The organism is Parasphingorhabdus sp. SCSIO 66989, assembly GCF_032852305.1.
Taxonomy (GTDB): Bacteria; Pseudomonadota; Alphaproteobacteria; order Sphingomonadales; family Sphingomonadaceae; genus Alterisphingorhabdus; species Alterisphingorhabdus coralli.
Genome location: NZ_CP136594.1, coordinates 2,554,037 through 2,668,344 on the forward strand (window position 1 = coordinate 2,554,037; position 114,308 = coordinate 2,668,344).

Here is a 114,308-nt window from a genome sequence, read left to right on the forward strand (position 1 = left end):
CCTCGATGATCAGCAGATTATCGCCTTCCTTCACCGTGTCGCCGACCTGCACAAATGGGTCAGCCTCGGGCGATGGCGCGAGGTAAGCGGTGCCGACCATCGGCGCCTTGACCGCATTGGCGGTGTCAGCAGCGGGCGCGGCAGCCTCAGCTGCAGCCGCCGGAGCCGCTGCCGGTGCAGGCGCAGCCATCGGTGCTGGAGCGGCAGCAACCGCTGCAACCGGGGCTGCGGTCAGATTGCGGGCAACACGGATTTTGCGATCGCCATCCTCGACCTCAATCTCGCTGAGATCGGTCTCCCCCAACAGCTCGGCCAGCTCACGCACCAGGGCGGAATCGATGCGAATGCCGTCATTTTCCCGCGTCTTGCTATTGTCGCCCATACCTGTCCCTTCAACTGCTTGCGCCCGTCCGTTGCCGTGCGTCTGTTATGTTTCAATCGCCTATGCCCGCTTTGGAGCCGTTATGACAAGTCCTAAGCGGTATTCGCCTGCCAAACATTCTCACGCGGAGGCGCGGAGACACGGAGAAGTTTTCTTTTGACTGTCCGGGCTGAGCTTGTCGAAGCCCTGTATTGTCTTGTCCAAAAGTTAAGGACGGCCGTGGAGCTCCGCACCGTCTTCGACTCCGACAAGCTCAGGGCGAAGGGAGTTTGTACATTCTCCGCGCCCCCGCGTCTCCGCGTGAACCCATCCTACAGCTTCGCCGCCGCTTCCAGCGCTGCCATATAAGACCCTGCCCCCAGCCCGGAGACCGAAGCCTGTGCCGCGCGGCCTACCCAGCTCACATGGCGAAAATCCTCGCGCGTCGCTGGGTTGGAGAGATGCACCTCAATCACCGGTACATTAATCGCGCGGATCGCGTCATAAAGCGCGATTGATGTATGGGTATAGGCCCCGGCATTGAGCAACACCGCCTTCGCCCCCGCCCCCTGCGCCTCATGCAGCCAGTCGATCAAATGCCCCTCATGGTTGGATTGGCGCAAGTCAATCTCCAGCCCCAGTTCGCCCGCCCTGTCCTCCAGCATCGCGGCAATATCGTCGAGCGTTTCCGAGCCATAAACCTCCGGCTCGCGCAGGCCGAGCAGATTGAGATTGGGCCCGTTCAGGACATAGATCATCTTGGCATCGCTCATACTCGGACAGTCTCCCCAAGGGTGCAGCAACGCCCAGCGCCGCCTTCACCAAAAGCTGTTATCGCGCCGCACCCTGTGCGTCAAACACCGCGCCTTGGCGTCGCCGCAAGAAATCGCCCCGCCTTTACCGCCTGTTAACACCGCGCTGCTATAGCGTGACGCAAGACATGTGGGGACATTGTCGCAAGACACTTGCTTGAGGACCCCCATGTCGCGCGTTTTCGCCCGATCTGCATCACCGCATCAGCCGCCCCATGGCCGGGCTCTGGGCTTTGGCGCGTCCACACCACCCGCCGCCCCTTCGCCACCCGGTCCGGACGATCGCCAGACAGAGGATAGCGCGCAGCAACAGGCGCGCAATCAGGCCGAACCGCGCAGCTCTCGACTGATGCGGCTACGGCTCGATCATCCGCGCTTTGGTCTGATCGACGCCAATATCCGCAATGTTTCAACCCATGGCATGGGCGGCATCACCGATGCCAAGCTGAGCGCCGGGGACACGGTGCAGCTATGCCTGCACGACCGGGCGAGCGTCAGCGCCGAGGTCCGCTGGACCCGGCAAGAGCGCAACCGCACCGCCTTTGGCCTGCGCAGCGAAGAACCGCTCGACCCGGCCAGCTTCGCCGCCAAAAACGACAGCGCCACCAATGCCCGCAACTGGGACGACACCGTGCTCAAACCGCTGGACGAACACCATGTCTATACCCGCTTCCGCCCGGTAATCGCCGCCAAACGCCCGGGATTTCGGCGGGTTTAGGGGGTCGGCCGAGGGGAGCGCCCGCTCCGCTTAACAATGCAACCATCTCCCCTCCCCTTGAGGGAGGGGCAGTGAGACTTAGCGGCAAAGCATCAGCGAAGGCGGTTAGTCGCAGCGGGGTGGGGTTCGCCACTTGCGCCGTGCCCGTGGAAAGCGCCGTCTCCGATCTCGGTTTCTCGCGAAGGACGCGAAGATTTTTAAGCGCACGAAGGACACCCCACCCCTCCGCTCGCCTCGAGCGAAGTCGAGAGGCCTACCCAACTGTCAAGCGCCGCAGGCGTTTAGGATCACGACTTATGCTATCTCGTCGGCCCCGCGCAGGCGGGGCCAGGGCTATGGTTTCACGCAAAGACGCAAAGACACAAAGAGGTCGTGCAAATAGTAACCTTCTTTGCGCCTTCGCGTCTTTGCGTAAGTCAAAAAAGCCTAGGCTCCGCCTGCCCGGGGCCGACGATAATAGGTATAACGCCCCAATAGCGCCTGCCCTTAAGTTCACAAAGTTCACACCTATGAGACAGGTCGTTCGCCGCCCGGCCTTCCCCTCCGCGCCGCCGCGCCGCCGCGCGAAAACCCTACACAGAGCGTGTCCTGAAGGGCGGGATGCGTTGGCACGGAGCCGATTTTGGCCCAGAGCGAGGCGCGAGGAAGGAGCCGTGCCCGAGGGTCAGGACTCATTAAGCGCATGGTCGAGACTTGGTCAGAAAAGGCCAGATATAGGAGCGAATGAGGAGCATAGTGGTTCTATGGGACGATTGAGCGACGACGAGTTGGCCTTTTCTGGCCAAGCCGCTGCGCGGTGGCGTGCTGCGGGCGATCTGCTGCGTCGATGCGATTGCAGGCAGGATAACTGCCTGGCTGCACGCCTCTCCTTGCAGCTCATCCCGCAGCACGCCATCTCGATCCATGCGATTAATGGGTCCTGACCCTAGCATAGTGACTGACGAGCAACGAAGCACTGGGCCAAAAGCGGCCCGCCCCGCAGGGGTCGTGCCAGGAGGCGCGCTGGCGTCGTCACGTCGCTTGCATGGGCAACCAGCCCATCCTGCACGCCGCTCCTATCCAGCACACCTCCTGACACGATGACAATGTATCCCGCCCTTCAGGACACGCTCCTAAGTGACACAAGTGACAGTCTGTCACCCATGGTTTTTGGCCGGATCAGGCCTGTCCAACATCGCTACCCCACTGGAAAACAATGGATAAACACAAAGCCGCGCGGTGAGAGCGCAGGGTGACAGTTTTGCCCCCAAAGGCGGAAAAATCGCAGCACCGGATCAACAGTATGAAAGAGCTTGGGCGAGGATATCAGGGATTGGAGGTGTAGGACATGCTGCTGAGCCTCGGAAGATAGCAAGCTGTTGCTACAACAACTATAAGATAGACTGAGCTAAGGCATTTCCCATCTCATAAGCAAGTTTAGGAGGCACTGCGTTTCCAACTTGGGAATACCTGGAACTCTGTCGACCCACAAATTCAAAGTTATCTGGAAAAGATTGTATCCGGGCTGACTCTCTCACCGTTATCCTACGGACTTCTTGCAACTCACCTGTCCTTGGTTTCTCTCCCTTCATAAGACAAGCATGATATGCTGGAATCAGGTTTAGTGGGTCGAGAATATGAGTTCTATTTCCTCCTGCACTAGCAGGAATCGTATGCGCTAGACCATCCGATTCTAGTGGGCGTCCCTTGCCGTTAAAAAGCATCCCAGCATAAGGAGATTTACGAAGTACTGGGTTTTTGCAGAAAACCACCTTCGCTTTATTTGGTACATCATCGGGAACATCTTTAAGGCACTGACTTGTGGTATAAAAAGGAAAGTCAGCATCATCGCCATGAGTTTCTTGAGGAAAATGGAATATTCCATCTTGATCGCTTCTTATGCCAACAAGCATCAATCGTTTTCTCTTCTGCGCAACACCATAGTCGGCAGCATTCAGAACCTTTGAAAAAACAGTGTAGCCGAGGGAGTGTAAATCATTTATTTTTTCATCGAGATAGGATCTGAAACGCCTGTTAGTTAAGCCAGCGACATTTTCCATCAAGAAGGCCTTTGGCTTAGCTTCGGCGACTGCACGAACAAACTGTGGAACCATATCTCGTAAATCGAATTGCCCAAGCCTTTTCCCACTTACTGAAAATGGCTGGCATGGTGGGCCTCCGGCAATCAAATCGATGTTAAAATATTTTCGAAATGCGACATCTCTGACATCAGCACAAATGTGTTCAGATTCAGGTATATTCTTCCTGTGAGTTTCAGAGGCTGTTTGATCAAACTCTATAGCCGCCTGAACGTCCCAACCTGCTTTTTGCAGTCCGAGTGAAAGTCCGCCCGCACCGGAAAAGATATCTATTGCAGAACCCATATTCCTACCACCTGTAGAACAGAAAGTGAATCTATAGCAACTTTACGATCTTTGCCCAAGCCCATTTGTGGCTTATGTCAGCAGATTGTAGTTCAAGTGCTTCTCCTACTTTCTGTAGGAAAGTTCTCCTGCCGCTCTCGCCTATGAGCGAAAGTGCAATACGAGCAAAGTTGTCAAAAGATTCAATATAAAGATTGAGGCCCGAAGAGAACTGACGGCTTGTTTCAGACGTCAAAAAACTTTCGTCTAACCCTTTGCCTAAAATATGCCCGCTTCGAACAACAAACATGAGGTCCGAAATTTCTGCAATTCTAGCTTTTTCGATGGATGCAAGAAAATCATCTCTTGATAGTGGCCGATCCTTAACCTCGATGGTAAAGCCTCCATCGAATCCACGAAATTCGACATCTCCGCCTCGCGAAGCACCCGCGTCAGGGGAATTGATGTGCGCGGTAGTTACATCACTAATCTTCAACCCAGCTTCACTTAAACAACTAAATAAGGCCGCAACGATTGCTTGTAAGCGGGCACCGCCTGATCTCTCAGCTAAGTATCCATCAGTTGCTTCAAGTACGTTCTTGAGACTTGCTCGTTTTGGGAGAGGATACTCAACTGATTTATCAGCTAAATATCGTCTCAGTCCAAGCAGCACCTCAAACACATAATCATAGGCCCCTTCGCTAGTTTCGGCCTGATTTACTTCCTCCAGTATGTTTACTAGAGCATCAAAGCCCGCCTTGTCTCGAGCCTTTGACCTAGCGTTGCTATCAAACCTGCGGATACGCAATGGGTTACTGACATATGGATCGGATGAGTGCGCAAATGGTCGGTTTGCCTCTTCATTCCACTCAACGAAAGTACCTCTAGCAAAGGTCCGCGCATCCCAAGCTGTTTCATCTTCACCGCCTTTCTGCACTGCCAGAGCATCCAGACTAAGATCAGAAGCCTTGCCCAAAGTCTGCACAATGGCGGCTTTCCCGTAACTGCCCGTATTGGCATTAAACACGGTATCAATATCGTTGGCGATTTTAGAGGTAGAATCCAATTTTTCACTGGCTAGAGCATCGGACCAAGCTCTGCGTAATATCGCGATACCGATTTCTGCGAGTGTGTCATCTCTGATCATAAAGAATGTCTCAAGGCATCTTCGAAGATACGCAACACCGTTCGAATAACTTTCAACAGCAAAACGCTTCTTTGCAAATCTACTATCGCCTTGGGCTTGACCTTTGGTTCACTTCGCCAACATCCCCTTCAAATACTCCCCGGTAAAGCTCCCCTTCACCTCAGCCACATCCTCCGGCGTCCCCTCGGCAACCACCTGCCCGCCTTTCACGCCGCCTTCCGGCCCGAGATCAATCACCCAGTCCGCCGTCTTGATCACGTCGAGATTATGCTCGATGACCACCACGCTGTTGCCCTGTTCCACCAGCCGGTGCAGCACTTCCAGCAGCTTGCGCACATCCTCGAAATGCAGGCCGGTGGTCGGTTCATCAAGGATATAGAGCGTCTTGCCGGTCGAGCGTTTGGAGAGTTCCTTGGCGAGTTTCACCCGCTGCGCCTCGCCGCCCGAGAGCGTTGTCGCCTGCTGGCCGACCTTGACATAGCCCAGCCCCACCTCGTTCAGCATCGCCATCTTGTCGCGGATCGGCGGCACCGCCTTGAAGAAGCTGACTGCGTCCTCGACCGTCATGTCGAGCACATCGGCGATGCTCTTGCCCTTGAATTTCACCTCCAGCGTCTCGCGATTATAGCGTTTGCCGCCGCATTCCTCACAGGTGACATAGACATCGGGCAGGAAGTGCATCTCGATCTTGATGACGCCATCGCCCTGACACGCCTCGCAGCGGCCGCCCTTGACGTTGAAGCTGAACCGCCCCGGCTTGTAGCCGCGCGCCTGCGCCTCGGGCAGGCCGGCAAACCAGTCGCGGATATTGGTGAAGGCGCCGGTATAGGTGGCGGGGTTGGAGCGCGGGGTGCGGCCAATCGGCGACTGGTCGATATCGATCACCTTGTCGCAATGCTCCAGCCCGGTGATCCTGTCATGCTTGCCCGCGATAATCCGCGCGCCATTGAGCACGCGCGCCGCGCCGGCATAAAGCGTGTCGATGGTGAAGCTGGACTTGCCGCTGCCCGACACGCCGGTGACGCAGGTAAAGGTGCCGAGCGGCACCGAGGCGGTGACATTCTGCAGATTGTTGGCGCGCGCGCCATGCACTGTCAGCTTTTTGCCATTGCCCTTGCGCCGCTGTTTCGGGACGGCGATTTCCTTGCGGCCCGTCAGATAATCGGCGGTGAGCGATTTTTTCGATTTGAGGATCTGTTTCAGCGTGCCTTCCGCCACCACCGCGCCGCCGCGCACACCCGCGCCGGGGCCGAGATCGACGATATAATCGGCCTGGCGAATGGCGTCTTCATCATGCTCGACGACGATGACAGTGTTGCCGAGATCGCGCAGGCGTTTGAGTGTCACCAGCAGCCGGTCATTGTCACGCTGGTGCAGGCCGATGCTGGGTTCATCCAACACATAGAGCACGCCCGACAGGCCGCTGCCGATCTGGCTGGCGAGACGGATGCGCTGGCTCTCGCCGCCGGAAAGCGTACCCGATTTGCGGTCGAGATTGAGATAGTCAAGGCCGACATTATTGAGGAAGCCGAGCCGCTCGATAATCTCCTTGAGGATCGGCTTGGCGATCTGTTTCTGCTGGTCGGTAAGCTTGTCCTCCAGCACCTCAAACCAGGCGAGCGCATCGCCGACGCTGCGCCGGGTGGAGATGGAGATATCCTCGCCGGCAATCTTGACCGCCAGCGCCTCGGGCTTGAGCCGCGCGCCATGGCACACTTCGCAGGGCTGCGCCGTCTGGAATTTCGCCAGCTCCTCGCGCATCCAGGCGCTGTCGGTCTGCAGCAGGCGGCGGTTGAGATTGCCGATCACGCCCTCAAACGGCTTTTTCACCTGATAGCTCTTTTTGCCATCCTTGAAGGTCAGCGTCACCGGCAGGCCGCCGGTGCCGGTGAGGATCACGTCCTTGTCCTGCGCCTCCATATCCTTCCACGGCGTGGTGAGATCAAAGCCGAAATGGTCGGCGAGGCTGGTCAGCACCTGCATATAATAGGGCGATGGCGGGTTGGACTTGGCCCAGGGCGCGATGGCGCCTTGTTTGAGGGTAAGCTCCGGATTCGGAACGACAAGATCGGGATCAAAATATTGCTTCTCGCCAATGCCATCGCAGGCCGGGCACGCGCCCTGCGGGGCGTTGAACGAGAATAGCCGCGGTTCGATTTCCTCAATGGTGAAGCCGGAGACGGGGCAAGCAAAGCGTTCGGAGAAAATGATGCGGTTGTCCGGGACGCCGGTGCCTTTCATCTTCTGTCCCTGGGCGCTGACTTTCCCTTCCCCGTTCGCATCGAGCGAAGTCGAGATGCCGCTCTCCGGTGTCTCGACTTCGCTCGACACGAACGGCTTTTGGGCCATAGCCTCTGCAACCGTCCCCTCGGCCAGATCAACATAAGCCAGCCCATTCGCCAGCTTCAGCGCGGTCTCAAAGCTGTCCGCCAGCCGCGTGTCCATACTGTCATCATCGCGCACCACCAGCCGGTCGACCACCACCTCAATGTCATGCTTGTATTTCTTGTCGAGCGCAGGCGCTTCCTCGATATCATAAAACTCGCCATCGACGCGGACGCGGGCAAAGCCCGCTTTCTGCCACTCTTTCAGCTCCTTGCGATATTCACCCTTGCGGCCGCGCACCACCGGGGCGAGCAGATAGAGCCGCGTCTTTTCCGGCAGCTGCTTGACCCGGTCGACCATCTGGCTGACCGTCTGCGCGGTTATCGGCTCGCCGGTCGCGGGCGAATAGGGCACACCGACGCGCGCCCATAACAGCCGCATATAGTCATAAATCTCGGTGACGGTGGCAACAGTGGAACGCGGATTGCGGCTGGTGGTCTTCTGCTCGATCGAGATCGCCGGCGAGAGGCCTTCGATATGCTCGACATCGGGCTTCTGCATCATCTCGAGAAACTGCCGCGCATAGGCGGATAAGCTCTCGACATAACGCCGCTGCCCCTCGGCATAGATGGTATCGAACGCCAGCGACGATTTACCGCTGCCCGACAGGCCGGTAATGACGATCAGCTTGTCGCGCGGCAGATCAATATCCACGCCCTGAAGGTTATGCTCACGCGCCCCGCGCACGCTGATCTTTGTGAGAGACATGGCAGCTCTTTCCGACAGTCCAACATTCGGCCCGAACGACCTTATGTTCCATAAATGTTCTGATGGCAAGCGCGGCTATGCGCCTATCCCCTGATAGGCAAAGAAATGGCGATTGGCGTGCGAAAATGCAATGCCCGATGCTGCTTATATCCGTCCATATAGGGCTGGTCGAAATCCGGTTGCAGATCGGCAGGAATGCGCGATGCTCCTCTGAAAAAGGGGAGGAACCATGGACAAATCACATCTATACTTTCGCAAAGCGCTGGCCGGTTCGGCTTTCACAGGCGCACTTCTGCTCTCATTCGGCAGCACTGCACTGGCGCAGCAAAACAGCACAGCAGCCACACCAAAGCCGCCCCCACCCTGCTCCACCGAAGCACATCGCGCCTTTGATTTCTGGCTTGGCGAATGGGACGTCACTCCGGCGGGCCGGGAAGCCCCTACGGCCATCAACACAATCGAAAATATGCATGGCGGCTGTGTCATCCGCGAGAGTTATAGCACCAAGGGCGGTTATAGCGGGATGAGCATGAGCTTTTACGACGCCGCCCGCGACATCTGGCATCAGACATGGATGGGTCTGGACGGCAATGCGCTCTATATTGAAGGCGGCGTCAATGATGCCGGCGCGATGGTGCTGAGCAACAAAAACTGGCCCGGCTATGTTGAGGGATCACCCGTCAATCGCGTTACCTGGACGCCCGATGACGATGGCTCGGTGCGACAGCATTGGGAGCAATCAACCGATGGCGAAAAGACATGGACGACTGTTTTTGACGGGCAATATGTGAAGCGAAAATAGGCGGTTTTCACCTGTGACAGAAACGTAGGTATTATGGTGACACTTGCAACAACCCCTTATTTCGCCTAGCCCCTGCCCATGGCTCGTCTCCCCCGTATTGTTATTCCCGGCATACCGCATCATGTCACCCAGCGCGGCAATCGGCGTGAGCAGGTGTTTTTCGAGGATGATGACTATGCGCTTTATCTCGATCTGCTCGCCGATGCCGCCGCAGAGGCGCGGGCAGAAATCTGGTCTTACTGCCTGATGCCCAATCATGTGCATATCATCATCACGCCATCGGATGAGGATGGGCTGTGGCGTACCTTTCGCAAGGCGCACCGCCATTACACCGGCTATATCAATGCGCGCATGCGGGTGACCGGGCATTTATGGCAGGGGCGCTATGGATCGGTGGCGATGGATGAGACGCATTTTGTCGCAGCATTGCGCTATGTCGCGCTCAATCCGGTGCGTGCAAAGCTGGTCAGCCGCGCCGAGGACTGGCCATGGTCGAGCACCCGGGCATTGATTGCGGGCAAGGATGATCGCTTTGTCAAAACCGCCCCGGCGCTGGAGCGGGTGGGCGATTTCAAGGCGTTTCTCGGCGAGGATTTTGACGAGGAGATGACCTATGCCGCGCTCCGCAAAGCTGAAACGCTGGGCCGCCCTATCGGCTCGGAGCAATGGCTCGACGATATGGAGGCCAAGCTGGACTGCAAGCTCCGGCCCGGCAAAAGGGGGCCAAAGCCGAAAGACGCGAAGTTGTAATCAGGGGTTATTGCGACTGCCACAAGAATAGAAGTTACGAAAGGGACACTCTCAAGCGGCAGAAATATGGGAACATCCTCACGCGGAGGCGCAGTTTAGAGAATGTATTTCGGGGTTATTGCAAGTGTCACCGTAATTACAATTTGCTCCTGAAGAGAATCAGCCCTCTACTCAAGAGCAAATCGATGCAACAAAAACGGCGATAGAAGGAATTCTCGCTGTCATTCAAGATATAGCAGATAAGCATGGCGGTGATCAGCGTATAGAATTGCCAGATGGAAGCATTACTACTGCATCTGATCTTATAAAGGGGTTAGGTGATCTTTATGCAGGTATAGATTTAGGCATTACCCTAGGTGAAGTAGCTACTGGTGATAAAAACATTAGAGAAGCTTACCACGTAGTATTTGGTATAACGGTTGGTGCGGCTGTGGCTTCGGCAGGTGCCTCGGCTACAGTGGCATTAGCTGCAGGCTTCACTGCAGAATACGCAGCTAACCATGTTGTACAATGGATAGGTGCTCTCGGTGATCTAAACAGAGATTTTCAATCATATGCTGATGAGCAGATTGAACAATTTATAAAAGAAAATTCTAATATCAAACCCGGCACCTATAACAATCCCATAGAATTATATAGAGGAATGTTAGGGCTTCCTGAAAACCCTTATAATAGAGAAGTTGGCGGACCACACCTTAACCATATTCCGATACCCTAAATAAAGAATGTGCAACAATGAATAGTGATAATAGTAGGCATCTTATATATAGAATCATTTTATCTATATTGTCCTGCCTACTATTATCTTTTGATTGCCAATCTCCGAACTCATCAAAATACGATCTGTCTGAAATCATTGATGAATCAAATAATGGTATAAGCACAATTATAGTTGATCTCCGTGGCGGTAATTGGTCAGATAGAGATTCAGTATGTGGGAATTCTCATTTATTTGAACATATTCTAGGGAGAAAAATCTTTGAAGAATTGCTTTTATCTCAATTGGACTTTGGGTTCTCAGTAAATGGCTTTACCTCTCCCGATTCGATTATAATCATTGTAAAGGTTGGCGGTGCAAGAGCTGGAGTAATTAGTGCTCTCGAAAGCATTCAAAAAGCTCTAGGCACAACGCCGGCTAGAGAAATCGTTAGCCAAGAGATTCGTGTTGTTAACGCTGAGATTAAACGCCTGTCCAAACCATCTCATGATCTTGGTCAGTTAACTGCGTCATTGAAGGGTGATAATGGCAACTATCTTATCGGAAATTGCCTTCGGCTTCCAGATCAATTGGATGTCAACGCTGAAGACCTGATCATTGACTCAATAAGTGTCATATATGAGAGTGGAGACTCTATATTATATGACAGATTAAATATATCGAACAATCGTGAATCCTCGAACCTTGCAATTAAGGGTACAGATTTTATTGAAGGTCGTAATCAACCAAGCGCAGTATATTTTAATGCGGCCCCGCAAGACGACCTTGATGGGACAAAGACTATTAAAAATTTAGCACTATGGCACTATATTTCAGGTAAAATTGATGGTAAATCGCAAATACACTTCACTCCAATAAGTAAGCTTGGATTTATTGCTAGAATAAATGAGGAAATTGATAATAATATACTGCAATCATACAAAGAATCATTCTTAAAATTAAATGATGAAGAATTTACGGAGCACATTAAGTTTGCGCAAAACCTATTCTGTGCTAATATGGGGAGAAAAAACGAGGATATAAGCTTAGTAAGTCACAGAGTCTCTATTGATTACTGGGCAAGCATGTCAACTTTCACTAGAGTGTGTAAAAATAACCACTATGCAGAATTTATGCCGGGTAGTTATGAAGATATTTATTTGTCTTATCCAATGCATGGAGAAGATTCTAATTTTAGCAGTAATACACGACATAGCGAGCTTGATAGAAATGACAATATATTAAATATATGCAATCATACGATGTATGATGATGGTATTTACTATGATTATTATCATTCACTGATGACGGTGATGATATTGCAGGAATTACGTTTTCAAAAAGGTGTCGTTCTATCCGTCAAGAAATCCTATAAATCAGACGGTTGCTTCGCATTTATGATTAGCGAGATGACTACTTCGCGCACAGTTATAAAGGATACGGTACGACAGCTCTTTATCTTCGAAGATAATGTATTGAATAGCATGAAGATCAACAGGGCGCACAAGGCATTATGTCTAGAATTTTCTTTATTAGCCAGAGATCAGATTAATGATAGAGAATGTAGCTTGGAAGCAAAAGCTGGAACAGTGAAATTCATTAAAGAGTTCACGAATAACGCTAGTTATACATGGAATGTTGGTTCAGATATATGAAACCCTGCTGTCCTAAGTGCAAATCACCTGTGGAATTCAAGAGGTCTTTATTCAACCGTGGCAAAGCATTCCAATGCTACAGATGTGGCACTTTGTTGATTATAAAAAAAGCAAGCACGTTGCATGTGATTCTTTTAATTTTAATTATAGGTGCTCCATTAAAATATATAATTAATATGGAATATGGATTTATTTATATGTTAATAATATTTTTTATTTTGCTTATATTGGAGTATTTAATACTAAAGGTAGATATATTTGAACATGAAGATTGACATAGAGCTGTTGTATATTATTAATAAGTATCAATGCCCTCTCTTTCAATACAATGATTGAAAGCAAAATCCTGCCAACAGTGTCGCACCAGCTAGTGCTTCGCAAGGGGTAAGGCGTTGGTTCTAAGAGCCTGATCCGAAAGTTATTGAACAATACCAGCCATTTGTGATTCACACCTGCTTTGCGAAGAGTAGGAGTGAAGCATGGCATGGACTGGTATTGCCCGGGCTGAGCATAGCCGGGAAGGTTTGCGATATCCATCGGATATGACGGATAGGGAGTGGATGTTGCTGGAGCCGTTCATTCCCCCGGCGAGGCGTGGTGGTCGGCCGCGGACGGCGGATATGCGCGAGGTGGTCAATGCGCTGCTCTATATTGCCTCTGCCGGATGTGCATGGAGGTTGCTGCCCAAGTGTTTTCCGCCAGTGTCGACGGTACGGCGCTATTTCTACGCATGGCGGGACACTGGCCTGTTCGATACGCTCAACATGGTGCTGGTGATGAACCTGCGCGAGATCGAGGGGCGCGAAGCCTCGCCCAGTGCTGGCGTGATCGACAGCCAGAGCGTGAAAACCACCGAGAGCGGTGGAATATCGGGTTATGACGCGGGCAAGAAGGTGAAAGGCAGGAAGCGGCACATCATAACCGACACATGCGGGTTCCTGATCTTCGTCCTCGTCCACAGTGCCGATATTCAAGACCGTGACGGGGCTGTCGATGTGCTGGCGGCAACTCGCCACCGCTTCCCCTGGTTGCGACACGTCTTTGCTGACGGAGGATATGCAGGGCAAAAACTGGGGGTTACGTTGGCTGGCATGGGGGCGTGGACCATGGAAATCATCAAGCGCTCCGATCACACCAAGGGCTTTCAAGCCCTGCCACGCCGATGGGTCGTCGAACGCACCTTCGCATGGCTAGGGCGATGCCGACGCCTCGCCAAAGACTGGGAAACATCCATCGAAAGCTCAACCGCATGGGCGCTCATCGCTTCCATCCGTATGATTATACGAAGAACCGCAAAATACTGTTATGCTTGAGATACTTTCGAATCAGGCTCTTAGCTTCAGCCAGCCCCACTTGCTTCACACCGGTATTTAGCGGAACAACCCGACCGCTAGAGCCATTGCCAACGGGTGGAGAATAGACCCACATCAACCCACCACTGTCCTTTGCAGCTCTTTCATAAAGCTTACGCGCAGTCTTAAGGTCACGCGCCACCCCGCGCCCCTCTTCAAACCGGATGCCCAGATCAAGCTGCGCCTGTTTGTCGCCCGCTTGTGCGCGACTGGCGAGGGACTGTATGGCCCTCTCGTCATCGGTGAGCGTCGGTGCGGTGAGATCAATGCCGTAATAGCTGGAAGGCGCGGCGCAGCCCGTGGCGAGCGTCAGCAGCATGGCCATCGCGGCCATGGGAAAAGCGCGCAGGTGCGCTGCCTTCGCCCTCCAATCTGTCATTCCTATTCGGTACACACGCATCTCCTCTCTGCTACGCCAAGGCAGCAGAGCATAAACTCATAACGCGGACCCAGTCATTCTTATTATCGCTACGCCAGTCACAGCGCAGGGGATTCTTTATTTGGCAAGACTATCGCAAAAGGGCTTAATCGCAAGGCGATTTCACGATGTATTTAGACCATAACTTCGCTATTGCCTCATGAAACAAGACAACCGTATCTCCTTCGCCACCTTATCATAAGTCACCGATGAACAATGCTGCAGATCGTCCTGGCCGATGGTCAGGAAATAGCGGTTCTTATCCTTCTTGCCGTTGGCCGCCATAACGACAATCTCGCTGCTGTCCGCATTGGCGCGGGCGAGATCGCCGTCGATTATGCCTGATGAATCACCGAAATCGGATTTGCGGACATAGAAGCTATCGAGCGAGACCCCGCACAGGTCCAGCGGTTCGGCCAGCGCCAGCTTGCGGATCGGGCGTTCTATGCCATAGGCGATTTCGGTGCTGTCACTCTCGCCGACAAACTCGCCATCATGGAAATCGGCAATCACCGCCCCTGCTGCTGCTGTTGATAACGACTTACCCCTCTTTTGGGTGAAGCCGATATCGATGATCTTTTCGCCCATGGCGATCCGGGTCACCGCGCTCCCCCGGTTATCAAGCGGGAAAGTGCACAATTTCTCCCCCGCCTGCTCGCGCCGCCATTGGATGCGGACGACATCATGCGGCAGGCCCAGTGGCCCGACCCCGCCATCATGGTTGGGCGCATAGCTGAGATCCGTCCACAGCGAACGGCTTTTCCAGTCGAGATCGCCAAACCGGTACTTCACCACCTTGGTATCGGCATCCAGCTCAATCGGCCCGATCAGAAAACCGCCGCCAATCATGCTTTTGCCGATATCTGCGCGGTCCACCAGTTCGGGATTGAGAATAGGTCGGCTGGGGCTGGCGCCATCGACCACCAGCGTTATCGGCTCCTCTTCGTCATCATCAATCAAGACGACGCCGGACACCGCAAAGTCACCACGCAGCACCAACTCGCTGGCGGTTCCTTCCCCGGCCTCGGCCATGGTCGCACTGAGCAAAAGGGGCAGCAACAGCCCCATAAAGCTTTTCATATACTTACCCTTTTGCCCACGTCTAGCGCAGCGCCCCTTACCGCAACCTTTACAGCAAGGTGTCGCTTTTATGGCAGATTTCGGAAAGATGTGCAGCCATGTTGGATTCAGGCGCAAGGCCGGATAGCATCGCCCCATCATCAGGGAGGACAGGACAATGATGATTCAACAGATTTTCACTATCGCCGCATTGTCTGTAGCGGTGGCAACACCCCCATTGGCCGCACAGGATAAGACGAATAGCGGCGATGACACCGGCGCAGAAACCCCGCTGACCCCCGAACAGGAAGCCCGTCGTCAGGCCAATGAGCAACAGGCCCAGATGGCGCGCGAGCAGGTGCGGCGCAATGTTGAAGGGGAAGCGCAATATAATGCCGAGCTCGCCGAACAGAGCGACGAGCTGATTGATCGGGCAGGCTCGCTGGCGGAATATGATGCCGCGGTCAAAGCCTATGAGAAGGCGCGCGCTGACTATGAAGCCGCGGTGAAGCAATGGCAGGCAGATGTTGCCGCCTGTGAAGCGGGCGACCGCAGCCGTTGTGCCCAGCCTGAGGCCGAATAGCCCCAAGCCCGGGCCCTATTGCGCGGGGGCGATCTGGCTGATTGCCTTTTCCCCGGTCATATAGGCGATAATATAGCGCAGGCTGATCAGGCCGGTGAACCATAGCAGGTCATTGATACCGACCGCTGTAATAATCTCTGCGGAGAAATTCTCCGCGCCGCCGCCATATCCGGCATAGGCGCGCAGCGCGACCTGATGCACCGCAAAGGCCGCGGCCAGTGCGGCCCCTGCCCGCAGCGTGAGCGAGGCAAAATTCTGCCGCAGTACCAGATGCGCCGCGCCAAAGGCCAGCAGGGTCGCGCCGAAAATGGCAATACCATGGCCAACCGCCTGCGCGTCCCATGGGAAGGACAGCAGCAAAAAGCCGACAGCCTGATTCACCGCCCAGACCGATGTCACCAGAGCAAGCCCGTTACGCGGCTTCATCGTCAGCGCCGCAAGCGTCGCGAAAGCGGCAAAGGGGAAGATACAGGCCAGCATCAGACAGCCCATGATGGTGGTTGCACCCAAAGATGCGGGCCAGATCGTCGTTTTACCCAGTGTTTCGGTGTTCATGCGGTTTCCCTTCTGATTTGGCGTTCTCTAACAATTCCTTGGGCGCAACTCAATCGCCTATAGCCTTAACCGTATTCCGCCAAAGGCTGACTGGCCCGGCGTCGCAAATCCGGCTGCGGTCTGATAATCGACATCAAAGGCATTCTCCAGGCGACCGAAAACCTCGATATTTTCGGTCACATTCAATGCCGCGCGGAAGCGCACGGTGGAGAAGCCGTCAAGCGGTCGTGTGTTTCCGGCATTGTCAAAGCTGTCCGACACCAGCCGCAAATCCGCGCCCAGTCGTAAGCCATTGGCAATCTCTTCGGCAAACCAGTCCGCCGCCAGAGTCAGCGCATGGTCAGGCTGGCGCGCCAGTTGATTGCCGAAGTTAAAGCTGCCCTCGCTGCGGTTCTCGGTATCGACATAGGTATAGACAGCGCGCGCGGTGACGCGACGTGATGGCCGCACCACCAGCTCCGCCTCTACCCCACGAGCGCGTGTTTCGAGGATATTGTCGAAAATGCCGCTGCGCCCGTCGCATAACGGGTTGTCTGCCGGATCGATGCCAAAGCAAGAGAAGAAGTCGATCTGGTTATCGGTATCGCGCTGGAACAGCGTTACCGAACCCGCGACAGGCCCGGAGCCATTGCGGTCCTGATACTCAATGCCAACCTCATAGCCCTGGCTGGTTTCCGGGTTGAGATTGGGATTGCCAAAGAAGGACAAGAGCTGGAACAGGCTGGGTGCGCGGAAACCTTCCTGATATGCGGCGCGAACCCGCCAGCCATCATCGCCTATGGCCAAGCTGCCATCGGCGCCAAAGGTGACTTCGGTGCCATATTGCTCATGGTCATCAACGCGGACACCTGCGGAAACATTCACCCGGTCATTGTTGAAGCGTACCAGGCCGTAAACACTGTCCAGACCGCTATCGCCGACTGTTCCGGTGTCGAAGCTGGTTTCCTCATTTTCCAGGCCGAAATAGACATCCACCGTATCAGTAACCGCATATTCGCCACGCAGCTCCAGCCGCTCATTGCGGCCTTCGCCGAAGAACACCCGATCGGTGCCAAAGGCCGGGTTGAAATTGTCGCGGTTGATATCAGCGATGGAATAGAGCGCGCGGAGGTTTAGGCGGTCACCGCTATATTCAATGCCAGCAGAACCCGAGACCTGCGAGGTTTCCTGAAATTCTGCGGTATCGATCTGGGCAAAAGGCGGGACAAACTGGAAGCCGTCAATATCCAGTTCGCTATCCGCATAACGCGCTTGGGCAAAGAATGAAAGCTCGCTGGTAAGTGCATAAGCGACGCGGCCATTAACGAAGAGCTGGTTATAGCCATCATCTTCTGTTCCACCATCAAAGCTGGAGAAGCCATCACTCTCCAGATAGCCGCCCGAAACACTGACATTCAGGCCATCTGCAAGATCGGGGTTGAGACTGCCGGTCAGCGAATAGGTGCCGAACGAGCCGCCTTCTGCTGTGAAAGAGCCGATATCGCCGTCACCGCCGGTTTCCACCGCGATAATACCGCCAATGGCGTTGCTGCCCCAGATGATGGAATTGGCACCGCGCAGTACCTCAACCTTGTTGATGTTTTGCGGCAGGATATTGCCGAAATCAAAACCCGTTCCGGGCGCAGAGGGATCGTTGAGACGCACCCCATCAACCAGCATAAGCACCTGATCCGAGGTACTGCCGCGCAGGCGAATGCCGGTGAAGCTGCCTAAGCTGCCATTGCGGGTGGTGGTGATGCCGGGTGCCCGCTCCAATATCTGGGTAATGTCGAGGGTCTGGATGCTGTCAATCTCGTCTGTGCCGATAATGGTGATGCCGCGATTGAGTTCATCTGTGAGACCTTCCAGGGCACTGCCCAATACGGTGACAAAATCGTCGCGCAGGAAGTCGGCTATATATATCTTGTCGCTTGCATCGACTTGTGCGTCAGCATCGCCATCCTGCGCCAATGCCGGTGTTACCAAAGTGCATAGTGCCCCTGCACCGCAGAGCAGTGTTGCCTTAACTGTTTCTATTCGCATGGTTTCACTCCTTTCCCATGACGGTCACACAAAGTGTCGTCACGCGGAAAGCAGCCTTTCCTCGTTCCCCCGGCACACCCCGTCCGATGGATACGACGACCGGTGGCAGGCTGGTCTCCTGGCTCCCGGGTCATCGTCTTGGGCGCCGCCTTCCCGAATTGCTTCAGTGGCATATGGCACACAGACTCGCCGGTCACAGTTGCGGGGGCAGCTTCGGCTTACCGGGCGTTATTCGACCCGGCTTCCAAATTCCCAATTCACGCCCGTCTCCGGGCGACCTGTACCGTGGGAAAGCGGTTATCGTTTCGATAAGCGGTTGGCAAGATGGTTTGATGACCAAGGCAGGAGCGGAATATGCCCTTTTAAAAGAAATGCTTCTTTGCCTTTGGTCACCTCAACCCTATATCCTGCAAAGCTATTCCGCCCCAGAGTTGCGAGAACCCCGATTTTCAAACGCGCTACCCAGAACGGCCAGACCATCGCCGGCGACAGCGCCCCGCCGACACGTGCTGGGGAGAGCGCGCCGCGCGGATCGCTGAGCGCGCAACCGGGAAAATTCCTTACCGGCGGCCTCATGAACCATGTCGCGGTGATGACGCTGACCTCGTCCTTTGGGCTGCTCGCGATGTTCTTGGTCGATTTTCTTGACCTGTTTTTTATCGCGCAGCTTGGTGATCCAGCGCTGACCGCAGCGATGGGTTTCGCCGCAACATTGTTGTTCTTCAACTCGGCACTGAATATCGGCCTGATGATCACCATCAGCGCGCTCGCGGCCAAGAGCATCGGCATGGGGCGCGGGGAAAAGGCCAATGTGCTGTTCACCCATGTGATGATTATCGGCATGGCGCTGGCTATCCCGATGGCCATCTTGTTCTGGCTATTTGCCCCCGGCTGTATGGACGCCATTGGTGCGACCGGGCATGCAAAAGACGCCGCAATCCAATATATCCGCATCGTCGCGCCATTTAGCCCTGTCACTGTCATGGGCATGATTTGCTCAGGCTTTTTGCGCGCCCATGGTGATGCGCGACGGGCGATGAACACCACCTTGGCCATGGCCGCAACCAATGCAATTTTCGATCCCCTATTGATGTTCGGGCTGGACTTGGGTTTCACCGGCGCGGCTTACGCGACGGTGCTTTCCATTTTCGCGATGGCGATAGCTGGTTTTTGGCCCGTATTGCGGCTTTATGGGGGTTTTGCGCCGTTCAACAAAGAGCATTTCATGGCCGATCTGGCGCCGATCCGCGCTATCATGGGCCCTGCCGTCCTCACCAATTTGGCGACCCCTGTAGGCGGATTTATCACGTTTCGCTTTCTCGCTGAATATAATGAAACGGTAATCGCCAGCTATGCCGTGATCGGACGGATTATCCCGGTGGCCTTTTGTCTGTTGTTCTCGCTCTCAGGCTCGATTGGCCCGATCGTTGGCCAGAACTTCGGCGCGCAAAACTACGACCGGGTGCGCGAAGCTATTCGCAGCGCGGTTATCTTCGCCACCGGCTATACCCTGCTGATCTGGCCTGTGCTCTATTTCGCCGCGCCAGTGATCGCAAAGCTGTTTGACCTCAATGCAGAAGGCCTAGTGCTGCTCCAGGTCTTTGGCGGCATTGTCGCGCCATTGTTCCTGTTCAATGGCGTGCTCTATATCGCCAATGCAACCTTCAACAATCTTGAGCGCCCGCGCTGGTCAACATGGCTTAACTGGGGCCGCAATACGCTGGGCATATTGCCGTTTCTTGTCATCGGTGACTGGATGGCGGGAGCCGCAGGCGTGATCGCCGCACCTGCCATTGGCGGCGTGATCTTTGGCATGATGGGCTATGTACTGGCAATTCGACTGGTCAATAGCCACGAACAGAGCGCGCATAGCCCCCGCAGCTAAGCTCTGCCGAACCCCATCCGTTAACCCCCATAGGCCGTGCTGTCCCGCATAGGGACGCAAACGTAAAATGTGGCCTGGGGCATATCTCCATAATGGATGAATGTGCTACATATATGGAGGAAATATGCCGGGTCGCGGCATGAGAAGGGATAAAGCCAAGGATAATGGGGCATCACAGCGCTCACCAGCCGAAAAGGCGGGCAGCGAGTCGCAAGCGATTGCGGCGACGCACGCCGCTGCGTGAAGCTTTAAGGCGCAAATTCAGCCTGCGCGAAAAGCTGCTTTCTGGCGCTCTCTTTGTCCTTTCTGCTCTTTCGATCACCCAGATCGGCACCGCGCAGAGTGAGAATTTCAGCAACGATATCCCGACCTATGATGATGCCCGCAATCTCTGGTCAGAAAGGTCCGCCGACAATTTCCCCGGTTCGGCCTTTTATTATCTCGCCGAGGATGATGCCTGGAACGCTGCGGGTGGTGCATCGCTTGCCGGTAGTGCCTTTCCGCCGGGTGCAGTGTCAACCGCTGGCAGCTTGGGCATCACGACGCCAGCCAAGGCCTTTGCGCTGACCGGCACTTCGCGTGATCGTTATCGCGCGCTGCAATGCCTGACCACGGCGATCTATTATGAAGCAGCGCTAGAGCCCGATGCCGGGCAGCGCGCTGTTGCACAGGTCATTCTCAACCGTGTGCGCCATCCCAGCTATCCCAGGAGCGTTTGCGGCGTTGTCTATCAGGGGTCAGAACGCAACACCGGCTGCCAGTTCACCTTTAGCTGTGATGGCTCCATGGCCAGACGCCCGGACCGCTATCACTGGACCCGCGCGCGCCGCGTTGCCAGCGATATGCTGGGTGGGGCTGTCTTTGTTCCAGCGGGGCTTGCCACCCATTATCACACCACTGAGGTCAGCCCCTATTGGGCTCCCAGCCTCAATTTCCTCGGCACCATCGGCGCGCATCGTTTCTATAGCTGGAAAGGCAGTGCCGGTCGTGCCGATGCATTCTCTGGCCTGTATAGCGGGCATGAGCCAACACCCGGTCCAAAACCAAAACGCGCTATAGCCACCAAGATGGACGTGACCGACCCCATCGCACTGGCGCGCGCCTATGAGGCGGCGATTGCGCAAAGCAACCAGGCGGCAGAAGACATTGCGGCGAAAAACGCGGCAGTCGGTACATCTACGGCGCGCGCCAAAGCGATTGTGCCAGCGATACAAAGCCCGGACTATTCAGCCCAAGCTATCGCCAAGGGTGGCGATGCCAATTACCGCGCGCAAAATCTGCCCGGTGCAAGCAATGTCCGCCCCGAATATCAAGACAGCGGCAAATGGATCGCGCAGCCGGGGAAAAAGCACCGCGAATAAGTGCGCTTACCGCCCGGTAAAACGCGGCGCGCGTTTCTCCAATATGGCGTCAATCGCCTCGCGATGATCGTCCATCTGCTGCAGCACGCCCTGCCAGATCGCAGCCTCATCCAGATGCTCGCCCAGCGACATATCGCGGGCATCCTTGAGCAAACGCTTCGACTTGCGGATGGCTGCTGGCGGATATTGCACCACCATCTCGGCCAGCGCCTGCGCGCGATCAAGCAGTGCATCAGGCGCCAGAACTTCGGTCACCAGACCATAATCCAGCGCCTTGGCCGCATTGATAAATTCACCGGTAAGCAGCATCTGGCTCGCCCGCGCCATGCCAATGGTGCGCGGCAGCAACCATGCACCGCCATCGCCGGGGATGATACCGACACGCAGAAAGCTCTCGGCAAAAACTGCATTATCCGCAGCGATACGGATATCGCACATACAGGCCAGATCGCATCCAGCGCCAATGGCATGGCCATTAATCGCGGCAATGACCGGCACCGACATCGCGTCCATTGCCCGAGGAATACGCTGGATATGATCGCGATACCATTGTTCCAGTTCAAGCGGGCTCATCCGCTTCTCGGCAGTCAGCGCCTTGATCTGTTTGATATTGCCGCCCGAGCAGAAGCTGTCCCCTGCCCCGGTCAGCACCACGCAGCTAACCTTGCTGTCTGCCTCGGCCTCGTCCAGCGCATCGACCAATGCGGCGATCACTTCTTCGGACAGCGCGTTGCGCGCACCCGGACGGTTCAACATGATCGTCGCAATACTACCATCGACGCCGTACAGCACCGGTGGGCCCGCAATCTCGCTATCAGCAATGTCGCTGCCCATTTCCGTGCCATGGTTCTCGGCACTGATCGGTACCCGCTTCTTCTTGTCGGCATAGTCACCGCCATGAAAAAGCAGCGGCGGCTTGTCGTCATGTTCAAAGCCGACCACCTCACCGACAAAGATAATATGGTCACCGCCCTCATAGGCATGGCGGGTCTTGCAGCGGAAACGCGCGGTGCAGCCTTCGAGCAAAGGCAGCCCCGTCTCGCCGACATTCAGACCGGCAAATTTATCCTCAGTGCGCGAGGCAAAACGGTTGGAGAGATCATCCTGATCGCTGGCAAGGATATGCACCGCAAATTCCTCGGCTGTCTCAAACACCGGCATGCAGCGAGAGGTTTTCGCCAGCGACCACAGCACCAGGGGCGGATCAAGCGACACCGAGTTAAAGCTGTTGGCGGTAACGCCCACCGGCGTGCCGTCCTCGGAGCGCGCGGTGACAATGGTGACCCCCGTGGCAAACTGACCAAGAGCATCACGAAATGTGCGGGGATCAAAACTGTCCATAGGGCGTTTATGGGGCTGTAGGACAGGCATTGCAATTGACGCTTTGCCAGATCGGTCACTTTTGGCTAGATTGTCAAATGCGCAAGGGGATAAGCGCAACCATCCTTCAGGAACAGATATGTCCAGTGAATTTGAAGCAATTGGCACCATGGCCGAAGGTTCCATGGCCGGACGCGTATTTGAAAAGCGCGATGGCGAAACCGCTGCGGATGCCGATCATCCGACGAAATGCCTGAATTGCGGTACCGTATTGGTCGGCTCACACTGCCATGCCTGCGGCCAGCCGGGCCATGTTCACCGTTCGATCAGCGCCTTTTGGCACGATATTCTGCACGGGGTTTTGCATTTTGACGGTAAGTTCTGGAACACACTGCCGCTATTGGCCTGGAAGCCGGGTGAACTGACGCGACGCTATGTGCATGGCGAACGGGCAAAGTTTATCTCGCCCATGGCGCTGTTCTTGTTCACCATCTTCATGATGTTTGCGATCTTCTCCTTTGTCGGCTCGCCCGGCATGGCTGATAGCAGCACTGAAAGCACAGATAGCGAGACGGTACCCGTTGATTGGAGCTGGCAAACCGATGAGCAAAGCCTGGCCGATTTAGAGGCTCAAATTACTGAACAGGAAACACAGCTGGAGCAGAAAACCCTCTCCGAAAGCGAACGCAGTAAAATACTGGAAGAAATCAACGCTGCAAAGGGCAAGGCCAATGCGATCAGCTTTACCACTACAGGCTCCGTCCGATATCCTGAGCTGATAAAAGAAGATGGCGAAATTGCCGGACTGGATGCTGAAGGCAATGTCGATACCGGTGTGCCATGGCTCAATAAATGGGTCACCAATGCCGCCAAGAAGGCGAACAGCAACCCCGAACTGCTGCTCTATAAACTCAAATCCAACGGCTATAAATTTGCCTGGTTGCTGATCCCGCTATCCATTCCTTTTGTCTGGTTGGTGACAATCGGCAAGCGCGGCCATCGCTTTTATGACCATGCGGTCTTCACCACCTATTCGCTATCTTTCATGTCGCTGCTTTTTATTGCCTGTGCGCTATCGGTGAAATTCAACATCCTGCCCGCTTTGGTGATTACAGCGTCTGTCCTTTACGCGCCATTCCACCTCTATCGCCAATTGCGCCATGCCTATGGATTTTCGCGGATCGGAACGGTGCTGCGCTTCTTCGTGCTGTTCGCCTGCATCAATCTGGTGGCGATGCTGTTCTTTGCGATATTGCTGGCGCTGGGATTACTGGGTTAGGTCGCGGCTGCGAGATATATCTGGAAGGATGATCGACCCGGCGCTCAGTCGTCACCGGACGGGAGAAACTGCGCCACCACATCCTTGGTGAGCCGCGCAGGCTTGAGCGTTTCGGCATCGATGCAGCACCAGCTCGATTTCACCTCGGCCAGCACTTCCTCGCCGCGCCGAATCACCGTGTCGTAAAAGGCGCGCGCGCCATGCACCTTTTCAAGGATGACCGTGGCCACCACATCATCGTCGAGAAAGGCCGGTTTGCGATAGGTAATCTCATGCTTCAGCGCGACCCAGAGATGCTCCGCAACCGCCGCTGGCGGCGCGATTTTCTCCCAATGGGCAATCACCGCATCCTGCACCCAATTGAGATAATTGGCGTTGTTGACATGGCCCATAAAGTCAATGTCAGAGGCGGAAACGCTGATGGGATGATCATGCTGCTGCGTCATGGTGCTGACACTACTGTCAATAAAGCCTTAAGGAAAGCTGAAATTATCGCTCTCCCCTAATAATCCCGCGATATCCGTGCGCTGACGCCCTGTCGGCCGATGGTAGAGATGCTGGACAAGATCGACAGCCAGCGGGTAATCTGGAATTCTGCCTGGGTCGCGGAATAGCCTGCGCCGTCGGTGATAACCTCGACATAGACGCGGCGGGTGAGATATTTGCCTGCGGCGATGCTGGTGCCCGCGCCAATGGCCGGGTCGGCGGCGATGATGCGCAGCCTATCGAGGCCCACCGCTCCGCGCAGCGCATTGATCGGGTCAAGCCCGCCGCCGCCGCGAAGCGATGCCAGCGCGGCCGCCAATTGCACCGCCTCGGCTGCGGAAATGTCGGTCACAGATGAGCCGAATATCAGCCGCGCCAACAGCTCATCCTCCGGCAGAGCGGGCACGCTGTTAAAAGTAATCTCCGGGCGCTGGCCGGTGCCGCGCACATTGATGGTCGCGCTTAAGCCCTGCAAATTGGCATTGGCCTCAATATCGAGCGCCGGATCGGGCGGGTAGTTCTCCTGGAAGCGGATGATACCGCGTTCCAGATCAAAATCGCGTCCGGCAAACTCATATTCCCCCCTCACCAGCTCGGCGACACCGGTAATCTGGGGCTGATTGACCGGTCCGGCGAGCGCAATATCGGCGCGCCATTCACTGTTCAGCCCCAGGCCACGCACATCAATGCGGTTGCGTGCTTTCGCCTTGATCGCATAACGCCATGGCGTGGCGGTCGCACGCGGCGGCGCTTCATCGGCGCGGCGGTTAATCTCGCGATAGGTGATGTTAGGGAGTTGATAGAGCACATCAGTCTGGCCCAGCACGAAGCGGCCCTTGTTGATCACCAGATCGCCGCCCAGCGTGCCGCCAACGCCATCAGAACGGATGGATATCGGGCCGGTAACGGTGGCACCGAAATCCTCGCGGTCGAGCAGCTCGGCATTTTCGGCACGCCCTTTCAGGTCCAGCATCACCCCGCGCCGTCCGCCGAGATCAATGACGCCCGATCCGGTCACTGTGCCGCCGTTGGGGGCGGTGCCGCTGAAACGGTTGATGTTCAGCCGCGCACCAGAGAAGCGGCCATCGGCAGAAATATCAGTGATGACGGTGCCGGACAGACCACTCTCCAGCCGCGCATCGCGGGTTGCTACTCGACCGCGCACACGCGGATTAACAAGTGTGCCTGTGGCATCGGCGCTGACTGCAACCGATCCGGTAATGTCGAACAAGTCTATACCGACCAGCCGCCACAAGGCATCTGCCGGGCCATCAAAGCGGATCTGGCCTAGCATATTCGCTTGAGTATAACGGCGGATGGGATCATCACTTTGCGAGATATTGGTAAGCCGCAATTGCGCCCGGCCCAATTCACGATCGGCATCACGGATGATGCTGCGCAGCGCCAGCTTGTCCTCGCTCAACCTGGCATTGACCGCCAGATCAACAGGACGCGAGGTCAGCGCCAGGCTGGAACGGGTCAGCCGGTTAAGCTGAAGCTTGGCCGTGCCAAAGGGCAGACCGCGGCGATTGAATTTGAGGTTCATCTCGCCCGAAGCGGTGCCGCCAAGACCGAGATTCTCAAAAGCGATATCGAGAATGCTGAGCGGCAGGCGATCAAGCGCGAAATCAATCTGGGTGGTCCGCCCTACCCGGCCCGATGCCTCTACCGAACCATTGGCAATGTTGAGCCGTGTCTCGGCCAATCGCCACCCTGCATCGGTGCGGATCAGGGTGCCTGCTTTGGGCATATCAATCTTCTTGCCGGCATAGGCTCCGGTAAGATCAAAAGAAATGCGATTGGGCCGCACCAGTGCTTCTCCGGCCATGGCGAAACGACTGCCGCGCCGTCCGGCGATGGAGCCGGTGATCGTTCCCGTGCGACCGCTCAGCTTGGCCTTGCCCGCCAGCCGACCGATAAACAGATTGCCGCGCGAAATGCCCTGTGCGCTGGCGACAGCATCCACCTCAATCGGCCCATCGCCAAGCAAGATCGTCGCATCAATGCTGCCCTGGCGTATCCGGATCGGGGTTGCGCCGACAAAGGCAGCGTTACGCAGTTCCAGATCAGCGATCAGGCTGTTGCGGCCGGACACCGGTCGTACCTTGATCGTGCCATCAACCCCGCCACCGCTGGCATCCAGATCACCGCGCAACCCGGCGTCCCCGGCGGTCACGATGCCACTTATCACGGTGTCGGAGAGCCGCAGCTGATCGAGATTGATCCGGGTCAGGCCATTATCCAAAGCGGTGATACCGGCATTGCCACCGAAGCCGCCCAGCACCGACTGGCCTTTAGCATTGACGGTAAAACCATCAGCGGACGGCGCAACGGCGATAGTCACATCGCGAATGTCGAGCGCCGGATAGGGGCTAGCGAGGAAGATATTGGCGCTGGCACTTTGGGTGTTGCCGTCAATATCCACATCAAAGCCGCCATAGCGCACATGGTTGCCCGCAGCAGTGAGCACGACATGGCCATCAGATTCCAGCCTTCCACCTCCCAGAAAAGCCAATTGCGTGGCGGCAAAATCTACATCGCGGAAAATGACAGGCTGGCCCTCAGCCGCCAGCACATTGGCGCTGAAACGCCCGGTCTCGCCAACATAGACGGCAAAGCTCTGATTGGTGACCGACTGTATCTGGCCATCAATATCCGCCGCGACCGTCCAGCCCTGGTTGAAGCGCGCATCAATATCGGCCTGAATGTCCAGCGCTGCGAGATTCTGTACCGGAAAGCCGGGGGCGCGGACATCGCCGGTAAGGCGATAATCATTGGCGTCCATTTTGCCATTTAACGCCAAGTCGGCACTAAGATTCTTGCCGCGCAGTTCCAGATTGTCCGAGATTAGGGTGCCATCAGCGAGGCGGACCAGGCCTGAAAGCGCGGTGCCGGTCAAAAGGTTGTCGAGCAGCGCGTTGTTGGTCGCGATACCGGCATTTTGCAAATCAAAGCGGGTCGCCCATGCGCCGTCCTGTCGCAGCAATTGGCCCTTCAGCAGCGGCTGCGCCATGGCATAATCGGCAAAGGCAAGATTGGCCGCGCGCACCGTATAGGGTGCGTTCAGTTCTGAAAATGCGCCATCAAGCGTGCCCTCCAACTGCAAGGCGCTGGCCGTAACACCTGCGACAGTCAGGTCACGCGCCAGGCTGCGCGCCTGTATCTGCATGGTGTCGAAACGGTTTTCTCCCAGATCGACCTTGCCATTGGCCTCAGCGGAAAAGGCCTCAGCCCGCAGCGACAAGGCATTGTTCAATACCCGATCATCGAGCCGCCCGACCCAATCAACCGCTACCTCTGACCCGATCAGCTCGGCCAGTGTGCCGCTGACAAAATCACCGGGGAACAGCGTGCCGACCACGCTATAGTCACCGCTGCTGGCACCGAGATCGAAATCCATCAGCGGCTGCTTATTACCCTCGGCGACCAGCTTTCCGGACCATTGGCGGTAGCTCCCGGCCCCATCCAACGCGATGGTAAGGTTGCGGTCGAGCCCGGCCAGCGCGGCAATCACACCATCAGCAGGCGCGCCAATGTCCAGCTTGGCATCAAAGCGGTCCTCATCAGGCGCGATGTCGATATCGGCGAGAATACGGTCATCGCCATTGCGCAGCGTCGCATCGATTTTCAGCTTGGCCAGCCCATCACGAATATCGGCATTGCCGGTGATATCGCCAATGCGCTCATCCCCGGCAATGCCTTTGGCGATGGTCAGCGCATTGGCCTCAAAACGATCAATGCGGATGTCAAAGCCGGGCAATATCGGCGCGTCACTGTCGGTTTCGCGCAAGGCGGGCACTTTCTCCAGCCGCGCGTCCTTCAGCAGCAAGGCGCGGATATCGAGGACATTGCCCAGCCAGGCCATAGGCCGCCAGTTTAGCGTCGTCTGATCTACGCTGAAAAAACGGCCTTCCGGGTCGAGCAGTTCGAGATCGTGGATGATGGCTTCATCATAGATCGAGCCGTCAATCCGCTCCATGCGGATGCGCAGACCGTTTTCCAGTTCCAGTGTTTCGATGCGGTTGACCAAAAAGCGATGGCCAGGCTGGGTGTCCAGAGCAAGCGCCAGCATGATCAGCGTCGCCACCACCAGCAGCAGGGCGATGGCTATACGTCGCGGCCAGCGCCATGGCGACTTGCGGATGGCCTCATCCTCACCCAGCACGGCGCTGGCAAAGTCCTCTTCGTCAGGCGCGCCGTCTTCTGACGCAATAGGTGTATCCTCGGCCATCAGAACGCCTGACCCAGCGAGACATAGACACCGATATTGGCATCACCCGGGCGCGGATTGATCGGGGTGCCGACATCCAGCCGCAACGGTCCAAAGCTGCTATAATAACGCAGGCCCAAACCCGCACCATAGCGCAGCCCGCCAAAGGTCGGCAGTGCGTCACTATAGACATTGCCGGCATCAACAAACGGCACCACGCCGAAATTGCCAAAGCGGATGCGGGCCTCAAGAGAAAACTCTGCAAGGCTGCGCCCGCCTATGGGATCGCCATTGACATCGCGTGGCCCGACATCCTGAAAGCCATAACCACGAATGGAGCCACCACCACCGGCATAGAAACGCCGCGACGGCGCGATATCGAGCGCATTGGCACCGGCGATAGAAGCAAGGCGGATGCGCCCGGCAATGGTGATATTGTCGCTCGCTGGTTGATAGAAGCTGCCATCAATCTGGGTACGCTCGTAGCCAAAGACCCCAGACTGCCAGGAGATTTCCGGCGATAGAAAACCGCTGAGTCTGAAGCCTGTGGTCGGGTCGAGCAGATCATTGCTGTCGTCATAAGCAAGCGTCAGCGGCAGCGCCGCAATGCCAAAGGTCCGCCGCCCGGTCGGATCAATCGCGCCGACAATATCGCTCTCATCGGTGAGGATCAGTTCCAGTCCGACCGACCATGCCCATTTCTTCTGAAATATCAAATTGGTCTGACGCTGGAGAAAAGCCGAAACCAACAAGGTGCGCGCATCAAAAGCATCACGCTGCACATTGGCCGCTAGAGCATTGAAGGTGAGTATCTGGTCGCGCCTGCGAAAATTGTTGCGGCGGAAGGTCGCGCCCAAAAGCTGTTCCTGCGTACCGATAATGGTGCGTGCCTGCAGCATTCCCTCTGGCGGGAAGAGATTGCGATGCTCCCAACTGGCGGCGACACGAAAGCCCTCACCTGTACCGAAGCCAATCTCACCGGCGACCGTGCGCAGCGGCGCTGGGACAATATCCACCGCCAGATCAACCTGCGCGTCAGGCGCCTGTGGTGCAGCCTCATTGGCGCGGGTGGCGGGCTTGTCCGGCGGGCTATCGGTGCGCACCGGGGCGATATCAACCGATGACACCAGACCAGTGGCCAATATGGCCCGGCGCAAATCCTGAATGCGCGAACGGCGATAGACATCGCCGCTGTCAAATCGCGCAATGAGCGCCAGATGCTCGGCATCCAGCAGCGGATCATCGCCGACCCGGATATCGCCAAAGACATATTTGCGCCCCGGCTCGACCAACAGCGACAGAGCGCCGGTCTCCGCCGCGTGGTCGATCAGCAAATTGGGCGGATCGAGCGTCGCAAAAGCATAGCCATTTTCAGCCAGCGCCTCGGCCAAATTGTCGCGCGCGCCGACAATATCATAGGAATTGAGCAGATTGCCGCTTTTGAGGCCAAAGCGGTCGAGCAGAAACGGATAATCTGCGCCGACACTATCCAGATTGCCGAGATCAACAGCTTTCAGGCTGTAATGCGGTCCGGCCTCAATCGTGAAGGTCACCGCCAGATCAGCCTCGCCGCTGCTATCGGTCTCGATCACCTGCTGCACATAGCCATCATAATGGCCGTATATTCTCAGCAACTGAGTCAGCAGATCGCGATCCCGATCGGCGCGGCGGCGCAGCTGGGCCAGATCATTGTCGTCATCATCGGCCTGCTCCAGCGCCGAGAGCATATCAAAGCGCTGCGCCAGCGCACGGCGGTCTTTATCCAGCATCAGGTCATCGGCATAGTCGATGACGAGGCGGAAATTGTTGAATTTGCGGTCTAGGCTGGTGACATCAGAATAGGTCCCGGCGGTATTGCGAATATCCTCGGCGATGCTCTGCGCAACTTCTCCCGTTGCGTCATCTTCATTGTCGCTGATATCGGCGGCGACTTCCTCCATCTCCGGCGCAAGATCGGTGTCGACCTCGTCAGTGTCCTGAACGGTGCCGTCAGCAACGGCCTCGGGCAAATCCTGCACCAGTTCAGGGGTTTCCGGAGCGACCAACTCCTGCTGCGCCTCATCTTGCTGCACAGGCGCATCAAATTCCGGCCATTCGATGCCGAAATCATCATCCATCATCATCGGCTGCAAGTCATCGCTATCATCCGCAGCGGGAGCATCCGGTTCAGTGCTGGCCGGTTCAGATTGCTCAGCCTCGGGCGCGCGCGTTTCCTGTGCCAGCGCGGGCCCAAGACCGGTTACACTCACCAGCGCCAATGCCGCCAGCGCCCTGCCCGGCTGTTTCACCAGATAGGACGAAAGCCACGCCTGAGCAGTTGCGCAAAATGCCATGATCTTCCAGCGAACGGCGCAGCGCATGGGTGTAAGCCCCCGACATGCGTTGCTGCCTTAAAAAAACGTAACGGCGCCTATCATGCGCCGCGTCCTGCGGGCAATGACGATATGCACAACGCAGCAGATTTTACGCACTTTTGGGCAAAGATGGGGCCGCTGGCATGGGCGCGCTATTCGATGCGGGGATTTTGGCGCGGCTCCAGCCGTCGGGGCCCAGCCGTTCAAGCGGCTTATAGCGCGTCTTATAGGCCATGCGTGGCGAACCGTTCACCCAATAGCCGAGATAGACATAGGGCAGATGCTCACGCCGGGCGCGTTCGATATGCTCAAGGATGATATAATTGCCCAAGCCCTGCCGTGTCGGATGATTGGGGTCAAAAAAGCTGTAGACCATGGAAAGCCCGTCGCCCTGCACATCGGTCAGACAGGCACCAACCAGCCGTCCCTCCTGGCCATTTGCATCGGCAGGCTCGCGATATTCGATGATATGGCTGCGCACCGGCGATTGCTCGACCATATCGGCATAATCGGACTCATCCATATCGACCATGCCACCATCAGGGTGGCGCGCGGCGAGATAGGATTTCAGCAGGCTATATTGCTCTTCGGTGGCCCAGGGGCGGCACACCCGCGCCACCAGATCGCCATTGGCCCGCGCGATGCGGCGCTGGGTCCGGCTCGGCGCGAATTCTTCAGCCACCACCCGCACAGAAACGCACGCCTTGCAGTCAACACAGCTCGGTCGATAGGCAACATTCTGGCTGCGCCGAAAGCCGATCCGCGACAGCGCATCATTCATCTCGCTGGCATGCTCGCCCGACAACTCGGTAAACACCTTGCGCTCGGTCCGCCCCGGCAAATAGGGGCAAGGCGACGGATGCGTCACAAAGAAACGTGGGAAACGGGTTGGCGCACTCACGGTTTGTGATGATCCTTCCTGATAGCGGGTTTTGGCCGCGGGCATTGCGACCGGATAAACGGACTATGGCGTAACTCGGGCCTCTCCTCAAACCCCTTAACCAACAATCCCCGATTTTTTACGGTTAAACCTCAAGAAACCTAAGTCATATACCCGAACAGAGATACCAAGCGTTTGCCGTACAGGAGCCGGACCATGTTTGAAAAACTGAACGAAATCAACGCCAAGCCGCGGCCGTTTTCTGTCTACACCGCCGAATCGCTATGGGCCGATCCCTATCGCGCACAACAGATGTTGGCGCTCCATCTTAATGAAAAAGTGGATATGTCCTCGCGCAATCCGAGGTTTATTGATGCCTCCACGGCCTGGATGATGGACCATTTCGATCTGAAGCCCGGCAAATCTGTCTGCGATTTCGGCTGTGGACCCGGCCTGTACACCTCCCGCCTTGCGCAATCAGGGGCGGCGGCCACTGGCATCGACTTCTCCAAAAACTCGATCCGCTATGCCCGCGAGCAAGCGGAAAAGGCGCAGCAGCAGATCAATTATGTTCACGCAAATTATCTGGAATATCAGCACCGGGAACAATTTGACCTGATCACCATGATCATGTGCGACTATTGCGCCCTCGGCCCGGAGCAGAGGCGCAAGCTGCTTGGTATTTTTCGCGAATGCCTCAAGGACGATGGCGCCTTACTGCTCGACGTCTATTCCATGGCGGCTTTTGCCGAGCGTGAAGACGCATGTCTTTATGAGAAGAACCAGCTCAACCACTTCTGGTGTGCGGAAGACTATTACTGCTTCGTCAATACGCACACCTATGAGGACCAAGCAGTGGTACTGGATAAGTACAGCATCTTCCCGGAGAGCGGTGGCGAGGAAACGGTTTATAACTGGCTGCAATATTTTAGCCCGGAGGGGCTAACGGAAGAGTTGCGCGCTGGTGGGTTTGCTGTGGAGCGGGTCTATGGGGACGTTTCTGGTGCGGCCTATGCGGAGGAACATCCCGAATTTGCAGTTGTCGCGCGCAAGGCCTAGGCATCTGCACGCCTAATGACAGATAGCTAAAGGCTAATTACCGGGATCGAACGACAGATCATCCACATTGAGAAGCGATTTGAGCGCCGCTCCGTTTTTCGCGCGCAGTTCCTCGGCCTTGGGCCACCATTCCTCATTGGGCAAACGCTCATAGACAAAATCAGCTGGGGGTTGCACCGTAAAGGTCCGCCCGATCTGTCCCTCCGGGGTCTCAACCTCGCGCGGTTCGCTGTTGGTGAGGCCCGCAGACATAGCCGCCATACCGTTCATACACAGGAATGATGCGTCGTTGATCTGCTTGCGAACATCCCATGTGCGTTGTTCCATGTTGAACGCAATAAAGCCTGCCATCTTGCGAACCTCTTCATTCTGCTCAAGCAAGCCCATGGTATTGAGCATTTGCATAAAGCGCATGGGGCGGTCTGCACGCGCGGTGCGGTCTGCGCATTGCTGTGCTTCGGCCTGTGAGGCGATGATGGCATGGAGCATCGCGGCAAGCGCCGTGCCGCGAAGCTGGTCACCCTGATTGCCGGGGATAGCGTCGGCATATGCGCTGAGAAGGCGCGAATATTGAAAACTGAAATAGCTCGAAGCGCCGGTTTTGAACTGGATGCCAAGCCAATCAAGATTGGCGTTGGCCTCGTCTTGACTGCTCGGCTTATCGATGATCTCGCCAATCTTGAGATATTCGGCTTTGTCTTTGAGCTGGTTGAGCAAAGCGTAATGGGTGGCCCGGTCAAACGCCCGGGGGGCCGATGCTGCACTATTTGATGAGGGACCGGCTACCGCGCCCTGCGCGGCAACGGGAATAACAGGAGCAACCGCAGCAGACAGCGCCATTAAAGAAAGGAAGAGATTTCTCATACCGGCGATCCCAACTAACTCCCATGCTTTACCTGATAGTTGCACATTCGGTGACATTAAGCCAATTCACCAACTACACGAGTAAAATCTTGGATTGAGATAAGGGACTCTGACAGTTGGCTAAATGCCTGAACCGCCTTATTGCGCGAGCATCACAAGGGTGATGTAGTCACCGCATCGAATTCCGCCTGAACATATCACAATTATGAGAAGCGAGAGAAAATGAAAATGGTGCCTCCGTGGTGGAGCATGATGCTTTTGCTTTCCAGTCCTGCGGTTTCGTCAGGACCAGCGATATGCGAACAGAGCGACGGCCAAAAACTGACCGCTCTGCATCCAAAGGCCAATGATTTCTTCGGCTTCAGTCTCGCCTTGTCAGATAACAGACTGCTCGTGGGTGCGCAGGGGAGTGCCGATAAGGGCCTGTCGGAATATGCAACCGTCTTTGTCAGAAAAGGTGACAACTGGGTCAGCGAAGCCGTGCTCAGCGCGGCGGATGGGGGTGCTGGCGATAATTTTGGCGGCGCGGTTGCTATAGATGCCGACATAGCGGTTATCGGTGCCCGGCGGCACGATGCGGTGGCAGAGGATGCTGGTGCCGCCTATCTTTTTGCACGGCGCGGTTCGGATTGGCAGCAGCTAGCAAAGCTGACCGCCGAAAATGCTGCGGCGGGTGATGAGTTCGGATACAGCGTCGCAATTGATGGCGACACACTTGCGATCGGCGCCCCCAGAAATGATAGCGTCGCTGACGATGCCGGTGCGGTCGATATTTTTGAGAAAGCGAATGGGCAATGGCGTCAGACGGCAGTCCTTTCAGCCCCTGACGGCGCGGCGGGTGATGTCTTTGGTATCAGCCTCTCCCTCTCTGATAGCCGATTGCTTGTCGGCGCAGACTTAACGGACCAGGGCGGAGAAAATGCCGGCTCAGCCTATATCTTCCGCCGCGAAGCCGGCGATTGGCAGTTCGAAACCAAATTGACCGCGCGTGATGCAGACGCGGGCGATCTATTTGGCATTCGCGTGCACCTTGATGGCGATCTTGCGCTGATAGGAGCGGCCCGGGATGACGAACGCGCAGAGAATGCCGGTGCTGCCTATATATTCAGACGAACCGATAGGGAATGGCAGCAGGAAGCCAAACTGATCCCACCAGATGGCGCAGCCAATGACAGATTCGGAACGCGCGTTGCCGTTTCTGGCGACACACTGGCAGTGGGGTCGATTTTGCATGATGGCAGCGTTACCGATGCCGGTGCGGTCTATGTTTATCAGAAAAAGGGAGGGAACTGGCGGGTCACCCGTAAGCTGGTTGCGTCAGAGAGTGCGGGTGAGGACGTATTCGGATGGGGCCTTACGATGAACAAAAACCACATCGCCGTCGGCGCGCCCGGCTTTATCGTCACCAAGCCGGGTATTGCCGGTGCTGCATATGTTTTTGATTTGAAGGTGCTAGGCTGTTTGGAGGAATAGCGTTTGGGGATATGGTGAACTGTTACGGTATTCTTATATTCCTAACCGCAATTATCTCGAACGCCAAGAACTAGCTTTGAGACAATCTCGCTCACATTCCTTTGACGCAAAATGAGCTGGTTTCGCATCTCTTCGTCAAGATTTTCGCCAAGCTCGAACTTTGCCACCGCGACTGGTCCATCCTTCAGATAACCCTCAACCTCACCATCGCAAAAGCGTTTTTCCAGCATATCTAAAGCCTTGGCCAAGACATCTGCGTGCCTCGATTGCATAGCCTCAGCGAGCTGCTTAATCACCGCATCCGGCGCACCTTCCATGTGCTCGAAGCAATAAACGAGATCATGCGCATCTTTCCGCTCATTGCGCTGCTCAAAGGCAAAGGCCTTGAGGCAAGTAAATCCGACAATGTTTGCGAACTTGATCGTCTCGGCTGAAATGCCATCGCCTCCGAGCAATTCAGCCGTTATCTCCGTCTCTTCATAGAAGTCAGGTATGATCGAAGCATGCGGGATGTGGATGGCAGAAACATTGCCATCACTCGGTAGCGGTTCAGCCACCCCTGCCTTGCCTTCTGGCCCTTCCGTAAGGAATTCTAGTAGCACAATCAAACCTTCCTCAACCTCAATCTGCCATTGCCATGACCGTTTCACACCATTATCATTTTCGGCACGAGCGAAGCCAATGCTGTGAAGGTTTTCCTCCAGTGTCCTGTATGCATCGACGTTGGTCAGTAGGGCTAGGTCAATGACGATATCGACGTCCCCTGTTCCTGCATGTGCGGGCACTTTCGGAGGGCGTTCACGCACAATGTAGTGGGGCACTAAACCACCCACCAAATAGACTGATTCCTTGTAAGGTCCGAGACCGCGTAGGAGGGTCACAAGGACGCGTTCACAGGCTTCTGTAACGCGGTGGTCGTATCCCGAAAGTTGTTTGGGCTTTACCATTGTGGAAGCAGAACTTTCTCACGAAATTCAATTGCTAGTTCTTTCGCTCGACCTCGTGCGAGGAAGAGATCGAGATAGATTTGTAACGGACTTACCAATCGCATTCCCTGGGCAACAGTCGCTCCGATAAAATCATGGGATGAAGTGTCGATGAGAACCAGATTCCACCCCTCGGTCACTGGCCTAGCGTCAAGCGAAGCAAGAGCATCATGTTCCTCGTTATGGGATGATATGCGGCAGTGAACTGTCGATATGGAAGTGAGGTAGGGTGCGTATGTCTGCGCCGCGATTTCTCCGGTAAGTGCATACCGCAGGTCACGACACGCGCTGAACTCGGTTTCGATGGCAAATACGAGGCTATCCATGCTACTGATTGGAACATAGTAACGTCGCAAGGTCGTTGGTTTTTCATTCGCAAGAAAGCCTGTCCAAGCATCCAATATTTCCATGGGATACCTCAAGCGCCTGAGCTTGTTTGGACCGCTTCCTTCGGTTTCCACCCATTCGCGCCGCTCTAACTCTTGTAGAGTTTTCGACGCCGTTGCCGCTGATACCTTTGCTAGCGATCCTAGTTCCTTTACGTTGGTGGGCTCACGCCCCTTGTGAAAGAGCGCCTTGAGTACTCGTGAGCGGGCACCTTTGAAAACTGCCAAACTCTGCTTCTTCATCTGCTTTGGGGCTGGCTTGTCAATGTAGATATAGGCTCCGGTGATCGGGACATAGAGGCTACCGCCGCTGTCATAGTAGCCGATTTTCTCTTCCCTCAGGACCTCTCTAGCTCCTGGAGAAAGAGCTTCGGCCACGACGAACGGAATTGCCGTGGTGACTGTTGGATCGTCCACACCCCGAATGAACTTTTCTGTCCGCCAAACGATCTGACGGGCGTCGCGTGGAAATATCTGCTTCTTTGCCTCAATCAGGAGTAAGTGCGGCTCATTGTTGACATGCATCTCAACGAGTCCGTCTGCACGTGCTCCGTTATCTGCGGTGATTTCGCGGTCTATTAGCAACGCATGGACGTCGGGAATTGCGTCGATTGCCTCGATGAACTCCTCTATCAGTTCTCTATCATGTCTATCAAATTCGCTCATATTTCCTGCACAGTAAATATTCAATATATGTCACAAATAACAAAAATGCAGGGTTACGTTAACACTTCACATAAATTTCCCCAAACTAAGCCAACTCCACCCGCGCCACCTGATATTGCTGCCCGCGCAGATCGTTGATCAGGCGTGTCAGCTGCTCCGCGTCCCGCGCCTCGCATTCAATATCGGTGATCAGCCCCTTTGCCGGCAGGTTGGTGAAGACCCGCTGGTGGTAAATCTCGATGATGTTCACATTATGCTCGTGGAACATGCGCATCACTTTGAACAGCGCGCCGGGGCGGTCTTGCAGGTTGATGCGCAGCCGGGCCAGGCGGCCTGAACGGGCGAGATCGCGCAGCAGCACATTGGCGAGCAGGCGGGTATCGATATTGCCGCCGCACAGCACCACGCCGACATTATGTCCGGCGAACTTCTCCGGATGCGCCAGCATCGCGGCGAGTCCCGCCGCGCCTGCGCCCTCGACCACCGATTTCTCGATCTGCAGGAGCAGGCTGACCGCCTTTTCCAGCGAGCCCTCATTCACCAGCACCAGAGAATCGGCATATTTTTTGACGATATTGGCGGTGAATTTGCCCGGCTCCTTGACCGCAATACCTTCGGCCAGAGTGTCGCCTTCGCACGGCATCTCAAAGCCGTTCACCTTGGCATACATGGAGGGGTAGAGCTCTGCCTCCACCCCGGTAAGGCGGATCGTGTCCTTCACCGCCCGTGCCGCGGTTGCCATGCCGGAGAACAGGCCGCCACCGCCAATGGGGATCACCAGATGGTCGATCTCGGGGTGATCCTCTAGCATCTCCAGCGCCACCGTGCCCTGCCCCGCGGCGATCCATGGATGATCGAACGGGTGGACAAAGACCAGATCGCGCTCCTGCTCCAACTCGCGCGCATGGGCATAGGCGTCATCAAATTTCTCGCCATGCAGGATGACGGTGCCTCCATTGGCCTCGGTCTGCTGCACCTTCACCGTCGGTGTCGGCTGCGGCATGACGATGGTTACGGGGATACCCAGACGGGTGCCATGATAGGCCAGCGCCTGGGCATGGTTGCCTGCCGAGGCGGTAATAACGCCCTTGGCGCGCAGCTCTTCGGGCATTTGCAGCAGGAAGTTGAGCGCGCCGCGCTCTTTATAGGCGGCGGTGAACTGAAGATTCTCGAACTTCAGATAGACATTGGCGCCGGTAATCTCTGACAGGGTCTTGCTGCGCAAAGTCGGGGTGCGGACGACGGCCCCGGCAATACGCTGATGCGCGGCATGGACATCGGCGATAGTGAGGCCGGCGGTCTCCGGGTCGGGCATATATGTGGCTGTGCTGTTCATGGCACCACCGCCTAAACCCTTGCCGCTATGATGCAAAGGGGCAAATTGTCCAAAAATACGCAACGGGCTTGACCCATGGCAATGGTCAACTCCATGAGGACACCCGACAATCTGGTGGCTATGGAAACAAAACACGTCATTGCGAGCGAAGCGAAGCAATCCAGTGCGGCTCGAAACTGCTCTGGATTGCCGCGTCGCTATCGCTCCTCGCAATGACGGCAAGCATAGGCCACAAGAATGATAGGATGAGAGGCAACTGAATATGGCGATAATCGCATTTGCCGGAACCGGGATTATGGGCGGGCCAATGGTGCGCCATCTGGTGCAGGCCGGGCATGAGCTGCGCCTGTTCAACCGCACCCGGGCCAAGGCCGAGGCTGTGGTGGCGGCGCTGGTTGCTGATGCGCCCGATCTGGCAGCGCGGCTTTCAGTGCATGATAATCCGGCTGAGGCGGCTGAAGGGTGCGCTATCGCGATCAGCTGTGTCGGCAATGATGATGATCTGTCCGGCGTGACACTGGGCCGCAATGGTTTGTTCGAGACCATGCCCGCCGACAGCCTGTTTATCGACCATACCACGGTATCGGCGCGGCTGGCACGGCAGCTTTCGGTTGAGGGTAAATCGCGCGAAATCCATTGCGTTGATGCGCCGGTATCGGGGGGGCAGGCGGGCGCGGAAAATGGCGCGCTGGCGATTATGTGCGGCGGCAGCGACGATGCCATGGCGCGCGCGGAGCAGGTGATGCAGGCCTACGCCGCGCGTATCGTCCATGTCGGCGCAGCGGGTGCGGGGCAGACCACCAAGATGGTCAACCAGATCTGCATTGCCGGGATTCTGGGTGGACTGTCAGAAGGGCTGCGCTTTGCCCAGACCAGCGGGCTGGACACCGATCTGGTGTTTGAGGCGATTTCCGGCGGCGCGGCGCAAAGCTGGCAGATGGATAATCGCTGGAAGACGATGGATGACGACAGTTTCGACTTTGGCTTTGCGATTGACTGGATGCGCAAGGATCTGGGGCTGGCGCTGGAAGAGGCGCGCAGCAATGGCGCCACCCTGCCCGTCGCTGCGCTGGTCGATCAATTCTATGCCGAGCTGCAGAAAATGGGTGCTGGCCGACAGGACACCAGCGCCTTGGTACGGCGGATAGCGAAGCCATGAGGGACGGGAAGAAACATATGCGCGAGATATTGATCAAAGCTCCACTGGCGCTCGCGGCGTTGACCATGGCCGTGTCCGGCGCGCCCGCCCATGCCGATACGCTGATCGACAATGTCAATGGCATCACGCTTGATCGCGAGGGCGAGCTGATCCGCTTTACCGGGCTGGTGTTTGATGACGATGGCACGGTCACCCAGTTGCTTGAGCGGCGCGATGATCGGCCCAAAGATGTCGACTATAAGCTGGATGCCAAGGGCAAGACGATGATCCCCGGCATGATCGATGCGCATGGCCATATTATGGGCATCGGCTTTCAGGCGCTGACGCTGGACCTCAGCCAGACAACATCGCTGGAAGAGGCACAGGCGGCGATTGCCGATTATGCCGAGCGCTTTTCCAATCGGCCATGGATCATCGGCCGTGGCTGGAATCAGGAGAAATGGGGCCTCGGCCGCTTTCCGACAGCGGAGGAGATTGATGCGGTGGTGAGCGATCGCCCAGTGCTGCTTGGCCGGGTCGATGGCCATGCCGCCTGGGCCAATAGCAAGGCGATGGAGATTGCCAGTATCACCGGCAAGACGCCTGACCCCGAAGGTGGCCGGATTGAGCGCGCCAATGGCAAGCCGACGGGTATCTTCATTGATTCAGCCGAAGAACTGGTCGGGCGCTTTGTGCCGCCGCCGCGCCCGGTGGATCGCGATCTGGCGTTTGAGAAGGCGCAGGAGATTCTGCTCGCCCAGGGTGTCACCGCCATGGCCGATATGGGCACCACCATGGAGGACTGGCAAAGCTATCGCCGCGCTGGCGATCGTGGTGCCCTGAAGCTGCGCATCATGTCCTATGCCGCCGGGATTGACGCAATGATTGCCATTGGCGGCCCCGGTCCAACGCCCTGGCTTTATGATGATCGGCTGCGGCTTAATGGTGTGAAACTCTATCTTGACGGGGCGCTCGGCTCGCGCGGTGCATGGCTGAAACAGCCCTATGCCGATGCGCCGAATGAGAAGGGATTGCAGTTTCTCGAGGACACCCAGTTGCTCAATATGATGAGCCGCGCCAGCATGGACGATTTTCAGCTCGCTGTGCATGCCATTGGCGACCGGGCGAATCAGCAGGTGCTCGATGGGTTGGCCGAGATGATCGAAACCTTTGGCAAGGATCGTCGCTGGCGTATTGAACATGCGCAGATACTCGACACCACAGATCTGCCGCGTCTCGCTGAATATGGCGCTATTGCCTCGATGCAGCCAGTGCACCAGACCTCTGACCGGACAATGGCCGAACGCCGTCTCGGCCCGGACAGGCTAAAAGGTGCCTATGCCTGGCGCTCGGTTCTGGAAAGTGGCGCCAAGCTTGCCTTTGGTTCAGACGCACCAGTGGAATCGGCCAACCCCTTTATCGGTATCTCTGTCGCGATGACTCGTGAGGACGCAAATGGCGAACCCTTTGGCGGCTGGCAGCCCTCCGAACGCATTAGCCGCGAACAGGCGCTGGCGGCTTTTACTATCGATGCCGCATGGGCTGGCTATGCCGAGGGACGCTTCGGCTCACTCACGCCGGGCCACCGTGCCGACTTTCTTCTGATAGATGAAGACATCACCCTGGCGCCGCCATCATTGATTCGGTCAATTCAACCATCGGAAACATGGATTGGTGGCGAGCGTGTGTGGCAATCAGGTAACAGTTCAGAAGAATAATGCTGCGATGCAATATTCTCGATGGTCGGAGTTTGGACCAGCGGTGCGAGAAAAACGGGCGAATGATGTGACAGTTTTAAGACCCCCTCGTTCATATTCAGGGTGGTTTTCATTACGCACTCGAGGCAAATCGTGCCATTATGGCTGTAAATGCCCCAGAGCCACGAATTGTTTTACCAAAGTTTAACTTGTCACTGGCTTCTAACCATTGCGTTTCGACACCCTGTATTACTGACCGCAAATAGTTTTTCAGTCTTTTCAGGTTGCTTCCATCAGTAATCTATTTTATTTCCTAGATGAATCGAGTGATCGAAGGAGAAGAAAATGAAATTGCGTGCTTTGGCTGCTGCAACCGCAGCGCTTGCCCTGACCGCTACACCGGTACTGGCTCAGGCTACCCAGTCTGCTCCGGTTTCCCGTTCGGTCGAGGCGTCAGCTAATGAGAGCGACCTTGAAGGCGACACCGGTCTGATCGTTGGCATTTTGGCTGCTGCCGCTGTTGTCGGTGCTATCATCCTGATTGCAGATGATGATGATGATGATGAGCCTGCAAGCCCCTGATAAGTTCTAACTTATTTTAACCAGAAAAGCGGGGCTTGCCCCGCTTTTTTATTGCTTGACTGATAGGCGCTTCATCGCCGTTCGGCTTATACAAATCCAATTAAGGTCCATTTTGCGGATATACATCTTCAAAATGGATTAATATTGACGAATCTTTACATAATCACTCTTCTTTTCGATTTGTATTTTAGTCTCTTGCTGGCTATCTTCGCTAAGAGTTTAACAATTGTTGGGATTTTGACATGAAGATTCGTGCTTTTACCGCAGCTGCTGCTGCCTTGGCACTGACCGCTACTCCGGTCTTTGCACAAGCGAACCAATCATCAGCCGCTACCAATGTTTCGCGCTCCGTTGAGGCAACTGACGGGGAAAGCAATATGACAGATGATGGTACTGTCGCACTTATCGCGGCCGCCGTCATCGGTTTGGGTGTAGCGGTTGGTCTTTTGATTGCCGATGACGATGACGATCTTCCCGCGAGCCCCTAACAACAGCTGCAGCTAAATGATTTGAATCGAGCGGGGCATGTCCCCGCTCTTTTTTTGCCGACAAGCCAGGCTAACAAAGCGAAAATTCTGCAAACGGTGCCCTTTTTTCCAGCCTGTTAATGGCAGTCTTATGACAAGATCCGTAAACAACTTTTTATGATTTTATGCTTGTTTCACCTGAGCATATCGATTAATTGCAATTGGGAATGAGAGATTCAAGGAGATAACAAATGAAAATCCGTGCACTTGCTGCAACCGCTGCAGCGCTCGCTTTGACCAGCACGCCGGTATTGGCTCAGGCCACTCAGTCTGCTTCTGTAGCTCGTACGGCTGAAGCGTCTGACAGTGAGAGTGAGCTTGAAGGCAGCACTGGTATTATTGTTGGTATTCTCGCAGCTGCGGCTGTTATTGGCGGTATCATCATTGCTGCTGACAATGACGACGATGACGATCTGCCGACCAGCCCATAAGAATTTGGTTTGAAGATATGAAATTAGGCGGGGCTTCGGCCCCGCTTTTTTTATGTCTGATATATCGCCTTCAACAGGCGTTCTAGACAATATCCCAGCCGCTGCGCTTCGTCGTCTGTTGCAAGCGGTTGGTCGATATCGGTTCCATTTGCCGGGCTTTTTCTTTCCCCGATGTGGAACCAAATCTTTGACGTGCCGTTTGTGCATTGAGACAGCATCAAGCCCCCCTCTTCCTGTCTCAAGATATGCGTTCGGGCGTGTGATCCTCCCCCCTTCTCAAGCATGCCCGAACGCTATTATCTCCAATCACCTGAGGTAATTACTTCGTGGCTATGCTATGCGGTCTCAGCTAGTATACTCCCTTCGTCAATGGAGAGCCCCTTATGCGAAAACCTGCTCTGATTGTCATCGTCTCGTTGACCGCCATGCTGGTAACCGCCTGCAACACGATTTCAGGTATTGGCCGGGATATTGAATCAGCTGGCGATGCCGTGGCCGACACGGCCGAATCAGCCAAGTAACCCGGCAATCAGCAAAGCTGGTCAGACTGATCCCTGATTGCGCTTTTCGGTGAAGCGCATGATCAGCATTGAGCCTTCATACAGGGCGATCAATGGCAGTCCCAGAAACAGCATGGAAACCATGTCGGGCGGCGTTAAAATCGCCGCGACCGCAAACGATCCGACAACCATATAGCGCCGCAACTTCGCTAGTTGCTCGCGGCTGACAAGACCCGCGCGATTGAGCAGCAGCAACAGCACCGGCAGCAAAAAGGCGATGCCAAAGGCGAGGATGATCTGCATCACAAAGGCGAGATAGTCGCCAATCCCGGGTAACGCCTGCAGCTCTAGGCCGCCAACATCCCCTTCATATTCCAGCAAAAAGTTGAACATCAGCGGCATCACCACAAAATAGGCAAGCGATGCCCCGGCCGCGAACAATATCGGCGTTGCGAGCAGGAATGGCAAAAAGGCGCGTTTCTCATTGCTGTACAGCCCCGGCGCAACAAACTGCCACAGCTGATTGGCGATCACCGGAAAGGACAGGAAAAAGGCGGCAAACAGCGCGACCTTCAGTTCGACGAACAGGGCTTCATAGAGCTTGGTATAGATCAGCTTGCCTTCATCGCCGCCAAATGCGGTGAGTAGCGGCTGCGCCAATATGCCAAATATCTCCTCCGAAAAGGCAAAGCAGGCAGCAAATGCAATGGCAAAGGCCACCAGGCTCCACAGCAGTCGCTGGCGCAGCTCGATCAAATGGTCGAGCAATGGCATCTTGCTGGCATCAATCTCAGACGTTCCCACGTCGCCAGCAGGTTCAGTGGACAATGGCTCTATATCCACCGCTTCGTCTGCTGCGCTTACATTATCCGCAGGCGCATCACTCATGATGGCGCATCCTCGCCGCCACTTTTGACGGTCGCGGTTTTAGTTGGTGCCGTATCTGTCTTGGGTGTGGGTTGGGCTGATGCTTCAGAAGCACCCGCATCCGCCTCACCGCCATTGTCCGCATAGCCGGTCACACCGGGAAGCATTGGCGCTGCATCGCCATGTTCGCGCATGATCCGTTCATTCTGCTCGGCCCAACGCTTCTCCATCTCTTCCATCTCGGCTTCATGCGCCAACGAATCGATACTGGCACGAAATTGCCCCATCAGTCGCCGCCCACGCGCCATCCAACGCCCCGCGGTGCGGATCGCCAGGGGCAGGTCTTTCGGACCGATCACCACAATGGCAATGATGATGATGGTCAGAAACTCGGTCCAACCGATATCGAACATGGTTACTGCGCCCGTCTGGCGGCGATTATTCGCTCGCCTTGGTTTCGGTGGTCTTGGCTTCCGTGCTTACGCTTTCGGCGCTGTCGATACGGCGGGGTTCGGGTGCAGCCGCGGCCTTTTCCTCTTCAGAAATGCCTTTTTTGAAGCTGCTAATGCCTTTGCCAAACTCACCCATCACCTCGGAAATCTTGCCACGGCCAAATAGCAGCAGCACAAGGGCGGCGATGACCAAAAGTCCCGGCAAGCCAATATTACTCAACATATCTGTCTCCTAACCGGGTCAGCCATTAGCCGGGCAGCGCCCGAATTTCCAACCCGCATCTCTCTATATTAGGGATTATCGGGCATTTCCGCTACTGAATCTTGATAATCGACCGCAGCGGCTTCTTCCTGATCATCCCCATCATCATCGGACTGGCCTTCACCCATGGCCTGCTCCATCGCGACATCGACCGGGTCCAGCAGTCCCGCTGCGCGCAGATCAGCAATCCCTGGCAGATCACGGCGACTGCCCAGCCCAAAATGCACCAGAAACTCAGGCGTTGTCGCATAGATGAGTGGTCGGCCCGGTGTTTCACGACGTCCTGCGGGGCGAATCCATTCCAGTTCCATCAGCACATCAAGTGTGCCTTTGCTTGTCTGCACTCCGCGAATGGACTCAATCTCGGCGCGGCTAACCGGCTCATGATAGGCGATAATCGCCAATGTCTCGGTCGCCGCGCGTGAGAGTTTGCGCACCGATTCGCGCTCTTGCCGCAGCAAATGCGCCAGATCAGGCGCGGTCTGGAAATGCCATTGGCCGCCATTATTCACCAGCCTGATGCCCCGCTCGGCATAATGCGTGGCCAGTTCCTCCAGCAGCGCCTTGATATCGGCATGGTCGCCGACATAGCCGGTAATCTGCTTGACGGTTAGCGGCGCATCGGCAGCAAACAGCACGGCTTCGATCGCGCGCAAATCTTCATCCATGCTCATGATGTTGCCTCATGGCGCGCGCGCAATTGCAGTGGCCCGAATGTCTCGCCCTGCCGCAGCTCAATACGCCCGTTGCGCGCCAGCTCCAGCGCCGCGACAAAGCTGGATGCCATGGCTGAACGGCGCAATTGCCCCTGAAATTCCGGCGGCAGAAAGGTTGATAATTCGGTCCAGTCGAGCGCTGCGCCGACAAGATTGGACACCCTGTCCAGCGCCTCTTCCAGCGACATAACCGGACGGGTCTGGACGATGTGCACAGCCGGCGCGGTGCGTAGTTTCACATCGGCATAGCCTTGCATCAGGTCATAAAGCGAGGCGGTCCAGCGCACCTCGGTCAGTTGCTTGAGGCCTTCCGGTGCACCGCGGCCAAAGACATCGCGGCCCATACGGTCACGCGCCATCAATCGCGCCCCGGATTCGCGCATCGCCTGCAAGCGTTGCAGCCGCAATTGCAGTTGCAGCGCCAATTCTTCAGGTGATGGATCAACCTCGGGGTCTTTAGGCAGCAATAGCGCTGATTTGAGATAGGTCAGCCATGCCGCCATCACCAGATAATCGGCGGCAAGTTCCAGCTTCAAAGCCTCGGCATTATTGATAAAATCCAGATATTGCCGCACCAGCTCCAGAATCGAAATCTCCATGAGATCGACCTTCTGATTTCGCGCCAGGCTGAGCAGCACATCAAGCGGCCCTTCCCAGCCCTCAACATCTATCTGCAATTGTTCCGGCTCGCTATCGGCAACACGGCGCGGCGGTGCATCCGCCTCCCATGCCGAATCCTCGGGGTCGGGGGCTTCGGCTTCGTTCATCAGGCGAGCGCCATCAGTTCGTCGCGCTTGGCGATCAGGGCTTCGCGCTCATCGGCAACAGCGTTGAGCTGCGGCATGGCTTCCCAAACCCGGTCAAGCCGCGTCTGTGTCGCGTCACCGATATCGGGCAGGCGTTCGGTCATTTCGACCATATGCTCCATCACGCCCCAGCAATTGAGGGCGATATCACAGCCCGCTTCAACACAGGCAACCGCGCGATCGGGGACAGTGCCGGAAAGCGCCTTCATATCGAGGTCATCGCTAAACAACAGTCCCTCAAAGCCGATCTGGTCCCGGATAATCTGCTCGATGATAACAGGGGACAGCGTGGCAGGGCGTTCCTGATCCCAGGCGGGGAAGACAATATGCCCGGTCATGCCCATCAGCGCATCCTTCAGCGCAACAAAGGGCGCTAAATCCGTTTCGGCCAGCGTCTCCGCATCATCGGGCACGACCGGCAGATCATGATGGCTGTCCACCAGCGCCCGGCCATGGCCCGGCATATGCTTGATGATACCCAGAACCCCGCCCTGCTTAAGGCCATCCAGCGTCGCGCGGCCCATGGCGGCGACCATCATCGGGTCATTGCCAAAGGCCCGGTCGCCGATAACCGCATCATTGCTGCCCGGCTGGCGCACATCGATCATCGGCGCGCAATCGACGGTGATGCCGACTTCGGCGAGATCAAGCGCCAGCGCCATCGCGTTCACGCGCGCGGCTTCCAGCGCGCTGATTGGCGCGGTCTCATAGAGCGCGGCAAAGCTGCCATATGCCGGATAAGCTGGCCAGAGCGGCGGCTTCATCCGCTGCACCCGGCCACCTTCCTGATCAATCATGATCATCAGCCGGTCATCGCCTTGCAAAGCCCGCAGATCATCGGTCAGAGCGCGCAATTGCTCGCGGCTCTCTATATTGCGGCCAAAGATGATATAGCCTGCCGGGTTCGCCTCTTTGAAAAACGCCCGCTCATCGGCGGTCAATTCCAGCCCGGACATGCCGAAAACAACCGGCTTCACGTATCTGTCTCCATGATCATGGAGACCATCTATACACGCTTAGCGCACAACCAAACAGCTTTGCCCGGCATTTTTCAACTTGTTGCATACCTCTTGCGCCGCTGCTGCATCGGGCGCAACAACGCTCAGGCGATAGACGGTAGCTCCCTCTACCTGAGCCGATGCAACCCGGTTGGGCAGCGCTTTGATATAATCATAACGGCTCGACAGCGTGATCCAGCCAGTGTCGGCTTTGGAACGGCTGCTATAGGCGCCCAGTTGTACCAGCACCCCGTCAACGGTCTTTTTGTCATCGCCTGCCAGCGCGGCGACCTGCTCCTGCCCCTCGGCTGCCGCAGGGCTGGCATCGCCGGTGCCTTCAAAGGTCTTGCCGCCCGCATCTTCGGGCCGCACTTTATAGTCGCCCTTAGGTGCCTTGATCAGTTCGCCCTCGCCTGCACTGACAGTCTGTTGGTCGCGCTGTTGATAGAGATAGATGCCCGCAACAACCGCGCCAATCAGCACCAACCCCAGAAGCAGGAAGAACAGGATACGCAGCGGCGATACCGATTCGCCGTCATAATCCTCGGCCGATTCCAGCCAGGGCAGACGATCAGCGTCATCATCAAGGTCCAGCCGCCCATTTTGCGGGTCCATGGTGTTCGCCTCGTTCATGCTGACCTTTCCCCCGGATGAATGCACTCCATCCATCATGGGATCGGCAGCACAGTTACATCTTGTCTGCGGCCTCAACACCCATAAGTGACAAGCCGTTACGCAGTATTTGCCTGATATTGGCGCTCAAGAAAAGTCTTGCGGAGCTGATTTCGGGATCGTCCAATATCAGGACACGTTTGTCGGTCTGGTCATGGCCGAGGTTGAAAAAAGCGTGATAGGCGGCAGCCAGATCATGCAGATAAAAGGCGATGCGATGCGGCTCACGTGCCGATGCCGCAGATTCGATGATGCGCGGCCATTGCGCCAGCAATTTGATCAGCGCCAGATCCTCCTCGCCGAGCCGGTCGAGATAATCGGGAGATGGCATAATGCCCTCAGCTTCTGCCTTGCGCAGCGTCGAACAGATACGCGCATGGGCATATTGCACATAGAAAACCGGGTTATCCTTGGAGGCTTCCACCACTTTGGCAAAGTCGAAATCCATCTGCGCATCGGCCTTGCGGGTCAGCATGGTGAACCGCACCACATCCTTGCCAACCTCATTGACGACATCGGCGAGCGTCACAAATTTGCCCGAGCGCTTAGACATTTTCACCGGCTCGCCATCGCGCAGCAGCCGTACCATTTGTACCAGCTTGATATCAAACTGCGTCTTGCCCTCGGTCAGCGCTTCGACCGCCGCCTTGATCCGTTTGACCGTCCCGGCATGGTCTGCGCCCCAGATGTTGATCAGCGCGTCGGCCTTTTCCGCCTTTTGGAAATGATAGGCCATATCGGCACCGAAATAGGTCCATTTGCCATCCGATTTGCGGATCGGCCGGTCCTGATCATCGCCAAATTGCGTCGAGCGGAACAGCGGCAGCTCAACCGGCTCCCAATCGTCGGGCGTCTTGCCCTTGGGTGCTTCGAGCAGGCCATCAAACACGAGATTGCGCTCGCGTAAAAAGGCTTCAGCCGCCTCCGGTTTGCCCGCTGCCTGCAATTCGGCTTCGGACGCGAACACGTCATGATTGATACCCAGCAGCGCCAAATCGTTGCGGATCATCACCAGCATATCTGCTACCGCCTCGCGGCGGAACAGCCCGAGCCATTGTTCTTCAGGCGCATCGGCATAGGTCTCGCAATGCTCTTTAGCCAGACGGTCACCAACCGGTATGAGATAGTCACCGGGGTACAACCCCTCGGGTATCTCACCAATATCGCGGCCCAATGCTTCCAGATACCGCAAATGCGCCGAACGCGCGAGGACATCCACCTGCCCCCCGGCATCATTGACATAATATTCGCGGGTGACGTCATGCCCGGCATATTCCAGCAGGCTGGCCAGCGCATCGCCTACAACCGCGCCGCGGCAATGGCCCATATGCATCGGACCCGTTGGATTGGCGGAGACATATTCGACATTGACCATGCCCTTTGCAGGCACTTGCGGACGGCCATAATCGGCTCCGGCATTAGCAATATCGTGCAACTCACGATGCCAAACCACATCCGCCAGCCGCATATTGATAAAACCGGGGCCCGCAATCTCAACCGAAGCCACATCGTCGAGCTTGTCCAGCTCCGCCGCCAGCTTCTCAGCAAAATCGCGCGGCTTCATCTGCGCCTGTTTGGCCAGCACCATCGCCGCATTGGTCGACAGATCACCATGCGCCGCATCGCGCGGTGGCTCAACCGTCACCGGCGACCGGTTGGCGTCTTCAGGCAAAGCACCATCGGCAACCAGGGCATCCAGCGCGGCATTCAGATGGTCAGCAAATTGGGCATAGAGCGGCATTTCAAATTGGCTTTCAAGTGTATCGGAGACGCCCCCGCGCGATCAGCGCGTGGCGTTGTATTGCAATTGATCGGGCGTCAGCTGGAAGCCGATCAACACCTCAAAAGTGGCCCGCTGAATCGCGGCTTGCACTTCTGGTCGCGATAATGGATCAATCGCCGCAGAGGTATCGCCGTCCTGACGCCGTGCGGTGATCAGCTCCTGAATATCCTCGGGCAAAGTCGCGGTTGCGCGATCGACATAGGCACCCGCTTTGCCGGTTGCGCTTGCCCGGGTCTCACCCTCGGCAAATTGCAATGTCACCGCGCCGATACGTTTGGAAATCACGGCCGATCCGCCGCGCAAAACGGTCGAGAAATAGGGTAATCTCACGGTCCGCGCCGCGCCTGCGTCACGGCGTGTGGCGGTAATGTCAAATGTCGCCTCGGTATAAAGCTTTTCCGGCCCTTCAGTGCAGGTCGAACGCAGATTGCTGACATTGGCGACAATATCGATGGCACTTGCATCGCGGCTATCGCGCGGGTTAAACAGCGTCACATCGCCGGTATAGGCGGGAATCCCGACATCAGGACAGGTGGAAAGCGTGCGGGTGATACCAACGCCACGATCCACAACCAGCTGATCATCGCCCTTGCACCCTGCCAATAATGCTCCCAGCACAAGTGCTGAGCCGATTACCCGCTTTGTTATCGCCATTTTCGCTCTCATTTCTTCTCACTAATCCCCATGCAGCAGAGCCTTTATCCGCTCCGCGCCGACAATCAAACCCCTATCCACTCTTGTCCTGTGCAAACAGATGACGCAGATATTCTGCGTATCGCCCTTTGCACAGCGCTGCTTTATCTCTAAATACCATGATAGGAGATGAATAGCTCCGTATCAGGTTTTGGACAGCCTTGCTGTTCCGCCGATTTTGACCAGCCCCGGTTGGAGAGAGCCGGGGCGACAGGAAAGAGAACACTGGCATGACTGCGGCACCCCCCGTTTCCGACGTTTCCAATGCTTCTGTAATCAAGGATATGCCCCGTAGGGCAGAGACAGAAGAAAAACCTCCGCTGGAGATCGTTATCGCCGCACCGCGCGGATTTTGCGCGGGCGTTGACCGGGCGATTGATATTGTCGAACTGGCGATCACAAAATATGGTGCGCCGGTCTATGTGCGCCATGAAATTGTGCATAATCGCTATGTCGTTGACAGCCTGAAGGCAAAAGGCGCGGTGTTTGTCGAAGAACTGGACGAAGTGCCCGATGGCGTGCCGGTGGTTTTTTCCGCGCATGGCGTGCCCAAGGCGGTGCCGCACAAAGCCGCTGAGCGCGGTCTCAACTATCTTGATGCCACCTGCCCGCTGGTGTCCAAAGTGCACCGGCAGGCGGAGCGTCAGGTTGAGGCCGGTCGGCATATCCTGTTTGTTGGTCATGAGGGCCATCCCGAGGTTATCGGCACTTTCGGGCAAGTGCCTGAAGGCGAGATGACGCTGGTAGAGACAGTCGAGGATGTTGCTTCTCTGACGCCGCCGGATTCAGAGAATCTGGCCTATCTGACTCAGACGACACTCTCAGTCGATGACACCGCGGAGATCATTAGCGCGCTGAAAACCCGCTTTCCCAATATTGTCGGTCCCAAGGCAGAAGACATTTGCTATGCGACTTCCAACCGCCAAGCAGCGGTTAAGGCGATTGCGGCCTCTTGCGATGCGGTGTTCGTCATCGGGGCGCCGAACAGCTCAAATTCGCTTCGCCTCGTCGAAGTCTCCGAGCGAGAGGGCACACAGGCGATGCTGATCCAGCGGGCGCATGACATTGACCCGCGCTGGCTGGCCAATATCACCACATTGGGCCTCACCGCCGGCGCATCGGCACCCGAAGCACTGGTCCGCGAGGTGGTGGACGCGCTGCGTGAGCATTTCACCATCACCGAACGGATGGTCAAAACCGCGGATGAACGGATCGTGTTCAAGCTGCCTCGTGGTCTGGAAGACGAAGCCGCCTGACGGGCACTATTTCTTATGGCCGTTTATACCCGCGTCGCATCCGAGGATATAGCGACCTTTCTTGAGCGTTATGATGTCGGTACGCTTCGCTCTGCCAAAGGCATTGCCGAGGGCGTGGAGAACAGCAATTATCTGATCGAGACCAGCAAGGACCGCTATATCCTGACGCTGTATGAAAAGCGCGTTGATCCAGCAGACCTCCCGTTTTTTATCGCTTTGCTCGATCATTTGGCGGAGCGCGGCCTGGCGGTTCCGCCTATGATCGCGGACAAGAATGGCGAGAAAATCCAGACCCTTGCCGGGCGCACCGCCTGCCTGATCCGCTATCTGCCCGGTATATCCCTGACCCAGCCGACAGCAGAGCAAGCGCTGTCCGCTGGTCGGGCTTTGGGCGATATGCATCTGGCGGCGGAGGATTTTTCGATGCAGCGGGCCAATAGCATGGGACCGGAAAGCTGGCACGCATTGGCCGAAGATATTGGCGCGGATGCGTTGCAGGAGATCAGCCCGGGACTGGCAGACGTCATCGCCATAACGCTGGCCGATATTGACGCGCATTGGCCAGCAGATGCGCCCAAGTCACCTATCCATGCCGACTTGTTCCCCGACAATGTGCTGATGCTGGGCGATGATGTTACCGGCATCATCGACTTTTATTTCAGCTGCACCGATATCCGCGCCTATGATCTGGCGGTGACCCATAGCGCATGGTGCTTTTCCGAGGATGGAGCGCATTTTGACAAGGCCATCTCTGAAGCTCTGCTTGATGGATATTTCTCGGTAATTGCACGCGAGCCCCAAGAGTTTGCCGCCGATAGGCTCACCCTGTTGGCGCGTGGCGCAGCGCTGCGTTTTCTGCTGAGCCGCGCCTATGACTGGATCCACACCCCGCCCGATGCGCTGGTAACCCGCAAAGACCCGATGGCCTTTGCGCACCGCCTCGCCTTTTACAGCGATCCGGCACGTGCGAATATCTTTGCGGCATGAGTGATCAGGACACTATCGTGCGCATCGCCACTGATGGTGCATGCAAAGGCAATCCCGGCCCCGGCGGCTGGGGTGCGGTGATCCGTTTCAAGGACAAGGAGAAGGAAATCTCCGGAGGTGAAGCGGAAACAACCAATAACCGCATGGAATTGCTGGCGGCGATTGAGGCGCTCAATGCTCTAACCCGGCCCTGCACGGTCGAGCTCACCACCGACAGCGTCTATGTCCGCGACGGCATCACCAAATGGATTCACGGTTGGCAGAAAAATGGCTGGCGCACAGCGGCAAAAAAGCCGGTCAAAAATGCTGATCTATGGCAGCGACTGGTCGCAGCGTCAGAACGCCATCAGGTATCCTGGCATTGGGTAAAAGGCCATGCCGGTGACACGTACAATGAACGGGCTGATACTTTGGCGAGTGATGCGGCTGAGGCTGCTAGGGTTTAGTCTTCGGTGATACTCCCCTCCTCTTCAGAGGAGGGGCAGTGAGACTTAGGGCCTTGAGGCCCTTAGTCGCAGCGGGGTGGTGCTGCGGCACGTTTTGAATTCGCTAACGCGAGCTCGCCTTGCGGCTCACCACCACCCCAACCCCTCCTCTGAAGAGGAGGGGCTATATCAGCTATTGTCTTCAACCGGGGCGTCTGGCCCTTTTTCCTTGATCGAATCAATCGCGTTCTGGGCAGAAGCCTTCGAGCTATAGCCCTCGGTGGAGAACATGATTTCACTGTTATATTTGAAGCGCACGCGGAACTCGCCTGCTTTGTCCTTATAGATTTCAAAATGATGCGCCATGATCGTTCTCCTGCACTGTTTAGGAATAGGAATATTGTCGTCAAATCCAGCAGCAATATGTGGATTCGGCTATGACAATAGTCAGCCATTTTACACTTGGCCAGAAGCCATAAGGACGATGTTGCAAAGCGGTGTATTTAGAACCGAGATTTTACATCGACGCACTGCTTAGCGCCGCGCGATCAGCAAAGCGTGCAGCCTCATAGCGGCTGCTGTCAATCGCCATATCCACAGGGTCCAACGCATCGCCGGTAATCATAGACGCTGCCAGCCGCGCCGCCGCTGGCGCGGTCTGGATGCCATATCCGCCCTGCCCGGCAAACCAGAAGAAAGCCGGGCAATCCGGATCATGACCATAAACCGGCACCCTGTCCGGCGCGAAGCTGCGCAGCCCGGCCCAGCGATGTTCCACTGCTGCAATCTGCCAGTCGACAACCTCTCCCAGCCTTTCGATCGCCAGCGCTACGTCCCATTCTTCCGGTGCAGCGTCGCAAGGCTCGCTCGGCGTTTCATCATGCGGGCTGAGCCAGAGCGATCCATGTTCCGGCTTGAAATAGAATTGCCCGTGAAAATCGATCACCAGCGGCAATGCATCAGGCACAGGCTCGGCCATCCGCAATTGCACAATGGTACGCCGCAATGGCGCAATCCCAAGCGGCGCAATTCCCGCCAGAACCGCCAGTTGGTCGGCCCATGCCCCGGCAGCATTGACCAATAACGGGGCTTGTATCTCGCGGAGTGGAGTCGTTACCTGCCATCGGCCAGCACCAAAACTGGCGGTTTTAACTGGGCTGTTGAAAAACAGCATGGCACCGCGCCGCTTCGCCCCGGCAAGATAGGCCTGATGCAACGCCGCGACATCAATATCACGGCAATCGGGTTCAGATATGGCCTCGCACCAGTCCGGCTTCAGCCCCGGCACTCTGGCCGCAATCGCCTCACCTTTTAGCCGATCCATCACGACGCCGCGCCCGGCGAAAAGCGCGGCCTCTTTATCCAATGCTGCACCATCTGCCGCACGACCAATCGTCAACGCTCCACGCGGACGCAGAAAGCCTTGCTCGGCAAAATCCTTTGGCGGATTAGCGAGCCATGGCCCCGAGGCTGTGGTCAGTGGTTGAATATCCGGGCCGCCATAGCTTTCGGTCCAGAAGGCAGCGGAGCGCCCGGTGGCATGATAGCCCGCCACGCTTTCCGCCTCGACAATTGCTACCCGCATGGACTTGGACAGTTCATAGGCCAAGCTGGCCCCGGCCATGCCCGCGCCGACAATCACAGCATCATAGCTATGATCGTTGCTGCTCATTCTGCTGCTTCTGCCTGCACCGTGCCGAATTGCGCGCTCAAAAAAGCATCAATCTCGGCAATCGCCTTGTCGCGCACCGCGTCCACCTCGCGCAGCAATTCATGCGCACATTCCTTACCATAGGTCACCAGCCGTGCATTGGGCAAACGCTCTGCTGCTTTCTCAATCGCGGAATGGCTGACCAGTTGATCGGCAGAGGTGGAGAGAATCAGCATAGGCGTTTGCACCTTTTCCCATTGCCCCGGTGCATGGATATGCCGCACCGAAGCATAGGCACGCTCGACCCAGTGCCAACTCGCCGGGCCCATCACCAGTTCGGGCCGCTTTTTCCACCATGCAGCTTCATCGGCATAGCGCTCAGAATCATGGGTCAGCAGCAATTGACGCTTGGATAGCGGAGAGGCAGGCTTCTCACTCACCTTCCAAGCGGGGCGATGTGGCTTGCTGAAGGCACGCATCAGCTTGGCAAGATTATGCCCCCAGGAGACAGGTATTCCGCCCGGGCTGTCCATGCCCAGCATCGGCGCGCTCAATATGACGGCATCCGGGTCGACAACACCCTCGATCAGCGCGCGCGCTACCAAATGACCGCCCATGGAATGCGCCATCAGCACATGGGGGCCTTCGCGCTCTGCCTTCCAGCGCGGCCAGAACTCGGCGAGATCGGCAACCCAAGTGGCAAAATCATCGATATGACCGACATGCGGATTCTCGGTCATCCGCCCCGATGCCGCCTGGCCGCGCCAGTCAGATGCGCTGATATCCCAGCCTGCCCGATTATAGTGATTCAGCGTTTCGAGATATTTCTCGTAGATATCGCCGCGGCCAGCCATGAATAGCATTGCACCCTTGCGCGAGCTGGACTGCGTCGCCCAGTCCATATGGCGGATGTCCCAGCCATCGCGTGTAGTCCAGCGCCCCTCGACCAGACCTTCCGGCAGACTGCGTCGGTCAAATGTGGCACTCATGAGCCACTCCTTTGCAGTTTTGCGGCAGTTATTTGCCGTTGGGCGGCAATAAAATGCCGGATGGTTACTTTTTGGTAAGTCATGCGCCCTAAGAACACCTTTCATGACGGGGGTTCAGATCATCTACGGAATGCTGGGTGCGTTGGCAATCGCGCTTGCTCATGCCAGCTATACCGATATTCGCCGCCGCGAAATTGAGAACTGGCTCAATGCCGGTATCGCGCTGGCCGCACCGGTTTTCTGGTGGGCCACAGGCATGTCCCTCTGGCCCGATATTGCCATCCAGATCGCGCTGGCACTGGGTGTATTCACAATATTTACTGGCCTTTTTGCCTTGGGCGCCATGGGCGGCGGGGACGTCAAACTGCTGAGCGCACTGGCGCTGTGGTTTTCCTGGCAGGACATGCTGATGCTGGTTCTGGTGATGTCCATCGCTGGCGGCATCCTGACACTTTTCATGGCCATGGTGCACACCATTCGCCGTTCCAAAGGCAATCTGGAAATTCCCTATGGCGTCGCCATCGCCTTCGCCGGGCTTTGGGTGATTGCCGAACACTATTTTAACCATTCTGTGCAAATCTAAACGCAATATCGCACTCAATTCAGCTGCGTGGAGGCAGTGAGATCATGGACAAGAAGAAACTGGTTTTGCTGGTTGGAGCATTGGTTGTTGCGCTGGGCACCGCCTTTCTGGCGCGCAGCATGTTTGCAGGCGCGTCAGCACCGCAGACTGTCGCTGCAGAGGCTCCAGCTGTGACGGGACCAAAAGTTCTCGTCGCCAACCGCGCCCTGCCCGTCGGCACCATCATCACCCCAGATGCCTTCAGTTTTCAGCCCTGGCCGGAAGAACTGGTCGAGAAAGCCTATTTCCTGGAGGACAATACCGACGGCAATGCGTTGCTGGGCACGGTGGTGCGCAACGAGATCACCGCAGGTCAGCCAGTCACACAGGGCTCGCTGGTTAAGCCGGGCGATCGTGGTTTTCTTGCTGCGGCGCTTGGCCCCGGTATGCGCGCAGTTACCGTACCGGTTTCTGAACGCACCAGCGTTGGCGGATTTGTCTTCCCCGGTGACCGGATTGATCTGGTTCTGACTCAGGCGGTTAAGGGCAAAGACGGGCCCGATCTCAAAGCCTCTGAAACCATCATCCGCAACCTGCGGGTTCTGGCGACAGGCCAGCGCGTGTCCTCACAGGATGAAGAGGGAAATCAGGTTGTTATCAAATTCAACACCGTCACCGTAGAAGTAACGCCCAAGCTGGCCGAGAAGATCGCGGTGGCTCAGACCATTGGCGTCATCAGCCTGTCGCTGCGTTCTATCGCCGATAATGAGGCCGAGCTGGAACGTGCCATCGCGGCTGGCGAAATCAATGTCCCAGAAAGCGATGACCCTGAGGCTGAAGAGAAGTTTATTCAGTCTATCGTCAAGCGCCCGATGGATACGGACCCCACATTTGTTACCGGCGGCGATGTCTCGCGCTTTCAGCGCACTAGCGTTCCTTCTCAGAAATCTGCCGCACCGGCTCAGATTCCTGCGGTTCCGGCACCTAAGCCACAACCCAAGGTCCGCGTTGCCCGGGGCAAGAATGTCACAGCCGTTCCGGTTGGAGGTAAATAAGATGCAGTTCATCAAGTCTTTTCGCCGGGCGGCTCTCGGCTCCGCGCTTGCCAGCAGCATTGGCGCAACCGCGCTGATCGCTATGGGTGCAACCATGGGCACGGTGCCTGCCGCAGCGCAGGTTACGCCCAAACCGTCAAGCGAGATCGTCCTGTCAATTGGCCGCGGTCAACTGGTCACCCTTCCGGGCAATATAACCGATCTGTTTATTGCCGATGACAAGATTGCCGATGTACAGGTCAAAAGTGCGCGCCAACTCTATGTCTTTGGCAAGGCTGGCGGCGAAACCACTCTCTATGCCAGCAATGCCGCAGGCCAGGTGGTCTATTCAACCACGATCCGCGTCGGATCGAACATCGATTCGATTGACCAGATGCTGACCCTGGCCATGCCTGAGGCCGACATCAACGTATCGACCATGAATGGACTTGTGCTGCTCACCGGTACGATTGCCGCACCAGGCGATGCGGCTGAGGCAGAGCGACTGGTACAGGCCTTTGTCGGTGATGAAACAGAAGTGATCAGCCGCCTCAAGACCGCAACCCCGTTGCAGGTCAATTTGCAGGTCAAGATCGCTGAAGTCAGCCGGTCTTTGGTCAAGAATATCGGTGCCAATCTGTTGAGCGGTGACTCCACCAATGGTTTTCAGTTCGGCGTTACCAATGGCCGCACCTTTTCGCCGCAGTTTACCCCGGGTGGTCCCGTCGGCACCGGAGTAACAGCAGGCGGCGAAGGCACCACGGTCATCACCGGAATCGGAGATGGCGGTACAACGCTTGCCGGCCTCGGCAATCTTTTCGGTCTTGACCTTGCGGGTACTCTTGATCTGGCGGAAACCGTTGGTCTGGTGACCACATTGTCGCAGCCTAACCTGACCGCGCTTTCGGGCGAGACAGCAGAATTCCTGGCAGGCGGTGAATTCCCGATCCCGATCGCACAGGGCCTGGGCAATGTCGCGATCCAGTTCCGCAGTTTTGGCGTAAGCTTGGCCTATACGCCGACAGTGCTTGAAAATGGCCGTATCTCTTTGCGTGTTCGTCCGGAAGTCTCCGAGCTGTCCGCATCGGGTGCGGTGAATCTTCAGGGCTTTAGCGTGCCCGGTCTGACGATCCGCAGCGCCGAAACGACGGTGGAACTCGGCTCCGGCCAGAGCTTCATGATCGCTGGCCTGATGAGCAACAATATCCAGAACTCGGTCAACAAGGCTCCGGGCCTTGGTGATGTTCCGATCCTCGGCAATCTGTTCAAATCCAGCTCTTTCCAGAAGGGTGAAACTGAGCTGGTGATTGTTGTGACGCCATATCTGGTCAAGCCAGTGAACTCGAACGACATCAAGCTGCCAACCGATGCCTTCCGCACCGCCAATGATGTGCAGCGTCTGCTGATTAATCAGGAGACAGACGGCATCAGCGGGGGAGACCGGCCAAAGCCGAGCGTTGAGCAACCGACACGCGATGTAAGACGCGAGCAGATGATCGGCCAGCAATCGCAAGCGCCGCGCCCCAATGCAGCAGCACCGCAAACTACCAGCCGCGCATCGCGCGATGCCAACCCTGGCTTTACCTTTGAGTGAGAAGGACCGACGACATGTCTGATCTGAAAAGAACCGCCCTTTCCTCGGCCTTCATCATCGGCCTTTCGCTGGCCGCAACCGCTTGCACCAGCAACACGGCGAGCAACCGCTCGCTCAACAGTGTGCACCAACCGGTGGTCAGCCGCAGCAACTTCGCGCTGGACCTGAATGTACGCGGCGGTTCGCTACCTGTCTCTGAACAGGCCAAGCTGGCACAATGGTTCGAAGCCATGGGGCTGGGTTATGGTGATCGCGTGGCAATTGATGACCCCGCGAAAAACCGCTCCGTGCGATCATTGGTTGAAGCATCTGCTGCCAAATATGGCCTGTTGGTCGCTGACGCTGCACCTATTACCGGCGGAACAATCGCGCCGGGTGATGTGCGCGTGGTGATCAGTCGCTCTTCAGCGCGTGTGGATGGTTGTCCGGACTGGTCGTCTGTCAGTGAAACCAATTTCAACAACGCTACCAGCAGCAACTTTGGCTGTGCCGCAAACAGCAATCTGGCATCCATGGTCGCCGATCCTGAGGATCTGGTTCGCGGTCAGGGAGATGGCACATCTGACGCCGATACAGGCACCAAGGCCATTGACACACTGCGCCAGACACCGCCGACAGGTGCAGGTGGACTTCGCCGCAGTAATGGCTTTGGCGGCGGCGCTGGCGGAGGCCAAGGTGGCGGCGGTGGCGGCGGCGCCCAAGGTGGAGGAGGTCAGTAAGATGAATGCTCCCTTTAACCCCACAGGCACTGGCGCGCGTGATGCCTTCGCCGCCTATATCTGCGATGATGAAACGCTCGATCTGGTGCGCACTGTGTGTATCGAACTGGGTTGGCAGTCGGAGAAATGTAATCAGGGTGGCTTGCGCAATGCCATTCAGTCGCTCTCCATTGCGGCCAGCCCTAACATCCTTTTGGTCGACTTAGCCGAGTCTGGCGATCCGCTCAATGATATCAATGCTTTGGCGGAAGTCTGCGAACCAGGTACTGTGGTTGTCGCCATGGGCCAGGTGAATGATGTTCGCCTGTATCGCGACCTTATTGTCAGCGGTTTGCAAGATTATTTGCTCAAACCAGTTAGCCCGGACCAACTGCGCGACGCGCTGGTCCAGGCACAGGCGATATTCTCGGCTCCCAAGCAGCAAGACAATGGCACCGAGCGGCCGCATGTTACCACGGCCGTGATAGGCACCCGCGGCGGCGTCGGCGCGAGTACCATTGCCACCTCGCTTGCCTGGTATTTTAGCCAAGATGGCGACCGCCAGACCGCGTTGCTTGATCTTGATGTCCATTTCGGCACGGATGCGCTGATCATGGACCTTGAGCCGGGCCGTGGCCTGACCGATGCAATCGATAATCCAAGCCGCATTGATGGCCTGTTTATCGAGCGCGCGATGATCAAGGCGAATGAGAAACTGGCGATCTTGTCCGCAGAAGCCCCCATCAGTTCGCCGTTGATGACCGATGGCGCTGCTTTCTTTCAGCTTCAGGAAGAGTTCCGTGCCTCTTTTGAAGCCACGATGATTGATTTGCCGCGTAATATGCTGGTGAATTTCCCACATTTGATGAGCGATGTGAATGTCGCCGTTCTGGTGACAGAGCTTACGCTTGCCTCGGCGCGCGATGCCATTCGCATATTGTCCTGGTTCAAGAGCAACGCGCCCCAGGCGGAAGTCCTGTTGGTCGCCAATAAGGTGCAGCCGAACACACTGGAGATCAGCCGCTCGGATTTCGAGGCCTCAGTTGAGCGCAAGATTGACTATGTTTTGCCTGCAGACTTCAAAGGTGCGGCAGCAGCAGCGAAGCTGGGTCAGCCCTTTATCGCCGCCAACAAGAACAGCAAGACGAGCAACATGATCGCCGCACTGGGCGAGCGCGTGCTGGGTACTGTTGAAGAGGATGGCGAAGGCGAAGAGTCCAAAGGTGCAAGCAAGTCATTGCTGGGCAAATTTGGCGATTTCAAGTCGCTTTTGCCTTCCAAACCGAAAAAAGAGGGGTGATTGGCAACGGTTTTGGCCGCGCCGCCAATGCTCTGATGCCTGGGGATTGAGATGACGGATTGGATGCAGATAAGCCTGTTGGTTGTGGGCGTGCTGGCCATTCTGGTCATGCTGATCTTCGCCTTATCCGGCCCATCAGCGCAGAAGGAAGGCGCAAGGCGCCTGAACAGTGTGAAGCTGCGTTTTAGCGAAAGCGCGAATAGCCAGGTCGAAGCGCAGATGCGAAAGGCAATTGCTGCCAGAAAACCGCGCAGCAATCCGCAAGGCGATATGTCGCAGCTAGACATGATGGCCAACCGCCTGGCACAAACCGGGCGCGAATGGCCCCTGGCACAATATCTCTACACTTGTGCAGGCCTGGCCGTCATTATCGGCCTGCTGGTCTATTTCCGCAGCGACAATATGCTGCTCTCGCTGTTTGTCGGTGCGGCAGTGGGCATTGGCCTGCCGCATATGGTCATCGGATTTCTGATCAAGCGTCGCATCGGCAATTTCAATAAGAATTTCCCCGATGCCATCGAGCTTCTGGTTCGCGGCTTGCGCTCCGGCTTGCCGGTAACGGAAACGCTGAGCGTTGTCGCCGAGGAAATACCCGGACCTGTTGGCGTGGAGTTCAAGGAAGTGACCGAGCGGATCAAAATTGGCCGCACCATGGAGGATTCGCTTCAGGAAACCGCGAAGAAACTCAACACACCGGAGTTCAATTTCTTTTGCATCACTTTGGCGATCCAGCGCGAAACCGGCGGTAATCTGGCCGAAACACTGGCCAACCTGTCCGATGTTTTGCGCAAACGCTCGCAAATGAAGCTGAAGATCAAGGCAATGTCATCGGAGTCCAAAGCCTCGGCCTATATTGTCGGCTCGCTGCCATTCATCGTGTTTGGCCTGATCTGGTGGATCAACCCGGATTATATTGGCGGCTTCTTCATCGATGAACGCCTGATCATTGCCGGCATGGGCGGCATGGTATGGATGGGTATTGGCGTGTTTATCATGGCCAAGATGGTGAGCTTTGAAATCTGATGCAGCCAGAAACGATCATAAGCGCCGTCGAGATTGCGCAGCACCGGATAGGAGCAGCCCATGGCTGAGGCAGGCGGACCAACTTTATTGGGCGTTGATGTCCTGTGGGTGGCAACCATTTTGGCGGCTGTCGCAACATTGGCTGTGCTTGTCGCCATCTATGCGGCAACCACGGTCCGCGACCCGATGGCCAAGCGGGTTAAATCGCTTAATGAGCGGCGCGAACAGCTTAAGGCTGGCATTACCGCCTCAACCAAGAAACGCGCCAAGCTGGTCCAGCAAAATGAGACCACGGACCGGATGCGTAGCGTGCTGTCATCGCTCAGCGTGTTGCAGGACGAACAGCTCGAAGCTGCGCAGCAAAAACTGGCCCAGGCGGGTATCCGTTCAAAAGACGCCGCGATTGCAGTTATCTTTGGTCGCCTGATCCTGCCCATTATCATTGGCGGTGGCGCTGGCATCTACATCTACGTCCTTGATGGCATGGCTGACTGGTCTGGGATGATGAAATCGCTGGCCTTTGGCGGCGCTTTGATCCTTAGCTATAAAGGCCCCGACCTGTTTGTGCAGAACAAGGTGACAAAACGCACCGATGCCATTCGCAAAGGGTTGCCCGATGCGCTTGACCTTTTGGTGATTTGCGCTGAAGCGGGTTTGACCGTTGATGCCGCCTTTAACCGGGTCGCCAAGGAACTGGGCCGCGCCTATCCCGAATTGGGCGATGAATTTGCGCTAACCGCCATCGAGCTGAGCTTCCTTACCGAGCGGCGGCAAGCCTTTGAAAATCTTGCCTATCGGGTTGATCTGGACGCGGTAAAGGGCGTGGTCACCACCATGATCCAGACCGAGAAATATGGTACGCCGCTGGCCTCTGCTCTGCGCGTTCTGTCGGCAGAGTTTCGCAATGAGCGTATGATGCGTGCAGAGGAAAAAGCGGCTCGCCTACCAGCGATTATGACGGTGCCGCTGATCCTGTTCATTCTGCCGGTGCTGTTTATCGTGATCCTCGGACCCGCAGCCTGCTCGATCAGCGATGCGCTAATCAACAAGCAATAACTAACGAAACAGGGGCGGTAAGAGCCGCCCCTTTTCTTATCTTAGATAAGGGCAAGGTTATTGGGCTCAGCCCAGCTTCTCCACTGTTTGCTCAATCGCGCCAAAAATGGTGTGCTCATTGTCATCATGCACGTCGATGCGCACGGTGTCGCCATGTTTGAGGAAGCCGGTTTTAAACTCGCCGGTCAGAATTTTCTCGACCATCCGTACTTCAGCGATGCAGCTATAGCCGAGGCCACCCTCGCTAACCGGTTTGCCGGGGCCTCCATCGCTGTCGCGGTTGGAGACCGTGCCTGAACCGATGATCGAGCCTGCGCCGATATTACGGGTTTTGGCGAGATGGGCGATCAGGACGCCGAAATCAAAGGTGCAGTCATCCGAGGCTATCGCACGGCCAAAGGGTTCGCCGTTCAGGTCAACCAGGAGCGTGCGGTGCAACTTGCCGTCCTGCCAATAATCGCCCAGCGCATCGGGGGTGACAAACACCGGCGAGAAAGCGCTTGCCGGTTTCGACTGCACAAAGCCGAAACCCTTGGCGAGTTCACCGGGGATAAGGTTGCGCAGAGACACATCGTTCACCAGCCCGACAAGGCGGATATAACCGCGCGCTTCTTCGGGCGTGACGCCCTGCGGCACATCGCCGGTGACGACGACAATTTCCGCCTCAAGATCGCAGCCCCATGCCTCATCGGCGAGCTTGATCGGCGAGCGCGCGCCGCGCATATCGTCGGAGCCGCCCTGATACATTAGCGGGTCGGTCCAGAAGGTCTCCGGCATCTCGGCACCGCGCGCTTTGCGCACCAATTCGACATGGTTCACATAAGCGCTGCCATCGGCCCATTGATAGGCACGCGGCAGCGGCGCGGTGGCATCATGTTCGTGGAAACGCTCGCGCGGGATCGCCTCATGCTCGAGATCGCGGGCCAGCACTTCCAATTGCGGTGCGATCGTGTCCCAATCATCCAGCGCCGCCTGCAGGGTCGGGCAGATATGCGCCGCATCGGCATACCAGGCGAGATCATTCGAGACGACGACCAGACGGCCATCGCGGCCGGATTCTAGGGATGCCAGTTTCATTTATGCGTTTTCCTTATCTTCTTTTCTTATCACCGTTAGCCCTGAGCCTGTCGAAGGGCGTCTGTCCGTTACGAGAAACCGGCTTCGACAAGCTCAGCCCTTACGGTATTTATAGGCTATTTATTCCGCTTCCACGGCATCAGGGTCGACATGCAGCCATTGTGCATGTTGCGGCGCGGTTTTGGTTTTGCTCCACTCTTCCAGCATGTCCGGCGCGACGCGGCGCAGTTCGGCATATTGCTCCTCGCTGCCGATATTGCACGCCAGCTCCAGCCGATGGCCATTGGGATCGAAGAAATAGATCGAACGGAAAATGCCGTGATAGGTTGGACCCAGCACTTCAATGCCCTCAGCCTCGATATGGTCTTTTGCCGCGAGCAGCGCATCCATATCGGCAACCTCAAACGCTATATGCTGCACCCAGGCCGGGGTATTGGGGTCCTTGCCCATTTCCGGCTGATTGGGCAGTTCAAAAAACGCGATCACATTGCCGCCACCGCAATCGAGAAACACGTGCATATATGGGTCATAAGCCCCTGTAGATGGGACATAATCCTCGGCAAAGGCATTGGTATATTCCATGCCGAGGACTTTGCTGTACCATTGGACCGTCTCTTTCGCGTCCCTGCAGCGATAAGCGACATGGTGAATGCGCGAAATATTGGGGGCTGTGGTGGTCATATTTGGATACCTCCTAGCTGATAACGTCGCCCCCGCGAAGGCGGGGGCTGGGCTTATTCAAGCCACAAAGAAAGCCCTGGCCCCGCCTACGCGGGGCCGACGAAACGAGGCTTACTCCGCCGGTTCCTTATCCGCATCCAGTACGCCACGGGCAATCTGGTCGCGTTCTATGCTCTCGAACAGCGCCTTGAAATTGCCCTCGCCAAAGCCGTCATCGCCCTTGCGCTGGATAAATTCAAAGAACACCGGACCGATTTGCGGTTCGGCAAAAATCTGCAGCAGCAGGCGGGAATTGCCGTCTTCAGTGGTGCCGTCGAGCAAGATACCGCGCATCTTCAGCTCGTCCGGGTTTTCACCATGGCCGGGCAGACGCTCATCGAGCATCTCATAATAGGTCGCTGGCGGTGCGGTCATGAACGGTACGCCGAGCTTTTTCAGCCGGTCCCAACAGCCGAGCAGATCGTCACAGATCAGCGCGATATGCTGGATACCCTCGCCGTTAAATTCACGCAGGAATTCCTCGATCTGGCCCTTGCCGCCCTCGCCTTCTTCGTTGAGCGGGATTTTGATCTTGCCGTCAGGCGCGGTCAGCGCCTTGGAGGTCAAGCCGGTATATTCGCCCTTAATGTCGAAAAAGCGGATTTCACGGAAGTTGAACAGCTTCTCATAATAATCGGCCCAATAGGCCATGCGGCCGGTGTAAACATTATGGGTCAGGTGATCGATCAGCTGGAAACCGGCGCCTTCGGGGCGACGGTCAACCCCGGGCAGATATTCGAAATCGATGTCGTAAATGGTCAGATCATCCTGACCAGTTTTGCCCTCATAGCGGTCGACCAGATAGAGGATCGCGCCGCCAATGCCGCGAATGGCGGGCAGGCGCAGTTCCATCGGACCGGTTTCGACATGCACCGGCTCGGCCCCGGCGGCGATCAGATGGTCATAAGCTTTGGCCGCATCATCCACCCGGAACGCCATACCGCAGGCCGAAGGGCCATGTTCGCGGGCAAAATACCACGCAGCGCTGCGCGGCTCGTAATTGATGATCAGGTTAATGCCACCCTGACGCCACAGGTCCACTTGCTTGCTGCGGTGCGTTGCGACATGGGAAAAGCCCATGGCCTCAAACACCGGCTCGAGCTGGCCCTTTTCGGGGGCGCAGAATTCGATAAATTCAAAACCGTCCAGACCGGCGGGGTTGGCAACATCAGAGGCTTTTGCAGTCACAGGGGCGTTCATGAGCAGGGTCTCCACAGATTAGGGGTGATCTGAAAATAGTATCATCTGTAACTATATTCCTTTTACACCGATTCTGCAATGCGCTTTTGCATGTCTTTTCCAAATTGCGCGCAGCGGTTATAGCGATGCGATAAAGGTCGCATAATATCTCCATGGGCAGGGAGCATGATTATGGGCTGGTCCGACGGCACAATCCTGATCAATATCGGCGCGATCATCTATATCATCGCCTTTGCGGTGCGCGGCGAGTTGACGCTGCGCATTCTCACGCTGATCGGTAATGGCTTTTACATCGCCTATTATCTCTTCGTGCCCGAGGTGACCTTGTGGGTCGCGATTGCCTCAACCACGCTGATGACCATCGCCAATGTTGTGGTGATGAGCCGCATCGCGCTGGAGCGTACCACATGGGGCATGAGCGATGAGGACAAGGCGCTCTATAGCCGTTTCGACAATTTCAATCCTGGCCAGTTCCGCCGCCTGCTCAAAGCGGCAACCCGGCTCTCCGGCGAACAGGATTTGCGGCTAACGCTGGAAGGGCAAATCCCTGAACGGCTCTATTTTTTAACCGACGGCACCGTGCATGTAAGCAAAGGCCGCGACAGCTTCCCGTTACGAGAGAATAATTTTATCGGCGAGGTCGCCTGGCTACTCAACGGCCCGGCCAGCGCGACGGTGATCAGCAGCGACAATGCCGAGATACTTGCCTGGGACAGCACCGCCTTGCGCAAGCTCTGCGACAAATGGCCCGATATCGACAACGCCCTGCGCGCACGAATAAACCGCGATCTGGCGCAGAAATTGTCAGGCAGCGTGCAGCAGGTGGAGGCGGCGTAGAACGACCTATCCATCTCTCGTCGGCCCCGCGCAGGCGGGGCCTGGGCTTTTAAGCAGTCTCGCACAAAGCCACAAAGGCACTAAGATATCTGCATCAAAGGCACCGCGTCTTTGTGCCTTTGTGTCTTTGTGCGAAATAAAAATTAGCCCTGGCCCCGCCTGCGCGGGGCCGACGAAAGCATAGAACTAAGCGTTAGTATCTATTCCTCATCCCGCAACGCATCACTCGCCTCGCGCAAGCGGGTCAGCATGTCGCGCATCTGCGTCTCTTCCTCTGAGGACAAAACCGCAAAAATCCGCCGTTCCATATCCTCGGCCAAGGGCATGATCTCGCCATAAAGCTCCGCGCCCGTTGCCGTCAGCGCCAGTTGGTGCGAGCGGCCATCGCTGGCATGGGGCGCGCGGGCGATCAGCTTGCGCTCGACCAGCGCCTTGCAGGCGCGGTTGACCGCTACCTTGTCCATCCGGGTGACCGCCACCAGTTCACGCTGCGTCGCCTGTTCCAGATCGCCCAGCACCGCCATAATCCGCCATTCGGTGATCTTGAGGCCAAAGCGGCTGCGATACTCCTCGGCGATGAGATTACTCACCGCATTGGTAGTGATCGAGAGTTGATAGGGCAGAAAATCCGCCAGCCTTGTGCGGTCATTCTCAGCCATCACAACCGCACATTCAGGCCGAGCCAGAAGGTCTGCGGCCGGGCGCGCTCAACCACGCCAGCACCGCTGATCCCGGCCTGCACTTCGGCATCGAAAAGATTTTCCACCCAGCCCTCCAGCATCAGCTTCTCGCTCAGCCGATAATTGGCGCGCGCATCGAGCGTGAAGGCATCATCAAGCAGCCTGGTATTGCCGTCATCCTCAAACTGGCTACCAATATAGCGCAGCGTGACACCGGCACTGACATCGTTGCGGCGCGGCTGCCAGTCGAGCGAAGCATTGGCAAAATGCTGCGGCACCTGCGCTGGACGCAACCCGTCAATCGCCGTCTGCGCACCGGCATTACCTGCAACCTCGCTATCGACATAGGCATAACCCGCTGACAGGCTGAACGCGCCAATATCAATCGCGGCATCAATCTCGACACCCAGCGCATCGACAGCATCCAAATTCTGGCGCTGGCGAAATACCCCTGCCCCGGAGACAAAACCGACACCGGGGAAAAGGCCGGGACCACTATCGAGCGTCACGTTGGCAATGGCATTATCCAGCTGGTTGTAGAAGACCGTGCCGCTGAAGCGCAGCGTGTAGATTTCCCAATCCAGGCCCAGTTCAACCCCGCGCAGACGCTCGGGTTCGAGCAATTCATTGGCGGCGGTCGCATCGGCACCGACACGGAAAGGACGGTAAAGCTCATTCAATGTCGGCAAGCGCCAGCCAAGATAGGCCGCGCCGCGCAGCGTCAACAGGCTGGCGGCATCATAGGCGAAACCGATCCGCCCGGTGCCTTCAAACCCATCACGATCGGCGAAGCTGTCATCGCTGCGTATCTGTCCGGCAATATCAGGGGCCAGCTCAAATTCGCGGCGGAAGCCATTGGCAATCGACCAATAATCCAGTCGCCCACCGCCGGTGAGCAAAAAGGTCGGCGTGACCTGCCAGCTCGCCTCGACATAGCCGCCAAGCGTATCGGTACGACCTCCGGCATTGCGCCCGCGCAAAGGCGCTGCATTCTGGAAGAAGAAGCGTTCGTTCGTCTCGCCAATAGTGCGCCGCCAATCGCCCCCAATGCGCAGCTCGGCATTATCCCCGACGGGCGGGCGGATCTCGAACTTTGCGCCCAGCCCGGTGCTCGGCACATTAAACTGATCAAGCACCTGGCGCACCGAATTGCGGTCGGCGGTCACAGCGCCAAAGCTGGTTTGAAACTCGCGCAATTGCAGATAGGCCAGCGCCTCCCATTGCCAGCGCCCGCGCGACACCAGCCGTACCGAAGCATCGGCACCATCATTGCGGTTATCGCTGAATGCAAAGCCGCGCTCGCGCTCATCGCTATAGGCGCGGATATTGGCCTGTATCTCGGTATCGTCGCTGAGCGGCGCGACAAAACGCGCGCCAAAGCCATATTGCTGATATTCCGCCGGGCGATCAACGCTGCCGCGCTGTTCTTCAATCACCGGGATAAAGCCGTCGCCGCGCGCATATTGCGCCGAGAAGGTCAGCCCGCCACTGCCCAGCTTCTGCTCGGCGGCGATATTAGCTTCCAGGCTGTCGCGGCTGCCATAGCGGACATTGCCTGAATAACGGCTCTGCCCGGCGACGCCAAAGCTGGAAAGGTCAATCGTCCCGGCCAACGCCCCGGCACCATCGCTGCCCGTACCGCCGCCACGACGGACACGGACATTCTCGATGGCGAGAGCATCATAACCGGGAAAGCTGACCCAGCCGCCAAAGGGATCGGCCTGGGGCACACCATCCAGTGTCAGCAAGGCGCGGCTCGCGGCATTGCCCCCCAAACCGCGCAGGGTCACGCCCTGGCTGGTCGGGTTGGCCGAGCGCGAATCCGAACGGCGAAATTGCTGCAGCCCCGGCACATTGCGCAGCGCATTTTCGATGCGACCGCTGGCTTCATTGGCCAGTTCACGCGGCCCGATCTCGCTGACGGCATAGGCTTTATTGCCCAAAGGGTCGTCGAGCGGAGCGCCAAGCACGGTGATGTTTTCGCGCGTAGCGGCTGGATCGTCTATCTCCACCGATGGTTCGCTGCCATCATCAGGCGTGCAGTCGATCAACAGGCACGGGTCCGGCTGATCCTGCGCGATGGCGGCAGCGGGCATGCAAACCAACGCAAGCGCAGCTGTCGAAGCAGCAGGAAGCAAAAGATGCGAAGACATTATTCGGGGGCAATCCTGTCAGGGTGGGCAGCCTTGAAGGCTTCATGTTCGCCAAGTTCAGCATGGATGCGCGCCAGCTTCGGGAAACTTTCCATAGCAAGCTCAAAACGCTCGGCATTATACATTTGCGCGGTCAGGCAGATATCGGTGAGGTTCGGGGTCTCGCCACCAAAAACACCCAGCTCCGGCGCGGCCTGTTCCAGCGCGGTATAGCCCAAAGTCATCCAATGGTGCATCCATTGCACCACATCATCCTGTGAATGATAAAACGGGTCTTTCAAATATTGCCAGACGCGCAAATTGTTGATCGGGTGGATATCGGCGATAATCGCCATCGCATCGGCCAGCACCCTGGCGCGCGCTGCGGGGTCTTCGGGCAGCATACGCGGCTCGGGGAAACGCGCATCGAGATAATCGATAATCGCCAGCGACTGGCTGAGATCATGGCCGTCTATGTGCAGCATCGGCACCAGCCCTTGCGGATTGCGCGCTGTATAGGCGGCACTGCGCTGATCGCCATCGACCAGATTGACCCATTCGGTACGATACGCCACGCCCTTCAGATTGAGCGCCAGCCGCACCCGATAGGCTGCGGTCGAGCGGAAATAGTCATACAGGACAATCTCGGACATGATGCTATCCTTAAGCGGGAATGGCCGCGCACCATGATAAGCACCTGCGATGAATGCAACCTTTGTTTCGCGAATGTCGGCCAATAGTATCAATCGTCGTTCCGGACTTGGGTTCATGGCCATCGCAATAGATTTCGTCGGCCCCGCGCAGGCGGGGCCAAGGCTTTCTTTTTGACTCACGCAAAGACGCGAAGACGCAAAGAGTGTTCTTCTTTGTGAGGTCTCTTCGTGTCTTTGCGTCTTAGCGTGAAAGAAATAGCCCTGGCCCCGCCTGCGCGGGGCCGACGAAAGGCAAGACTGCAATTTGCCTAGGTTTCCCGAGCGAAGCCCCCTAAAGCTGTGCCATGTCTGAAGCTGCTTCCATCATCCTCCGTCTCTTCGCCAAATATCCGGTGCCCGGCTATGCCAAGACGCGGCTGATCCCGGCGCTGGGAGAGGCAGGCGCGGCGGCGCTGCACCGCACTCTGGCGCATCGGACCTGCCAGACTCTGATCGCCAGCGAGCAGCCGGTGGTGGTGCATTATGCAGGCGCAGAGGAAACAGCGTTTCGCGAATGGCTGGGCGATATGCCGGATTATGCCGAGCAACCTGAGGGTGATTTGACCGACCGTCTGCTCGCAGCGCTAGGTTCAGGACCGCAAATTTTTTTCGGTGCCGATACCCCCGATTTGACCGTCGCGATTGTCGAGCAAGCCGTTGCCGCGCTGGCGACACATGATGTGGTTATCGGCCCGGCAGAGGATGGCGGCTATTATCTTATCGGCATGGCGCGTCCGCTGCCTGAACTGTTCTGCGATATGCCATGGAGCACCGACAAGGTGCTGCCGACCACTTTGGTGCGGTTGAAGGCGATGGGTATTGTCCCGGCGGTGCTGGACACATTGGCCGATTGCGATCGCCCCGAAGACCTGACACGCTGGCCTGAACTTGTCAAAAGCCTTCAGCCATGACCGTAGAGCAGGTCACCATATTAATCCCGACATGGCAGGAGGAAGAGGCTCTGCCTGCTACCATCGCCAATATCGCCACCATGGACCCGCCGCCCGATGAGGTATTGCTGGTCGATGGCGGCAGCGATGATGCAACGGTGCAGCTGGCAAAGCAGGCCGGTTTCCGTGCCATTATCGCGCCCGAAAAAGGGCGTGGGCCGCAGATCAACCATGGTGTCGAACAGGCCAAGGGGCCGATCATCCTGATCCTGCATGCCGACAGCATATTGCCGCCCGATGCCATTGCCCACGTCCGCCAGACGCTGAGCAATCACAAGATATCGCTCGGCACCTTTCTGCCGATTATTCGCGGCAAAAAAACCCGATGGGGCACGACGCTGCATAACTGGATCAAGACCTGGTATCCGATTGTCACCCATCCGCATCTGTTCGTGCGCGGGGTGCGGCTGTTATTCGGCGACCATGCGATGTTCTTCCGCCGCGAGGATTTTCTGGCGATTGGCGGCATCCCGGATGATGCGACAATCATGGAAGAGGCCGACCTGTGCATTGGCATGGCGACGCGCGGTAAGCTTAATATGACGCGCAAGCCGGTGATCACATCAGACCGCCGCATCGCCCATTGGGGCCCGCTCAAGGCCAATTATCTCTATCTCAAAATCGGCATTATGTGGAGCTTTGGCGTGCGGAAGAAGCTGGAGGATATTTACCCGGATGTGCGGTGACTGATAGCGCGTCATTGCGAGGAGCGAAGCGACGAAGCAATCCAGAGCACCAAGCGCGAGTGGCTCTGGATTGCTTCGCTACGCTCGCAATGACGATCTGTTAGATTAAGGAATCACTTCCAGTCGAGAAAGCCAGTGCCGTGGCAATACTCTACCATTCGCCGCAGCGCCGCCTTGTCGATATGCGGCGCGGCAATCCCGGCTTTCTCGGCCAGAATACGGCTTTCAAACAGCGGTACCCGGGCGAAATAATCAAAAAACTGCGCCCCGACCTTGCGATGCACCATCAGGCTGCGACGGTCGAGCTGGTCAACATCATAGGCATCGGGATGAACGATCTCAGCCGGGTACGCGCGCGGATATTCGGCAACGATTTCGAGCATATCGGCGAGCGGAAAGGGTTTATCGGCAACCAGATGCACCGCATCGCCATCAAACTGCGCCATATTCTCAGCCATTGCCATCAGCCCGGAAACAACATGATCGAGCGGCACAATGGCGAAAGCCGCGCCATCAATCGCCGGCACCTGTTTCAGCAATGGCGAGCCGAAAAGGCGAAACAGATGATAGAAATCATCCTGACGCGGAATAGCGCCATCGGATAACCGACCGACAATGATGCTTGGCCGGGCGATGGCGGCGATCAGTTCCTCTTGCCTGGCCGCCATCACATGGCTTTCAGCGATAGCCTTGGAACGCTCATAACCATTGGTAAACTCGCGTTCTGGATCGGCTGGCGCTTCGGGCACCAAGCCATCAGCGCGACCACAACTATAGGCCGTGGAAACATGCAGCAACCTCGCCCCAAGCTGCTGCGCCAGCGCCACCGCATGGCGCGCACCGCCAATATTGACGGCTTCGTAAACCGCATCGCTGGCAGTAAAATCGGTGGTCGCGGCGCAATGGATGAGCAGATCGATTTCCCCCGGAATCTGCTCCATTGCAAAACCCGGTGCACTAACATCACCCTGCACCGTTATAATCTCATCAGCGCGATTTCGGCTCTCGATATCGAGCACCTGCCGACCCTCACCGCGCACCACCGCTATCACCTTATGCCCGGCGTCCAACAACGCTCCGGCCAAGGCACCGCCCACCAATCCGGTGGCTCCGGTCAACAGGACAGTAAGGGGATCAGACTGAGTCACAGATGCACTTTCAGGAGGATTCGCCTTGTCATCAAAGAGATGTTAGAGGCGCGCAAGACATGCTCTGGCAATGGCCAGTTTTTTCTTTCAAAATCAAGCCAGAACGTAACCATCCTCATTGTCGAAGCGAAACAACAGACATGACCTATACACATGACATTATCGTGCTGGGCGCAGGCTCAGCGGGGCTTACGGCAGCGGGTGGCTGCGCGATGCTGGGGCTGAATGCGGCACTGGTGGAGCGCGGTGAGATGGGCGGCGATTGCCTCAATACCGGCTGCGTTCCTTCCAAGGCGATCATCGCCGCAGCACATCGTGCACACGACATGCGAACTGCCGACAAATATGGCATCAAAGGGACGAAACCCACAGTCAATTTCCAGTCGGTGCATGATCATATTCATGCCGCTATTGCGACCATAGCGCCTGAAGACAGCCAGGAACGGTTTGAGGAAATGGGCGTCGATGTCATTCGCGGCAATGCCAGCTTTGCCGGGCCAAAATCGATCACCGTCGCGCTGAATGATGGCGGCACATGCGAGATCAGCGCGCCGCGTATCGTTATCGCTACCGGCAGCCGTCCCTTTGTGCCACCGATCCAGGGCATTGAGAATGTACCATTTATGACCAATGAGGACATCTGGAACCTAACCGAATTGCCGGAGCATCTGATCGTTCTCGGCGGTGGACCGATTGGTATGGAAATGGCGCAAAGCTTCAAGCGGCTGGGCAGCGATGTGACCGTCGCTACCGTTGGTAGACCTTTTCCCAAAGATGATGACGAAGCTGCTGAAATCGTTATCGAAAGACTGCGCAGCGAAGGCATTGTCATAAACAAAAATGCCCGTGCTCAATCGGTGCGAATGGAGGACAAGACCATAATCCTCACCACCGATAGCGGCGAGGAAATCACCGGTTCGCACCTGCTGATTGCTACCGGCCGCGAGGTCAATTTTGATGGCCTCAATCTGGAAAAAGCGGGCGTCAAATATGGCAAGGCCGGTATCGAGGTAGATGCCCGCCGCCGCACGAATCAGAAGCATATCTATGCCATTGGCGACTGCCGCCCGGGTCCGCATTTCACCCATGCCTCGGGCTATGAGGGCTCCAACATCGTCCTTGAAGTGGCTTTTGGACTGCCAACCAAGGTCAATTATAAAGCCCTACCCTGGGTCACCTATGTTGATCCAGAACTGGCGCAAGTTGGCCTCACCGAAAAAGCAGCACGCGAAAAATACGGTGACAAGATCACCGTCTGGCGCGAGGATTTCTCGCATAATGACCGCGCGATCACCGAGCTGGAAACCACGGGCTTTGTGAAGATCGTCAAGAAAGGCGGCAAGGTCATCGGTGCTACCATTGTCGGCGCACATGCCGGGGATATGTTGCTGCCCTGGTCCATGGCGATTGCGGGCAAGTCCAACACCTTTGGCATGGCCAGCCTGATCGTCCCCTACCCCAACCGCGCCGAGCACAGCAAAGCCGCCGCCTTCGCCTCGGATGAAGCCAAGGTGTTCAATAAATGGACCAAGGGTTGGGCGGCTTTTCTGGCGAAGCTGCGGCGGTAAAAAGTCAGGGTACTTAGCTCTCAGTCCATCTAACCCGCGCAAGCGGAAACCGCGATTGTTTTCACACAAAGCCACAAAGGCACCAAGGCATAATTCTAGATAACAACGCTTTGTGCCTTTGTGGCTTTGTGTGAGTCAAAAAGATAGCTTTGGTCCCGCTGTCGCTGCGCCGATAGTCTAGCGCAGCTAAACAGCAGCAAAGAGTGTAATAGTCTGTAAAGCTTCAACTCTATTCATTGCTCATTCAATGCCGGACAAGCAGTGTGAGCGAAGTATCCCGGGAGACCATCATGCGTGCCGCTATCGCTACTGCCATCCTTGCCCTGACTTTGCCGAGCGCGCTTGCCGCCCAAGATGACGCACCAATAATTAATCGTGAAGCACAGGTAGATTATCAGGGCTTTGCTGACCTTACCAAGGAAGTTCTCGACTATCGCATGCCGCGACTGGTGGATGCGGAGGAGTTCAATCAGCGCGCCGCCAAGGATAATGTGCTGATCCTCGACACCCGTTCCGCAGCGGCCTTTGCTGCGGGGCATGTTGAAGGCGCAGTCAACCTGCCTTTTTCCGAGTTTACCGACGATAAATTGCGCAAGGTGATTGGCGATGATCAGGACCGTGAAATCCTGATCTATTGCAACAATAACTTCGCCGAAAACGCGCCGCCCATCCCGTTGAAACGGGCACCGTTGGCGCTCAATATCCCGACATTTATCAACCTTTACGGCTATGGCTATCGCAATGTGTATGAGCTGGATGGCAGCTATTGGCTTGCTGACAAGCAAATAGCCTGGGCCGGAGAGATTCCGAATCCTGGTCGGCTTTCCGGCCCGGTTCAGCTCCAACTGCGGCAGCCCGAATAATAGAGTTGATGCCGCTGGTGACAGACATTTGACAAGCGGCTAATCTGCGGTTTTCCAGCAAAAGGAAACCGCATCATCGCCAGCCAGCCAGACCCTGCCGCCAGCCCTTTTGCACTGGCCGAAGCCAAGCCGCTCGATCCGGCAAAATTTCGCGATCCCGATATCACTGCCAAGGGCGAAAAACGCGCCTCGGTTGATATGCGCGGACTGGACACGCTGTGGATCAACACCGGCACCTTGTGCAATCTCGCTTGCGCCTCCTGCTATATTGAGAGCAGTCCGAAGAATGATGCGCTGGTCTATATCCGGCATGATGAGGTGCTCGCCTATCTCGACGAGATCCGCGACGAAGGCCTTCCAACGCGCGAGATCGCCTTTACCGGCGGTGAGCCGTTTATGAACCCGGATATTATGCCGATCCTGGAGAGTTGTCTGGAGCGCGGTTTCTCGGTGTTGGTGCTGACCAATGCGATGCGGCCGATGCGGCGGCATGAGGAGGCGCTGCTGGCGTTGCATAAAGACTATCGCGACCGGCTAACGCTAAGGGTCAGCCTCGACCATTATAGCAAGCCGGTGCATGAAGCAGAACGCGGCACGGATAGCTGGGACAAGGCGATGGCTGGACTGCGCTGGCTTTCGGATAACGGCTTCCGCATTGCCATTGCCGGGCGGCATCTGGCCAGTGAAACTGACGCGGAAGCACGTGCCGGATTTGCCGCTCTGTTCGACAATGAAGGGCTGCACATCAATCTCGATGATCCCAATGAGTTCGTGCAGTTCCCCGAAATGGACGCCAGTGCCGATATCGCCGAGATCACAACCGAATGCTGGGATATTCTCAGTGTCGATCCCGCCTCTATCATGTGCGCCACCAGCCGCATGGTGGTGAAGCATAAGGGCGCTGAAAAGCCCACGGTCGCTGCCTGCACCTTGCTGCCTTATGATCCGCAATTCGATATGGGCCAGACACTCAAAGAGGCGTCTCAGTCGGTGAAGCTCAACCACGCCCATTGCGCGCGTTTCTGCGTGTTAGGAGGCGCGAGTTGTTCAGGGTGAAGGATTATCCTCCCCAAGCTTGTCTTGGGGAGGAAATTCTCTTACCCCCGCATCGCAGCTTTGATCGGCTCCGATGTTACCGGATAGCCCAGACCATCAGGCACACAGAGATGCGGTTCGCCCCCGCGTTCCTCAACAAAGGGCGTAACCAGTTCGGGCGGATGTACCGCGACATGGGCAACCAGCGCGTCATAGCTCTCGCATTGCGCCAGTTTTTCCAGATTGCGTCGCGTCGGGAAGATAATCTTGATCTCCTCACGCTCGGCACGGTCCAGCACCTCTTGCGCTGTGGCCCAGAAAAGCGTGCGGTTTTCGGTATCATCCACCACCGCCTGCGCTTCGGGCATTGTCGCCCGCGCTATGTAGAAGCGGGTATCGAACACCCGTTTCTCGTTGAACGGCGGGCGCCAACGGGCAAAATAGGTCAGGCTTTGCGGCTCCAACTCCAGCCCATAGCCATCCACCACCGCATCAAAATGGCTGTCACCAGAAGCCTCGGCGCGAATGGCTTCAATCGCCTCATCGGCGGGCATGGTCTTCATCGCCACGGGATAGCGTGCCTCTTCAATCGTCTCGCGGATCGCGGCAATGCGCCCCGCCATATCGGCCAATGGCTCGTCAATATCGCTATCTGGGCCACGATCCAGAAAACGCCGCGCCAGCACATAATCCCCGCTATCGACACGTCCACCGGGAAACACCACCGCACCGGCGGCAAAAGCCATCTTGCCCGAGCGCTCCACCATAAGCAGGCGCGGAGGACCATCGGGCTGATCCGCCGCGACAATAATCGTCGCCGCAGGGGTGGCCTGGATAAGAGGTTTGCCGGTTAGCGGGTCTGTTTTCGGGAGATCATTCATAATAGCAGGAATGGCTGAGTGCAGATAGCGTTGCAAGGGAAACAGGGCATTTTATTGCCAGACTGCAAGAAATGTCGATATTTCTTACATTTTTCAATATGTTAAGGTTCTGCTAACCATCTAAGCTTCTGTTTTCCCAAGAATAGCCAAAACTGGCACAGGGCCTGCATATTTTACAGGGTCTCAAATGGTTCACTTGGAAGGCGGTCTGCTTTTCTGGTCTCTTGCAGACCGCCTCCCCGATTAGGGTCACACCCTGGTTCCCAAGGGATTAAGTCGATTACCCGTCAGGCTTTATTCCCACAAAAGAAAAGCCGCACGCTTCCCGACAGAAGGTGCGGCTTTTTTTGTTTCTGAAACTGTGGTTCGCGCGCTTACTCGGCCTCCGCCTTGGCAACCTGCTTTTCGTCCATCAGCGTTTCCAGTTCACCGGCCTCGAACATTTCCATCATAATGTCCGAACCGCCGATAAATTCGCCTTTGACATATAGTTGCGGGATGGTCGGCCAGTCGGAATAGGTCTTGATGCCCTGACGCACTTCCATGTCCTGCAGTACATCGACACTGTCATATGCGACGCCGAGACGATCAAGAATGGCGATGGCGCGGCTGGAAAAACCGCATTGCGGGAAAAGCGGCGTGCCCTTCATAAACAGCACAACGTCATTGTCTTTGACGGTCTTTTCTATTCTCTCATGGGTGGCATCGGTCATAGTTCTGTTCCTGCTAGTGGGGGGATATGGTCAAGAAGTGGGGACCGCGGTGGTCAGTTGCAAGGCGTGAAGCACACCGCCCATGCGTCCGCCGAGCGCAGCATAGACCGCCTTGTGCTGGTTGACTCGGCTTTGCCCACGAAAGCTTTCGGACACGACATGCGCCGCATAATGGTCGCCATCGCCCGCCAGATCGGTGATTGTCACCTCGGCATCGGGGATCGCTTCGCGGATCATCGTTTCAATATCTTCGGCCTGCATCGGCATGGTGCAACTGCCCTTTAGCTGTTTTCGGCTTCAAACTGACGACGCGCTTCGACCATCTGCTCGTCCATGGCGGCACGGATGGCGGCATCGTCAATGGCGACACCGGCATCGGTCAGATCACCGAGCAGCTTGCGCACTACATCTTCGTCACCGGCTTCTTCAAAATCGGCATGCACCACAGACTTGGCATAGGCTTCGCTTTCCTCTTGCGTCAGCGACATTTTCTCTGCTGCCCATTGGCCAAGCAGCTTATTGCGCCGCGCAGTGATGCGGAATTCCACTTCCTCGTCGCGCGCCATCTTGTTTTCAAACGCTTTTTCGCGATCGCTAAAACCGGTCATATAAGAGGTCTTTCCTGCTGAAATATTTTCTTAGCTGTAATCCGCCAAAGCGAGTCACGCAAGCAATCAGGCCCAATGCGCATAGCTTTCTACCATGTCTGCCCCGCGAAGGCGGGGCCAGGGCTTTTTTGATATTGAGTTAACTCGCGCGGAGACGCGGAGGCGCGGAGAAACCAACTCCGCGCCTCCGCGTCTCCGCGTGAATCATAAGAAGAAGCCTTGGCCCCGCCTGCGCGGAGCCGACGAAAAAAGTACTTGCCGAGATTACATCGTCACAACCAGCTTGCCGATAGCCTCACGATTAGCCAGCTTGGTGATCGCCTTTGGCGCATCGTCAAAGCTGAAGGTTTCGGAAATTTTCGGACTGATCTTGCCCGCTTCCCACAGTTCGAACAGCTCGGCGATATTGGCCTGATTACGCTGTGGCTCGCGCGCAGCAAAAGCGCCCCAGAAGACGCCACAGACATCACAACTTTTTAGCAGCGTCAGATTGAGTGGCAGTTTGGCGATACCTGCGGGGAAGCCGACGACAAGAAACCGCCCTTCCCAGGCGATTGAGCGCAATGCCGGCTCGCTATAATCGCCGCCGACCGCGTCATAGATAACATTGGCGCCATTCGGGCCAACCGCTTCCTTGAATTTCTGGCTGAGTTCTTTGGATTGTGCCTTATCGAATGGTTGACGGTCATAGATCACCGCTTCATCAGCACCGCTGGCCTTGGCGGCTTCAGCCTTGGCTTCGCTGGAGACGGCGGCAACAACGCGCGCGCCATAGGCTTTGCCCAGTTCCACTGCGGCCAGACCCACGCCACCAGCCGCGCCCAGCACCAGCAGCGTATCGCCTTCAGAGATATGGCCGCGATCCTTGAGCGCATGGATCGAGGTGCCATAGGTCATCAGCAGTGATGCGCCCTGCTCAAAAGAAAACGCATCGGGCAGGCGAAATACGCCGGCAGCAGCAACGGTGATCTTCTCGACCAGTCCGCCAAAGCCGGTCCCGGCAATGACGCGGTCGCCCACAGCATAATCGGTAACACCCTCGCCCACGGCTTCGACCACGCCGGCAATCTCACTGCCCGGAGCAAAAGGGCGTGGCGGACGGAGTTGATAGAGATCCTGAATTATCAGGGCATCAGGAAAGTTGATCGAACAGGCCTTGACCGCCACCAGCAACTCGCCTGCGCCGGGTGTCGGGTCGTCAATTTCGGTAATCTCCAGCGTATCGGGGCCACCAACTTCTTTCGACAAAAGCGCGCGCATCCTGTTCTCCTGATTATTATAGTTGGAAAGGGGAATTTTCGATTATTGAGGGACCAGCCAAGGCGTAACCTCAGCTTGATGCCGTTCATGGGCATCGATTGCATCTGCATTGGCCAAGGTCAATGCCACTTCATCGAGACCGTTCATAAGGCAGTGCTTGCGGAACGGGTCGAGCGTGAATTCAAAGCGATCCTGAAACGGTGTGGTGACCGTCTCGGTTTCCAGATCGATCATGATCTCATCACTCTTGGCAACTTCCAGCAACCGGTCAATCTGCTCCTGCGGCAGCTCCACCGTAACCAGGCCATTTTTGAATGCATTGCCGGCAAAAATATCGGAAAAACTCGGCGCGATTACCGCTGTGATGCCCATGTCGAGCATCGCCCAAACGGCATGTTCGCGGCTCGAACCACAGCCGAAATTATCGCCCGCAATCAATATCGGCGCGCCCTTATGATCGGGATCGTCAAACACATTGCCCGGCTCGGCCCGCACGGTCTCAAACGCGCCCTGCCCGAGCCCCTCGCGGGTGATGGTCTTGAGCCATTTGGACGGGATGATGATATCGGTATCGATATTCACCGCACCCCAAGGATAGGCGCGGCCTTCAACCTGTTTGACTGCCTTCATCGATCAGTCGCTTTCATATTGCTCACCCTCGGGCGGTGGCGGTGGAGGTGGTGCTTTGTCTCCGCCATTTTTGCGCTTGATGGCGCTGCGCCCGGCGTAAAGCAGTGCTGCCAATAAAGCCGCTGAGCCTACAGCGGCACCGACTTTCGCCCCGGTGGACCAGCCTTCGCCCGCACCTTCCTCTTTGTCATTGTCATTATCGCTCATGGGTAATCCTTTCAGAGCCCCCTTTTTTCTATGATGCGGTTATGCCAGCCGGTGCCTCAACCGGCAAGCTCCCGCACATCGGTCAACTTGCCGGTGATCGCCGCCGCCGCCGCCATGGCCGGTGAGAGAAGGTGCGTCCGCGCGCCTGGGCCTTGTCGGCCTTCAAAATTGCGGTTGCTGGTCGAGGCGCAGCGTTCGCCTGCGGGTACTTTATCTGGGTTCATTCCGAGACATGCCGAGCAGCCCGGCTCGCGCCATTCAAATCCGGCATTTTTGAACACAAGGTCGAGCCCCTCGGCCTCGGCCTGATGCTTGACCAGCCCCGACCCCGGCACGATCAGCGCGCTTTTGACATTATCGGCTTTCTTGCGCGCACCCACAACGGCCGCAGCGGCGCGCAGATCCTCAATCCGGCTATTGGTGCAGCTGCCGATAAACACATGGTCGATGGCGATATCAGTCATCGCCGTACCCGGCTCTAGCCCCATATAGGCCAGCGACTTCGCCGCCGCTGCCTGTTTGCCTGCATCACCAAAGCTCTCAGGCGTCGGTACATGGCCAGAAATGCCGACCACATCTTCTGGACTCGTGCCCCAGGTGACGCTGGGTTCGACATCGGCGGCATTGATGGTCACCGACTTGTCAAACACCGCCCCTTCATCGCTGCGCAGAGTCCGCCAATAATCACAAGCCGCATCCCATTGCTCACCCTTGGGTGCCATGGGTCGGCCGCGCAAATAGGTGAAAGTCGTGTCATCAGGCGCGATCAGGCCAGCGCGCGCACCTGCTTCAATCGACATATTGGCCATAGTCAGCCGCCCCTCAATCGACATGCGCTCAACAGCCCCGCCACGATATTCAATCACATGGCCTGTCGCGCCATTGGTACCAATGGTGCCGATGACATGCAGAATCAGGTCCTTAGGCGTAACGCCCAACGGCACGTCACCTTCGATCCGTACTTCCATGGTCGCCGATCTGCGCAGCAACAAGGTCTGCGTTGCCAGCACATGCTCCACCTCGCTGGTGCCGATACCAAAGGCCAGAGCACCCAGTGCGCCATGCGCCGAGGTATGGCTGTCGCCGCACACCAAAGTCGTGCCCGGCAGGGTAAAGCCCTGCTCCGGCCCGACAACATGGACAATCCCCTGATTGCGATGTGTCGCACCGAAATAGGGGATTTCGAAAGCCTCGACATTATTCTCTAACGCCGCCAGTTGCGCCGCGCTTTGCGGATCGGCAATCGGCAGACGCGAACCATCCGCCGCCAGTCTTGGCGTGGTCGGCAGATTGTGATCCGGCACCGCCAGTGTCAGGTCAGGGCGACGCACCTTGCGGCCCTGTTGCCGCAGCGACTCAAACGCCTGCGGACTGGTCACTTCATGCACCAGATGTCGGTCAATATAGATCAGCGCGGTGCCGTCATCGCGTTCGGAAACGACATGCGCGTCCCAGATTTTCTCATATAATGTCTTGGGGGGTGTATTCTCTGTCATAAACGTGGCTTTAGAGCGTTAAGCATCACAGCGAAAGTGTGATATGGATATTGCCATCAAAATCATTATGTAAAGGCTATATGACCGCTATTGTGCGGCTATCGAAATAAACGGGTCAGGCTATGAATATCTGGGTAATTCTGACGATCATCACCTTATCGGTGATCTTCATGGAATTTGTCGCCTGGTGGAGCCACAAATATATCATGCATGGCTGGGGCTGGGGCTGGCACCGAGACCATCATGAGCCGCATGATAATTTGCTGGAAAAGAACGACCTTTTCGCCGTGGTCGGATCGGTCACCGCGATGAGCCTGTTTGCCATGGGCGTCTTCGTCCATGAGGTGTTTTGGTGGATTGCAGTCGGCGTCACCATTTATGGCGGTATTTATACACTGATTCATGACGGGCTGGTGCACCAACGCTATTTCCGCTGGGTCCCCAAACGCGGCTATGCCAAGCGACTTGTACAAGCCCATAAGCTGCACCATGCCACCATCGGCAAGGAAGGCGGGGTCAGCTTCGGTTTTGTCTTCGCCGAAGACCCAGCCAAGCTGAAAAAAGAGCTGAAACGCCAGCGCCAAGAGGGTTTGGCCCAGGTGCGGCCTTCCGCGCAACTCGAGCCCGAGGTTGCGGCGGACTGAGGGCTTAGGCCCCCAATCATCTCACGCGGAGACGCGAAGACGCGGAGATTGTTGCACCTCCCTTTCGTTACAAAACTGCCTTTACATCGTCTGGACACCCTACTAGCAAAGGTAAAGCGTCTACGTATGTAGTCATTACTTCCGACGATCCCTTTGTTGGAAGCTTGAAAAGGAAATCTGCATGAAGTTTGCGTACTGGGTTGTTGCGCTCGCAACCTCTGTTCTGATGCTTATGTTCTCGCCAAATCTGTCGGCACAAGAACCGATTGTTTCTGTCAATGAGACTATAGTACGCTCCGATATCCTGGACGAAAACAGACCGATTATCGTCTCACTCCCCGATGGTTATGAGGATAGCGATGCCAATTATCCGGTGCTGTACATGCTGGATGGCCGGCAGAATATGCTGCACGCAATAGCAACGATGGACACATTGAGCTCGCTGGGCTTCGCGCCGAAAATGATCTTTGTCGGCATTGTCAGCACCAATCGTTCGCGCGATTACACGCCATCCGTTGTAGAGGGTGATGCCAATAGCGGCGGCGCTGCCAATTTCCTCGCCTTTCTTGAAACAGAGCTGATTCCGTCGATTGAACAAGAATACCGAACCAGCGACCACCGCATATTGGAAGGCCATTCCTTTGGTGGCCTGTTCGGTGCCTATGCCTTAATGGAACGCCCGGACCTGTTTGACGCCTATATCATTCTATCACCCGCCCTTTGGTGGGGTGGCGAAGAAATGAATGCCCGTGCCAAGACATATTTTGCCGACAACCCGCAACCGGCAACGCACATCTATTTCGGTATAGGACAGGAAGACGGCGATGGCATGCGTCAGGAATTGGGCCGTTTTGTCGAGACGCTGGAAACGGCAAAGCCAGAAGGCCTTATATGGCGGCATGACGAAATTGCAGGCGAGGATCATATGTCCGTCCGCCTGCCCGGCCATTATCAGGGACTGCGCTATGTGTTTGAAGATTTGCAGTTCACCATGGCGGATACCGGCTTCACCATAGACGACTTTATCGCGCATGAGGCCAATATCCGCGCGCGCTATGGCACGGCTGCCCGACAGCGCGAAGCTACCTATCACGATTATGGAATGGCACTGCTTCAGGCGGAACGTGCGGATGAGGCGGCGGCCATTTTTGAATATCTCGTCCAAGGCTATCCTGGCTATCACCCGAATTACAATTTTCTGGCAACAGCTTATGAGAAGCTGGGTCGGTGTGAATCTGCCATCGCCGCCTATGAAGACGCAGCCAAGGCTTCAACCACCCAAACCGGCACATTCACCCGCGCTGGCTATGAGGAGAAAGCCACCCGGCTGCGCGAGGCAATGGCGAATGGGGCTGAGATGTGTAAGGCTGAATAGGGCCAAACCATCGATAATCTCACGCAGAGACGGGAAGGCGCGGAGACCACATTAAAAAACCACCCAATTATATGATTATTCTGCGCGAGATATATTCACAGTATATGCTACTCTAGTAGAATTTCAGTAAGCTCTCAGGCCAATCTGCCCGATAATAACGAATCTTACTTTTTCAATATACTAGCTATACATAGAGCTAAAATAGCTATTGGTATAATTGAGAGATCATAAACTCCTAAAATTAACTCCCATGGCGATTGAACCAAACCTAGGCCACTTTGCATTGCTTCACATTGAATTAAATCTGAACGGGTAGGACCGCAATGTTTTGTCAAGAAAAAAGAGATAAATAGAAGCGTGTAAAGTGATGAAAAAAATGTTGCGATAGCACGTGTTTTATAGGACTTTGCCGAAAACTGACGTAGCGGTGATTCATCAAATCTCCTGCAAGCCAGTACAGTAGCAAAGCCTAGTGTGTATAAGGGCCTCGGGCTTTTGATCATGATCATTTTCCTTTCAAGGTTTATTATAACAGCATTTGCTAAAACCGGAAATGGTCAAGATTTTTTTGGGACGTTACTACGGTTGCTGTAAGCGATCATCCTCAGCATCCATATACAGCCCGCCTAAACTCTTCGGCATGCTGTCATCGGTGACCAAGACCGTTTTCCCGCCATCTGATGCCGCATCGCGCAGGGCTTCCATGGCGTTTGTCTGCGCGAAAAAGGCTATAGCGGTTTTGGCTGACAGGCCGGTTTCGCCGACAAATTTCTGCAGCGCTTGCGCATTGCCCTCGGCGACGATTTCGCGGAACTGGGCATAGCCTTCGGCCTTTTTGATCATCGCCTCTTTCTGCGCTTCGGCTTCCAGTACCGCCTTGATCTTGACCGCCTCACCTTCATTGGTCGCCGCTTCTTTGAGGCGTTTTGCCGCGATCACCCGGTCAAAGGCGGACTTCAGTTCTTCGGAAGGCTGCGGATCATCGACCAGCACATTGACAATGCGGAAGCCATAATTGCTGAGCTTATCGGTCAGCGTTTCTTCAACATCATCCTCAAACGCCGCCTTTGACTGGAACAGCTCATTAAAGTCCAAGCCGGCTGCAGTAGAGCGCACCTGGTTGATGACATAGGCGGCAACCTGCGTCTCGGCATCTTCCAGCAGATAAAAGGCCTTGTTCGCCGCCTGCTCTGCCACCTGATATTGCACCCGGATAGGCACCACGACAAAGGCGTTGTCCGAGGATTTAACCGAGACATCGCGCTCAATTTGCAGAATTTGCAGCGAATAATTGCCGCTCGCTATCTGTATCGGCCAGGGCAGTTTGAACGACAGCCCGGCAGTCGCGGTGCGGCTATATTTGCCGAAGGTCTCGATAAAGCGGACATGCTGTTGCTTGGTTATGAAAATACATGAACTACCGACGATGATCGTTAAAAAAATGCCCACCGGAAATATGGCGAAATCCAACATGTGTTTATCCTTCCCAACCCAGAAGCGGGTCAACCTGACTGCGCGTGTAAGAGTGATAGCCCGCGCGCGTTTTGGCGTATAGCGGTTTGGCGATTGCCATGCCCCATTCGCCCTGTTTGCTCATCGCCTTGTAAAGCGGCGCGACGAATTTATTACGGCCTATCCGACTGAGGAACGCTTCGGCCTGCGGCACGGCGGGTTGGTATCGGTTGCGCAGTGCTGCCTCAAGCCAGAGGAACAGCACTTCATTATTACCGGTTTTTGATACGCCCAAGGCGTCATCCAGCATGGCGAGTTCGTCATTATTCACCAATTCAGGCAGTTTGCGCATAAAGCGCATCTGTTCCGCGCCCGTCCAATCGCTCCATGCCTCGACAGGAAGTATGCGATTTTCGCCATAGCGTTTGGCGGCGGCATCCACTTCGGCAAAGGCCTGCGGATCGGGCTTGGCAGCATTGCTCGGAATGCCGGTGCCGTAAATCCATTCATCGAGCATCAGCTTCGCTTCCAGCTCGGCATCACCCTTGATCAGGCCTTCGCGGATTTCTGCCAGCCACATTTCTGATGTCGCTGGCTGAAACGCATGGCTATCAAACCAGCCGCGCATCCACTCATCGAATTTCTCTCGGCCGATAATCTGCTCCACGGTGCGCAGAAACACCGTGCCCTTGTCATAAATCGCCTCACCTGCGGTATCGAAGGGTGTGATGCTGTCGGGCGTGCGCATCGCGGTGACCGGGTTGTCTGCACCGCGCTCCTCCACCATTGCCACCAGCGAGCCATAGCTCAGCGCATATTCCTGTTCGGCGCGCTTTTTGCCGAATACGGACTCGCTGATGCGGCTTTCAAAATAGGAGGTTACGCCCTCATTCAGCCATCCATCACTCCAACTGGCATAGGTCACCAGATTGCCTGACCAGCTATGCGCCAGCTCGTGCGCGACCAGCCCGGTATTGCTGCGGTCCCCGGCGATAAAGGTCGGCGTCAGGAAGGTCATCACCGGGTTTTCCATGCCGCCATAGGGGAAGCTGGGCGGTAGCACGATCATGTCATAGCGGCCCCAGCGATAGGGGCCGTAAATCGCCTCTGCCGCATCGATCATCGCTTCGGTATCAACCAGCTCGGCCTTGGCAACCTCCAGCATGGACGGCTCGGCCCAGACGCCCGAGCGCGGGCCCAATTCGGCAAAGGCAATATCGCCCACCGCAATCGCGATCAGATAGGGGGGCACCGTCTTGTCCATGGTGAAGGAAAAGCGGTGCATCCCCTCACCAGCCGGTTCCGGCTCACCCTGCAATATGCCGCTCATCACGACTTTCAGGTCTTGCGGTGCGGTGATTTTCGCTTCCCAGCTTTGGCGGATGCCGGGGCTGTCCTGTGTCGGGATCCAGCTGCGATTGAGGATCGCTTGGCCCTGGCTGAACATGAACGGCTTTTCGCCGCCTGCAGTCTGTTCCGGCGACAGCCATTGCAACGCCTCGGCATCGGGGCCGCTGGCATAGCTGATGGCGATTTTCTCCGGCGCTGCGCCGCCATCGGCGCCAAAGCGAATGGTGAATGGCGCGCCTGCAAGCCCGGCATCCTCACCAATGGTGAAGCCAAGCGGTTGGCCATCCTGATCAGTCACGCTGGCAACTGAAAGGCCCTTGGAATCGAGAATGATCTCGCGCGCATCCGGCGCCGCATCGATATCCAGCGTCGCGCTGCCTGCCACACGCTTGGCAGCAAAATCCAGCGTCAGGTCGAGATCGACATGGGTGACGCGCGCTTCCAACGGCTTGGCATAGGTGAGCGCATCACGCGCCTCTTCGCTGGTCAATATCGGCGCTATAGTGCGTGTAGTCTCAGCAGAGGAAACACTGGCGCACCCTGCGGTCAAGGCCAGCAAAGGGGCGACGAGAGAGACGGACAAACGCATGCGAACTCCTGAAATCACATAAGAAAAAGCTCCGTACCCCAGCGAGGGATACGGAGCCAGAGCTTTTCCATAGGCGGCTTTTGCAGCAGCGCCGAGATATTCTGATCTATCAGAACAACAGTGTTTTAGGATCGGGCATTGGCTGCTGCTTCTGCGCCGCAAGAAGCGGTTTGACCGAACGCACGATGAACCAGACCAGGATCAGCGGGAACAGAAAGATGCCGATGATTACAAATGAGAGGATGAAAGCAACAATGCCAGCGATTGTGCCGATCACAAATGTATAGATATGATAGGTAAAATGGCTCTCTTCCCAACTTCCCGCAGCTTCACTTTTCCAGATAAAGGCGAGCACGACGCCGATTATGCTGGTTATGCCGGTAAGCAGTGATCCAAGATACAAAAGTGAAATGATGGTTGGCTGATTAAGATCAAAATCGCCGCCGCTCTTTGGTGTATTCTCTGACATATTTTTCCCCGTACTAGGCTGTTTCAGACCATGTTGTCAGCCGCTATCCCTCTCACTGGAAGCAGATGCCAAGGCCTTTGTGGTTAAAGTACAATGGGCCATTAGCAGGAGCGCAAAGTGTAAACCAGAGCAACGCTGTCCATTTTCCTTGCGAAAATGTAACTTTTTATCTGGCTGAGCGACCAGGGATGATGGTCAATGCGATTCCACCGATAATCGCAAGACTGCCCGCTATCAGTCGCAGATCCAGCCCTTCCCCCAACAGCAACACACCGCCCAACGCGGCAATGGCGGGGACAGAGAGCTGTGCCGTCGCAGCCAATGTCACGCTGATCCGGGGCAGAACAGCATACCAGAGGATATAGCCCAGAGCCGAGGTCACGGCCCCTGATGCTATGGCAAGCCAGAAACCATAGGGCTCTAATGTCCCGGCGTTCCCCACAAAGGGCAGCAACAGCAGCGCCAGCGGCACCGCGCCAAGAAAATTGCGCGCCGTTGCCAGTCGAGGATCATCAACAGAACGCCCGAGCCAGCTATAAGAACCCCAGGCCGCACCCGACAGCGCCATCATCAGCGTCGCACCCAATGGCGGCGCGGTCACGCCCGGGAGCAGTAAATAGAGAAGCCCGGCAAAAGCCAGCGCCAATCCGGCCCATTGCACCACGTTTGGCCGCACGCCTTTGACAATGCCAATACCCTGCATGGTGATCTGCACCAGTGCAAACAGGATCAGCGCGCCGGTACCAGCCGAAAGCTGAACATATGCCAGCGAAAACGCGGCGGCATAAACAGAAAGCGCCAGTGCCATTGGCCAGCTGTCGGCGCGTGGCCAGATATTGCGACCATGCCGAAAACCCAGCAACAGCGTAAGCATGAGTGCGCCTGACACCAGCCGAACGATAGTAAAGCTGGCCCAGTCAATCGCACCATCGGCCAGCGCCGCACGGTTCAACAACGAGTTACCGGCAAAAGCAAGCAGCGCAAGCAGCAGCAATGCAGTGATGCGCAGCATAGACTTGGCGCGGGTAGCAGGTCAGGCGGCAGGGCGGAAGATAATCGGCCCGCCAAGCTCCAGCGATTTCTCATAAGCCGGACGCGCCTGCATAGTCGCAAGGTAGCGCTGTAACTCGGGATAGGCAGACATGAGCTGGGCTGCGGTTGCCACCTCAAGCAGGTAACACAGATTGATATCGGCACCGGTGAGGCTGTCACCGACAAGAAATTCCCGCCCGGCCAACGCATCATTGGCAAAGCCCAGCAATTTGGTGACCTCGGCAGTGATAAACGGCGTCAGCGCCTCACCCAGACCACCAAAACGCGGTGCCAGTGCCGTCAAGATCACCGGCATGCCCATAGTGCCCTCGGCAAAATGCATCCATTCCAGATAGCGCGCACGGTCAGGGCTGTCGGGCGCAGGCGCGAAGCCACCATCGCCAAAACGCTCAATCAGATATTCGATAATCGCACCCGATTCGACCATGGTAACGCCGTCGACAATTACCGTTGGCGCCTTGGCCAGTGGATGCACCGCGGCCAGTTCTTCGGGCGAGCGGAATGTCTCAGGGTTACGTGCATGGCGCACCATCTCATAATCGACCTTCATTTCCTCCAACAGCCAGATGATGCGGGTGGAGCGGGAATATTCGAGATGGTGCAGGATGATCGACATAGAGGTGCTGCCTTTCTTGAGAGCGGTTTGGTCCGGCCTAGAAAGAGTGATCGCTTATGACAATAGCGTGCGTAAAAACTACGCCATTAATGCCCGATGACACCCAGGCTCTCAAAGGGCCGATCATGCTCGGAGAACTTCTCGACCAGCGTCGCGCTCGCCTGATTGAGGCCGATAATCTGCACCTGCTTGCCTTCTTTTTGCAGCCTGCCGACGATCTTCTCCAACATGCCTGAAGCGGAAATGTCCCAGAAATGGGCTTCGTGCACATCGATGATCACGGTATCGATATCGTCCTCGTTAAACTCCATCGCTTCATAGAGCAGATCGACGGAGCCGAAAAATATCTCGCCACCAAAGCGGTAGCTATGTGTCCGGCCGTCAACCTCATCCTCGATCCGCACCAATTGCCGCACTTTATAGGCAAAGAATATGCCGGAGAGCAGCACCCCGGTCAGCACCCCCATGGAGAGGTCATGCGTCCACACCACCACGCCGACCGTTGCCAGCATCACGATATTGGAGGGCAGCGGATGCTGCCGGATTTCAAGGAAGGAGCGCCAGCGAAAGGTGCTGATCGAGACAAAGATCATCACCGCGACAAGCGCCGGCATCGGGATCAGCGCCACCCAATTCCCAAGTGCCACGATGAGCACCAGCAGCATCACCCCGGCAACAAAGGTAGAGAGCCGACGGCGGCCACCCGAGGTGATATTCACCACCGACTGACCAATCATCGCGCAGCCACCCATACCGCCGAGAAATCCGGTAACGAAATTAGCCACGCCCTGACCATAGCATTCCATCCGCTTGTCGCTGCGCGTCTCGGTCATGTCATCGACAATCGACGCGGTCAGCAGGGATTCCAGCAGGCCAACCGCCGCCATGGCAAGCGAATAGGGCGCGATAATCTGCAAAGTTTCAAAAGTCAGCGGTACATCGGGCAGATAAAAGCTGGGCAGGCTGTCGGGGAGCTTGCCGACCTCTCCCACGGTGATGACATCAATCTGGAAATAGATCGCCACCGCGGCAATCGCGATAATCGCCACCAGCGGCGCGGGGACAGCGCGCGTGACATAAGGTAGGCCGTAAATCATGATTAGCCCGGCCGCGACCATCGCATAGGTGGGAATGGTAAAGGCTTCGCCCGTCAGCTGTGGCAATTGCGCCATAAAGATCAGGATCGCCAGCGCGTTGACAAACCCGGTAATCACCGAGCGGGAAACAAAACGCATCAACAGGTCCAGCCGAAGCAGCCCGGCAATCCCCTGAAACACCCCCATCAACACGGTCGCAGCGAAGAGATAATCGACCCCATGCTCGCGCACCAAAGGCCCCACCAGCACCGCAACCGCCGCCGTTGCGGCGCTGATCATCCCCGGACGTCCGCCCACCAGCGCGATGATAACCGCGATGGAGAAACTGGCATAAAGCCCAACTCTCGGATCAACACCGGCGATAATCGAAAAGCCAATAGCCTCGGGAATCAGCGCCAGCGCCACCACCAGCCCGGCGAGAAACTCGGTACGCGGATTGGAGAGCCAGTCGCGGCGAAAGTTGCGATGAATTGCCATAAAATATCCTGAAGGGACCGAAGCGACTGGCCTTACAGCCCTCGTTCTGGCCCGGTAATTCTCTATTCTGAATGATTTTGTGCAGCGCAATATAGCGCCCTCGCCGCTCCAATGGACGCCGCTTGAACAGAAATCAAGCGATCAATGTCTGCGCCTGACGCAATACATCATCCAGCATTCCCTCGGTCAGCCGCCCGGTATTCATATTATAGCGCGAACAATGATAGCTACTGACCAACCAGCGGCCATCGGGAAGCGGATATTGCGCGCCATGGGCAAAGGGCACATCTTTTTGCAGCAGCCCGGCATCGCGCACCAGCGCCTTATGCGCCACGCTGCCCAGCGCCAGCAGCACCTTAGCTTTGGGCAGGCCATTGAGCGTCTTGGCAAAATAGCGGCTGCACTTGGCCACCTCTGCACCCAATGGCTTGTTCTGTGGCGGCAGGCACTGGATCACATTGGCAATCGCCACGCCATGCAGCACCAGCCCGTCATCCGCTCGTGCATCATAAAGACCATTGCTCAGCCCCTGCCGTGCCAAGGCTGCATGCAACACTATGCCCGAGGCATCGCCGGTAAATGCCCGCCCGGTGCGGTGCGCGCCCTGCATCCCCGGTGCCAGCCCGACTACGACCAGCCAGGCATCCGGATCACCCCAGGCAGGAACCGGCCGGTTCCACCAATCAGGGTGTTCCTTGCGCGTTTCCCGCCGCAATGCCACCAGCCGCGGACAGCGACGACAATTGGCAGGAGCCGCCCCTTTGGGCAGCACAGAAAAAGAACTGGTATCACTCACACGGCTTGCGATAGGGCGCAGCGATGGACGAAACAAGCGCCACATCTGGGCTACACCGCTATCTGATCGCGCTCGGTTCCAACCGACGACATCCGCGCTATGGCTTACCGCAAACAGTGCTTAACGCCGCAATAATAGCTTTGGACAAGGGAGCCTTGCGCCTTGTTGCAACCGCACCAATCATGACCAGCGCCCCCATCGGCCCGTCACAGCGCACCTATGCCAATAGCGCCGCGCTGATAGAAACCCATCTCATGCCCCCCGCCCTGCTCACCCATCTGAAGCAGATGGAAGGTGAATTCGGCACAAGACACAGGCGGCGCTGGTCGTCACGTGTGCTTGATCTCGACATCATCCTGTGGAGCGGCGGGATATGGATCACCGATAGCCTCACCATCCCCCACCCCGCCTTCCGTGACCGCGATTTCGTCCTCAAACCGGCAAAGCAAATAGCCAACCAATGGCGCGACCCGGTAACTGGCTGGACCGTTGCTCAACTCGCAACCCGCAATAAACGTGCCCGCAACCGCCCAAAGCGGGTTGACCCATCCGAGCCACACCATTAGGGGAAGCCCTCGCAACGCTATCAACGCATGCCTAATATAGGCATTGCACATGGTAACGGGCCCTTAGCTCAGTCGGTAGAGCAACTGACTTTTAATCAGTAGGTCGCTGGTTCGAACCCAGCAGGGCTCACCATATTTTTCAATGATTTATGGATGATTAAGGCGGTGCTGAGCGCCGCCAAAGATCGCTGGGGCACCGGTGGGGTACCAGAGTCGAAAATACTCCCACCCCCTTATGGCTTGCATAGCATATTTGCGTAATAACCGAACCTCGTTTCTGTCACACGAAACCGTGACATCAAAACTGGCGACATTATGAAGCAACTTTGACACGGCAAGTGTCTCAAGAAATATTGATTCACAGACAGTGCAATTCGGATTATTTTCTTACGCCTAGAACGTTATTTCTCCCTTTGCTGCATTTTGCGATCGACATTTTTATAAATTGGCTTCAAATAACTGACCCATTGATATTCCTTCGCAAAGGAAATGGATATGGAACAGTTAACGTGCGTCGATCTTTTTTCAGGTTGTGGTGGCTTCGGTTTAGGCGCGGAGCAGGCTGGATATAAAATTTTGGCCGCAGTAGACAATGACTCCGATCTTCAATCCGCCTACAAGCTCAACTTTCCGAAAACCTGGACGATGCAAGCTGACATAGAACAACTTGACAGGTCAGCTTGGAGTTTTTTGCTTGGGCGGGGCAAGCCAAGGCTTGATCTTCTCATTGGTGGCCCACCATGTCAGGGATTCAGCCGCATAGGCCTAAGACAAAAAAATGACCCTCGTAACACTTTGGTAGGTCACTATTTCCGGCATGTTCGACTGCTCAAACCTCGCGCTTTTGTGATGGAGAACGTTGAAGGCTTAATGGATGAAGTCAACATAGGGTTTCTTGAGAATGCTCTCGATGGCTTACCGAACTACTACAATGTCGTTGGACCGATTGTTGTTAACGCAGCTGATCTAGGAGCTCCTACAAAGCGAAGGCGAGTAATTGTTGTTGGTTACGACAAACGTGATGTTGATTGTTTCGGTGTTGCCGGTCTCGAGAAACTCAAATCTGCTAGAAAAGTGACTGTGAGAGAAGCAATTAGCGACCTACCTGCCCCGATACCGATGTCAAAAGATCGTGCGGACTACGGATGGTCTCGTTTTGCTCCATCAAATGGCGATAAGCTTTCCGAGTACGCGTATAAATGTCGATCAATGCCAGGTCAGAATCTTGGCTGGCACAATGCGCTAACAGAGCTTACGCAAGGGCGCTTATCGGGGTTGTTTACCACCAAACATAGCCAAGAAGTAATGGATCGTTTCATAGAAACAGAACAAGGGGTTATTGAACCAATAAGTCGCTACCCGAAGCTCGCGTGGAACGGGCAATGCCCAACTCTCCGCGCTGGTACTGGAGCAGACAAAGGGAGCTTCCAAGCGATGCGCCCGATACACCCGACACAACCCCGGGTTATAACAGTGCGTGAAGCCGCCCGACTACAGGGTTTCCCAGATTGGTTTGTATTCCACCCTACCAAATGGCATAGCTTTAGAATGATTGGCAACAGTGTATCTCCAATCGTAAGCCAAGCTGTTCTTTCACTTTTACATTCAAATTCTACTTTACGCGTTGCCGCATAAAGCCCAAGATTACTTTCCTTTCTCATCGGCAGGAAAATCATGGTTGAAGATAAATCTGAAATCGAAGTCCAGTTTGCTCCCGCGCCGTCTTATTTATTTGATTATATGACGGCTGATATTGAAACTGCGGAATGTGTATTTGATCTTATAGACAATTCTATAGATGCAGCTCGCAGTGCTATTAAGGTAGAGGAAAGTGACGTTCCTAGCGATTATAGTGGTTGTAAAATCGAGCTTTCCTTGAGCTCGAAAAGTATAATTGTCGAGGACAACTGCTCTGGAATGTCAGAGGATAACTTTTCCAAACGTGCCTTCAGAGCTGGTTTTAAGTCCCATCACTCCTTCGGTATCGGGCATTTTGGAGTCGGACTAAAGCGAGCAATACTAAAGCTGGGTAGTAGCTGTCAGATAACAACAGATGATGGAAACGCGTTACTTACGCTGAAATTCACAAGGAGCGATCTTGACAAAGCAAATGACCTAAAATTGCCAGCTACAAAAAGAGCTTCAACCAGCACCAAATTTACCAAAATCGAAGTTCAGGATGTTTCTGCAGACACGAAGCGAGACATAGACTCGATTCGCTGGAAAGAAACCTTGGTTGAAAATATCGGTAGAAGATATGGATTGTTCATTCGGAAGGGTCTGGAAATTAAAGTTGATGGCAAACAGGTGGGTGCTTTTGCACCGCAACCAGTGGAAAATGATTACATACCCTTACACTCAGAAAGTTTCAGAGCTCACGGTGTAGATGTAGAGATTGTTGCCGGCGTCCACGAGAAGTATCGATTTGGCAAAACCGCCAAAGGGACAATAGGCGCAGACCCGAACAATCTAAAAGTTCACAAAGCAATTGCAGCTGACTATGGCTGGTATGTGGTGTGCAATGATCGTGTCATTGTTCTTCACGACCAAGGGTACAAAACGGGTTGGACAACAAATTGGCACAACGAATATAGTGGATTTGTTGGCTGGTTACACTTTCGATCTGAAGACCCATCGCTGTTGCCCTGGAACACACGAAAGTCCGACATAAGGGAAAACAGCGAAATTTACTCCGAAATTTTGATTAAGTTACAAACTATTGCGCAAGGATACAGGAACAAAACCCCTCTGGCTAGGCGTACTGGTACTGGTGGTGGAAAATCATCGAAGTCATCAGGCAAAACCAGCAGTAAATCTAAAGCACCGACAGCAAAAGACGTATTAGAAGGCACAGCCACTAAATCCCAGCTCAGTTCAATAGATACAGTACTTCCTCAAAACAACGCATTCGCTTCCAAAAAGCCTAGACTAGCGGGTCTGGTTCATGACTGCGAGCGCCTCAAAATCACTGAATACCCCTATGCATCTGCTATCATTTTGAGGGTTGTTTTTGAAGCTGCGCTTCGAGACTTTTTGCAACGGCAAAAACGATATACGGAAATGCGAAATGCTATTTTGGACAACAAGCTCGAGCCCGGCCAAAGCATTTCCGATAAGAAACGGAAAAACTATTCACCGCTGTTGGGCGACATGCTTGTTTGGTGCGATCATAATAGCGACGTTTTCCCTGACGCTCATGCAAGAGTTTGCAAACTCTCCTGCCAGAAATTCTCTCAACACCTTAAAACGTTAAACGGTGTGGTTCATGAGGAAGGAGGAATCGTTGATGCAGGCAAAGTAAGGATTGTTAGAGATGAAGTATTGCAAGGCTTATTGCACCTTCTTGGCTCGTAGCCTTAGCAAGTTCGCTTACCAAAAACAAAACCAATAAAGTTGGATGATTTCCAATTTAGCAAGTAAACGGACCAGCTGCATCTGTAACACAAGCCGCTTCTTAACCTAGCTCATATCCTTAGTTTCCAACGCTTCCACCCAACCAAAGCATGTCCACAAAAAGCAGATCAAAGCCGCCTCTCGTACCCTCAACAGTCACCTTTTGCCCAACAAGCTTGCGCGCTTTCCAGCCCCAACCGCAATCGAGCTGCCAGACACCGCCTCCATCCACTTCCAGTGCGTAGAGGCCATATCGCGACCGGCGCAATATGCCCGTCACCGTGTGGCGTGTTCCCATCGGCATGTCGGGTATCTCCCCCGTAAAGTCGATGGCGGTACGCCCCCGCTTTCGACTTCACACCTGATCCTCTGGTGATCGGGGAGTTAGTAAACCGACAGAGATCGGTCCCTACGACCTTTAGGCCCGAGAGCCCTGGACATACGTCGCAGGCTCCCCGACCATAGGGTCAAGGATGTGTCGGACTGCTACGGGCAGTCCAACCGTCTCTGTCGGGGTTACTACGCCCCAATGCCGTGCGTGGCGGCATCACCAAGCTGTATGGGACAGGTCGCTCTTATAGGCAATGGAAAGCTGCATAGCCGGGGTTTTGCCTGATCTTGGCCAGACTATTTCGTATAATCACCCAGTTTCAGCAACAGAAAGAAGCCATTATGGGCGGTATCAATTCCGGGCGGAAACGCAGCGTCCATCGCGGTGCAGTCGAGCAGTTTCCTGTCATCGACATGCGCGTGCTGAAGCGCGCTGGGCTGCTAAAGCCCGGTGAATGCACATATGACATGCTGCGATGGCAAAATCAGGACCTAACGCTGCTTGAGGAGCGAATTTTTATCGATTTGAGCGATCCTGACGATGCTTCGATCCGCATAGCTGGGGATGTCGCTGCCCAACGTGCAGCAATTGAATGTGTCCCATGCCCCTATGGCGGCTATCGCTGCTACTTTCTGTGTCCGTTGATAGGCATACGATGCGAGCAGCTATTTCTCGTTGATGGCATATTCGCCTCACGCAAAGCCCATAAGCTGACCTATGCAAGCCAAAGCGAAGATGACCTATCCCGATCCCGCCGCAAGGTCCGCAAGCTGTATAGGCAGGTGGAGGGAGACAACCGTTATGCCCGTCCACGCGGTCGGAAGCGCTATAGCAAGGTGCAGGCCCTCAAACAGGCAAAACGCGAAGCCCGCGAATTATATCACGAGAAGCTGAGCGCAATGGTTGGTGATACCCGATAAAGGCAACCGGCAGGTCTGCTACCCGCTGGATACCCAACGCCCAATTTGGAGAATGGCAAGACACGCCAAAGTGCGCTCCAAGGCTCTGCGATGGCCTCATTTGAAATCAGTGGGTCGGGTCTGGGCAAAACTGTTGCGATATCCAAGGCAATCCGAGACACACCGTCGGAATCAGTAGTTCGGCGACATTGGAGAAATCCCATATCGGCACTGGGGTTTTTCCTGACAAGCGCTGGAATCCAATCTTATTGAGATGATCGTCGATCAAACAAGGAGACAATTATGCCAACCAAAGCGACGACGATCATCACCCTTGCTGATCTTTGCAGCGAGATGAAGATCAAACCACGCGAGGCGCGAATGATGCTGCGGCTCGCCGTTTCAAAGAAGGATGAATATCCGGCCTTGAAAGAAACACACGTGCCGCGTCATCCATGGCAATGGGCCAAAGGTTCAAAGGCGCTTATTGAAGCGAAAAAGGCGCTTTCAACGCCTCTGAACGACTGACTTACTCGGAAATTGCCAAAATCATCCTACAGGGACTTTTTGGCAATTTTCCAGTTCCTCCCTTCCTTCACGACGCCAATATCCTTGGCCGCACGGCGTAAGGTGCGCTCGGAGAAAGATCGTTTTTCCCCTGCGAGCAATACCACGCTGACCGGTTTGGAACCTCCAGCCAGATATTGTTTGAGGAACGTCATAGCGGATTTTCTAGCATCATCTGGGCGACCAGCCTGCCCAGTGGCTGGAGCCAAATCCTCAGGCTGAATATCGACTTCACCTAGCCATTTAAGTTTGGGCACTTTGCCCTTGCTGTAATCGCCGTCCTCAAGCTGATAAGCAAGCGATGGGCCGCGTTCGGACAGGTTGTGCTTGATATGCATCATCACCCGCACATCCGGATCCTCTGGATGCAATCCAAGCATTAGTGCTGAACGCGCCGCAGCGGTGATGTCGATGGAACCCAGACCGCGATAGATGGCTTTGTCCTTCCCACCCTTGGTGAGATGCCGCAATCCGATGATGGTGATATTGGTGCGCTTCGCCAATTCAGACAGCCGCGCCATAAAGGGCCGCGTCTCATTGGCTTTGTTCATATCAATACCGCCCTGCATATAGGCAAGCAATGGGTCGAGAATGACCACAGTCACGCCTTTTTCAGTCACATGCTTTTCGATCCATCCCAGCGCCTCCTCTTCCAGCCGGAAGTATCGCGTCGTGTATGTGATGCGCGAGATATCCGCGCCCAGTCGCAACAGACGCGGCACAAGGGTGGTGTCGGTATCATCCTCCGCGCTCATGAATAGGACGTTGGTCGGCCTTGCCTTTGTCTGACCCGGCAAGGTTATGCCCGCCGAGAAGCAGGCAGCAATGGTGCACAGCAGATAGGTTTTGCCCGTTCCCGGATCGCCTTCGAGCAGATTGACCGCCCCGCGCACCAGATAGGGGAACCATGCGTAATCCACCTTTCGTGGTTTCACATCCGCCATCTCTGCAAACAGATCAGCATCCGCCGGTTCATAGCGTCCAACGCTGCGGGCGATCTTGCGCACCTGTTTGGCCAATAGAGGCGGCTCACAATGGACTTCATTAATTGCATTGAGCACTGTGATGATAAAATCGGCGCCATAACCCTGACGCCGAACCGCGCCCCCAATACTGGTTAGTGCATTGTCCCGTCCACCTTTGGCAATTCCTCCTGATGGCTCGTCGGGGTCGGACTGTTCGTCATTGGTGTTTCCACTGCCATTGATCGCCGTAATCGTCTTCGCGGGCAGGCGCACGATATTGTGGTTGAGATTTTCTGCCTCATAACGCCCGCCGTCAGGGTGATCGCTTTCAGGCAAGAGCGTATAGCCCGATGCGATGATATCGAGTTCTGGGCCTAGCCCGATCCGACTGCCTTTCACCTTCCGGCCATGGCGATAGTAAAGGTGCCGCCCATTGGGCGTTATGACCATCAGGGTCTTTGGCAAGGGACCGAGCTTCTTTGCTGCCTTCTCACCCTTCCGGCCATCAATATCCACCACCAGATAATCAGTCTCACGGACAACAGCAGCAAGGTTGATCCTGTCATCTTCGAGCAACCAGCTTTCAATAAGATCAAGGTCCAGGGTGGCGCTGTGGCTACCTTTTGGAGAGAAACGTGTATCGGGTTTCTTCGACCTGTGCTTGATGGCGATCACACCGATCTTGTCGGATACCATGCGGCGAGCAGCACGCATTTTCTTGCGCGCACGTTTCGAGAGGCGGGGTTTATAAGCCATTGGCTTCGCCTCCCTCTTCGCCGATCAGTTCGGTTAGGAAGGCGTCAATCTCGCTTTGGCACCATACGACTGTTCGAGGTGTGAGGTAACGGCGCTTGGGGAAGGCACCTTGCGCCTCCATTCTGAGCATCGTTGTATTGCTGAGTTTAATTCCCCTTCGCCGCAAATCGACAAGGGTAAGCAGTGTGTGACTCATAATTCGGGTTCCTTTGCTGTGCGTTGGAACCCAGCCAATTGTCACTATTCATTGGCTTTGGCTTCGAGCCTTTTCATTTTCAAATTTTCCCACCCTGTTTTGTTCTCGGTGAGAAAATCAACAATGGTTTTAGCAACTTTGGCCAATAGCGAGCCATCCGGCACGGCCTGTTTGTTTTCAGGGCACCATGAACCTAGGTGCCGTACTATCTCGGCTTTGATCGGCACGGTTTCCTGCCGAAGCGCAAACATCCAACCTTCATGGATAATCTTATCCCATTCGAAAGTGTGTTTCTGACGTGGCTGACCAGCCTTTGGGAGCGCATTGAGTAGTTCGGGGCGGTCAAACCAGATTTGTTCCCACTGATCGATATGGACCATGAAACAGCCGGTTCGAATATTGAGAGCAAAGGATGGATTTGTGAGCCACTCCATCGGAAGCTTGGTAAAACTGACCCCATCATCAGCCAGAGCATAGGCCGTCACCCAGCCTCCCGTGACGTAGGATGTGAGTTCGTCCTGAACATGACGAGCGCGTGTCCAAGCCTCCCGATCTGGTGCTTGATCTATGCCATTTTCCAGAGCAAACGGATCGTCGGATTTCCAGTCTTCATGATGAAACCGTCTGCCTATAATGTCGGCAGCATCGGCAAGGGATATCTGACGTGCATTCGCAGAAATGTTACTGTTCAAGCTGCTCAAGAAACTCTCCCCACTTCACCAACGCATCGCGTTTTTCATCCTCATAGCCATAACGGTTATACACCGCAGCTACACCGGAAATCGTGCCAGATACATGGTTCAGCACCCGCTCAATCTCATGCGGCGGTATTTTCATTTTGGCCATATTGGTCGCAGCGGTGCGGCGAAGGTCATGCAGCCGCCAGCCTGTTGTACCGGAATTCTCGCAGATACGCTTGTGCATCTTGGTGATACCACTGATTGGTGTGGTGCGCGTGGTAGTGAACACCAGATCGCAATCGATAAAGCGAGGCAGAGCCTTCAATATGCTGATCGCAAAAGGTGTAAGCGAGACATTATGTGGCTTGCCGTTTTTGGATCGCTCTGCGCATATCTCCCAAACTTGATTGTCAAAATTGATCTCTGACCAGCGCATATTGGCAACTTCACTGCGTCGCTGCGCGGTAGCCATAAGGATGAGGATATAGGGGCCAAAGGGAAACGGCTCTTCACGGCAGGCTTGGATGACCCGCTTCAGTTCATCGTCACTCATCACTCTGTCGCGTGGCTTCTCACGCCGAGGGGCCTTGACGCCTATCATCGGGCTAGCCTCGACAATCCCGCGTTCCACGAACCAGTTAAACATGCGTCTCGTGTAGGACACCAGCCGATTGGCCTGATAGTTCGATCCGCGCTCAACGGCCGCATCGACCGCTTCCAATATATCGGCGCGGGTAACCTGTTTGACATCCCGCTCGCCAAAGCGGCTGACCAGCTCGCGCTTCAAAGCGCGGTTGGTTTCTTTCCAGCATTTGTTCTGCGGTTTGGCATATTGCCGGATGAATGCGTCCACACCGTCGCTGAGCGTCATAAACTCGCTGCGTCGAACATTTTGCGGATCAATGCCTTGTTCGACCTTGCGAAAGGTATCCAGCGCCCTTTCCCGCGCTTCAGCAAGCGTGACAATCGGATAAGTGCCGAGCGTTTGGCGACGCTGTCGGATGCCATAGCGATAGGTCGCATAGAAGGATTTACGACCCTCTGGCGTAACCCTCACGCCAAATCCGGGGAGATAGACATCGCGAACATCATAGCGTTTGGCCTTTGGTTTCAAGGCCAGCACCGTCTTGTTTGTAAGGGTTTTCTTCATTGTCATCACCTTTTGATGACAATCTAATAATCACCTATTTGGCCAAATCTCAAAGAAAACCCTAGCTGGTGGAGAGCCTGAAATGGAAAGGTGCGATCTGTTGTGATCTGGCAAAGAGACCGCTCATTCACCGATTGCTAAATAATATCGGGTCGATTTTCTCTCACCCTCCCGTCGCAATGCGCCAAGCCTCACAAGGTCAGCCAGATCACGTGTCGCCGTCGCGGTGGTTGCATCGGTGATCGTGCGATAGTTCTTTGCGCTCAAGCCGCCTGCAAAGCCGTCGGGGCCTTCGGCGAACATTCGGATAAGCGCCTTTTCCTGTCGCTCGTTTATCTGGCCGCGCAAACGGTCAAGCAAACGCGTTTTTTCGATCAGAAAGCGAATGCGGGTAAGAGTCCGTTCCTGGGCTGCCAGCACAATATCCGCAAACCATGACAGCCAATCATCTAGCTGGTTGGACTGGCTGGCGCGCTGCAATTGCGCATAATAGTCTTTGCGATGGCGATGGATGGTTTCGGCGAGCGCGGTCAGTGTGGGTGCTTCGATTGTCTGCGCCAGCGCTTTTTCTGCAATTGCTCGACCGATACGGCCATTACCGTCCTCAAAGGGATGGATAGACTCGAACCAAAGGTGAGCAATCCCGGCGCGTGTGATCGCGGGTAAAGGCTTGGCTCCTGTGGGTGCCGTCTGGTTGAGCCATGCAATGAAGCCATGCATCTCTTGCGGTACCGCATCGGATGGAGGTGCCTCATAATGAACACGCGGCGCATGGAGAGCACCAGAAACGATCTGCATCGGATCACTCTGGGTTCGATATCGCCCGATATCGTTCAGGTCGCGCCGGCCTGCCATCAGCATGGAATGCCAATCGAACAATAACTGATCTGAGATGGGATCGTCATAGGTCTGGTAAAGGTTGGCCATCAGCTCTGCGGCCCCCGTTTCGGCAGCATTTGCACGTCGATGCTCGGCACGAATTCCCATATGCCGCGCCAGCGAAGATTGAACGCTGGCCCGATCCAGAACCTCGCCTTCAATGGCCGAACTGTCCACGGTCTCCTGTGCGATCAGCTCAATCGTCAGCGCGTCTTTTTCTTCGCCATCCGCATGAAGCATAGCGCCGACAACAACGCCCGCACCTTTCAGAAAGCGTTCTTCTGCTGCCTGTAAAGCTGCGGCATCATAGTCGAAATTCGGCCAATCCGGTTGTTGCCAGTTCCATTGCATGATCGATAAGGACCTTTCTTATCGATCTTTATAACAGCATTATATGATCTATAAAACATCTATTTATCGATCAAATAATCCGCTCAAGCGATTTGCCCGAAAGGTCTTCAAGGATAGCAGACGTCCAGTTCAATGTGCGGGCCGGTTGATGCGTTTGCGCAGCTCGGCGAAATAAGCATCGTTGGCAACCTTAGAGTCTTTTTCATTTAGATTGAATCTGGGGATTCCCTTTTTTCGATATTTGTGATTCAAGCTGCTGGCTGGGCAAGGAGGCCAGCAGTTATGGCACGAGCTTATTCTGACGATCTACGAGAGCGCGCAGCTGCTGCGGTGGTTTCGGGACGCAGCTGCCGAGAGGTTGCTGATTTGTTTGGTGTGAGTGTGGCCAGTGTGGTGAAGTGGTCACAGCGCCGTCGCCGGGAGGGTAGCGCTGCTGCCCGGCGCATGGGTGGTTATCGCAAGCGTCAGCTTGAGCCGCACCGGTCGTTTATCATCGAGCGGTTGCAGGCTCAGCCTGATCTGACCCTTTACCAACTGACGGCAGAACTGTCCGAGCGCGGCATCGTCACCAGCCCGGCTTCGGTTTGGCGGATGGTTCGTTCGGCCGGTCTCAGCTTCAAAAAAAAGTCTCTTCGCCATCGAGCAACTGCGGCCAAAAGTGGCGCGGCGGCGGGCACAATGGAAGAAATATCAAGGCCGACTTGATCCCAAGCGCCTCGTCTTCATCGACGAGACCTGGACCAAGACCAACATGACACCGCTACGCGGCTGGGCACCGCGCGGCAGCAAGCTGATCCCTCGTGCGCCCTTCGGCAGTTGGCGTACACTGACATTCCTTGCCGCTCTGCGCCATGATCGCATCGATGCGCCATGCGTCATTGACGGGCCAATTAACGGCCAACTCTTTACTGCTTATGTCGAGCAGTTCCTTGTGCCTACACTCTCACCTGGTGACATCGTCATCATGGACAATCTGGGTAGCCACAAGGGACAGGCCGTGCGCAGGGCAATCCGCAGTGTAGGTGCCAGACTGTTCTTCCTCCCACCCTACAGTCCAGACCTCAACCCTATCGAACAGGCCTTTGCCAAGCTGAAAACCCTGTTGCGTAAAGCCAAAGAGCGATCCGTCGAAGCAACATGGCAGCGCATCGGGAAACTGCTCGATACCTTCTCTCCGCAAGAATGCGCCAACTATCTCAGAAACTCAGGATATGCTTCAATCTAAATGAAAAAGAGTCTAGTTGCGGGAGAGCGCGCGCCTTCTAGAATCAGGTTACGAAGATTCTGGCGCTCTTTCATGGCTGAAGTGGTATCGAATGTTCTCATGAAGCCTTAATACACCTCTTGGCGTAGATTGGCGATCTTGGGATTTTGCCTGACACAGAATATACGCCGTGTTATGTATCAACAACCGGGGGTTCTTTGGATAGGCTCCCCCTACCTGGTGTCGCACCAGATACCACGCGATATTTTCTAGAAAATTGGACTTCAATAAACTTCGTGATGCATGGGTAGCACACGGGCATCAGACGCCTTTGTTTGTGTGAAAGAGCCTGAAAAGACCTGAAACGGTTTGATACCCCAAAGAGTCCGAATTTCAAGAAATTATGGAGAATATGCGTCTATTTTCAATGGCTTGATTGGACTTGAAGTGCGACTTTTAATCAGTAGGTCGCTGGTTCGAACCCAGCAGGGCTCACCATATTTTTCGTGATTTTTGACATTGCTGAGATGATGTCTCGACTGTCTAGATTGACTTCGCATCAATAGGGAATGTGCGCGCATATCCACCTGGGTGCCAGGCAAATAGCTTGATGTCAGACCGCATCCCCGCCTTGAAAAAAGGGTCGTCTTCAACAAAGGCTTTGGCTGCTTCCCAATCCTCGGCTTCAAATAGCATGATCGAACCCTCAGGTTTTTCGCTGTCAGTATCAAATGTAGGGCCTGCCGCAAGCAATTGAGCGCTCTTCTGTTTCAGATAGGCGCGATGCGCGTCGCGTTCTTCATCCGTTGGTGTTTTGTCAGACATGGTTGTTTTGGCGCAGAAGAACATGCATTTTCTCCATTAATACAAAAGATGAAAACGGTAGGCGGCTACCATTAAAAACAGCTTCCGGCTCTGCCATTGCTGCCTTCCATATATTGAATGCCGTCATACATGCGGTGCACTTCCTGATGGCGTGTGCGCATCCACGGCAATTGCTTGATCATGTCCCAGATGCTCAACCATCCGGACTTTTCCCACAGCCAGGGGAAGATTTTGGTGGGCTTGAAATTGGGCATGTTATGCTCACCGAGCTTTGCGACTTCAGCATCAAGATCGTTGGCTTCCAGCAATGTCTCCAAGACATCGACATGATTCCAGTCAGACCGATAGCGGACAATACCCTCTTCATCGATCAGCCAGAGCGAGTTGGGGAACTCGCCCCATTGGCGATGTGCCGTACCGACTACATCGTCAATCATTACGATGCGGTTTTGCGCGAGAAGCGGTTCAACAAGCCGCGCCGTTTCCAGTTTATGTGCATCATCACGATGCGCCGGAAATTTCGGCGCAGGATGCGCCTCGCGGGTATAAAGCAGAAGGAAAACCGTGTTCGGATCATCAGCGTAACGATCAGCAACCCGGTTCATCGGATCAATATTCCCGCCAAACATTGGGCAGGTCATGCTTCCCGTTTCTAGAACAATACGCTTACCCTTGAAATCCGAGAGCCGCACCGCGCTGCCGTCAAAACGGCGCGCGGTAAAATCTGTCGCACACTCACCTATTTTCGGCGAATGCAACGCGAACGGGATCGGGCCATAAACCTTATTGTCAAATCTCTCATAATTATAGCTATTCGCCATTGCCGGTCTCGATCGCTAAAGGGGTTCAATCATATCTTGGTCAACGCCAGTCTCGCCCGGGATCAGGGTAAACACCAAGCCATCTTCGGCCAGGAGCACATTGCCCGGCATACCGCGCAGAAAGACCCGTTGCATCAGCCATTGATCGGGAGGCGGAGCGAGATGATACATGACCAGTTTGCGAACCTTGGTATTGTGCGCAATCTCGCCAAAATCCTCGGCAGCGCTATGATAATCCCCCGCCTTTGACATGACGTATGATATGCGCTCGTCCGACTTGCGCGCAGCAGCCTCGGCCATCAGCCGTGACAGGCGCGCCGATTGCGCTTCGTGGAAGAGAATATCGGCATTCCGAGCGAGCCTTTCCAATGTCGCCGATCGCCGCGTGTCGCCCGAAACAAGAACGGTGCGATCCCCATAGTGAATACGATATCCAAAGGCAGGCTCAACCGGTGAATGATCGACCAGAAAGGCCTCAACGACCAGCTTGCCCTTGCGATAAACTTCAACCGTATCTCCGGGCCGTGGTTCAGCGGCATGGGCAAGCATCAAAGCACCGCGCATAGGCAGAAACCGCTCTGTGCCATATGTATTGCGATACCCATAATCGAGACCCAGGGCTTGATTATAGCCTTTGACAACGCGATCCACACCGACCGGTCCATGGACATGGAGCGGCTCTCTTCGCCCCCAAATCCAACCCTGCACATTGGCTTCATCCAGGTCGCCCAGATGGTCGGAGTGAAAATGTGTCAGAAAAACGCGCGAAATATGCTGCGCGCCCAAGCCCCAATTCTCAATGTTGCGGATCGCGCCTGCGCCGACATCGAATAGAAGAATCTCTCCGTCAGCGATGACACCGATACAGGTTTTTGCACGGTCCCATGTGGCGATCGGCGACGAGCTGCCGCAGACAAAAGCACGAAGGCCACTATTATCCGCTATATAGGGATGAACCTTGCCTAATCGGCTTTCCGCCAATGAACGCAATGGCCTGTCGAGTATCGGGTCTGCTGTGTAAAGAAGATAGCCAGCCACACCGAGCAAAATGAGTAAGATGAAAGCGATAAGCCGACGAATGGGATGCTTACTTTTCTTGGCGCGATACCGCTTGCTGTCTTCGGCATAGGACATGCCAGAAGCTTAGCGACGCGACCCGACCATTAAAGCGTCAACGCCATGCCAGAACGGTATCAGCCGCAGAGCTGGGCACAGCAGCGCCTCATAATGCGCGATCGCTGCTATAGACCTTTACCCACGCGAATTGCCTGCCTTCGAACCGCCAGAAATTGACATTGTGCATTGTCATTGGCGGTCGATCCTTGGGATAGGCCATTGCCTTAAACGATGCGCAAAGCGTGCCCGTCTCGGTGTCGGCAGCGACCTCCAATATTTCACGGTCAATCCGCTCATGGCGCGCAAACACGCCAGCATACATGTCCGCTATTTGCTTATGGCCGGTGAAAACACGACCACTGGGATAAAGCGTAAAGCTGGCATCGGGTCGAAAAAAGCCAAGTGTCTCTTTTATGCTGTCCTTGTCGATGGTTGCGAAATACTGGTCTATCGCGATCCGAACCATGGCCGCACGTGACAGCATCGGTATCAAACCACTGAACCGCGCGGCGGATAATCACGCGCCAGCATCGCATCAAATCCTTCCAGAATATCCGCAGCATGCACGCGGTTAAAGGGGTTGGTGCCATAAACCGCGCTGTAAATCTGCCAGTTGCGGCTGTCGACCATGATGATCGCTGGCTCGCTGAAGCGGCGCGGTTCACGCTCATTGATGGAATCGGTAAGATAAAGCCCCCAGCTACGCGCTTGTTCCTCGCTCAGGCCATAGCCCACATCCAGACCCTCCAGACCCCATTGGGACACCGCGCTCTCTGCGCGTTGCCGTTCGTCCATGGATATCGCCACGCACGCGACACCACGATCCGCAAAGCGCGCCAACTTGTTCTTGATATCAATAACATGCAGCTTACACCGTGGGCAGTGCAAGCCGCGATAAAAATCGATCAAGACCATGCGTTCGGCGGTGGATTCGCGCAAAGACCAATGGCCACCCCCCACCCTATCCAGCATCAGATCAGGCGATGGTTGACCCGGTAGTAGCGTTGTATGCGTCGTCATACAGTAGAGCCCTTCAGCAATGCCTAGATTTAGCGGCAGCAAGACCCATGTTCGACATGGCTCTGTGCGCTCACAACATACTGTAAAGACCTTCTATGCGTGACGTGCTATACGGTCTAATACCTTCTAAAAACACCCAATATGCAAGAAAGGTATTGTTTGCCGGGTCCAGAATCCAAACGGGTGCCATCAGTCCGCGTCCCCTTTATCGATGCCGGAGACATGCTGCTTGAATCGAATGTGTCCTACGAGGTTCCGGCACAGCCTTTCTCGGCCCTCTATATTCCACTTAGCGATGAGTTGCTTTTCACTGTGGGAGAAGAGAAAGTAGCTGCCACGGTTGACGATATCATGGCCATCCCGCGCGGCACCGCACATTCACTGCGCTTGCCCGGAGCCAGACCGACCCGTCGAGGACGGCTAGAACCACCATTTGAAACCACGCCACAAAAAAGTGGCACGTTGTCGCGGCTCTTCTGCTGTCGCGTGCCCACAACAGCCAATCCGTTGCCTGATATTGTGCCGGATATCATTCATTACAAACCTGAAAGGCAACGCGAATGCGGTCGACTGGACCTTCTGCTCAGCCTGATCCGGCATCACGCTCTTAACGCATCAACAAACAGGCAGGCGAAGTTGAGGCGGCTTGCTGAAGTTGCGGCGGGTATCTTTCTTGAAGGCGTTATCTCAGATTATGAAAGTGCTGGGCTAAGCATGGCTAATGCTGCTTCCGATCCACAGATTCGGCGTGCTATCAACAAGATACACGAGAATCCGGAAGCTTTGCTCAGCCTTCAGGATTTGGCGACAACGGCCGGGCTTTCTCGGTCCAGTTTCTCGGAGCGCTTCCGTACGGCAACCGGCAAAAGTCCCATGGCTTATGTGTCTGACCATCGGCTCGGGCTTGCCGCCAGACTGCTGTCAAAGGACCAGATAACCGTATCGCAGGCGGCAGTGGCCGTCGGATATGAAACTGACTCCGCTTTCGCCAAAGCCTTTCGCAAGCGCTATGGGGTGAGCCCGGCTGTATATCGCAGGCGGGCAGAACCCTAGCGCTAGCTGCTATAAATCAAGCACTATTGTACAGCCCGGCTTGCCGCGCGATACGCATACCGCCATAGCGCTGTTGGCAGCCTTTTCCTCATCATAAAGACAGGCGTCGCGGTGGATGATGTCACCGGAAACGACATCGGTAATGCAGGTGCCGCATACGCCTTCCAGACAGGAAGAGTCTCGCGACACCCCCAGTTCATTAATCATTTCGAGGATCGACTTGTCTTCAGGGACCGAGAAGCTCTTGCCCGAGCGGGCCAGTTCGACAGTAAAGCTGCCGCTGTCCTCGGCTGACAGTTCTTCCACGGTATTTTCAAACCGTTCGGTACGTAGTCTTTCCATGCCCCAGTCGCTTGTCAGCTGTGCCAGTTCGTCAAGCATGCGGCCCGGGCCACAGGCATAAAGCTGCACTCCGCTCGGCATTCCTGCAATATAGTCTGCAAGATCAAGCCGCGCGGCATTGGGACCTTGGCTTAGATGATAGCGCACCCTGCCCGCGAATTCCGGTCTGGACAGAAAATCGCGAAATGGAATGGTACTCTCGCTGCGCGCACAAATGTCGAGCATGAATGGCTTACCCAGTTCGGCAAGTTCTATCGCCATATGCAAGATCGGGGTTAGCCCTATGCCGCCCGCCAGCAGATGATAGGCATCACGGCCATGATCGAGCGCAAATGTGTTACGCGGCGCAGATATGGAAAGCGTATCACCTGTTTGTATCTTGTCGCACAGCTCACGCGAACCGCCTTCACCCGTCTCTTCGCGCAGCACCGCGATGGAGAGCTGATGCGGAACGTCGCGTTTCAGGCCAGTCAGCGAGTATTGCCGCACCAGACCGCTGGGAAGGTGAACGTCGATATGCGCGCCGGCCATGCGCGAAATGGCCTTGCCACCCTGTGCCGCTTCCAGAGTGAAAGCATATGTATTTTCGGCCACGGCTTCCTTGGCAACCACATTAGCTTGCAAAAGATCGGACACGATACAGTTCTCTCCGCTAATCTTGACAAAAGGCCCGGTTTAGAATGCCTTGCGTACCTCTAGACCGATGACACGCGGCGCGCCCTGCACACCGAAAAATGTCGCGATCTCGGGGTCTACGATCAGGCCGGCGGCACCTGGACTGGCGATGATCTGACTGTAATAATCCTCATCAAACAGGTTGCGCGCAAATACTGCAAACTCCCATTGATCATCGGAAGTGGAGATAGCTGCGCGCAGATTGACGATGGTAAAAGCGCCGATCTCGGCTTCTGGACTAAGTATGGGATCGAGATTTTGTGAGCTGGTGTACACCACATCGCTGCGCAGGCTGGCGTTGAGGTTTCCGGTCAAGGCGAAGTCATATTGCAGGCCGCCTGAAATTGTCACTTCTGGCGCCCGGCTCAGTGCTTCGCCATCCACATCATTGACCGCAGGCAGGAACAGATCAACGCCCGGAATCTGCGGTATCTGCGCCGCCTGACTGCCGGGGAATGTGGTATCGATATATTGCGAATTGTTATAGGCTGCAGCGAGGTTCAACTTCAGGCCATCGGTGATCGGCCAGAAGAAATCGCCTTCGATACCCCATACTTCTGCCTCACCAGCATTGACCACGATAATGTTCGCAGGATTTGTGGGGTCAAAGGTCTGAACCTGAAGATTTTCGAAATTGGTGTAGAAGACAGCCACATTGAGCCGCATTCCATTGTCAAAGACATTGCGGTAGCCGATCTCGTAGCTGGTCGACGTTTCCTTATCAAAAGTCAGGCCATTGGCATTCAGCAGGATGCTGGCATTGATGCCGCCTGCTTTCAAACCTTCCGAATAGGTCGCATAAATATTACTGTTCGGGCTGATCTGATAGTTGAGACTGGCCATGTTGATCCAGTCTTCATTCTCGACAGTATCGGTGAGACCAAGAAGTGTCGGGAACTGTAACGGAAAGGGAATGCCGCTACCGGCATTAACACCGGGATCCGGGTCCTGATTGATCACACCGTCCTTGGTTTCATTGTTGTAACGAAAGCCATAGGTCAAAGTGAGATCATCAATAATCTCATAGGACAACTGCCCGAATGCGGCGAACGCCTCTGTAGACACGCTGGCAACCGAATTCGCGCTTTGCGGAGTCGTGATCGGGTTGGGCGGCATCATCGCGTTGAAACCGCCGAACAGTGGCACGCCAAATTCTGTTTGCGTATCGGTCTCAAAGCTGGAGTCAAAATAGAATAATCCCAACAGGAAATCGAAGCGGCCAAAGCTTTCATTATTGGCTATCCGCAGTTCCTGCGAAAACTGTTCATCCTCATTGCGCACCGATGTCAGAAACAGATCGGCAGCAGAGAAATCAGGATCGACTGAGGCGAAATCTTCCGACTCCCTATAGGCGGTTATCGAGGTCAGGGTGATCCGACCAATATCCCAATTGGCTTCGAGTGAAACGCCATATTGTTCAAGGTCATCCGCTTCGGGTCCGCCACGGCCAGTATCGCGGCTGAACGGCAGCTCAACATTGCGCACCGCCCTGACAAAACCGGCCAGCTGCGGATTGGTCTGGGCGGCCTGAAGAACCGCGGCTACATCATTCTGATCCTTGTTAAAAACCTCAACCAGACGTGACGCATTGGTGGTCGCGTTGGAGTAGTCCCCGATCAGTTTCAGTTCAAAATTGGGCGCAGCTTCAATGACGAATTTGGCGCGGATGCCATAATCTTCGCTTTCGCCGATTGGGTCCCCTGTGACCTCATCGTTGAGAAAACTGTCCTGCCGACCATAAAAGCCGGAAACCGATGCCCCAATACCATCAGCAAGCTGACCGGAAATACGCCCGCGCAAATCTACCAGATCATAGCTGCCATAGCTGGCATAGAATGACGTTTCCAAGTCCTTGGACGGTTCGTTGGTGTATATGTTGACCGCGCCAGCCGAGGTATTCCGACCGTATAGAGTGCCTTGCGGTCCGCGAAGCACCTCAAAGCGGGATATGTCGGTCAACTTACCGGTCAGCGCAGCAGGCCGTGCAATATACACGCCGTCGACAAAAAAGCCGACACTGGGGTCAATACCGGGGTTACTTGTGCTCGACGTCAGCCCGCGCACATTGATCGCAACCTCGGACCGGTCAAACCCCTCATAGACATTGAAATTTGGGATAAGATTGGCCACCGAAGCCGCATCATCGGCGCCCGCCGCGATGATTGTCGCCTCGTCAACCGCGGCAATAGAGATCGGGACTTCGGCAAGACCTTGCTCTCGCTTTTGCGCTGTAACAACGATAACCGGTTCGCTGTCATCCTGATCGTTCTCAGACACCTCGCCCGAAACGTCCTGTGCCATAGCTCCAGTGGTCAACGCCACTGAAGCCACTCCTAGACGCAACGCAGCGCGATGCATTCGGGATAATGCACCCATGATAATCTCTCCCATAGCGTTATTTTTTACGGGGAGTAGGCAGCAGTGCATCATGTCATCCAATACTTTAAAAATGTCTCATTCATACTGATTTGCTATGGAGACGCATATCAGGAGACGCTTCTGGCATAGCCGCATTCTTGTTTATCAGGCCAGAAATCATTGGTATTGAGCCAATCTTCCCTTGCGATACACCATAGTCGAAATTGGCGGCTACAAACTTGCTATCTGGCACTGTGTCCGCTTCACCTGAATAAAGCCTATCAGAACTGTCACAGTCAATTCACCAAATAGGATAAAAGACGATATTCCCATCTGCCGGACGATTGGCACGGACAAGCGCGATATCCCGATGCAGATTGTCGACGCAAATAGATGAGGAATAGTTCATATGGCCACAATGCCTTCCGATGCTGGTTTGACCCCTGAGCAGTTCGATCGGGTCGCCCCCACCAACAGCTATTGGGACAGATTCCGCCAAGGTGCCAGCGCAGTCAGAAAGCGCACAATGAAGCGCATGGCAGAACGCCTCGGCCTCAGCGACAAGGACGATATTGGCCAGGCTGAGCTTCAGTTGTTCACGTCCGAAGCGGCGCAGATGGCCGAATTCTATTTCAAGGAATATGGCAGCGCAGAAAAACCGCAATCACTGGGCGAAGTTCCCTGGGATTATGTCGAGGAATATCAGGAAGAAATTCCTTTCTTCGGCCTGCGTGAATATTGGTATCCTGCCGCTTTCAGCCATGAGCTCAAGCATAATGAGCATAAGGCGGTGGAACTGCTTGGGGACAATATCGTCCTTTTCCGCGACAAGGATGGCAGTCCCTGTGCGCTAGAGAACCGCTGTCCGCATCGCGGTCCCCTGCTATCCTTGGGCCAAACCAATGCGGTCGAGATCGGCACCATAACATGTCGCTATCATGGCATGACATTCAACAAACATGGCGAGTGCGTTGCTTTCTTGGCCGACGGCCCAAACAGTCCTGCCTGTGGTAAGGTCAAGGCAAAGTCTTATCCGGCAGAAGAAGTGAACGGTGTCATCTTCGTCTATATGGGCATCAAGGAACCCGAACCGTTTCTCGACAGCATGCCACATGCCCGCGAGGTGATGAAGGATGGTCGCCTTATCCGCAGCATGATGAATGTGCCCTATAGCTATCTCAACCAGCTCGACAACACGGTGGATATGACCCATGTCGGCTGTCTGCACCGTACCTGCTATCTGTTTGGCG

General features: G+C 55.7%; 110 protein-coding genes, 1 tRNA gene and 1 riboswitch (2 of these 112 running past the window's edge). Of the genes, 45 read left to right on the top strand and 66 right to left on the bottom strand.

Features of this window, described 5'->3' with window-relative positions; all coding sequences use genetic code 11:
- Together accB and aroQ are read right to left on the bottom strand one after the other, a co-directional pair.
- Nucleotides 1-382, bottom strand: partial view of an acetyl-CoA carboxylase biotin carboxyl carrier protein gene (accB, locus tag RB602_RS12015; protein WP_317080824.1) — the 5' portion only. It extends 113 nt beyond the left edge of the window; 382 of the gene's 495 nt are visible here — the first part of the coding sequence; the start codon lies at nt 380-382; the stop codon falls past the left edge of the window.
- Nucleotides 383-693: 311 nt separating this feature from the next.
- Nucleotides 694-1,134, bottom strand: a complete 441-nt coding sequence (gene aroQ, locus RB602_RS12020; RefSeq protein ID WP_317080825.1) for a type II 3-dehydroquinate dehydratase — start codon at nt 1,132-1,134, stop codon at nt 694-696.
- A gap of 208 nt (nt 1,135-1,342) precedes the next feature.
- On the opposite strand from aroQ, the gene RB602_RS12025 reads away from it, so the two are divergent.
- A complete protein-coding gene (locus RB602_RS12025) occupies nt 1,343-1,891 on the top strand; it encodes a PilZ domain-containing protein (protein WP_317080826.1) in 549 nt (182 codons plus the stop codon).
- A gap of 1,370 nt (nt 1,892-3,261) precedes the next feature.
- Here RB602_RS12025 and RB602_RS12030 read toward each other — a convergent pair.
- The 3 genes from RB602_RS12030 to uvrA form a co-directional block, all read right to left on the bottom strand.
- On the bottom strand, nt 3,262-4,254 hold the full coding sequence (locus RB602_RS12030; RefSeq protein WP_317080827.1) for a DNA cytosine methyltransferase: 993 nt from the start codon (nt 4,252-4,254) through the stop codon (nt 3,262-3,264).
- A 31-nt stretch (nt 4,255-4,285) separates the two neighbouring features.
- Nucleotides 4,286-5,380, bottom strand: coding sequence for a restriction endonuclease, SacI family (locus RB602_RS12035; RefSeq protein ID WP_317080828.1), 1,095 nt, complete (start codon nt 5,378-5,380; stop codon nt 4,286-4,288).
- Nucleotides 5,381-5,488: 108 nt separating this feature from the next.
- Nucleotides 5,489-8,473 (bottom strand): excinuclease ABC subunit UvrA, encoded by a 2,985-nt coding sequence (gene uvrA / locus RB602_RS12040; protein WP_317080829.1) that lies wholly within the window; start codon nt 8,471-8,473, stop codon nt 5,489-5,491.
- 229 nt (nt 8,474-8,702) lie between these two features.
- Between uvrA and RB602_RS12045 the strand changes: the two genes are divergently transcribed.
- The 5 genes from RB602_RS12045 to RB602_RS12065 all read left to right on the top strand — a co-directional run bounded on the left by RB602_RS12045 (nt 8,703) and on the right by RB602_RS12065 (nt 13,690).
- On the top strand, nt 8,703-9,275 hold the full coding sequence (locus tag RB602_RS12045) for an SH2 domain-containing protein (RefSeq protein ID WP_317080830.1): 573 nt from the start codon (nt 8,703-8,705) through the stop codon (nt 9,273-9,275).
- A 78-nt stretch (nt 9,276-9,353) separates the two neighbouring features.
- Entirely contained in the window at nt 9,354-10,025 is a 672-nt protein-coding gene (locus RB602_RS12050; protein ID WP_317080831.1) for a transposase, read from the top strand.
- A gap of 268 nt (nt 10,026-10,293) precedes the next feature.
- Nucleotides 10,294-10,743, top strand: coding sequence for a hypothetical protein (locus RB602_RS12055; RefSeq protein WP_317080832.1), 450 nt, complete (start codon nt 10,294-10,296; stop codon nt 10,741-10,743).
- A gap of 17 nt (nt 10,744-10,760) precedes the next feature.
- Complete coding sequence (locus RB602_RS12060; protein WP_317080833.1) at nt 10,761-12,377, top strand: hypothetical protein; 1,617 nt, start codon at nt 10,761-10,763, stop codon at nt 12,375-12,377.
- A 479-nt stretch (nt 12,378-12,856) separates the two neighbouring features.
- Nucleotides 12,857-13,690: an IS5 family transposase gene (locus tag RB602_RS12065; RefSeq protein WP_317080037.1), complete on the top strand. Its 834-nt coding sequence runs from the start codon at nt 12,857-12,859 to the stop codon at nt 13,688-13,690.
- Here RB602_RS12065 and RB602_RS12070 read toward each other — a convergent pair.
- Both RB602_RS12070 and RB602_RS12075 read right to left on the bottom strand, forming a co-directional pair.
- Nucleotides 13,656-14,063, bottom strand: a complete 408-nt coding sequence (locus RB602_RS12070) for an SEL1-like repeat protein (protein ID WP_317080834.1) — start codon at nt 14,061-14,063, stop codon at nt 13,656-13,658. The genes RB602_RS12065 and RB602_RS12070 overlap by 35 nt on opposite strands.
- Before the next feature lie 234 nt (nt 14,064-14,297).
- A complete protein-coding gene (locus RB602_RS12075) occupies nt 14,298-15,227 on the bottom strand; it encodes a hypothetical protein (RefSeq protein WP_317080835.1) in 930 nt (309 codons plus the stop codon).
- Between the two features lie 157 nt (nt 15,228-15,384).
- On the opposite strand from RB602_RS12075, the gene RB602_RS12080 reads away from it, so the two are divergent.
- Nucleotides 15,385-15,789 (top strand): hypothetical protein, encoded by a 405-nt coding sequence (locus RB602_RS12080; RefSeq protein WP_317080837.1) that lies wholly within the window; start codon nt 15,385-15,387, stop codon nt 15,787-15,789.
- A 15-nt stretch (nt 15,790-15,804) separates the two neighbouring features.
- Here RB602_RS12080 and RB602_RS12085 read toward each other — a convergent pair whose 3' ends face one another.
- Both RB602_RS12085 and RB602_RS12090 read right to left on the bottom strand, forming a co-directional pair.
- A complete protein-coding gene (locus RB602_RS12085; RefSeq protein WP_317080838.1) occupies nt 15,805-16,344 on the bottom strand; it encodes a hypothetical protein in 540 nt (179 codons plus the stop codon).
- A gap of 57 nt (nt 16,345-16,401) precedes the next feature.
- The gene (locus RB602_RS12090) at nt 16,402-18,366 is read right to left on the bottom strand and encodes a TonB-dependent receptor plug domain-containing protein (RefSeq protein ID WP_317080839.1); all 1,965 of its coding nucleotides are present in this window, start codon (nt 18,364-18,366) and stop codon (nt 16,402-16,404) included.
- A 91-nt stretch (nt 18,367-18,457) separates the two neighbouring features.
- A riboswitch (cobalamin riboswitch) is annotated at nt 18,458-18,663 on the bottom strand.
- Between the two features lie 82 nt (nt 18,664-18,745).
- Here RB602_RS12090 and RB602_RS12095 point away from each other — a divergent pair.
- A complete protein-coding gene (locus tag RB602_RS12095; RefSeq protein WP_317080840.1) occupies nt 18,746-20,251 on the top strand; it encodes an MATE family efflux transporter in 1,506 nt (501 codons plus the stop codon).
- 164 nt (nt 20,252-20,415) lie between these two features.
- Nucleotides 20,416-21,612, top strand: coding sequence for a cell wall hydrolase (locus RB602_RS12100; protein ID WP_317080841.1), 1,197 nt, complete (start codon nt 20,416-20,418; stop codon nt 21,610-21,612).
- A gap of 6 nt (nt 21,613-21,618) precedes the next feature.
- Here the strand turns inward: RB602_RS12100 and RB602_RS12105 are convergent, their stop codons facing one another.
- A complete protein-coding gene (locus tag RB602_RS12105; protein ID WP_317080842.1) occupies nt 21,619-22,953 on the bottom strand; it encodes an enoyl-CoA hydratase-related protein in 1,335 nt (444 codons plus the stop codon).
- A 118-nt stretch (nt 22,954-23,071) separates the two neighbouring features.
- Here RB602_RS12105 and RB602_RS12110 point away from each other — a divergent pair, with 118 nt between their 5' ends.
- The gene (locus RB602_RS12110; protein ID WP_317080843.1) at nt 23,072-24,211 is read left to right on the top strand and encodes a DUF3667 domain-containing protein; all 1,140 of its coding nucleotides are present in this window, start codon (nt 23,072-23,074) and stop codon (nt 24,209-24,211) included.
- 44 nt (nt 24,212-24,255) lie between these two features.
- Here RB602_RS12110 and RB602_RS12115 read toward each other — a convergent pair whose 3' ends face one another.
- The 4 genes from RB602_RS12115 to RB602_RS12130 all read right to left on the bottom strand — a co-directional run bounded on the left by RB602_RS12115 (nt 24,256) and on the right by RB602_RS12130 (nt 32,162).
- Nucleotides 24,256-24,657: an acyl-CoA thioesterase gene (locus RB602_RS12115; protein WP_317080844.1), complete on the bottom strand. Its 402-nt coding sequence runs from the start codon at nt 24,655-24,657 to the stop codon at nt 24,256-24,258.
- Nucleotides 24,658-24,713: 56 nt separating this feature from the next.
- Nucleotides 24,714-28,928 (bottom strand): translocation/assembly module TamB domain-containing protein, encoded by a 4,215-nt coding sequence (locus RB602_RS12120; protein WP_317080845.1) that lies wholly within the window; start codon nt 28,926-28,928, stop codon nt 24,714-24,716.
- Nucleotides 28,928-31,267 carry an autotransporter assembly complex protein TamA gene (locus RB602_RS12125; RefSeq protein WP_317080846.1) on the bottom strand — a complete coding sequence of 780 codons (2,340 nt, stop codon included), beginning with the start codon at nt 31,265-31,267 and terminating at the stop codon, nt 28,928-28,930. Before RB602_RS12125 ends, RB602_RS12120 begins: the two co-directional genes overlap by 1 nt.
- A gap of 103 nt (nt 31,268-31,370) precedes the next feature.
- Nucleotides 31,371-32,162, bottom strand: a complete 792-nt coding sequence (locus RB602_RS12130) for an arginyltransferase (protein ID WP_317084523.1) — start codon at nt 32,160-32,162, stop codon at nt 31,371-31,373.
- Nucleotides 32,163-32,357: 195 nt separating this feature from the next.
- On the opposite strand from RB602_RS12130, the gene RB602_RS12135 reads away from it, so the two are divergent.
- Nucleotides 32,358-33,200, top strand: coding sequence for an SAM-dependent methyltransferase (locus RB602_RS12135; RefSeq protein WP_317080847.1), 843 nt, complete (start codon nt 32,358-32,360; stop codon nt 33,198-33,200).
- A gap of 33 nt (nt 33,201-33,233) precedes the next feature.
- Here RB602_RS12135 and RB602_RS12140 read toward each other — a convergent pair whose 3' ends face one another.
- Nucleotides 33,234-34,064, bottom strand: a complete 831-nt coding sequence (locus RB602_RS12140; protein ID WP_317080848.1) for a hypothetical protein — start codon at nt 34,062-34,064, stop codon at nt 33,234-33,236.
- A gap of 222 nt (nt 34,065-34,286) precedes the next feature.
- Here RB602_RS12140 and RB602_RS12145 point away from each other — a divergent pair, with 222 nt between their 5' ends.
- On the top strand, nt 34,287-35,537 hold the full coding sequence (locus tag RB602_RS12145) for an FG-GAP repeat protein (protein WP_317080849.1): 1,251 nt from the start codon (nt 34,287-34,289) through the stop codon (nt 35,535-35,537).
- A 41-nt stretch (nt 35,538-35,578) separates the two neighbouring features.
- Here the strand turns inward: RB602_RS12145 and RB602_RS12150 are convergent, their stop codons facing one another.
- The 3 genes from RB602_RS12150 to RB602_RS12160 form a co-directional block, all read right to left on the bottom strand.
- The gene (locus RB602_RS12150) at nt 35,579-36,484 is read right to left on the bottom strand and encodes an antitoxin (protein WP_317080850.1); all 906 of its coding nucleotides are present in this window, start codon (nt 36,482-36,484) and stop codon (nt 35,579-35,581) included.
- Complete coding sequence (locus RB602_RS12155) at nt 36,478-37,575, bottom strand: hypothetical protein (RefSeq protein ID WP_317080851.1); 1,098 nt, start codon at nt 37,573-37,575, stop codon at nt 36,478-36,480. The genes RB602_RS12150 and RB602_RS12155 overlap by 7 nt, the downstream gene beginning before the upstream one ends.
- 85 nt (nt 37,576-37,660) lie before the next feature.
- On the bottom strand, nt 37,661-38,911 hold the full coding sequence (locus tag RB602_RS12160; protein WP_317080852.1) for a threonine ammonia-lyase: 1,251 nt from the start codon (nt 38,909-38,911) through the stop codon (nt 37,661-37,663).
- 262 nt (nt 38,912-39,173) lie between these two features.
- On the opposite strand from RB602_RS12160, the gene RB602_RS12165 reads away from it, so the two are divergent.
- The 6 genes from RB602_RS12165 to RB602_RS12190 all read left to right on the top strand — a co-directional run bounded on the left by RB602_RS12165 (nt 39,174) and on the right by RB602_RS12190 (nt 43,807).
- Complete coding sequence (locus tag RB602_RS12165; RefSeq protein WP_317080853.1) at nt 39,174-40,070, top strand: NAD(P)-dependent oxidoreductase; 897 nt, start codon at nt 39,174-39,176, stop codon at nt 40,068-40,070.
- Between the two features lie 17 nt (nt 40,071-40,087).
- Nucleotides 40,088-41,767 carry an amidohydrolase gene (locus tag RB602_RS12170; RefSeq protein ID WP_317080854.1) on the top strand — a complete coding sequence of 560 codons (1,680 nt, stop codon included), beginning with the start codon at nt 40,088-40,090 and terminating at the stop codon, nt 41,765-41,767.
- Between the two features lie 324 nt (nt 41,768-42,091).
- The gene (locus RB602_RS12175; protein ID WP_317080855.1) at nt 42,092-42,328 is read left to right on the top strand and encodes a hypothetical protein; all 237 of its coding nucleotides are present in this window, start codon (nt 42,092-42,094) and stop codon (nt 42,326-42,328) included.
- 242 nt (nt 42,329-42,570) lie between these two features.
- Nucleotides 42,571-42,816: a hypothetical protein gene (locus tag RB602_RS12180; RefSeq protein WP_317080856.1), complete on the top strand. Its 246-nt coding sequence runs from the start codon at nt 42,571-42,573 to the stop codon at nt 42,814-42,816.
- A gap of 230 nt (nt 42,817-43,046) precedes the next feature.
- Entirely contained in the window at nt 43,047-43,286 is a 240-nt protein-coding gene (locus RB602_RS12185) for a hypothetical protein (protein WP_317080857.1), read from the top strand.
- 383 nt (nt 43,287-43,669) lie between these two features.
- The gene (locus tag RB602_RS12190) at nt 43,670-43,807 is read left to right on the top strand and encodes an entericidin A/B family lipoprotein (protein ID WP_317080858.1); all 138 of its coding nucleotides are present in this window, start codon (nt 43,670-43,672) and stop codon (nt 43,805-43,807) included.
- Nucleotides 43,808-43,828: 21 nt separating this feature from the next.
- Here the strand turns inward: RB602_RS12190 and tatC are convergent, their stop codons facing one another.
- The 9 genes from tatC to RB602_RS12235 all read right to left on the bottom strand — a co-directional run bounded on the left by tatC (nt 43,829) and on the right by RB602_RS12235 (nt 50,996).
- Entirely contained in the window at nt 43,829-44,560 is a 732-nt protein-coding gene (tatC, locus tag RB602_RS12195; protein WP_317084525.1) for a twin-arginine translocase subunit TatC, read from the bottom strand.
- 110 nt (nt 44,561-44,670) lie between these two features.
- On the bottom strand, nt 44,671-45,066 hold the full coding sequence (tatB, locus tag RB602_RS12200) for a Sec-independent protein translocase protein TatB (protein ID WP_317080859.1): 396 nt from the start codon (nt 45,064-45,066) through the stop codon (nt 44,671-44,673).
- A gap of 25 nt (nt 45,067-45,091) precedes the next feature.
- A complete protein-coding gene (locus RB602_RS12205) occupies nt 45,092-45,328 on the bottom strand; it encodes a twin-arginine translocase TatA/TatE family subunit (protein WP_317080860.1) in 237 nt (78 codons plus the stop codon).
- Nucleotides 45,329-45,396: 68 nt separating this feature from the next.
- On the bottom strand, nt 45,397-46,041 hold the full coding sequence (scpB, locus tag RB602_RS12210) for an SMC-Scp complex subunit ScpB (protein ID WP_317080861.1): 645 nt from the start codon (nt 46,039-46,041) through the stop codon (nt 45,397-45,399).
- Entirely contained in the window at nt 46,038-46,850 is an 813-nt protein-coding gene (locus tag RB602_RS12215; RefSeq protein WP_317080862.1) for a segregation and condensation protein A, read from the bottom strand. The genes scpB and RB602_RS12215 overlap by 4 nt, the downstream gene beginning before the upstream one ends.
- On the bottom strand, nt 46,850-47,866 hold the full coding sequence (gene nagZ, locus RB602_RS12220; protein WP_317080863.1) for a beta-N-acetylhexosaminidase: 1,017 nt from the start codon (nt 47,864-47,866) through the stop codon (nt 46,850-46,852). Before nagZ ends, RB602_RS12215 begins: the two co-directional genes overlap by 1 nt.
- A gap of 39 nt (nt 47,867-47,905) precedes the next feature.
- On the bottom strand, nt 47,906-48,520 hold the full coding sequence (locus RB602_RS12225; RefSeq protein WP_317080864.1) for an SPOR domain-containing protein: 615 nt from the start codon (nt 48,518-48,520) through the stop codon (nt 47,906-47,908).
- Between the two features lie 55 nt (nt 48,521-48,575).
- Nucleotides 48,576-50,300, bottom strand: a complete 1,725-nt coding sequence (gene argS / locus RB602_RS12230; RefSeq protein ID WP_317080865.1) for an arginine--tRNA ligase — start codon at nt 50,298-50,300, stop codon at nt 48,576-48,578.
- Nucleotides 50,301-50,342: 42 nt separating this feature from the next.
- Nucleotides 50,343-50,996: a hypothetical protein gene (locus tag RB602_RS12235; RefSeq protein ID WP_317080866.1), complete on the bottom strand. Its 654-nt coding sequence runs from the start codon at nt 50,994-50,996 to the stop codon at nt 50,343-50,345.
- A gap of 323 nt (nt 50,997-51,319) precedes the next feature.
- On the opposite strand from RB602_RS12235, the gene ispH reads away from it, so the two are divergent.
- Genes ispH through rnhA form a run of 3 tightly spaced genes read left to right on the top strand, consistent with a single transcriptional unit; the run spans nt 51,320 to nt 53,724 of the window.
- On the top strand, nt 51,320-52,291 hold the full coding sequence (gene ispH, locus RB602_RS12240; protein ID WP_317084526.1) for a 4-hydroxy-3-methylbut-2-enyl diphosphate reductase: 972 nt from the start codon (nt 51,320-51,322) through the stop codon (nt 52,289-52,291).
- 15 nt (nt 52,292-52,306) lie between these two features.
- The gene (gene thrB, locus RB602_RS12245) at nt 52,307-53,278 is read left to right on the top strand and encodes a homoserine kinase (RefSeq protein ID WP_317080867.1); all 972 of its coding nucleotides are present in this window, start codon (nt 52,307-52,309) and stop codon (nt 53,276-53,278) included.
- Entirely contained in the window at nt 53,275-53,724 is a 450-nt protein-coding gene (gene rnhA / locus RB602_RS12250; protein ID WP_317080868.1) for a ribonuclease HI, read from the top strand. Before thrB ends, rnhA begins: the two co-directional genes overlap by 4 nt.
- 168 nt (nt 53,725-53,892) lie before the next feature.
- Here the strand turns inward: rnhA and RB602_RS12255 are convergent, their stop codons facing one another.
- The 3 genes from RB602_RS12255 to RB602_RS12265 all read right to left on the bottom strand — a co-directional run bounded on the left by RB602_RS12255 (nt 53,893) and on the right by RB602_RS12265 (nt 56,343).
- Nucleotides 53,893-54,069, bottom strand: coding sequence for a YegP family protein (locus RB602_RS12255; RefSeq protein ID WP_317080869.1), 177 nt, complete (start codon nt 54,067-54,069; stop codon nt 53,893-53,895).
- Nucleotides 54,070-54,220: 151 nt separating this feature from the next.
- On the bottom strand, nt 54,221-55,375 hold the full coding sequence (locus tag RB602_RS12260; protein WP_317080870.1) for an NAD(P)/FAD-dependent oxidoreductase: 1,155 nt from the start codon (nt 55,373-55,375) through the stop codon (nt 54,221-54,223).
- Nucleotides 55,372-56,343 (bottom strand): alpha/beta fold hydrolase, encoded by a 972-nt coding sequence (locus RB602_RS12265; RefSeq protein ID WP_317080871.1) that lies wholly within the window; start codon nt 56,341-56,343, stop codon nt 55,372-55,374. Before RB602_RS12265 ends, RB602_RS12260 begins: the two co-directional genes overlap by 4 nt.
- A 103-nt stretch (nt 56,344-56,446) precedes the next feature.
- On the opposite strand from RB602_RS12265, the gene RB602_RS12270 reads away from it, so the two are divergent.
- Genes RB602_RS12270 through RB602_RS12300 form a run of 7 tightly spaced genes read left to right on the top strand, consistent with a single transcriptional unit; the run spans nt 56,447 to nt 63,610 of the window.
- Nucleotides 56,447-56,926 (top strand): A24 family peptidase, encoded by a 480-nt coding sequence (locus RB602_RS12270; protein WP_317080872.1) that lies wholly within the window; start codon nt 56,447-56,449, stop codon nt 56,924-56,926.
- A gap of 44 nt (nt 56,927-56,970) precedes the next feature.
- Nucleotides 56,971-57,960 (top strand): Flp pilus assembly protein CpaB, encoded by a 990-nt coding sequence (cpaB, locus tag RB602_RS12275; RefSeq protein ID WP_317080873.1) that lies wholly within the window; start codon nt 56,971-56,973, stop codon nt 57,958-57,960.
- 1 nt (nt 57,961) lies between these two features.
- Nucleotides 57,962-59,533 carry a type II and III secretion system protein family protein gene (locus RB602_RS12280; protein WP_317080874.1) on the top strand — a complete coding sequence of 524 codons (1,572 nt, stop codon included), beginning with the start codon at nt 57,962-57,964 and terminating at the stop codon, nt 59,531-59,533.
- A 14-nt stretch (nt 59,534-59,547) separates the two neighbouring features.
- Nucleotides 59,548-60,252, top strand: coding sequence for a CpaD family pilus assembly protein (locus RB602_RS12285; protein ID WP_317080875.1), 705 nt, complete (start codon nt 59,548-59,550; stop codon nt 60,250-60,252).
- 1 nt (nt 60,253) lies between these two features.
- Nucleotides 60,254-61,531 (top strand): pilus assembly protein CpaE, encoded by a 1,278-nt coding sequence (locus RB602_RS12290; RefSeq protein WP_317084528.1) that lies wholly within the window; start codon nt 60,254-60,256, stop codon nt 61,529-61,531.
- Nucleotides 61,532-61,582: 51 nt separating this feature from the next.
- Nucleotides 61,583-62,554: a type II secretion system F family protein gene (locus tag RB602_RS12295; protein WP_317080876.1), complete on the top strand. Its 972-nt coding sequence runs from the start codon at nt 61,583-61,585 to the stop codon at nt 62,552-62,554.
- Nucleotides 62,555-62,614: 60 nt separating this feature from the next.
- Nucleotides 62,615-63,610: a type II secretion system F family protein gene (locus tag RB602_RS12300; protein WP_317080877.1), complete on the top strand. Its 996-nt coding sequence runs from the start codon at nt 62,615-62,617 to the stop codon at nt 63,608-63,610.
- Nucleotides 63,611-63,676: 66 nt separating this feature from the next.
- Here RB602_RS12300 and RB602_RS12305 read toward each other — a convergent pair whose 3' ends face one another.
- From RB602_RS12305 to hppD, 3 genes are all read right to left on the bottom strand, one after another.
- Nucleotides 63,677-64,687, bottom strand: coding sequence for a fumarylacetoacetate hydrolase family protein (locus RB602_RS12305; protein ID WP_317080878.1), 1,011 nt, complete (start codon nt 64,685-64,687; stop codon nt 63,677-63,679).
- Nucleotides 64,688-64,807: 120 nt separating this feature from the next.
- The gene (locus RB602_RS12310; protein ID WP_317080879.1) at nt 64,808-65,368 is read right to left on the bottom strand and encodes a VOC family protein; all 561 of its coding nucleotides are present in this window, start codon (nt 65,366-65,368) and stop codon (nt 64,808-64,810) included.
- A gap of 111 nt (nt 65,369-65,479) precedes the next feature.
- A complete protein-coding gene (hppD, locus tag RB602_RS12315; RefSeq protein WP_317080880.1) occupies nt 65,480-66,607 on the bottom strand; it encodes a 4-hydroxyphenylpyruvate dioxygenase in 1,128 nt (375 codons plus the stop codon).
- Nucleotides 66,608-66,778: 171 nt separating this feature from the next.
- Here hppD and RB602_RS12320 point away from each other — a divergent pair, with 171 nt between their 5' ends.
- Nucleotides 66,779-67,444 carry a cyclic nucleotide-binding domain-containing protein gene (locus RB602_RS12320; RefSeq protein WP_317080881.1) on the top strand — a complete coding sequence of 222 codons (666 nt, stop codon included), beginning with the start codon at nt 66,779-66,781 and terminating at the stop codon, nt 67,442-67,444.
- A 200-nt stretch (nt 67,445-67,644) separates the two neighbouring features.
- Here RB602_RS12320 and RB602_RS12325 read toward each other — a convergent pair whose 3' ends face one another.
- Genes RB602_RS12325 through maiA form a run of 3 tightly spaced genes read right to left on the bottom strand, consistent with a single transcriptional unit; the run spans nt 67,645 to nt 70,909 of the window.
- Complete coding sequence (locus RB602_RS12325) at nt 67,645-68,103, bottom strand: MarR family winged helix-turn-helix transcriptional regulator (RefSeq protein WP_317080882.1); 459 nt, start codon at nt 68,101-68,103, stop codon at nt 67,645-67,647.
- Nucleotides 68,103-70,220, bottom strand: coding sequence for a TonB-dependent receptor (locus RB602_RS12330; RefSeq protein WP_317080883.1), 2,118 nt, complete (start codon nt 70,218-70,220; stop codon nt 68,103-68,105). The genes RB602_RS12325 and RB602_RS12330 overlap by 1 nt, the downstream gene beginning before the upstream one ends.
- Before the next feature lie 56 nt (nt 70,221-70,276).
- Nucleotides 70,277-70,909 carry a maleylacetoacetate isomerase gene (maiA, locus tag RB602_RS12335; RefSeq protein ID WP_317080884.1) on the bottom strand — a complete coding sequence of 211 codons (633 nt, stop codon included), beginning with the start codon at nt 70,907-70,909 and terminating at the stop codon, nt 70,277-70,279.
- A gap of 344 nt (nt 70,910-71,253) precedes the next feature.
- On the opposite strand from maiA, the gene RB602_RS12340 reads away from it, so the two are divergent.
- Nucleotides 71,254-71,859 carry a TIGR04282 family arsenosugar biosynthesis glycosyltransferase gene (locus tag RB602_RS12340; RefSeq protein ID WP_317080885.1) on the top strand — a complete coding sequence of 202 codons (606 nt, stop codon included), beginning with the start codon at nt 71,254-71,256 and terminating at the stop codon, nt 71,857-71,859.
- On the top strand, nt 71,856-72,584 hold the full coding sequence (locus tag RB602_RS12345) for a glycosyltransferase (protein WP_317080886.1): 729 nt from the start codon (nt 71,856-71,858) through the stop codon (nt 72,582-72,584). The genes RB602_RS12340 and RB602_RS12345 overlap by 4 nt, the downstream gene beginning before the upstream one ends.
- 113 nt (nt 72,585-72,697) lie before the next feature.
- On the opposite strand, the gene RB602_RS12350 is transcribed toward RB602_RS12345, so the two are convergent.
- Complete coding sequence (locus tag RB602_RS12350) at nt 72,698-73,732, bottom strand: SDR family oxidoreductase (protein ID WP_317080888.1); 1,035 nt, start codon at nt 73,730-73,732, stop codon at nt 72,698-72,700.
- A gap of 140 nt (nt 73,733-73,872) precedes the next feature.
- On the opposite strand from RB602_RS12350, the gene RB602_RS12355 reads away from it, so the two are divergent.
- From RB602_RS12355 to RB602_RS12365, 3 genes are all read left to right on the top strand, one after another.
- Complete coding sequence (locus RB602_RS12355) at nt 73,873-75,300, top strand: dihydrolipoyl dehydrogenase family protein (protein ID WP_317080889.1); 1,428 nt, start codon at nt 73,873-73,875, stop codon at nt 75,298-75,300.
- A 263-nt stretch (nt 75,301-75,563) separates the two neighbouring features.
- Nucleotides 75,564-76,163 (top strand): rhodanese-like domain-containing protein, encoded by a 600-nt coding sequence (locus tag RB602_RS12360; RefSeq protein WP_317080890.1) that lies wholly within the window; start codon nt 75,564-75,566, stop codon nt 76,161-76,163.
- Nucleotides 76,164-76,361: 198 nt separating this feature from the next.
- Nucleotides 76,362-77,219 (top strand): radical SAM protein, encoded by an 858-nt coding sequence (locus tag RB602_RS12365; RefSeq protein WP_317080891.1) that lies wholly within the window; start codon nt 76,362-76,364, stop codon nt 77,217-77,219.
- Between the two features lie 41 nt (nt 77,220-77,260).
- Here the strand turns inward: RB602_RS12365 and RB602_RS12370 are convergent, their stop codons facing one another.
- The 8 genes from RB602_RS12370 to leuC all read right to left on the bottom strand — a co-directional run bounded on the left by RB602_RS12370 (nt 77,261) and on the right by leuC (nt 82,993).
- Entirely contained in the window at nt 77,261-78,079 is an 819-nt protein-coding gene (locus RB602_RS12370; protein ID WP_317080892.1) for an NUDIX hydrolase, read from the bottom strand.
- A gap of 374 nt (nt 78,080-78,453) precedes the next feature.
- Nucleotides 78,454-78,792: a Grx4 family monothiol glutaredoxin gene (grxD, locus tag RB602_RS12375; RefSeq protein ID WP_317080893.1), complete on the bottom strand. Its 339-nt coding sequence runs from the start codon at nt 78,790-78,792 to the stop codon at nt 78,454-78,456.
- Nucleotides 78,793-78,822: 30 nt separating this feature from the next.
- Nucleotides 78,823-79,059, bottom strand: coding sequence for a BolA/IbaG family iron-sulfur metabolism protein (locus RB602_RS12380; RefSeq protein ID WP_317080894.1), 237 nt, complete (start codon nt 79,057-79,059; stop codon nt 78,823-78,825).
- Nucleotides 79,060-79,073: 14 nt separating this feature from the next.
- Entirely contained in the window at nt 79,074-79,400 is a 327-nt protein-coding gene (locus RB602_RS12385) for a DUF1476 domain-containing protein (protein ID WP_317080895.1), read from the bottom strand.
- A 264-nt stretch (nt 79,401-79,664) separates the two neighbouring features.
- Complete coding sequence (locus RB602_RS12390) at nt 79,665-80,660, bottom strand: NADPH:quinone oxidoreductase family protein (protein WP_317080896.1); 996 nt, start codon at nt 80,658-80,660, stop codon at nt 79,665-79,667.
- Between the two features lie 42 nt (nt 80,661-80,702).
- The gene (gene leuD / locus RB602_RS12395; RefSeq protein WP_317080897.1) at nt 80,703-81,290 is read right to left on the bottom strand and encodes a 3-isopropylmalate dehydratase small subunit; all 588 of its coding nucleotides are present in this window, start codon (nt 81,288-81,290) and stop codon (nt 80,703-80,705) included.
- Nucleotides 81,291-81,293: 3 nt separating this feature from the next.
- Nucleotides 81,294-81,497, bottom strand: a complete 204-nt coding sequence (locus tag RB602_RS12400) for an isopropylmalate isomerase (protein ID WP_317080898.1) — start codon at nt 81,495-81,497, stop codon at nt 81,294-81,296.
- A gap of 56 nt (nt 81,498-81,553) precedes the next feature.
- A complete protein-coding gene (gene leuC, locus RB602_RS12405; protein WP_317080899.1) occupies nt 81,554-82,993 on the bottom strand; it encodes a 3-isopropylmalate dehydratase large subunit in 1,440 nt (479 codons plus the stop codon).
- A gap of 122 nt (nt 82,994-83,115) precedes the next feature.
- On the opposite strand from leuC, the gene RB602_RS12410 reads away from it, so the two are divergent.
- Nucleotides 83,116-83,637 (top strand): sterol desaturase family protein, encoded by a 522-nt coding sequence (locus RB602_RS12410; RefSeq protein ID WP_317080900.1) that lies wholly within the window; start codon nt 83,116-83,118, stop codon nt 83,635-83,637.
- A gap of 181 nt (nt 83,638-83,818) precedes the next feature.
- Entirely contained in the window at nt 83,819-85,012 is a 1,194-nt protein-coding gene (locus tag RB602_RS12415) for an alpha/beta hydrolase (RefSeq protein ID WP_317080902.1), read from the top strand.
- Between the two features lie 164 nt (nt 85,013-85,176).
- On the opposite strand, the gene RB602_RS12420 is transcribed toward RB602_RS12415, so the two are convergent.
- The 8 genes from RB602_RS12420 to RB602_RS12455 form a co-directional block, all read right to left on the bottom strand.
- Entirely contained in the window at nt 85,177-85,515 is a 339-nt protein-coding gene (locus tag RB602_RS12420; protein WP_317080903.1) for a hypothetical protein, read from the bottom strand.
- Nucleotides 85,516-85,591: 76 nt separating this feature from the next.
- A complete protein-coding gene (locus RB602_RS12425) occupies nt 85,592-86,485 on the bottom strand; it encodes an SPFH domain-containing protein (RefSeq protein WP_317080904.1) in 894 nt (297 codons plus the stop codon).
- A 4-nt stretch (nt 86,486-86,489) separates the two neighbouring features.
- Nucleotides 86,490-88,403 (bottom strand): M1 family metallopeptidase, encoded by a 1,914-nt coding sequence (locus tag RB602_RS12430; RefSeq protein ID WP_317080905.1) that lies wholly within the window; start codon nt 88,401-88,403, stop codon nt 86,490-86,492.
- A gap of 109 nt (nt 88,404-88,512) precedes the next feature.
- Complete coding sequence (locus tag RB602_RS12435) at nt 88,513-88,872, bottom strand: DUF4870 family protein (RefSeq protein WP_317080906.1); 360 nt, start codon at nt 88,870-88,872, stop codon at nt 88,513-88,515.
- A gap of 166 nt (nt 88,873-89,038) precedes the next feature.
- Complete coding sequence (locus tag RB602_RS12440) at nt 89,039-89,884, bottom strand: DMT family transporter (protein ID WP_317080907.1); 846 nt, start codon at nt 89,882-89,884, stop codon at nt 89,039-89,041.
- Between the two features lie 21 nt (nt 89,885-89,905).
- Nucleotides 89,906-90,541 carry a glutathione S-transferase family protein gene (locus tag RB602_RS12445; protein ID WP_317080908.1) on the bottom strand — a complete coding sequence of 212 codons (636 nt, stop codon included), beginning with the start codon at nt 90,539-90,541 and terminating at the stop codon, nt 89,906-89,908.
- Between the two features lie 86 nt (nt 90,542-90,627).
- Complete coding sequence (locus RB602_RS12450; RefSeq protein ID WP_317080909.1) at nt 90,628-92,115, bottom strand: SulP family inorganic anion transporter; 1,488 nt, start codon at nt 92,113-92,115, stop codon at nt 90,628-90,630.
- Between the two features lie 133 nt (nt 92,116-92,248).
- Nucleotides 92,249-92,911 carry a uracil-DNA glycosylase gene (locus RB602_RS12455; RefSeq protein WP_317080910.1) on the bottom strand — a complete coding sequence of 221 codons (663 nt, stop codon included), beginning with the start codon at nt 92,909-92,911 and terminating at the stop codon, nt 92,249-92,251.
- Between the two features lie 23 nt (nt 92,912-92,934).
- Between RB602_RS12455 and folK the strand changes: the two genes are divergently transcribed.
- The 4 genes from folK (at nt 92,935) to RB602_RS12475 (ending at nt 96,831) form a co-directional block, all read left to right on the top strand.
- Complete coding sequence (gene folK, locus RB602_RS12460; protein WP_317080911.1) at nt 92,935-93,477, top strand: 2-amino-4-hydroxy-6-hydroxymethyldihydropteridine diphosphokinase; 543 nt, start codon at nt 92,935-92,937, stop codon at nt 93,475-93,477.
- Between the two features lie 57 nt (nt 93,478-93,534).
- Nucleotides 93,535-93,610, top strand: a tRNA-Lys gene (locus RB602_RS12465).
- Nucleotides 93,611-93,972: 362 nt separating this feature from the next.
- Nucleotides 93,973-95,112, top strand: coding sequence for a DNA cytosine methyltransferase (locus RB602_RS12470; protein WP_317080912.1), 1,140 nt, complete (start codon nt 93,973-93,975; stop codon nt 95,110-95,112).
- A gap of 39 nt (nt 95,113-95,151) precedes the next feature.
- Nucleotides 95,152-96,831, top strand: coding sequence for an ATP-binding protein (locus tag RB602_RS12475; RefSeq protein ID WP_317080913.1), 1,680 nt, complete (start codon nt 95,152-95,154; stop codon nt 96,829-96,831).
- Nucleotides 96,832-96,949: 118 nt separating this feature from the next.
- On the opposite strand, the gene RB602_RS12480 is transcribed toward RB602_RS12475, so the two are convergent.
- Nucleotides 96,950-97,174, bottom strand: coding sequence for a DUF5818 domain-containing protein (locus RB602_RS12480; RefSeq protein WP_317080914.1), 225 nt, complete (start codon nt 97,172-97,174; stop codon nt 96,950-96,952).
- Nucleotides 97,175-97,488: 314 nt separating this feature from the next.
- Here RB602_RS12480 and RB602_RS12485 point away from each other — a divergent pair, with 314 nt between their 5' ends.
- Nucleotides 97,489-98,121 carry a hypothetical protein gene (locus RB602_RS12485; protein WP_317080915.1) on the top strand — a complete coding sequence of 211 codons (633 nt, stop codon included), beginning with the start codon at nt 97,489-97,491 and terminating at the stop codon, nt 98,119-98,121.
- A gap of 282 nt (nt 98,122-98,403) precedes the next feature.
- Nucleotides 98,404-98,628 (top strand): hypothetical protein, encoded by a 225-nt coding sequence (locus RB602_RS12490; protein ID WP_317080916.1) that lies wholly within the window; start codon nt 98,404-98,406, stop codon nt 98,626-98,628.
- Nucleotides 98,629-98,654: 26 nt separating this feature from the next.
- On the opposite strand, the gene RB602_RS12495 is transcribed toward RB602_RS12490, so the two are convergent.
- From RB602_RS12495 to RB602_RS12510, 5 genes are all read right to left on the bottom strand, one after another.
- Nucleotides 98,655-100,388 carry an AAA family ATPase gene (locus tag RB602_RS12495; RefSeq protein WP_317080917.1) on the bottom strand — a complete coding sequence of 578 codons (1,734 nt, stop codon included), beginning with the start codon at nt 100,386-100,388 and terminating at the stop codon, nt 98,655-98,657.
- The gene (locus RB602_RS15410) at nt 100,378-100,584 is read right to left on the bottom strand and encodes a helix-turn-helix transcriptional regulator (RefSeq protein WP_406568361.1); all 207 of its coding nucleotides are present in this window, start codon (nt 100,582-100,584) and stop codon (nt 100,378-100,380) included. Before RB602_RS15410 ends, RB602_RS12495 begins: the two co-directional genes overlap by 11 nt.
- Before the next feature lie 44 nt (nt 100,585-100,628).
- The gene (locus RB602_RS12500; protein ID WP_317080918.1) at nt 100,629-101,285 is read right to left on the bottom strand and encodes a hypothetical protein; all 657 of its coding nucleotides are present in this window, start codon (nt 101,283-101,285) and stop codon (nt 100,629-100,631) included.
- Entirely contained in the window at nt 101,266-102,414 is a 1,149-nt protein-coding gene (locus RB602_RS12505; protein WP_317080919.1) for a tyrosine-type recombinase/integrase, read from the bottom strand. Before RB602_RS12505 ends, RB602_RS12500 begins: the two co-directional genes overlap by 20 nt.
- Before the next feature lie 123 nt (nt 102,415-102,537).
- Nucleotides 102,538-103,644, bottom strand: a complete 1,107-nt coding sequence (locus RB602_RS12510) for a Fic family protein (RefSeq protein ID WP_317080920.1) — start codon at nt 103,642-103,644, stop codon at nt 102,538-102,540.
- A gap of 282 nt (nt 103,645-103,926) precedes the next feature.
- Here RB602_RS12510 and RB602_RS12515 point away from each other — a divergent pair.
- Nucleotides 103,927-104,869 (top strand): IS630 family transposase gene (locus RB602_RS12515; protein WP_317080531.1). Its coding sequence is split into 2 segments (ribosomal slippage): nt 103,927-104,262 and nt 104,264-104,869, totalling 942 coding nucleotides; the frame shifts between segments, so codons are not numbered across the junction.
- A 522-nt stretch (nt 104,870-105,391) separates the two neighbouring features.
- On the opposite strand, the gene RB602_RS12520 is transcribed toward RB602_RS12515, so the two are convergent.
- The 5 genes from RB602_RS12520 to RB602_RS12540 form a co-directional block, all read right to left on the bottom strand.
- Nucleotides 105,392-105,697, bottom strand: coding sequence for a YciI family protein (locus tag RB602_RS12520; RefSeq protein ID WP_317080921.1), 306 nt, complete (start codon nt 105,695-105,697; stop codon nt 105,392-105,394).
- Between the two features lie 47 nt (nt 105,698-105,744).
- A complete protein-coding gene (locus RB602_RS12525) occupies nt 105,745-106,494 on the bottom strand; it encodes a peroxiredoxin family protein (protein WP_317080922.1) in 750 nt (249 codons plus the stop codon).
- A 15-nt stretch (nt 106,495-106,509) separates the two neighbouring features.
- Entirely contained in the window at nt 106,510-107,628 is a 1,119-nt protein-coding gene (locus RB602_RS12530) for an MBL fold metallo-hydrolase (RefSeq protein WP_317080923.1), read from the bottom strand.
- Between the two features lie 88 nt (nt 107,629-107,716).
- Nucleotides 107,717-108,094 (bottom strand): nuclear transport factor 2 family protein, encoded by a 378-nt coding sequence (locus RB602_RS12535; protein ID WP_317080924.1) that lies wholly within the window; start codon nt 108,092-108,094, stop codon nt 107,717-107,719.
- Between the two features lie 5 nt (nt 108,095-108,099).
- The gene (locus RB602_RS12540) at nt 108,100-108,630 is read right to left on the bottom strand and encodes a redoxin domain-containing protein (protein ID WP_317080925.1); all 531 of its coding nucleotides are present in this window, start codon (nt 108,628-108,630) and stop codon (nt 108,100-108,102) included.
- Nucleotides 108,631-108,852: 222 nt separating this feature from the next.
- Here RB602_RS12540 and RB602_RS12545 point away from each other — a divergent pair, with 222 nt between their 5' ends.
- Nucleotides 108,853-109,683 (top strand): helix-turn-helix domain-containing protein, encoded by an 831-nt coding sequence (locus tag RB602_RS12545; protein ID WP_317080926.1) that lies wholly within the window; start codon nt 108,853-108,855, stop codon nt 109,681-109,683.
- 9 nt (nt 109,684-109,692) lie between these two features.
- Here RB602_RS12545 and RB602_RS12550 read toward each other — a convergent pair whose 3' ends face one another.
- Entirely contained in the window at nt 109,693-110,661 is a 969-nt protein-coding gene (locus RB602_RS12550; protein ID WP_317080928.1) for a PDR/VanB family oxidoreductase, read from the bottom strand.
- Between the two features lie 39 nt (nt 110,662-110,700).
- Complete coding sequence (locus RB602_RS12555; protein WP_317080929.1) at nt 110,701-113,022, bottom strand: TonB-dependent receptor; 2,322 nt, start codon at nt 113,020-113,022, stop codon at nt 110,701-110,703.
- Between the two features lie 445 nt (nt 113,023-113,467).
- Between RB602_RS12555 and RB602_RS12560 the strand changes: the two genes are divergently transcribed.
- Nucleotides 113,468-114,308, top strand: the 5' portion of a protein-coding gene (locus RB602_RS12560; protein WP_317080930.1) for a Rieske 2Fe-2S domain-containing protein. Its footprint extends 545 nt past the window's final position; only the first 841 of its 1,386 coding nucleotides appear in the window; its start codon is at nt 113,468-113,470; its stop codon lies beyond the right edge, outside the window.

What these genes read in the sequence shown, in the direction of transcription:
- RB602_RS12260 (WP_317080870.1), bottom strand. Translation starts at nt 55,375, where the DNA reads ATGAGCAGCAACGATCATAGCTATGATGCTGTGATTGTCGGCGCGGGC.
- scpB (WP_317080861.1), bottom strand. Translation starts at nt 46,041, where the DNA reads ATGAGCATGGATGAAGATTTGCGCGCGATCGAAGCCGTGCTGTTTGCT.
- RB602_RS12430 (WP_317080905.1), bottom strand. Translation starts at nt 88,403, where the DNA reads ATGCGTTTGTCCGTCTCTCTCGTCGCCCCTTTGCTGGCCTTGACCGCA.
- RB602_RS12255 (WP_317080869.1), bottom strand. Translation starts at nt 54,069, where the DNA reads ATGGCGCATCATTTTGAAATCTATAAGGACAAAGCAGGCGAGTTCCGC.
- RB602_RS12045 (WP_317080830.1), top strand. Translation starts at nt 8,703, where the DNA reads ATGGACAAATCACATCTATACTTTCGCAAAGCGCTGGCCGGTTCGGCT.
- RB602_RS12115 (WP_317080844.1), bottom strand. Translation starts at nt 24,657, where the DNA reads ATGACGCAGCAGCATGATCATCCCATCAGCGTTTCCGCCTCTGACATT.
- RB602_RS12030 (WP_317080827.1), bottom strand. Translation starts at nt 4,254, where the DNA reads ATGGGTTCTGCAATAGATATCTTTTCCGGTGCGGGCGGACTTTCACTC.
- RB602_RS12050 (WP_317080831.1), top strand. Translation starts at nt 9,354, where the DNA reads ATGGCTCGTCTCCCCCGTATTGTTATTCCCGGCATACCGCATCATGTC.
- RB602_RS12400 (WP_317080898.1), bottom strand. Translation starts at nt 81,497, where the DNA reads ATGAGCGATAATGACAATGACAAAGAGGAAGGTGCGGGCGAAGGCTGG.
- RB602_RS12320 (WP_317080881.1), top strand. Translation starts at nt 66,779, where the DNA reads ATGGGCTGGTCCGACGGCACAATCCTGATCAATATCGGCGCGATCATC.
- RB602_RS12025 (WP_317080826.1), top strand. Translation starts at nt 1,343, where the DNA reads ATGTCGCGCGTTTTCGCCCGATCTGCATCACCGCATCAGCCGCCCCAT.
- RB602_RS12370 (WP_317080892.1), bottom strand. Translation starts at nt 78,079, where the DNA reads ATGAATGATCTCCCGAAAACAGACCCGCTAACCGGCAAACCTCTTATC.
- RB602_RS12290 (WP_317084528.1), top strand. Translation starts at nt 60,254, where the DNA reads ATGAATGCTCCCTTTAACCCCACAGGCACTGGCGCGCGTGATGCCTTC.
- RB602_RS12160 (WP_317080852.1), bottom strand. Translation starts at nt 38,911, where the DNA reads ATGAACAGCACAGCCACATATATGCCCGACCCGGAGACCGCCGGCCTC.
- RB602_RS12490 (WP_317080916.1), top strand. Translation starts at nt 98,404, where the DNA reads ATGCCAACCAAAGCGACGACGATCATCACCCTTGCTGATCTTTGCAGC.
- RB602_RS12425 (WP_317080904.1), bottom strand. Translation starts at nt 86,485, where the DNA reads ATGTTGGATTTCGCCATATTTCCGGTGGGCATTTTTTTAACGATCATC.
- RB602_RS12205 (WP_317080860.1), bottom strand. Translation starts at nt 45,328, where the DNA reads ATGTTGAGTAATATTGGCTTGCCGGGACTTTTGGTCATCGCCGCCCTT.
- maiA (WP_317080884.1), bottom strand. Translation starts at nt 70,909, where the DNA reads ATGTCCGAGATTGTCCTGTATGACTATTTCCGCTCGACCGCAGCCTAT.
- RB602_RS12415 (WP_317080902.1), top strand. Translation starts at nt 83,819, where the DNA reads ATGAAGTTTGCGTACTGGGTTGTTGCGCTCGCAACCTCTGTTCTGATG.
- RB602_RS12520 (WP_317080921.1), bottom strand. Translation starts at nt 105,697, where the DNA reads ATGTTCTTCTGCGCCAAAACAACCATGTCTGACAAAACACCAACGGAT.
- RB602_RS12140 (WP_317080848.1), bottom strand. Translation starts at nt 34,064, where the DNA reads ATGAGAAATCTCTTCCTTTCTTTAATGGCGCTGTCTGCTGCGGTTGCT.
- RB602_RS12345 (WP_317080886.1), top strand. Translation starts at nt 71,856, where the DNA reads ATGACCGTAGAGCAGGTCACCATATTAATCCCGACATGGCAGGAGGAA.
- RB602_RS12035 (WP_317080828.1), bottom strand. Translation starts at nt 5,380, where the DNA reads ATGATCAGAGATGACACACTCGCAGAAATCGGTATCGCGATATTACGC.
- RB602_RS12065 (WP_317080037.1), top strand. Translation starts at nt 12,857, where the DNA reads ATGGCATGGACTGGTATTGCCCGGGCTGAGCATAGCCGGGAAGGTTTG.
- RB602_RS12385 (WP_317080895.1), bottom strand. Translation starts at nt 79,400, where the DNA reads ATGACCGGTTTTAGCGATCGCGAAAAAGCGTTTGAAAACAAGATGGCG.
- rnhA (WP_317080868.1), top strand. Translation starts at nt 53,275, where the DNA reads ATGAGTGATCAGGACACTATCGTGCGCATCGCCACTGATGGTGCATGC.
- RB602_RS12110 (WP_317080843.1), top strand. Translation starts at nt 23,072, where the DNA reads ATGTCCAGTGAATTTGAAGCAATTGGCACCATGGCCGAAGGTTCCATG.
- RB602_RS12080 (WP_317080837.1), top strand. Translation starts at nt 15,385, where the DNA reads ATGATGATTCAACAGATTTTCACTATCGCCGCATTGTCTGTAGCGGTG.
- thrB (WP_317080867.1), top strand. Translation starts at nt 52,307, where the DNA reads ATGGCCGTTTATACCCGCGTCGCATCCGAGGATATAGCGACCTTTCTT.
- RB602_RS12155 (WP_317080851.1), bottom strand. Translation starts at nt 37,575, where the DNA reads ATGAGCGAATTTGATAGACATGATAGAGAACTGATAGAGGAGTTCATC.
- RB602_RS12105 (WP_317080842.1), bottom strand. Translation starts at nt 22,953, where the DNA reads ATGGACAGTTTTGATCCCCGCACATTTCGTGATGCTCTTGGTCAGTTT.
- RB602_RS12295 (WP_317080876.1), top strand. Translation starts at nt 61,583, where the DNA reads ATGACGGATTGGATGCAGATAAGCCTGTTGGTTGTGGGCGTGCTGGCC.
- ispH (WP_317084526.1), top strand. Translation starts at nt 51,320, where the DNA reads ATGCCCCGTAGGGCAGAGACAGAAGAAAAACCTCCGCTGGAGATCGTT.
- RB602_RS12420 (WP_317080903.1), bottom strand. Translation starts at nt 85,515, where the DNA reads ATGATCAAAAGCCCGAGGCCCTTATACACACTAGGCTTTGCTACTGTA.
- RB602_RS12355 (WP_317080889.1), top strand. Translation starts at nt 73,873, where the DNA reads ATGACCTATACACATGACATTATCGTGCTGGGCGCAGGCTCAGCGGGG.
- RB602_RS15410 (WP_406568361.1), bottom strand. Translation starts at nt 100,584, where the DNA reads ATGAGTCACACACTGCTTACCCTTGTCGATTTGCGGCGAAGGGGAATT.
- RB602_RS12060 (WP_317080833.1), top strand. Translation starts at nt 10,761, where the DNA reads ATGAATAGTGATAATAGTAGGCATCTTATATATAGAATCATTTTATCT.
- uvrA (WP_317080829.1), bottom strand. Translation starts at nt 8,473, where the DNA reads ATGTCTCTCACAAAGATCAGCGTGCGCGGGGCGCGTGAGCATAACCTT.
- RB602_RS12450 (WP_317080909.1), bottom strand. Translation starts at nt 92,115, where the DNA reads ATGGCAATTCATCGCAACTTTCGCCGCGACTGGCTCTCCAATCCGCGT.
- leuD (WP_317080897.1), bottom strand. Translation starts at nt 81,290, where the DNA reads ATGAAGGCAGTCAAACAGGTTGAAGGCCGCGCCTATCCTTGGGGTGCG.
- RB602_RS12175 (WP_317080855.1), top strand. Translation starts at nt 42,092, where the DNA reads ATGAAATTGCGTGCTTTGGCTGCTGCAACCGCAGCGCTTGCCCTGACC.
- RB602_RS12100 (WP_317080841.1), top strand. Translation starts at nt 20,416, where the DNA reads ATGGGGCATCACAGCGCTCACCAGCCGAAAAGGCGGGCAGCGAGTCGC.
- RB602_RS12445 (WP_317080908.1), bottom strand. Translation starts at nt 90,541, where the DNA reads ATGTCGATCATCCTGCACCATCTCGAATATTCCCGCTCCACCCGCATC.
- RB602_RS12300 (WP_317080877.1), top strand. Translation starts at nt 62,615, where the DNA reads ATGGCTGAGGCAGGCGGACCAACTTTATTGGGCGTTGATGTCCTGTGG.
- RB602_RS12340 (WP_317080885.1), top strand. Translation starts at nt 71,254, where the DNA reads ATGTCTGAAGCTGCTTCCATCATCCTCCGTCTCTTCGCCAAATATCCG.
- RB602_RS12545 (WP_317080926.1), top strand. Translation starts at nt 108,853, where the DNA reads ATGCTGCTTGAATCGAATGTGTCCTACGAGGTTCCGGCACAGCCTTTC.
- RB602_RS12365 (WP_317080891.1), top strand. Translation starts at nt 76,362, where the DNA reads ATGCGCGGACTGGACACGCTGTGGATCAACACCGGCACCTTGTGCAAT.
- RB602_RS12225 (WP_317080864.1), bottom strand. Translation starts at nt 48,520, where the DNA reads ATGAACGAGGCGAACACCATGGACCCGCAAAATGGGCGGCTGGACCTT.
- RB602_RS12305 (WP_317080878.1), bottom strand. Translation starts at nt 64,687, where the DNA reads ATGAAACTGGCATCCCTAGAATCCGGCCGCGATGGCCGTCTGGTCGTC.
- RB602_RS12535 (WP_317080924.1), bottom strand. Translation starts at nt 108,094, where the DNA reads ATGCTGTCACGTGCGGCCATGGTTCGGATCGCGATAGACCAGTATTTC.
- RB602_RS12330 (WP_317080883.1), bottom strand. Translation starts at nt 70,220, where the DNA reads ATGCCCGCTGCCGCCATCGCGCAGGATCAGCCGGACCCGTGCCTGTTG.
- RB602_RS12280 (WP_317080874.1), top strand. Translation starts at nt 57,962, where the DNA reads ATGCAGTTCATCAAGTCTTTTCGCCGGGCGGCTCTCGGCTCCGCGCTT.
- RB602_RS12285 (WP_317080875.1), top strand. Translation starts at nt 59,548, where the DNA reads ATGTCTGATCTGAAAAGAACCGCCCTTTCCTCGGCCTTCATCATCGGC.
- tatC (WP_317084525.1), bottom strand. Translation starts at nt 44,560, where the DNA reads ATGCCATTGCTCGACCATTTGATCGAGCTGCGCCAGCGACTGCTGTGG.
- folK (WP_317080911.1), top strand. Translation starts at nt 92,935, where the DNA reads ATGGACGAAACAAGCGCCACATCTGGGCTACACCGCTATCTGATCGCG.
- tatB (WP_317080859.1), bottom strand. Translation starts at nt 45,066, where the DNA reads ATGTTCGATATCGGTTGGACCGAGTTTCTGACCATCATCATCATTGCC.
- RB602_RS12510 (WP_317080920.1), bottom strand. Translation starts at nt 103,644, where the DNA reads ATGCAATGGAACTGGCAACAACCGGATTGGCCGAATTTCGACTATGAT.
- RB602_RS12185 (WP_317080857.1), top strand. Translation starts at nt 43,047, where the DNA reads ATGAAAATCCGTGCACTTGCTGCAACCGCTGCAGCGCTCGCTTTGACC.
- RB602_RS12410 (WP_317080900.1), top strand. Translation starts at nt 83,116, where the DNA reads ATGAATATCTGGGTAATTCTGACGATCATCACCTTATCGGTGATCTTC.
- RB602_RS12075 (WP_317080835.1), bottom strand. Translation starts at nt 15,227, where the DNA reads ATGAAAAGCTTTATGGGGCTGTTGCTGCCCCTTTTGCTCAGTGCGACC.
- RB602_RS12085 (WP_317080838.1), bottom strand. Translation starts at nt 16,344, where the DNA reads ATGAACACCGAAACACTGGGTAAAACGACGATCTGGCCCGCATCTTTG.
- RB602_RS12325 (WP_317080882.1), bottom strand. Translation starts at nt 68,103, where the DNA reads ATGGCTGAGAATGACCGCACAAGGCTGGCGGATTTTCTGCCCTATCAA.
- RB602_RS12120 (WP_317080845.1), bottom strand. Translation starts at nt 28,928, where the DNA reads ATGGCCGAGGATACACCTATTGCGTCAGAAGACGGCGCGCCTGACGAA.
- RB602_RS12530 (WP_317080923.1), bottom strand. Translation starts at nt 107,628, where the DNA reads ATGTCCTATGCCGAAGACAGCAAGCGGTATCGCGCCAAGAAAAGTAAG.
- RB602_RS12170 (WP_317080854.1), top strand. Translation starts at nt 40,088, where the DNA reads ATGCGCGAGATATTGATCAAAGCTCCACTGGCGCTCGCGGCGTTGACC.
- cpaB (WP_317080873.1), top strand. Translation starts at nt 56,971, where the DNA reads ATGGACAAGAAGAAACTGGTTTTGCTGGTTGGAGCATTGGTTGTTGCG.
- RB602_RS12525 (WP_317080922.1), bottom strand. Translation starts at nt 106,494, where the DNA reads ATGGCGAATAGCTATAATTATGAGAGATTTGACAATAAGGTTTATGGC.
- RB602_RS12475 (WP_317080913.1), top strand. Translation starts at nt 95,152, where the DNA reads ATGGTTGAAGATAAATCTGAAATCGAAGTCCAGTTTGCTCCCGCGCCG.
- RB602_RS12165 (WP_317080853.1), top strand. Translation starts at nt 39,174, where the DNA reads ATGGCGATAATCGCATTTGCCGGAACCGGGATTATGGGCGGGCCAATG.
- RB602_RS12310 (WP_317080879.1), bottom strand. Translation starts at nt 65,368, where the DNA reads ATGACCACCACAGCCCCCAATATTTCGCGCATTCACCATGTCGCTTAT.
- RB602_RS12495 (WP_317080917.1), bottom strand. Translation starts at nt 100,388, where the DNA reads ATGGCTTATAAACCCCGCCTCTCGAAACGTGCGCGCAAGAAAATGCGT.
- RB602_RS12070 (WP_317080834.1), bottom strand. Translation starts at nt 14,063, where the DNA reads ATGGCCGCGATGGCCATGCTGCTGACGCTCGCCACGGGCTGCGCCGCG.
- RB602_RS12145 (WP_317080849.1), top strand. Translation starts at nt 34,287, where the DNA reads ATGAAAATGGTGCCTCCGTGGTGGAGCATGATGCTTTTGCTTTCCAGT.
- argS (WP_317080865.1), bottom strand. Translation starts at nt 50,300, where the DNA reads ATGCCGCTCTATGCCCAATTTGCTGACCATCTGAATGCCGCGCTGGAT.
- RB602_RS12380 (WP_317080894.1), bottom strand. Translation starts at nt 79,059, where the DNA reads ATGCCGATGCAGGCCGAAGATATTGAAACGATGATCCGCGAAGCGATC.
- RB602_RS12540 (WP_317080925.1), bottom strand. Translation starts at nt 108,630, where the DNA reads ATGACGACGCATACAACGCTACTACCGGGTCAACCATCGCCTGATCTG.
- RB602_RS12150 (WP_317080850.1), bottom strand. Translation starts at nt 36,484, where the DNA reads ATGGTAAAGCCCAAACAACTTTCGGGATACGACCACCGCGTTACAGAA.
- RB602_RS12480 (WP_317080914.1), bottom strand. Translation starts at nt 97,174, where the DNA reads ATGCCGATGGGAACACGCCACACGGTGACGGGCATATTGCGCCGGTCG.
- RB602_RS12090 (WP_317080839.1), bottom strand. Translation starts at nt 18,366, where the DNA reads ATGCGAATAGAAACAGTTAAGGCAACACTGCTCTGCGGTGCAGGGGCA.
- RB602_RS12265 (WP_317080871.1), bottom strand. Translation starts at nt 56,343, where the DNA reads ATGAGTGCCACATTTGACCGACGCAGTCTGCCGGAAGGTCTGGTCGAG.
- RB602_RS12215 (WP_317080862.1), bottom strand. Translation starts at nt 46,850, where the DNA reads ATGAACGAAGCCGAAGCCCCCGACCCCGAGGATTCGGCATGGGAGGCG.
- RB602_RS12125 (WP_317080846.1), bottom strand. Translation starts at nt 31,267, where the DNA reads ATGCGCTGCGCCGTTCGCTGGAAGATCATGGCATTTTGCGCAACTGCT.
- RB602_RS12435 (WP_317080906.1), bottom strand. Translation starts at nt 88,872, where the DNA reads ATGTCAGAGAATACACCAAAGAGCGGCGGCGATTTTGATCTTAATCAG.
- RB602_RS12235 (WP_317080866.1), bottom strand. Translation starts at nt 50,996, where the DNA reads ATGGCGATAACAAAGCGGGTAATCGGCTCAGCACTTGTGCTGGGAGCA.
- RB602_RS12190 (WP_317080858.1), top strand. Translation starts at nt 43,670, where the DNA reads ATGCGAAAACCTGCTCTGATTGTCATCGTCTCGTTGACCGCCATGCTG.
- grxD (WP_317080893.1), bottom strand. Translation starts at nt 78,792, where the DNA reads ATGACCGATGCCACCCATGAGAGAATAGAAAAGACCGTCAAAGACAAT.
- RB602_RS12180 (WP_317080856.1), top strand. Translation starts at nt 42,571, where the DNA reads ATGAAGATTCGTGCTTTTACCGCAGCTGCTGCTGCCTTGGCACTGACC.
- hppD (WP_317080880.1), bottom strand. Translation starts at nt 66,607, where the DNA reads ATGAACGCCCCTGTGACTGCAAAAGCCTCTGATGTTGCCAACCCCGCC.
- RB602_RS12470 (WP_317080912.1), top strand. Translation starts at nt 93,973, where the DNA reads ATGGAACAGTTAACGTGCGTCGATCTTTTTTCAGGTTGTGGTGGCTTC.
- RB602_RS12270 (WP_317080872.1), top strand. Translation starts at nt 56,447, where the DNA reads ATGACGGGGGTTCAGATCATCTACGGAATGCTGGGTGCGTTGGCAATC.
- RB602_RS12505 (WP_317080919.1), bottom strand. Translation starts at nt 102,414, where the DNA reads ATGAAGAAAACCCTTACAAACAAGACGGTGCTGGCCTTGAAACCAAAG.
- aroQ (WP_317080825.1), bottom strand. Translation starts at nt 1,134, where the DNA reads ATGAGCGATGCCAAGATGATCTATGTCCTGAACGGGCCCAATCTCAAT.
- leuC (WP_317080899.1), bottom strand. Translation starts at nt 82,993, where the DNA reads ATGACAGAGAATACACCCCCCAAGACATTATATGAGAAAATCTGGGAC.
- RB602_RS12440 (WP_317080907.1), bottom strand. Translation starts at nt 89,884, where the DNA reads ATGCTGCGCATCACTGCATTGCTGCTGCTTGCGCTGCTTGCTTTTGCC.
- RB602_RS12390 (WP_317080896.1), bottom strand. Translation starts at nt 80,660, where the DNA reads ATGCGCGCGCTTTTGTCGAAAGAAGTTGGTGGCCCCGATACGCTGGAG.
- RB602_RS12135 (WP_317080847.1), top strand. Translation starts at nt 32,358, where the DNA reads ATGTTTGAAAAACTGAACGAAATCAACGCCAAGCCGCGGCCGTTTTCT.